This window comes from Arthrobacter sp. NPDC097144, from assembly GCF_044762205.1.
In the GTDB taxonomy this organism is placed as follows: domain Bacteria; phylum Actinomycetota; class Actinomycetes; order Actinomycetales; family Micrococcaceae; genus Arthrobacter_B.
Genome location: NZ_JBIWDW010000001.1, coordinates 1 through 114116 on the forward strand (window position 1 = coordinate 1; position 114116 = coordinate 114116).

The 114116-nt window shown below is 65.8% G+C and carries 108 protein-coding genes (1 of these 108 running past the window's edge); 21 read left to right on the forward strand and 87 right to left on the reverse strand.

Translation table 11 applies throughout. The features are described from left to right. Positions 1–418: 418 nt before the first annotated feature. From tyrS to ACIQXM_RS00015, 3 genes are all read right to left on the reverse strand, one after another. A complete protein-coding gene (tyrS, locus tag ACIQXM_RS00005; protein ID WP_400927661.1) occupies positions 419–1732 on the reverse strand; it encodes a tyrosine--tRNA ligase in 1314 nt (437 codons plus the stop codon). A gap of 19 nt (positions 1733–1751) precedes the next feature. Next, entirely contained in the window at positions 1752–4019 is a 2268-nt protein-coding gene (locus tag ACIQXM_RS00010; protein ID WP_400925773.1) for a HelD family protein, read from the reverse strand. 167 nt (positions 4020–4186) lie between these two features. After that, a complete protein-coding gene (locus tag ACIQXM_RS00015) occupies positions 4187–4744 on the reverse strand; it encodes an adenine phosphoribosyltransferase (RefSeq protein WP_400925776.1) in 558 nt (185 codons plus the stop codon). 177 nt (positions 4745–4921) lie between these two features. On the opposite strand from ACIQXM_RS00015, the gene ACIQXM_RS00020 reads away from it, so the two are divergent. Next, entirely contained in the window at positions 4922–5917 is a 996-nt protein-coding gene (locus tag ACIQXM_RS00020; protein ID WP_400925779.1) for an aldo/keto reductase, read from the forward strand. A 109-nt stretch (positions 5918–6026) separates the two neighbouring features. On the opposite strand, the gene ACIQXM_RS00025 is transcribed toward ACIQXM_RS00020, so the two are convergent. Further along, positions 6027–6674 carry a DNA-3-methyladenine glycosylase gene (locus ACIQXM_RS00025; protein WP_400925782.1) on the reverse strand — a complete coding sequence of 216 codons (648 nt, stop codon included), beginning with the start codon at positions 6672–6674 and terminating at the stop codon, positions 6027–6029. A gap of 79 nt (positions 6675–6753) precedes the next feature. Beyond that, on the reverse strand, positions 6754–7602 hold the full coding sequence (locus ACIQXM_RS00030; protein WP_400925785.1) for an SRPBCC domain-containing protein: 849 nt from the start codon (positions 7600–7602) through the stop codon (positions 6754–6756). 394 nt (positions 7603–7996) lie between these two features. Here ACIQXM_RS00030 and ACIQXM_RS00035 point away from each other — a divergent pair, with 394 nt between their 5' ends. Further along, on the forward strand, positions 7997–9676 hold the full coding sequence (locus tag ACIQXM_RS00035) for a DUF222 domain-containing protein (RefSeq protein WP_400925788.1): 1680 nt from the start codon (positions 7997–7999) through the stop codon (positions 9674–9676). A 190-nt stretch (positions 9677–9866) separates the two neighbouring features. Here the strand turns inward: ACIQXM_RS00035 and ACIQXM_RS00040 are convergent, their stop codons facing one another. The 10 genes from ACIQXM_RS00040 to argC form a co-directional block, all read right to left on the reverse strand. Beyond that, the gene (locus ACIQXM_RS00040) at positions 9867–10703 is read right to left on the reverse strand and encodes a maleylpyruvate isomerase family mycothiol-dependent enzyme (RefSeq protein WP_400925791.1); all 837 of its coding nucleotides are present in this window, start codon (positions 10701–10703) and stop codon (positions 9867–9869) included. A 250-nt stretch (positions 10704–10953) separates the two neighbouring features. After that, the gene (locus tag ACIQXM_RS00045; protein WP_400925794.1) at positions 10954–11472 is read right to left on the reverse strand and encodes a pyridoxal 5'-phosphate synthase; all 519 of its coding nucleotides are present in this window, start codon (positions 11470–11472) and stop codon (positions 10954–10956) included. 149 nt (positions 11473–11621) lie between these two features. After that, positions 11622–13079: an argininosuccinate lyase gene (gene argH / locus ACIQXM_RS00050; protein WP_400925797.1), complete on the reverse strand. Its 1458-nt coding sequence runs from the start codon at positions 13077–13079 to the stop codon at positions 11622–11624. A 3-nt stretch (positions 13080–13082) separates the two neighbouring features. Next, positions 13083–14291, reverse strand: coding sequence for an argininosuccinate synthase (locus ACIQXM_RS00055; RefSeq protein WP_400925800.1), 1209 nt, complete (start codon positions 14289–14291; stop codon positions 13083–13085). 100 nt (positions 14292–14391) lie between these two features. Continuing rightward, complete coding sequence (locus tag ACIQXM_RS00060) at positions 14392–14928, reverse strand: arginine repressor (protein WP_400925803.1); 537 nt, start codon at positions 14926–14928, stop codon at positions 14392–14394. After that, entirely contained in the window at positions 14925–15908 is a 984-nt protein-coding gene (gene argF / locus ACIQXM_RS00065) for an ornithine carbamoyltransferase (RefSeq protein ID WP_400925806.1), read from the reverse strand. Before argF ends, ACIQXM_RS00060 begins: the two co-directional genes overlap by 4 nt. Next, positions 15905–17227 (reverse strand): acetylornithine transaminase, encoded by a 1323-nt coding sequence (locus ACIQXM_RS00070; RefSeq protein WP_400925809.1) that lies wholly within the window; start codon positions 17225–17227, stop codon positions 15905–15907. Before ACIQXM_RS00070 ends, argF begins: the two co-directional genes overlap by 4 nt. Further along, positions 17224–18147 (reverse strand): acetylglutamate kinase, encoded by a 924-nt coding sequence (argB, locus tag ACIQXM_RS00075; RefSeq protein ID WP_400925812.1) that lies wholly within the window; start codon positions 18145–18147, stop codon positions 17224–17226. Before argB ends, ACIQXM_RS00070 begins: the two co-directional genes overlap by 4 nt. Before the next feature lie 12 nt (positions 18148–18159). Next, positions 18160–19380, reverse strand: coding sequence for a bifunctional glutamate N-acetyltransferase/amino-acid acetyltransferase ArgJ (argJ, locus tag ACIQXM_RS00080; RefSeq protein WP_400925815.1), 1221 nt, complete (start codon positions 19378–19380; stop codon positions 18160–18162). Beyond that, the gene (gene argC, locus ACIQXM_RS00085) at positions 19380–20411 is read right to left on the reverse strand and encodes an N-acetyl-gamma-glutamyl-phosphate reductase (protein ID WP_400925818.1); all 1032 of its coding nucleotides are present in this window, start codon (positions 20409–20411) and stop codon (positions 19380–19382) included. The genes argJ and argC overlap by 1 nt, the downstream gene beginning before the upstream one ends. Before the next feature lie 165 nt (positions 20412–20576). Here argC and ACIQXM_RS00090 point away from each other — a divergent pair, with 165 nt between their 5' ends. From ACIQXM_RS00090 to ACIQXM_RS00110, 5 genes are all read left to right on the forward strand, one after another. Continuing rightward, positions 20577–21542 (forward strand): quinone oxidoreductase family protein, encoded by a 966-nt coding sequence (locus tag ACIQXM_RS00090; RefSeq protein ID WP_400925821.1) that lies wholly within the window; start codon positions 20577–20579, stop codon positions 21540–21542. A 286-nt stretch (positions 21543–21828) separates the two neighbouring features. Beyond that, entirely contained in the window at positions 21829–23367 is a 1539-nt protein-coding gene (gene pelF / locus ACIQXM_RS00095) for a GT4 family glycosyltransferase PelF (RefSeq protein WP_400925824.1), read from the forward strand. Continuing rightward, a complete protein-coding gene (locus ACIQXM_RS00100; RefSeq protein ID WP_400925827.1) occupies positions 23364–24695 on the forward strand; it encodes a hypothetical protein in 1332 nt (443 codons plus the stop codon). Before pelF ends, ACIQXM_RS00100 begins: the two co-directional genes overlap by 4 nt. Beyond that, positions 24692–25381 (forward strand): spherulation-specific family 4 protein, encoded by a 690-nt coding sequence (locus ACIQXM_RS00105; RefSeq protein WP_400925829.1) that lies wholly within the window; start codon positions 24692–24694, stop codon positions 25379–25381. The genes ACIQXM_RS00100 and ACIQXM_RS00105 overlap by 4 nt, the downstream gene beginning before the upstream one ends. Then, complete coding sequence (locus ACIQXM_RS00110; protein WP_400925832.1) at positions 25378–26259, forward strand: endo alpha-1,4 polygalactosaminidase; 882 nt, start codon at positions 25378–25380, stop codon at positions 26257–26259. Before ACIQXM_RS00105 ends, ACIQXM_RS00110 begins: the two co-directional genes overlap by 4 nt. A gap of 98 nt (positions 26260–26357) precedes the next feature. Here ACIQXM_RS00110 and pheT read toward each other — a convergent pair whose 3' ends face one another. After that, the gene (gene pheT, locus ACIQXM_RS00115) at positions 26358–28901 is read right to left on the reverse strand and encodes a phenylalanine--tRNA ligase subunit beta (RefSeq protein WP_400925835.1); all 2544 of its coding nucleotides are present in this window, start codon (positions 28899–28901) and stop codon (positions 26358–26360) included. After that, the gene (gene pheS, locus ACIQXM_RS00120) at positions 28902–29984 is read right to left on the reverse strand and encodes a phenylalanine--tRNA ligase subunit alpha (protein WP_400925838.1); all 1083 of its coding nucleotides are present in this window, start codon (positions 29982–29984) and stop codon (positions 28902–28904) included. 169 nt (positions 29985–30153) lie between these two features. Between pheS and ACIQXM_RS00125 the strand changes: the two genes are divergently transcribed. Both ACIQXM_RS00125 and ACIQXM_RS00130 read left to right on the forward strand, forming a co-directional pair. Further along, positions 30154–30543: a hypothetical protein gene (locus ACIQXM_RS00125; RefSeq protein ID WP_400925841.1), complete on the forward strand. Its 390-nt coding sequence runs from the start codon at positions 30154–30156 to the stop codon at positions 30541–30543. A 93-nt stretch (positions 30544–30636) separates the two neighbouring features. Continuing rightward, the gene (locus tag ACIQXM_RS00130) at positions 30637–31716 is read left to right on the forward strand and encodes an Rv2578c family radical SAM protein (RefSeq protein ID WP_400925844.1); all 1080 of its coding nucleotides are present in this window, start codon (positions 30637–30639) and stop codon (positions 31714–31716) included. Positions 31717–31752: 36 nt separating this feature from the next. Here ACIQXM_RS00130 and ACIQXM_RS00135 read toward each other — a convergent pair whose 3' ends face one another. Continuing rightward, a complete protein-coding gene (locus ACIQXM_RS00135) occupies positions 31753–32181 on the reverse strand; it encodes a (deoxy)nucleoside triphosphate pyrophosphohydrolase (RefSeq protein ID WP_400927664.1) in 429 nt (142 codons plus the stop codon). Between the two features lie 253 nt (positions 32182–32434). Between ACIQXM_RS00135 and ACIQXM_RS00140 the strand changes: the two genes are divergently transcribed. Next, the gene (locus ACIQXM_RS00140; RefSeq protein WP_400925847.1) at positions 32435–33679 is read left to right on the forward strand and encodes an MFS transporter; all 1245 of its coding nucleotides are present in this window, start codon (positions 32435–32437) and stop codon (positions 33677–33679) included. Here the strand turns inward: ACIQXM_RS00140 and ACIQXM_RS00145 are convergent. The 5 genes from ACIQXM_RS00145 to infC form a co-directional block, all read right to left on the reverse strand. Beyond that, entirely contained in the window at positions 33585–34544 is a 960-nt protein-coding gene (locus ACIQXM_RS00145) for a cation diffusion facilitator family transporter (RefSeq protein WP_400925849.1), read from the reverse strand. The genes ACIQXM_RS00140 and ACIQXM_RS00145 overlap by 95 nt on opposite strands. 86 nt (positions 34545–34630) lie before the next feature. After that, positions 34631–35566 carry a TrmH family RNA methyltransferase gene (locus ACIQXM_RS00150; RefSeq protein ID WP_400925852.1) on the reverse strand — a complete coding sequence of 312 codons (936 nt, stop codon included), beginning with the start codon at positions 35564–35566 and terminating at the stop codon, positions 34631–34633. A 20-nt stretch (positions 35567–35586) separates the two neighbouring features. Further along, entirely contained in the window at positions 35587–36240 is a 654-nt protein-coding gene (rplT, locus tag ACIQXM_RS00155) for a 50S ribosomal protein L20 (RefSeq protein WP_400925855.1), read from the reverse strand. 121 nt (positions 36241–36361) lie between these two features. Then, entirely contained in the window at positions 36362–36556 is a 195-nt protein-coding gene (rpmI, locus tag ACIQXM_RS00160; RefSeq protein ID WP_104055427.1) for a 50S ribosomal protein L35, read from the reverse strand. Between the two features lie 111 nt (positions 36557–36667). Continuing rightward, on the reverse strand, positions 36668–37666 hold the full coding sequence (infC, locus tag ACIQXM_RS00165; protein WP_400925859.1) for a translation initiation factor IF-3: 999 nt from the start codon (positions 37664–37666) through the stop codon (positions 36668–36670). A gap of 400 nt (positions 37667–38066) precedes the next feature. Here infC and ACIQXM_RS00170 point away from each other — a divergent pair, with 400 nt between their 5' ends. Both ACIQXM_RS00170 and ACIQXM_RS00175 read left to right on the forward strand, forming a co-directional pair. Next, positions 38067–38495, forward strand: coding sequence for a DUF1844 domain-containing protein (locus ACIQXM_RS00170; RefSeq protein ID WP_400925862.1), 429 nt, complete (start codon positions 38067–38069; stop codon positions 38493–38495). Between the two features lie 115 nt (positions 38496–38610). Further along, positions 38611–39351 (forward strand): DUF1992 domain-containing protein, encoded by a 741-nt coding sequence (locus ACIQXM_RS00175; protein ID WP_400925865.1) that lies wholly within the window; start codon positions 38611–38613, stop codon positions 39349–39351. Positions 39352–39508: 157 nt separating this feature from the next. Here the strand turns inward: ACIQXM_RS00175 and ACIQXM_RS00180 are convergent, their stop codons facing one another. The 8 genes from ACIQXM_RS00180 to ACIQXM_RS00215 all read right to left on the reverse strand — a co-directional run bounded on the left by ACIQXM_RS00180 (position 39509) and on the right by ACIQXM_RS00215 (position 45552). Beyond that, on the reverse strand, positions 39509–40801 hold the full coding sequence (locus tag ACIQXM_RS00180; RefSeq protein ID WP_400925868.1) for an MFS transporter: 1293 nt from the start codon (positions 40799–40801) through the stop codon (positions 39509–39511). Positions 40802–40836: 35 nt separating this feature from the next. Continuing rightward, positions 40837–41685: an SseB family protein gene (locus ACIQXM_RS00185; RefSeq protein ID WP_400925871.1), complete on the reverse strand. Its 849-nt coding sequence runs from the start codon at positions 41683–41685 to the stop codon at positions 40837–40839. Between the two features lie 5 nt (positions 41686–41690). Further along, positions 41691–42440 (reverse strand): bifunctional 1-(5-phosphoribosyl)-5-((5-phosphoribosylamino)methylideneamino)imidazole-4-carboxamide isomerase/phosphoribosylanthranilate isomerase PriA, encoded by a 750-nt coding sequence (gene priA, locus ACIQXM_RS00190; RefSeq protein ID WP_400925874.1) that lies wholly within the window; start codon positions 42438–42440, stop codon positions 41691–41693. A gap of 38 nt (positions 42441–42478) precedes the next feature. Next, entirely contained in the window at positions 42479–42619 is a 141-nt protein-coding gene (locus ACIQXM_RS00195; protein WP_400927762.1) for a hypothetical protein, read from the reverse strand. A gap of 22 nt (positions 42620–42641) precedes the next feature. Then, positions 42642–43280 carry an imidazole glycerol phosphate synthase subunit HisH gene (gene hisH / locus ACIQXM_RS00200; RefSeq protein WP_400925877.1) on the reverse strand — a complete coding sequence of 213 codons (639 nt, stop codon included), beginning with the start codon at positions 43278–43280 and terminating at the stop codon, positions 42642–42644. Continuing rightward, positions 43277–43894 (reverse strand): imidazoleglycerol-phosphate dehydratase HisB, encoded by a 618-nt coding sequence (gene hisB, locus ACIQXM_RS00205; protein WP_400925880.1) that lies wholly within the window; start codon positions 43892–43894, stop codon positions 43277–43279. The genes hisH and hisB overlap by 4 nt, the downstream gene beginning before the upstream one ends. An 87-nt stretch (positions 43895–43981) precedes the next feature. Continuing rightward, positions 43982–45091: a histidinol-phosphate transaminase gene (locus ACIQXM_RS00210; protein ID WP_400925883.1), complete on the reverse strand. Its 1110-nt coding sequence runs from the start codon at positions 45089–45091 to the stop codon at positions 43982–43984. Between the two features lie 185 nt (positions 45092–45276). Further along, complete coding sequence (locus ACIQXM_RS00215; RefSeq protein WP_400925886.1) at positions 45277–45552, reverse strand: LysM peptidoglycan-binding domain-containing protein; 276 nt, start codon at positions 45550–45552, stop codon at positions 45277–45279. An 857-nt stretch (positions 45553–46409) separates the two neighbouring features. On the opposite strand from ACIQXM_RS00215, the gene lexA reads away from it, so the two are divergent. Then, positions 46410–47255: a transcriptional repressor LexA gene (gene lexA, locus ACIQXM_RS00220; protein ID WP_400925889.1), complete on the forward strand. Its 846-nt coding sequence runs from the start codon at positions 46410–46412 to the stop codon at positions 47253–47255. Positions 47256–47349: 94 nt separating this feature from the next. Here lexA and ACIQXM_RS00225 read toward each other — a convergent pair whose 3' ends face one another. Both ACIQXM_RS00225 and hflX read right to left on the reverse strand, forming a co-directional pair. Next, complete coding sequence (locus tag ACIQXM_RS00225; RefSeq protein ID WP_400925892.1) at positions 47350–49410, reverse strand: ATP-dependent DNA helicase; 2061 nt, start codon at positions 49408–49410, stop codon at positions 47350–47352. After that, positions 49403–50974 (reverse strand): GTPase HflX, encoded by a 1572-nt coding sequence (gene hflX, locus ACIQXM_RS00230; protein ID WP_400925895.1) that lies wholly within the window; start codon positions 50972–50974, stop codon positions 49403–49405. The genes ACIQXM_RS00225 and hflX overlap by 8 nt, the downstream gene beginning before the upstream one ends. 120 nt (positions 50975–51094) lie before the next feature. On the opposite strand from hflX, the gene ACIQXM_RS00235 reads away from it, so the two are divergent. Then, positions 51095–51715: a class I SAM-dependent methyltransferase gene (locus ACIQXM_RS00235; protein WP_400925898.1), complete on the forward strand. Its 621-nt coding sequence runs from the start codon at positions 51095–51097 to the stop codon at positions 51713–51715. A 153-nt stretch (positions 51716–51868) separates the two neighbouring features. On the opposite strand, the gene dapF is transcribed toward ACIQXM_RS00235, so the two are convergent. The 8 genes from dapF to ACIQXM_RS00275 form a co-directional block, all read right to left on the reverse strand. Beyond that, positions 51869–52819, reverse strand: a complete 951-nt coding sequence (dapF, locus tag ACIQXM_RS00240; protein WP_400925901.1) for a diaminopimelate epimerase — start codon at positions 52817–52819, stop codon at positions 51869–51871. Then, positions 52816–53733, reverse strand: a complete 918-nt coding sequence (gene miaA, locus ACIQXM_RS00245) for a tRNA (adenosine(37)-N6)-dimethylallyltransferase MiaA (protein ID WP_400925904.1) — start codon at positions 53731–53733, stop codon at positions 52816–52818. Before miaA ends, dapF begins: the two co-directional genes overlap by 4 nt. A 28-nt stretch (positions 53734–53761) precedes the next feature. Next, positions 53762–55309 (reverse strand): tRNA (N6-isopentenyl adenosine(37)-C2)-methylthiotransferase MiaB, encoded by a 1548-nt coding sequence (gene miaB / locus ACIQXM_RS00250; protein ID WP_400925907.1) that lies wholly within the window; start codon positions 55307–55309, stop codon positions 53762–53764. A gap of 66 nt (positions 55310–55375) precedes the next feature. Next, the gene (locus tag ACIQXM_RS00255) at positions 55376–56317 is read right to left on the reverse strand and encodes a hypothetical protein (protein ID WP_400925910.1); all 942 of its coding nucleotides are present in this window, start codon (positions 56315–56317) and stop codon (positions 55376–55378) included. Between the two features lie 83 nt (positions 56318–56400). After that, on the reverse strand, positions 56401–57777 hold the full coding sequence (locus tag ACIQXM_RS00260; protein WP_400925913.1) for a coiled-coil domain-containing protein: 1377 nt from the start codon (positions 57775–57777) through the stop codon (positions 56401–56403). Positions 57778–57821: 44 nt separating this feature from the next. Continuing rightward, a complete protein-coding gene (locus ACIQXM_RS00265) occupies positions 57822–58403 on the reverse strand; it encodes a regulatory protein RecX (RefSeq protein WP_400925915.1) in 582 nt (193 codons plus the stop codon). Between the two features lie 5 nt (positions 58404–58408). After that, positions 58409–59464: a recombinase RecA gene (recA, locus tag ACIQXM_RS00270; RefSeq protein WP_400925918.1), complete on the reverse strand. Its 1056-nt coding sequence runs from the start codon at positions 59462–59464 to the stop codon at positions 58409–58411. Between the two features lie 220 nt (positions 59465–59684). Continuing rightward, complete coding sequence (locus ACIQXM_RS00275; RefSeq protein WP_400925921.1) at positions 59685–59906, reverse strand: DUF3046 domain-containing protein; 222 nt, start codon at positions 59904–59906, stop codon at positions 59685–59687. A 103-nt stretch (positions 59907–60009) separates the two neighbouring features. Here ACIQXM_RS00275 and ACIQXM_RS00280 point away from each other — a divergent pair, with 103 nt between their 5' ends. Beyond that, the gene (locus tag ACIQXM_RS00280; protein WP_400925923.1) at positions 60010–60483 is read left to right on the forward strand and encodes a MarR family winged helix-turn-helix transcriptional regulator; all 474 of its coding nucleotides are present in this window, start codon (positions 60010–60012) and stop codon (positions 60481–60483) included. Between the two features lie 141 nt (positions 60484–60624). On the opposite strand, the gene ACIQXM_RS00285 is transcribed toward ACIQXM_RS00280, so the two are convergent. The 6 genes from ACIQXM_RS00285 to dapA all read right to left on the reverse strand — a co-directional run bounded on the left by ACIQXM_RS00285 (position 60625) and on the right by dapA (position 67990). Next, positions 60625–61050, reverse strand: coding sequence for a helix-turn-helix domain-containing protein (locus ACIQXM_RS00285; RefSeq protein WP_269436918.1), 426 nt, complete (start codon positions 61048–61050; stop codon positions 60625–60627). 151 nt (positions 61051–61201) lie between these two features. Next, a complete protein-coding gene (locus tag ACIQXM_RS00290) occupies positions 61202–61690 on the reverse strand; it encodes a CinA family protein (RefSeq protein WP_400925926.1) in 489 nt (162 codons plus the stop codon). Then, the gene (gene pgsA / locus ACIQXM_RS00295; protein WP_400925929.1) at positions 61687–62289 is read right to left on the reverse strand and encodes a CDP-diacylglycerol--glycerol-3-phosphate 3-phosphatidyltransferase; all 603 of its coding nucleotides are present in this window, start codon (positions 62287–62289) and stop codon (positions 61687–61689) included. Before pgsA ends, ACIQXM_RS00290 begins: the two co-directional genes overlap by 4 nt. A 20-nt stretch (positions 62290–62309) precedes the next feature. Beyond that, positions 62310–65258: a DNA translocase FtsK 4TM domain-containing protein gene (locus ACIQXM_RS00300; protein WP_400925931.1), complete on the reverse strand. Its 2949-nt coding sequence runs from the start codon at positions 65256–65258 to the stop codon at positions 62310–62312. A 102-nt stretch (positions 65259–65360) separates the two neighbouring features. Then, the gene (locus ACIQXM_RS00305; protein WP_400925933.1) at positions 65361–67052 is read right to left on the reverse strand and encodes a ribonuclease J; all 1692 of its coding nucleotides are present in this window, start codon (positions 67050–67052) and stop codon (positions 65361–65363) included. Between the two features lie 5 nt (positions 67053–67057). Further along, positions 67058–67990 carry a 4-hydroxy-tetrahydrodipicolinate synthase gene (dapA, locus tag ACIQXM_RS00310; RefSeq protein ID WP_400925936.1) on the reverse strand — a complete coding sequence of 311 codons (933 nt, stop codon included), beginning with the start codon at positions 67988–67990 and terminating at the stop codon, positions 67058–67060. Positions 67991–68139: 149 nt separating this feature from the next. Here dapA and ACIQXM_RS00315 point away from each other — a divergent pair, with 149 nt between their 5' ends. Beyond that, positions 68140–69303, forward strand: coding sequence for a heparan-alpha-glucosaminide N-acetyltransferase domain-containing protein (locus ACIQXM_RS00315; RefSeq protein WP_400925939.1), 1164 nt, complete (start codon positions 68140–68142; stop codon positions 69301–69303). A gap of 95 nt (positions 69304–69398) precedes the next feature. On the opposite strand, the gene ACIQXM_RS00320 is transcribed toward ACIQXM_RS00315, so the two are convergent. From ACIQXM_RS00320 to modA, 9 genes are all read right to left on the reverse strand, one after another. After that, entirely contained in the window at positions 69399–69860 is a 462-nt protein-coding gene (locus tag ACIQXM_RS00320) for a hypothetical protein (RefSeq protein ID WP_400925941.1), read from the reverse strand. Positions 69861–69942: 82 nt separating this feature from the next. Next, positions 69943–70710, reverse strand: a complete 768-nt coding sequence (gene dapB, locus ACIQXM_RS00325; protein WP_400925944.1) for a 4-hydroxy-tetrahydrodipicolinate reductase — start codon at positions 70708–70710, stop codon at positions 69943–69945. 16 nt (positions 70711–70726) lie between these two features. After that, a complete protein-coding gene (locus ACIQXM_RS00330; protein WP_400925947.1) occupies positions 70727–71218 on the reverse strand; it encodes a molybdenum cofactor biosynthesis protein MoaE in 492 nt (163 codons plus the stop codon). After that, positions 71208–71729, reverse strand: coding sequence for a molybdenum cofactor biosynthesis protein B (locus tag ACIQXM_RS00335; protein WP_400925950.1), 522 nt, complete (start codon positions 71727–71729; stop codon positions 71208–71210). The genes ACIQXM_RS00330 and ACIQXM_RS00335 overlap by 11 nt, the downstream gene beginning before the upstream one ends. Further along, entirely contained in the window at positions 71726–72214 is a 489-nt protein-coding gene (moaC, locus tag ACIQXM_RS00340; protein ID WP_400925952.1) for a cyclic pyranopterin monophosphate synthase MoaC, read from the reverse strand. The genes ACIQXM_RS00335 and moaC overlap by 4 nt, the downstream gene beginning before the upstream one ends. A gap of 77 nt (positions 72215–72291) precedes the next feature. Then, positions 72292–73662, reverse strand: a complete 1371-nt coding sequence (gene glp / locus ACIQXM_RS00345) for a gephyrin-like molybdotransferase Glp (protein ID WP_400925954.1) — start codon at positions 73660–73662, stop codon at positions 72292–72294. Between the two features lie 28 nt (positions 73663–73690). Next, positions 73691–75229, reverse strand: a complete 1539-nt coding sequence (locus tag ACIQXM_RS00350; RefSeq protein WP_400925956.1) for a molybdopterin-dependent oxidoreductase — start codon at positions 75227–75229, stop codon at positions 73691–73693. A 170-nt stretch (positions 75230–75399) separates the two neighbouring features. Beyond that, the gene (locus tag ACIQXM_RS00355) at positions 75400–76200 is read right to left on the reverse strand and encodes a molybdate ABC transporter permease subunit (protein ID WP_400925959.1); all 801 of its coding nucleotides are present in this window, start codon (positions 76198–76200) and stop codon (positions 75400–75402) included. Between the two features lie 91 nt (positions 76201–76291). Then, positions 76292–77068, reverse strand: a complete 777-nt coding sequence (modA, locus tag ACIQXM_RS00360) for a molybdate ABC transporter substrate-binding protein (RefSeq protein WP_400925961.1) — start codon at positions 77066–77068, stop codon at positions 76292–76294. A 38-nt stretch (positions 77069–77106) separates the two neighbouring features. Between modA and moaA the strand changes: the two genes are divergently transcribed. Next, entirely contained in the window at positions 77107–78309 is a 1203-nt protein-coding gene (gene moaA, locus ACIQXM_RS00365; RefSeq protein WP_400925963.1) for a GTP 3',8-cyclase MoaA, read from the forward strand. After that, positions 78310–78603: a MoaD/ThiS family protein gene (locus ACIQXM_RS00370; protein WP_400925966.1), complete on the forward strand. Its 294-nt coding sequence runs from the start codon at positions 78310–78312 to the stop codon at positions 78601–78603. It begins immediately after the preceding gene. Between the two features lie 101 nt (positions 78604–78704). On the opposite strand, the gene ACIQXM_RS00375 is transcribed toward ACIQXM_RS00370, so the two are convergent. The 8 genes from ACIQXM_RS00375 to truB form a co-directional block, all read right to left on the reverse strand. Beyond that, a complete protein-coding gene (locus ACIQXM_RS00375) occupies positions 78705–80102 on the reverse strand; it encodes a M16 family metallopeptidase (RefSeq protein ID WP_400925969.1) in 1398 nt (465 codons plus the stop codon). Further along, positions 80103–82328: a polyribonucleotide nucleotidyltransferase gene (locus ACIQXM_RS00380; protein ID WP_400925972.1), complete on the reverse strand. Its 2226-nt coding sequence runs from the start codon at positions 82326–82328 to the stop codon at positions 80103–80105. 315 nt (positions 82329–82643) lie between these two features. Then, entirely contained in the window at positions 82644–82913 is a 270-nt protein-coding gene (gene rpsO, locus ACIQXM_RS00385) for a 30S ribosomal protein S15 (protein WP_104055387.1), read from the reverse strand. Positions 82914–83047: 134 nt separating this feature from the next. Further along, the gene (locus ACIQXM_RS00390) at positions 83048–84052 is read right to left on the reverse strand and encodes a bifunctional riboflavin kinase/FAD synthetase (RefSeq protein WP_400925975.1); all 1005 of its coding nucleotides are present in this window, start codon (positions 84050–84052) and stop codon (positions 83048–83050) included. A gap of 106 nt (positions 84053–84158) precedes the next feature. Next, positions 84159–84878, reverse strand: a complete 720-nt coding sequence (locus ACIQXM_RS00395) for a DUF4345 domain-containing protein (protein ID WP_400925978.1) — start codon at positions 84876–84878, stop codon at positions 84159–84161. 114 nt (positions 84879–84992) lie between these two features. Next, on the reverse strand, positions 84993–85451 hold the full coding sequence (locus tag ACIQXM_RS00400; RefSeq protein WP_400925981.1) for a hypothetical protein: 459 nt from the start codon (positions 85449–85451) through the stop codon (positions 84993–84995). After that, the gene (locus tag ACIQXM_RS00405; RefSeq protein ID WP_400925984.1) at positions 85448–85822 is read right to left on the reverse strand and encodes a hypothetical protein; all 375 of its coding nucleotides are present in this window, start codon (positions 85820–85822) and stop codon (positions 85448–85450) included. The genes ACIQXM_RS00400 and ACIQXM_RS00405 overlap by 4 nt, the downstream gene beginning before the upstream one ends. After that, on the reverse strand, positions 85823–86764 hold the full coding sequence (gene truB, locus ACIQXM_RS00410) for a tRNA pseudouridine(55) synthase TruB (RefSeq protein WP_400925986.1): 942 nt from the start codon (positions 86762–86764) through the stop codon (positions 85823–85825). It lies immediately after the preceding gene. A gap of 64 nt (positions 86765–86828) precedes the next feature. On the opposite strand from truB, the gene ACIQXM_RS00415 reads away from it, so the two are divergent. Then, positions 86829–88046, forward strand: a complete 1218-nt coding sequence (locus ACIQXM_RS00415) for a pyridoxal phosphate-dependent aminotransferase (protein ID WP_400925989.1) — start codon at positions 86829–86831, stop codon at positions 88044–88046. Positions 88047–88487: 441 nt separating this feature from the next. Here the strand turns inward: ACIQXM_RS00415 and rbfA are convergent, their stop codons facing one another. The 5 genes from rbfA to rimP form a co-directional block, all read right to left on the reverse strand. After that, positions 88488–88952: a 30S ribosome-binding factor RbfA gene (gene rbfA / locus ACIQXM_RS00420; RefSeq protein ID WP_400925992.1), complete on the reverse strand. Its 465-nt coding sequence runs from the start codon at positions 88950–88952 to the stop codon at positions 88488–88490. Between the two features lie 201 nt (positions 88953–89153). Continuing rightward, the gene (gene infB, locus ACIQXM_RS00425) at positions 89154–92096 is read right to left on the reverse strand and encodes a translation initiation factor IF-2 (protein WP_400925995.1); all 2943 of its coding nucleotides are present in this window, start codon (positions 92094–92096) and stop codon (positions 89154–89156) included. 129 nt (positions 92097–92225) lie between these two features. Beyond that, a complete protein-coding gene (locus ACIQXM_RS00430) occupies positions 92226–92603 on the reverse strand; it encodes a YlxR family protein (protein WP_400925998.1) in 378 nt (125 codons plus the stop codon). A 49-nt stretch (positions 92604–92652) separates the two neighbouring features. Next, positions 92653–93624 carry a transcription termination factor NusA gene (nusA, locus tag ACIQXM_RS00435; RefSeq protein WP_400926000.1) on the reverse strand — a complete coding sequence of 324 codons (972 nt, stop codon included), beginning with the start codon at positions 93622–93624 and terminating at the stop codon, positions 92653–92655. Beyond that, complete coding sequence (gene rimP / locus ACIQXM_RS00440; RefSeq protein WP_400926003.1) at positions 93625–94254, reverse strand: ribosome maturation factor RimP; 630 nt, start codon at positions 94252–94254, stop codon at positions 93625–93627. An 88-nt stretch (positions 94255–94342) separates the two neighbouring features. Here rimP and ACIQXM_RS00445 point away from each other — a divergent pair, with 88 nt between their 5' ends. Further along, on the forward strand, positions 94343–95590 hold the full coding sequence (locus ACIQXM_RS00445) for a DUF4439 domain-containing protein (RefSeq protein WP_400926005.1): 1248 nt from the start codon (positions 94343–94345) through the stop codon (positions 95588–95590). Between the two features lie 2 nt (positions 95591–95592). Continuing rightward, entirely contained in the window at positions 95593–96543 is a 951-nt protein-coding gene (locus ACIQXM_RS00450; protein WP_400926010.1) for an aminoglycoside phosphotransferase family protein, read from the forward strand. A 12-nt stretch (positions 96544–96555) separates the two neighbouring features. On the opposite strand, the gene ACIQXM_RS00455 is transcribed toward ACIQXM_RS00450, so the two are convergent. The 18 genes from ACIQXM_RS00455 to ACIQXM_RS00540 form a co-directional block, all read right to left on the reverse strand. Beyond that, the gene (locus tag ACIQXM_RS00455) at positions 96556–97353 is read right to left on the reverse strand and encodes a sulfite exporter TauE/SafE family protein (RefSeq protein ID WP_400926012.1); all 798 of its coding nucleotides are present in this window, start codon (positions 97351–97353) and stop codon (positions 96556–96558) included. A 9-nt stretch (positions 97354–97362) separates the two neighbouring features. Continuing rightward, a complete protein-coding gene (locus ACIQXM_RS00460) occupies positions 97363–99162 on the reverse strand; it encodes a proline--tRNA ligase (protein ID WP_400926015.1) in 1800 nt (599 codons plus the stop codon). A gap of 226 nt (positions 99163–99388) precedes the next feature. Beyond that, positions 99389–100135, reverse strand: a complete 747-nt coding sequence (locus tag ACIQXM_RS00465) for a hypothetical protein (RefSeq protein ID WP_400926018.1) — start codon at positions 100133–100135, stop codon at positions 99389–99391. Between the two features lie 50 nt (positions 100136–100185). After that, on the reverse strand, positions 100186–101109 hold the full coding sequence (locus ACIQXM_RS00470) for a GNAT family N-acetyltransferase (protein ID WP_400926021.1): 924 nt from the start codon (positions 101107–101109) through the stop codon (positions 100186–100188). Beyond that, a complete protein-coding gene (gene ispG / locus ACIQXM_RS00475) occupies positions 101063–102229 on the reverse strand; it encodes a flavodoxin-dependent (E)-4-hydroxy-3-methylbut-2-enyl-diphosphate synthase (RefSeq protein ID WP_400927667.1) in 1167 nt (388 codons plus the stop codon). Before ispG ends, ACIQXM_RS00470 begins: the two co-directional genes overlap by 47 nt. A 131-nt stretch (positions 102230–102360) precedes the next feature. Beyond that, positions 102361–102651 carry a YciI family protein gene (locus tag ACIQXM_RS00480; RefSeq protein ID WP_400926024.1) on the reverse strand — a complete coding sequence of 97 codons (291 nt, stop codon included), beginning with the start codon at positions 102649–102651 and terminating at the stop codon, positions 102361–102363. Between the two features lie 25 nt (positions 102652–102676). Continuing rightward, positions 102677–103174, reverse strand: a complete 498-nt coding sequence (locus ACIQXM_RS00485; protein WP_400926027.1) for a hypothetical protein — start codon at positions 103172–103174, stop codon at positions 102677–102679. Next, positions 103174–103854 (reverse strand): MarR family transcriptional regulator, encoded by a 681-nt coding sequence (locus tag ACIQXM_RS00490; RefSeq protein WP_400926029.1) that lies wholly within the window; start codon positions 103852–103854, stop codon positions 103174–103176. Before ACIQXM_RS00490 ends, ACIQXM_RS00485 begins: the two co-directional genes overlap by 1 nt. Positions 103855–103943: 89 nt before the next feature. Beyond that, on the reverse strand, positions 103944–105290 hold the full coding sequence (locus tag ACIQXM_RS00495) for a M50 family metallopeptidase (RefSeq protein WP_400926032.1): 1347 nt from the start codon (positions 105288–105290) through the stop codon (positions 103944–103946). 40 nt (positions 105291–105330) lie between these two features. Next, on the reverse strand, positions 105331–106575 hold the full coding sequence (gene dxr, locus ACIQXM_RS00500; RefSeq protein ID WP_400926035.1) for a 1-deoxy-D-xylulose-5-phosphate reductoisomerase: 1245 nt from the start codon (positions 106573–106575) through the stop codon (positions 105331–105333). 270 nt (positions 106576–106845) lie between these two features. Then, positions 106846–107568 carry an NAD(P)H-binding protein gene (locus ACIQXM_RS00505; RefSeq protein WP_400926037.1) on the reverse strand — a complete coding sequence of 241 codons (723 nt, stop codon included), beginning with the start codon at positions 107566–107568 and terminating at the stop codon, positions 106846–106848. Positions 107569–107586: 18 nt separating this feature from the next. Further along, a complete protein-coding gene (locus tag ACIQXM_RS00510) occupies positions 107587–108384 on the reverse strand; it encodes an HpcH/HpaI aldolase/citrate lyase family protein (RefSeq protein ID WP_400927669.1) in 798 nt (265 codons plus the stop codon). A 62-nt stretch (positions 108385–108446) separates the two neighbouring features. Beyond that, positions 108447–108941, reverse strand: coding sequence for a MaoC family dehydratase (locus tag ACIQXM_RS00515; protein WP_400927672.1), 495 nt, complete (start codon positions 108939–108941; stop codon positions 108447–108449). A gap of 31 nt (positions 108942–108972) precedes the next feature. Beyond that, positions 108973–109614 (reverse strand): 3-oxoacid CoA-transferase subunit B, encoded by a 642-nt coding sequence (locus ACIQXM_RS00520; protein WP_400926040.1) that lies wholly within the window; start codon positions 109612–109614, stop codon positions 108973–108975. 1 nt (position 109615) lies between these two features. After that, entirely contained in the window at positions 109616–110389 is a 774-nt protein-coding gene (locus tag ACIQXM_RS00525) for a CoA transferase subunit A (RefSeq protein WP_400926043.1), read from the reverse strand. An 82-nt stretch (positions 110390–110471) separates the two neighbouring features. Then, complete coding sequence (locus ACIQXM_RS00530) at positions 110472–111647, reverse strand: acyl-CoA dehydrogenase family protein (RefSeq protein WP_400926046.1); 1176 nt, start codon at positions 111645–111647, stop codon at positions 110472–110474. Continuing rightward, on the reverse strand, positions 111634–113754 hold the full coding sequence (locus ACIQXM_RS00535) for an acetyl/propionyl/methylcrotonyl-CoA carboxylase subunit alpha (protein ID WP_400926049.1): 2121 nt from the start codon (positions 113752–113754) through the stop codon (positions 111634–111636). Before ACIQXM_RS00535 ends, ACIQXM_RS00530 begins: the two co-directional genes overlap by 14 nt. A gap of 7 nt (positions 113755–113761) precedes the next feature. Further along, positions 113762–114116, reverse strand: the 3' end of a protein-coding gene (locus tag ACIQXM_RS00540; protein ID WP_400926052.1) for a carboxyl transferase domain-containing protein. It continues 1250 nt past the right edge of the window; only the last 355 of its 1605 coding nucleotides appear in the window; its start codon lies beyond the right edge, outside the window; the stop codon is at positions 113762–113764.

The window sequence follows — 114116 nt, forward strand, 5'->3', positions numbered from 1 at the left end:
TTTTTCTTTTCTCTTCGCTGCAGTGTTTCTTTATTCTATTTCATCCGGACCGTGTTTGGCAATTCGGGATAATTCCCGAAGACTGCTTCATTTTGGCCGGACGAACCCACCACGAAGCATCCGGATTATCTCCGCTGCTGTGTTGTGGGATGTTGCCGGATCCGGGAGTCTCGCTTGCAGACCATGTCCGCTGGGCGCTCTCCGGGGCAACTCACTCAACTTTACACAGAGTCGCCGGACCGTGCAAGCCGGGACCCTGTGATCTGCTGCACGCTGGGAATCCGTGAACCCCGGGGTAAGCAGAAGGCCGGCTTTCGAGCTTCTGTCACCCCGGATGTCCAGGGTGACAGGAGCCGAAATCCGGCCTTCTAGTGGTTGATCAATGCATGATCAGAACACGCTGATCAACGAGGTGAACTCAAGAATCACTGACTTCCACAGTGGCCAGAGTGCGCTTGCCTCGGCGCAGCAGCAGATACTTGCCGTGCAGCAGGTCGGCACTTCCTATGACTGTCTCCGCATCTGTGATTTTGCGGTTGTTGACGTATGCCCCGCCTTCAGAGACCGTACGCCGCGCGGCGGAGTTGGTGCCGGACAGTCCGGAGGCAACCAACAGGTCAATGATTCCCAGTCCGCTGCTGTTCACAACCACCCGAGGGAGTTCCGCAGTTGCTGCGCTCAGAGTGGCTTCGTCCAAGTCGCTGATTTCACCCTGCCCAAACAGTGCGGCAGAGGCGGCAATAACCTTCTCGGTTGCTTCCACCCCATGGATCAAGGACGTCACATCGTAGGCCAGCCGACGCTGCGCTGCCCGCTTGTGCGGTTCCTCGGCAACCGAGACGGCAAGCTCTTCGATTTCCGCCCTGGTCAGGAAGGTGAAGACCTTGAGCCGGTCCACGACGTCGGCATCCGATGTGTTCAGCCAGAACTGGTACATCGCGTACGGGCTGGTCATGGCACTGTCCAGCCAGATGGCGTTGCCCTCGCTCTTGCCGAACTTGGTGCCGTCCGAGTTGGTGATCAACGGGGTGCCCAGGGCATGGACGCTCTTGCCCTCCACCTTGCGCACCAGCTCGGTGCCCGAGGTGAGGTTGCCCCACTGGTCTGATCCGCCGGTTTCCAGCACGCAGTCGTAGTCGCGGAAGAGCTGGAGGTAATCCATGCCCTGCAGCACCTGGTAGCTGAACTCGGCGTAGGAAATGCCTTCGTCGGAGTTGAGGCGCGAAGAGACGATCTCCTTCTTGATCATCGTGCCCACCCGGAAGTGCTTGCCGATGTCCCGCAGGAAGTCGATGGCGCTCATGGGCGCGGTCCAGTCAAGGTTGTTGACCATCTGCGCAGCGTTCTGCCCCTCGAAACTGAGGAAGCGCTGCACCTGTCCCTGCAGGTAGCCGACCCATTCGGAGACGGTTTCCTTGGTGTTCATGGTGCGTTCGGCCGTCGGGCGCGGGTCACCGACCAGGCCGGTGGATCCTCCCACGAGGGCCAGCGGACGGTGGCCGGCCAGCTGCAGGCGGCGCATCGTCAGCAGCTGCACCAGGTTGCCCAGGTGCAGGCTCGGCGCTGTGGGATCGAAGCCGCAATAGTAGGTAATCGAATCCCCGGCGAGCAGTTTCTCCAGTTCGGCTTCATCGGTGGAGACCTGAACCAGGCCGCGCCACTTCAGTTCCTGCCAAACGTTGTTGAAAGTCGGATCATTCTTCTGGGCGCTCAGGCCCGCTGGGGTTTCGATAGTCACGTCTTCCAAAATATCAGTCTTCTTCTTCCACAATGCCCGCGGGGACCGCTCCGGCGGCAATAAGACGCAGGCGCTGCGTAGGACGGGTCATCGCAACGTACAGGTCCCCCACCTTTCCGGCGGCAGCGGTCAGCAGTTCTTCCGGCTCAAGAATGACGACGCCGTCGAACTCCAGTCCCTTGGCTTCGCGCGGCGAAGTGACCACGATGTCCTGTTCCAAGCCGCCGGCTCCGGTGCCCAGCCGCTTGCCGTACACCGCACCGACTTCCCGGCGCACGGCGTCGAGGTGGTGTTCCTCGGCGATGATCGCCAGCAGGCCCCCTTCCAGGGCTGCCAGGTCCTCCGGCAGGGTCTCCATCAGGCGGGCAACAAGCCCTCCCTCGGGAACCCGGTCAACGAACGGCGCCCAGCGCCCCTCGCGGACCGCCTTAGGCGCGGAAACCACCAGTCCTGCGGCGTTGGCCATGCGGACCGCAGCTTCGGCAATCTGCGCCGGAGTGCGGTAATTCACGGTCAGCTCTTCCAGCGTCCAACGCTCCCCCACGAAAGGCGTCAGCGCCTGCTGCCAGGAGGTGGCGCCGGCGGCGGAGCTGGTCTGGGCAATGTCACCCACCACGGTAAAGGACTTCAGCGGGCAACGGCGCATCAGCAGCCGCCACTGCATGGCGGAAAGTTCCTGCGCTTCATCCACCACAATGTGCCCAAAGGCCCAGGTGCGGTCGACGGCGGCGCGGTCGGCCGCCGTCAGGCGTGCCTCCCCTACCGTGTTGTGGTCCGCCAGGTCCTCGGCCGAGAGAATCCCGTGGGCACCGGAATCTTCCAGGAAGCCTTCGGTGTTTTCGATGGCCCGCTCGGCGTTGGCCAGGTCCCGCTTGCGCTGTTCTTCGCGCAGGGCAAGGTCGCGGCCGGCGGAGGCATCCAGCTCCCCCAGCAGTTCGGCTGCCTCATCCAGCAGCGGAACATCCGCTTCCGTCCACGCCGCATCCGGGCTGCGGCGCAGCAGGCGGATTTCTTCGTCGCTCAGGTCGGGAGCTGCCCCTTCAAGGTGTCCGGGCTTGCTGAAGAGTTCGGAGAGCAGTTTCTCCGGCGTCATCGGCATCCAGCACAGGTTCAAGGCCACGCGCACGTCACGGGAGGCGCGCACGTCCTCCGCCAGATACGCGCGGTCGGTGCTGTTGCCGGCACCGGCAGACTCTTCGAGCTGTTCCGTGAGCTGTTCGGTGAGTTCGCGCAGGAGGATCTTCACGAAGGTAACGCGCGCCTCGTTGTGCGGTTTGCCGGTGGCCCGCGCCTTGTCCCGGGCACGCTGGACCATCTTCGGCGTCAGCGTGAGGATGGTTCCTTCCACGTTCAGCTTCCGCGGCTCCAGCAGCATGCGCTGGCGGTTGGCAACTGCGCGCGCGACGACGTCGGCCATGGAGATCCGGCCCTTGATCTCGGCAACCTGCGCGTTCTCTTCCGGAACGGCGGTGATGCCCGGCATGAGCTGTCCCAGGCTGGACATGACGACGCCGGTCTCGCCCAGGGACGGAAGGACGCGTTCGATGTAGCGGATGAACGCATTGGAAGGACCAACAAGCAGCACGCCGGCGGACTTGAGCCGTTCGCGGTGCGTGTACAGCAGGTACGCCGCACGGTGAAGCGCTACGGCGGTCTTTCCGGTTCCCGGTCCGCCCTGGACAACGAGGGTGCCTGCCAGCGGCGCACGGATGATGCGGTCCTGCTCGGCCTGGATGGTGCCGACGATGTCCGACATCTGGCCGGTGCGCTTGGAGTTCAGGGCGGCCAGCAGAGCACCTTCGCCCTGCAGCGCTTCTTCTTCCTCGAGCATGCTGTAGTCCAGCACGTCGTCTTCGATGGCCTGGACGCTGCGGCCCTTGAGGATCAGGTGGCGGCGGCGTCGAACGCCTTGGCGTTCAAAGGCTGTTGCCTGGTAGAAGGTGCCTGCTTCCGGCGCCCGCCAGTCCACCATCAGCCGCTGCAGATCAGCGGTGGAGAGGCCAATCCGGCCGATGTAACGCTCCTCGCCGTCGTCGAGGTCCAGCCGGCCGAATACCAGGCGGTCGTCAACGGCGTTCAGCTGCGCCAGACGGTCCTCATACATGGTGGCAAAGGCGTCGCGCTCGGAGCGGTTCTGATGTGAACCGGCCGAGGTGCTGCGCCGCACCTGGGCCAGCTGCTCGCGCTTTTCTTCACGGAGTTCATCGAGTCGTGAGTACAAACCGGCGACATAGTGTCGCTCATGTTCCAGCTCATGGTGGGCAGAAGACGTTTCAGGCATGTTCGCGTTCCCTCTCGCAAAGGCAGACCCACAAGTTTAGCGTGCATTTGGACTTTTTCCATGCACTGAGCTATTTAAGTGACGCCGGCCCTTGCCGGATGGGTCTAAGTGCGTCTCACTCCGGAGACGCGGTGATGCTCCGCCGTGCGGAAGAGCGGAAGATGTGGCTAGTAAGCGACCAGGGCGTGCACCGGGTAACCTGCCAGCGCGGCGCGTCCGCCGAGGTCGTTCAGTTCCAGGACGACGCCGAATCCGGCCACTACGGCCCCGGCCTTTTCGATGAGCCGGGCCGTTGCACCGAGGGTCCCGCCGGTAGCGAGCACATCGTCCAAGATGAGGACGCGGGAGCCGGCCGGAATGTCATCCTGGTGAACTTCCAGCGTGTTCTCGCTGTACTCCATGGAGAAGCTTTCGGAAAACACGCGGCGCGGCAGCTTGCCGGGCTTGCGGATGGTGATGACGCCCTTGTCAGCTGCGTAGGCCGCGGCTGCGGCGAGAAGGAACCCGCGGGCTTCAACCCCGGCCACGTAGTCGAAACGTCCCTCATACTCTTCCAGCAGGGCATCGACAACGCCGCGGAACGCGGGACCGTCGGCAAAAACGGGTGTCAGGTCGCGGAAGACGACTCCCGGCTTGGGGTAATCCGGCACAATTGCGCCCAGTCGTTCAATGGTGTCGGCAATGGGCTCAATGTTCTGTGCGGCGTCCGCGGGCGTTTCTTTCACCCATCCACCTTACCCGCTCAGCGGCGGGAGCCCGTGGCCGAGCGGGGCGGCTGTGGCCCTTCTCTCGACGGCCCTCGGCGTCGAAGGGCGGCGGAATAAAGCCTCCGGGGAGGCAGTTGCCACGTTTGAGCGGGACCTTCGGAGAGGTCCCGGAATCAACAGCAAGGATTTATACACATGGTTAACCTGCACGAAGTGCTGAAGAACAAGATCGGATTCGGGACGGCTCCGCTGGGAAACATGTTCCGTGACATCCCCCAGGACGAGGCACTGGCCACTGTCGAAGCCGCTTGGAACGAAGGCATCCGTTACTTCGATACCGCTCCGTTCTATGGAGCCGGGCTGGCGGAATCCCGCTTGGGTGAGGTGCTCTCCCAGCATTCACGCGACGAATTTGCCCTGAGCACCAAGGTGGGACGGCTCATCCTGGACGAACAGGAAGAGAAGAGCGACGGCCTCTTCAACCACGGACGGGCGAATAAGATCGCCACTGATTACACGGCTGATGCCACCTTGCGGTCCATCGAGGAAAGCCTGACGAGGCTGAAGACGGACCGCTTGGACTTTGTCTTCATCCACGACACATCCCGGGATTTCCTGGGCGACGAATGGGTAGCAAAGTTCAATGAGGCCCGGACCGGTGCGTTCCGCGTTCTGGCCCGGCTGCAGGACGAAGGCGTGATCCAGGGCTGGGGCCTCGGGGTCAACACCACCGAACCCATAGAGCTGGCCATGGACATGGATGTTGCAGCTCCGACCATGAGCCTCTCCGCCACCCAGTACACCCTGCTGCAGCACGAGCGTGCCCTGCAGCGCATGATGCCTGCTGCACAGGAAAAGGGTGTGGGAATCGTCGTCGGCGGTCCGTTCAACTCCGGTGCCCTGCTGGGCGGAGACTACTTCGATTACGCGGAGATTCCTCCGGCGGTCAAGGAGCGGATCAAGCGGCTGACGGACATCGCCCAGCGGCATGACGTGAGCCTGAAGGCAGCTGCCCTGCAGTTCTCCGCGGCCCACCCCGCTGTGGCTGCGGTCATTCCCGGCTCCAGCCGGCCCGAGCGCGTTAGTGAGGATGTTGCGGCAATGAAGGCATCAATTCCCGGCGCCTTCTGGGACGAACTGCTGGAAAACAAGCTGATCTCTGCGCAGGCGCCCCTGCCGTCTGCAGCATAGAAAGACCCTGCATCCCGCAGGATCCGGGTTGGGCGGCGTCCGGGAGGTTATCCCGGACGCCGCCTTTGCGTTTTCCGGCAGCGGGCCCAACTATTAGGGCCTTTTCCGTTTACCGGGCAGTCGCACCGGCTGCATTCCGGCGCTTGCGGGCGACTGCCGGACGGTATTTCGAGACGGTGGGATCGGCGGTCAGCCAGAAACGCCACGGGTATTCGTCAGTGCCGCCGGCTCCGCTGACTCCCACTCGGGGGCCGGAGGAAATTAGTGCGTCTGCCACCGGCTGATCGGGCAGTTCGAGGCGCAGCGGAGCAGCAAAGACGTCGGCTCCGTCAAGTTCCCGGTTGATGCCCAGTGCCTGGGCCAGCCGGGCCGGGCCGCGGGCCAGATCCAGGTCTGTGCGCGGATTGTTGCGTCGTACCCGTGCGGTTTCGATTCCTTCAACTATCTCCCCGCCCCGCAGCAGCAGCCCGGTGGCAAACCCTTCATCACCGCAGACCACGTTGGCGCAGTAATGCATTCCATACGTGAAGTAGACGTAAAGATGGCCGGCGGGACCGAACATGGTGTTGTTCCGTGCCGTGCGTCCGCGGAAGGCGTGGGACCCGGGGTCAACATCGCCCATGTAGGCCTCCACCTCGGTGATTCGGACGCTCACCGGGCCCCCGCCGTCGTCGTGCGTGAGGACCGATCCCAACAGGAGGCGGGCGGCACTGGTGGCCGGCACCGCAAGCCGTGACCTTGCGCTTGTGTCTTCCATGCTTTGACCGTAGCAACTGCAGGGCGGGTCAGCAGAATCAGCGGCCCAGAGCCGGACCCCATGCTTCCCTGCGGCCGGGTTAGACCATGGACCGGTAAAACTGCTCCAATGCCGCCAATCGGTGCGAATTTGGGTGTGGCATGCTGCCGTCAAGCTGATCGCGAACCGCGTCCAGCGTCACGTGCCAGGCAGCAAGCAGCTCCGCCGTCTGGTCCTGGCTTCCGGTTACGGGCTGGTGGAGCGTGAGCCTTGTTTCATCGCCGTCGTCAGCCATCTCCATCCGGGCCTCTGCGCCCAGATTCAGCCTGCGGGAGGCGGCGTCGGCCGCAGCTTCCACGTCCTCGGACGGAGCGCGGTACCACCGCTCAAAAACAAGTTCGGCATCGCGTCCCGAGCCTGTGACCAGACCCATCGTGGGTGAGATGTCAAAGTCCTTGGCGTAGGCATCCCGCAGCGTCAGCCATTGCTCCATACTGTCCGGCTGGGGTTCCGTGCCCGCTGCGACGTGGGCGAATGCGTCCAGAATGCCCTGCCAGCCCGCGCTGCCCTCAGCCAGGAAATCAGGGGTGTCAGTCCGGGAGCGAAACAGCAGCAACGCTCCCCCGCTGCTCTCCAGCACCTGCCATTCCAGAACGGAGTCTGAGCCCAGCTGGTCTTCCCACGTGATCTGCAGGCTCGAGCGGGGTTCCAGCTGGAGCACCGTTCCGGAGCTGGTGCCCCCGTCCATATCCAGCGTGTATTCCTTGCCCAACTGCCATTCAGGGTTTACCTGCCCGAGCCAGAGGGAGATCTTCTCGGGGTTGGTCAGGATGTCCCAGATGTGTGCTGCGGGATAGTCGAACTGGCGGTCAAAGGCCAAAGCAAATCCGTCTGAAAGCTTCTCGATGCGGCCTTCGGGAACGGGCGCGGAGCTGAACTGTCCTGGCATCACAAGGTCCTCCTGTCCGGAATCCACCGGGGTGGGCTTTTCCAGCCTAGCTTCCAGCCCGAAGTACCGTAAGGCTCGCAGGACAGGGTCAGGGACCCGTCACACTACTCGCTTTTTTCCACGTATCACTTGGCTATCCGGCCGGGCGAAAGGGGCCGGAAATGTCGGTGGCGGCTGACAGCCTTCAGTCATGGATACGACGACGGCGTACGGAAAGCGGGCAGACCCTCCTCCCGATCCTTTGTGGTTTCCCGATTCGGGCTGGCCCCGCGGCCGGAATGATGAGGGGTGCTCAGAGAGCGGGCTTGCAGCGTGGGTTGAGGGCGTGGCGCGGGAAGCAGATTCCACAGCATGGGGAAGTGCACCAGATGAAACCGGTGCAGATGAAGGATTAATGTTCTCTGCCGATCACCTTCGGGGCAGCGGTTGCCTTCCTCTGTCGGCTTCAGGGTTTCCCGACGGCCTCAGCGGCTGCTTGAGGCTAAGCCCGGCCGGTTCCTTGAATCAGGAGCGAACGGGGTCGGCGTTGCAGGGTCTGCGGCTGCTGGAGGGTTGGGCAGCAGCGGCTAAGGTGCGTCTGATCTATCGGCAGCATGTGCTGATGATGGAGGAACTCCAATCTTTCAACGCTGAGCGTGCGGCGGAGGATGCAGTCAGGGGCAGAGCTGCTGTTCCGCGAGCAGTGGACGCCGGTCTGGCCTTCAGTCTCACCGCGACTGAGGTAGCAACGATGCTTGGCATCCCGGAGGGGACAGCCAAGGCCCTTGTTGATGAAGCCTGCGAACTTTGTGAACGATGCCCCAGCACCTTGGACGCGCTGGAACGAGCGGCAATCACTCCGGCCCAGGCCCTGACAATCCTTGACCAGACGCGTTCCCTTGTCGCAGAGGAGCTTCCTCCCCCTTCGGTTCCTGCCCGGGAGGCACAGGTTTTTCCTCCCGGTGCAGCCCATGCCATGGAACAAGAGTTATTAAAGCTGGCCCCGGGACTGACGAATGCGCAATTGGTCCGGAAGGCACGCCGCCTTCGGGAAAGGAGCTATCCGGAAACCATTCCCGTACGCCACCGCAAAGCATTTGAGCAGCGGAGGGTCTGGTTCCAGCCGCAGCCCGACGGCATGGGACACCTCACGGCATATCTGCCCGCGGACAAAGGACAGGGTATCTTCGGCGCGCTCACCGGCGCGGCGCGCGGTGAACAGCTTCTGGGCGACCCGCGCGGCTTGGACCAGCTTCGGGCTGACATCCTGGCCAGTCTGCTCCTGCACACACCCGAACCGTGGATCGGCGAACCGGAGGTCTGTAGCGACCGAGATGACTCCGAGACCGGGGCTGGTGCTGGGATCAGGAATACATCCTCCGTCCAGAGGACGGACGCTGCCGGAGGTGGGGCGGTCGCGAGAGATGAATGCGAGACCAGGCAGAAGGGTGCACCCAACGTGAGAAATGAGCGCCAGACCGGCCCCGGAGGCATGCGCGGCACTCCTCAGCTTCCGTCCGGAACCGTCGCGGAGATCATGGTGCTCATCAACGCCGACACGCTCTTCGGCGCCGACAATGCCCCTGCAGAACTCGCCGGCTACGGACCTATCAGTGCGGAGGCCGCCCGCAGGCTCGCCCGAACCGCCTGCCGGTGGACCGGACTGGTCCAAGACGCCCGCACAGGCGAAGTTCTGGGAGTGGGACGGCGGCGAAAGGTGCCGGCCGGCCTGCGACGCTGGCTGCAGGCGCGGGATCAAACGTGCCGGTTCCCGGGCTGCAGTACCGGCACGGCCAGGACCGAAACGGACCACACCATTCCGTGGGCACAGGGTGGTCCAACCGAGCATTGGAATCTGGCGAATCTCTGCAAGAAGCACCATCGGCTGAAAACCCTGGGTCATTGGAAAGCCCAACAGGTATCACCGGGCGTGCTGGAATGGATCTCCCCTTTGGGACGGCATTATCAAACCCAGCCGGAACTCACCCTCGGCCAACTCCGACCCGCTCTGAACTCACCGCTTGCTCACACAGAGTTTGAATTGGGCTCGAACTCGGGCTCGGCCTCGAAGGACGGCGACCCGCCGCCGTTCTGATCTCTGCCGGTATTCCCGACTGATCTCTCGTGGCGTTCCTGACTGATTTCTCCCGGTATTCCCGACTGATTTCTCCCGCTGTTCCCGACTTTTTTCTCCCGCTGTTCCCGAACGGTGAACTGAATGAGACCGGACGCGCCGGTAGGTGAACGGCCAGCACCCGGTTGACAGTCTGCTGGCTCCGCGGCCGCTACTTGGCCGGGATGCCTGACGGCCAAGGCAGGAGGTTGGGAAGGTCAACAGCATCGGTGTCCGCTTCAACCCGCAGGCTTCCCAAGTTGGGGGTTCTGCCGGCGAGCCAAGCGGCGATGTCTGTCGCCATGCCGTCCACCGAGACAGTGTTTCCGCCAACCACTACAGTGCTTCCGTCGGCCGCAGATCCCGATTCCAAGGGAACGGCTGCGAGGACACGAGGGGCCATTCCCCTCGGCTGGATCCTCAGCCGCACTCCGGAAGGGACCCGGGCGGCAAGGAAACCAAAGAGATGCTCGCATAACTGCGGGGACCAGGCATCGGCTTCGCCTCCGGTTCCCAAATCGGTGCCGTGAATAACGAGTTCACGCCACAGTGCCAGTCCGCCGTCCCGCACCACTCCGCCGCGGTACGAGATCGGAGTGCGCCAGTCGGACTCCTGCAAGTTACGGAAGGCGGACAACGCGCTGTTCAAACTTGCTCCCAGCTGCTGTCGGTGCTGCTCGGCTGAGCGCACGGCTCCTTCATCGATGGCCCGGTTGCGGCCGTCCGACCCGCCGTCATAGAGGCCGATGGTCTCGCCGTCCGCAGCGTATCGGAGCTGTCGTTCCATGGCATCAGCAACTCCGGCCACGTGCGCCATAATGTGGCCCCGTGACCATCCCGGAAGGCGCGACGCATCGCGGACATCGGCATTCTGCAGACAATCCGCGTGCTCCATAAAGCCCGCTGCAGCGGACTCCAGATAAGACATCAGCCGGGAAGAAGACGGCCGGGGCGAGGGCTTGGGAACGGAGGGCCGGGAGGAACCCGCGGCATCGGAGGGACCAGTCATTGACACACCATAGAGCGCGGGAACCGGTTTGCCACTACTCGGAGCGACGCTGAGTGCACCTGGCTTTGGTGCACCGCACTTTGCGGCACCGGCACTCGAGTGAACCGGGCTCTAGGGCACCCGGAGACCCGGCACGTGTCAGAAGCTACAACCGGGCCAATCCTGTACTGCGTCTTCATGTGTTCAAAGCTGGTTCAAAGCTGGACCAGAACTGGTGTGGAACTGGTGTGGAACTGGTTTTATCTCTGATTCAGAGCTGGTAACGGTGGCGGATGTGCCGTCGGCTGGGGTCGGCCTGCCAGAACTCAATCTCGACGGGCTGCAGTGCGAACAGCTGCCACTCGGGGTTGGCCGAGCCGTCACCGGCAGGACGTTCGTCCCAGTCCCGTGCCGATGCCTCCTCGGACAGCTGGACCACGCTGCCGCTGACCCGAATTTGCCGCCCCAGCTCCGCCCAGTAAAAGTTCATTGCGGCACGGGGGTTGGCTGAGAGCTCCCGGCCCTTTCGCGAGGTGCGTGAAGTCGCAAAGTGCCAGCCGTCATCGTCCAGGTTTTTCAGAATGAGCATCCGCGACGACAGGTTCCCGCCAGCGTCTGCCGTAGCCAGCGAAAAGGCATGAGGCTGGCGGACGCCGGCGGTGAGGGCTTCGTCGAGCCAGGAACGGAACAGTTCAGCAGGATCAACCGGCGCTTGGGCAGGGTCGAATCCCGGAAGATTTTCAGGGAAGTCAGGCAATGCGCGCAGCATCAATCGGAAGGAGTCGCTCATGGCCTAAGGGTAGCGGCCGGATAGGCGGCACACCCACGGCGCTCCAAGCCACACGGAAAGCATCCCCGGAGAACCCGGAAGGACCCCGGAAGGCGATCAGCTCTCCGGGGCCCTTCCGGGGGTTGCGTGTCTTGAGACAGCGGCTCTGGTCAGGCAGCGTAGCTGCGAGCCGTCTCCAACTCAGACTTCAGGGCTGCGAGCTGCGCTTCAACGGCAGAGCGGGCGGTTCCGCCCTGACCGCTGCGGCTGTCCAGGGATCCTTCGGTGCTCAGGACGGAGCGGACCTCCGGTGTCAGGTGAGAAGAAATACCTGCATACTCCTCGTCGGTCAGGTCCCAGAGCTCGACGCCGCGGTTTTCCGCCAGCTTCACGGCTGCACCGGAGAGTTCGTGCGCTTCGCGGAACGGCACACCCTGGCGGACCAGCCACTCGGCAATATCTGTGGCGAGGGCGAAGCCCTGCGGAGCCAGCGCCTGCATCCGCTCGGTGTTGAACGTGAGCGTGGCGATCATGCCTGACACCGCGGGCAGCAGCACTTCAAGGGTGTCGGCGGCGTCAAACACCGGTTCCTTGTCCTCCTGCAGGTCGCGGTTGTAAGCCAGCGGAAGACCCTTGAGCGTGGCCAGAAGCCCGGTGAGATCACCAATCAGGCGGCCGGCCTTGCCTCGGGCCAGCTCCGCTACGTCAGGGTTCTTCTTCTGCGGCATGATGGACGAGCCCGTGGAGAAGGCATCATCGAGTGTCACAAAGGAGAACTCCTTGGTGGCCCAGATGATGATTTCCTCGCTGATGCGGGACAGGTCCACACCGATCATGGCGGCCACCCAGGAGAACTCGGCATAGACGTCGCGTGAAGCGGTTCCGTCGATGGAATTCCAGACGGCTGAGGTGAATCCGAGCTCGGCGGCCACCGCGTTGGGATCCAGTCCCAGCGATGAGCCGGCCAAAGCACCGGAGCCGTACGGGGACACCGCTGCGCGCTTGTCCCAATCAACCAGCCGCTGCACATCGCGCAGCAGAGCCCAGGCATGCGCCAGCAGGTGGTGGCTGAGCAGCACCGGCTGGGCATGCTGGAGGTGGGTGCGTCCGGGCATGGCCACGCCCAGGTGCTTTTCCGACTGCTCAACCAGGGCGTCAATCGTTGCCAGGACCCCGGCTGCGATGATGCGGGCATGGTCGCGCAGGTACATCCGGCCCAGGGTGGCGATCTGGTCATTACGGGACCGGCCCGCGCGCAGCTTTCCGCCCAGGGCAGGTCCGGCCCGCTCGATCAGTCCGCGTTCCAGGGAACCGTGCACGTCCTCGTCGGACTCCGCCGGTGTGTAGGCACCCGAGCGGACATCGGCGTCGAGCTCGTCCAGCGCGGCGAGCATGCCCTCGAGCTCGGCGTCGTCGAGCAGGCCGGCCGTGTGCAGCACCCGGGCATGGGCCCGGGAGCCGGCAATGTCATAGCCGGCAAGCCGCCAGTCGAAGTGGGTGGACTTGCTCAGCGCCGCGAGGGCGTCAGCGGGGCCGCCTGCAAATCGGCCGCCCCACAATGCGCCCTGGACGGTGGAACCTGCTGCTGCGGGTCCGGCCGGTTTGACCGGCGGCTTGCCGTGATTCATTTCTTACTTACCTTCTGCCAAACGCTGGTCGCGGCCGGAGGCCACCTTGGAGGACATGCCGAACAGTTCGATGAAGCCGCGGGCCATGGACTGGTCGAAGCTGTCACCGGTGTCGTAGGTGGCCAGGTTGAAGTCGTACAGCGAGGAATCCGAACGGCGCCCGGTCACTACCGCGCGGCCGCCCTGCATATTCATGCGGACGTCGCCCGAGACGTACTTCTGGGTGTCCTCCACGAAGGCGTCCAGGGACTTCTTCAGCGGCGAGAACCACTGGCCGTCGTAGACCAGCTCGGTCCAGCGCTGGCCAACGGTCTTCTTGAAGCGGGCCTGCTCGCGCTCAACGGTGACGTTTTCGAGTTCACGGTGGGCCGTCATCAGGGCCATGGCGCCGGGAGCTTCGTAGATTTCGCGGCTCTTGATGCCCACAAGGCGGTCTTCCACAATGTCGATGCGGCCAATGCCCTGGGCACCGGCGCGGCGGTTCATTTCCTCAATGGCCTGCAGCGGAGTGACGGGCTTGCCGTCGATGGCCACCGGAACGCCTTCGCGGAACGTGATGACCACTTCGTCGGCCGGAAGGCCGGCGGCGGGATCGGAGGTGTACTCGTAGACGTCGGGGGTGGGACCGTTCCAGATGTCTTCCAGGAAGCCGGTCTCCACTGCGCGTCCCCAGACGTTGGCGTCGATGGAGAACGGGTTCTTCTTGGTGGTGACGATGGGAAGGTTCTTCTGCTCGGCAAAGGCAATGGCCTTGTCACGGGTCAGGGCCAGGTCGCGGACGGGTGCGATGCACTTCAGGTCCGGGCCCAGGGTCTGGATCCCGACCTCGAAGCGGACCTGGTCGTTGCCCTTGCCGGTGCAGCCGTGGGACACGGTGGTGGCGCCGAACTGGCGTGCCGCTGCCACGAGGTGCTTGACGATCACCGGACGGGAAAGGGCGGAAACCAAGGGATAGGAATCCATGTAGAGGGCGTTGGCCTTCAGGGCCGGCATGCAGTACTCGGAGGCGAATTCGTCCCGGGCATCGGCAACATAGGCTTCGACGGCGCCGCACGCCAGGGCACGCTGGCGGATGGTTTCCAGGGACTCGCCACCCTGTCCAACGTCCACCGCCACGGCGATGACTTCGGCACCGGTTGCTTCGGCGATCCAGCCGATTGCCACCGAAGTATCAAGGCCACCGGAGTAGGCCAGAACAATGCGTTCACTCACGAAATATGCTCCTCTTGCGTAGTGCGCAGCCGCTGCGGGCTGCTGTGTTGATGAAGGTAGGTGGAAAGTTACGGGGCCGGAACCGGGAACAAACCCGGCATCACAGGATGCGGCTGTCCGGGGCCTGGCCGTTTGCGGTGGCTTCGTCTGCAATACGCAGGAAGCGTGCTGCCACGTCGGCACCGCCGTTGGGTTCGCGGGTCACCATCACCACCGTGTCATCACCGGCGATGGTGCCCAGAATGGACGGAATCACCGAGTGGTCGATGGCGAGAGCCAGAAAGTTTGCTGCGCCGGGAGGAGTCCGCAACACCACAATGTTGCCGGAGGCCTCCGCTGTGACCAGCAGTTCCCCGCAGAGCCGGGCCAGGCGGGCGTCCAGGACCTCAGGCGATACGCCGGATTGCGGCGCCCGCTGCCCGCCCTCTGAAGGCACCGCGTACACCAGCACGCCGTCCTTGCCGCGCATGCGCACCGCGCCCAGTTCCACCAGGTCCCGTGACAGGGTGGCCTGGGTGACCTGCACGCCGTCGTCCGCGAGCAGGGCAGCGAGCTCGGCTTGGGAACGTACCGAAAGGCCGGTCAACAGGGCGCGGATGCGGGCCTGCCGTGCGGTCTTTGTGGCGGGCATGCTCATGATTTGGCCTCCTCTGCGAACTTGCCCTCGGGAACACCGGTGAGGCCGGAACGGGCCATCAGCCAGAGCATGAGGGCTTTCTGTGCGTGCAGACGGTTCTCTGCTTCGTCCCAGACCACGGACTGCGGCCCGTCGAGGACGTCCGCGGAAATTTCGTACCCGCGGTAGGCGGGCAGGCAATGGAGAACGACGGCGTCGTCCGCGGCCTGCTCCATGGCGGCAGCATCCACTGCGTAGCTGCGGAAAAGTTCGGAGCGGGCCGCCTTTTCATCTTCCTGGCCCATGGAGACCCACGTGTCGGTGGCGACGACGTCGGCTCCGGCCAAAGCTTCAGCGGCGTCGGTGGTGATCATGACCGATCCGCCGGTTTCCTCCGCCCGGGCTGCGGCAGCGTCCACCACCAGCGGATCGGGAAGGTAACCGATGGGACCGGCCACCCGGACGTGCATTCCCGCCGTGACACCGGCCAGGAGGTAGGAGTTGGCCATGTTGTTGGCGCAGTCGCCCAGGTAGGTCAGGGTGAGCCCGGCGAGCGTTCCCTTGTGCTCGCGAATGGTCATCAGGTCCGCGAGGAGCTGGCACGGGTGGTAATCGTCAGACAGGGCATTGATCACGGGAACCCTGGAAACGGCTGCCATTTCCTCCAGCCCGGCCTGCGCGTAGGTGCGCCAAACAATGGTGGACACCATGCGCTCCAGGACCTTCGTAGTGTCCGTAACGCTTTCCTTGTGCCCCAGCTGGGATTCCCCCGCGCCAATGATCAGCGGAACACCGCCCAGATCGGCCACGCCGGCGGCGAAGGACACGCGGGTGCGGGTTGAGGTCTTGTCGAAGATGACGGCCACGGTCTTGCGTCCCGTGGAGTCACCGGCGAAGGGCTGGTATTTGTACGGGTCCTTCTTCAGCACGTCTGCAAGGTCCAACACTTCGGCTTGCTCGGCCTGGGTGAGGTCGGTGTCGACCAGAAAATGGCGGGTCATGATTTTCCTTCTGTTTTTCCGGTGGTCCGTTCGGATGCGGACGCCAGGATTCCCGGCAGCGCATTGACAAATGAATCGGCCTGCTCACGGGTCAGGATCAGCGGCGGGGCCAGGCGCAGCGTCTTCGGTCCGGTGGAGTTGATGATGAACCCGGCGTCCAGGGCCGCAGCCACCGCGGCCGGTGCCGTCTCCGCGGCCAGGTCGATCCCGATTAGCAGGCCGTCCCCGCGGACCTGGACGACGCCTGGAACTGCCGCCAGCGCCCCGCGGAGGTATTCACCCGTGTCCCGGACCTGGTCCAGAAGTCCGGTGGATTCAATGACGTGCAGCGTGGCCAGCGACGCTGCCGTGGCCACGGGATTGCCGCCAAAGGTGGTGCCGTGCTGCCCGGCAGCCAACAACGACGACGTCGCCTCCCCGAAGGTGATCAGCGCGCCCACGGGGAAGCCGCCGCCCAGGCCCTTGGCCAGGGTCATGGCGTCCGGCAGTACGCCTTCGGAGGCGAACCATTTTCCGGTGCGGCCAATGCCGGTTTGGACTTCGTCCACGATCAGCAGCGCACCGGCGCCGGCGGTGATTTCCCGGGCAGCCTGCAGGTACCCCGGAGGCAGCGGGACCACACCGGCTTCGCCCTGGATGGGCTCCACGAAGACGGCGGCAACAGTGTCATCCACCGCGGCGCGGAGCGCCTCGACGTCGCCGAAGGGCACGTGCTCCACTCCCCCGGGCAACGGTTCGAACGGCGCCCGGTAGGCCTTCTTGGCGGTCAGGGCCAGCGCACCGAGGGTGCGGCCGTGGAAGGCTCCCTCCAGCGCGATGATCCGGGTGCGCCGGGGCTGCGTTCCGGTGTTGCGCCGGGCCAGTTTGAACGCTGCTTCGTTCGCTTCCGTGCCCGAATTGGCGAAGAAAACCTTGGAACCCTCGGGGGCTCCGGAGAGCTGCAGCAGCTTTTCGGCCAGGGCAACCTGCGTGGGGCTGGTGAAGAAGTTGGAGACGTGGCCAAGGGTGGCGAGCTGGCTGCCGATCACGGAGGTCAGGAACGGATGGGCATGGCCCAGGGCGTTGACGGCAATGCCGCCAAGCAGGTCAAGGTAGGCCTTGCCGTCAGCGTCCCACACGGTGCAGCCGCTGCCGCGGACCAGGACCCGCTGGGGTGTCCCGAACACTCCCATCAGGGCGGAGCCGTAACGCCGAAGCCAGTCTTCGGAGGAGCCGGTAAGCCCGGCGAGGGCAGCATCCCCGGCAGAGGCCGGGGTGTTCAGCGTTCCGGTGGAATCCGGTGTGTCCGCTTGGTTCTGATAGGGGGTCAACTTGCTCATGCCTCTTCCTCCGGAACAACCTGCGTGCCGATGCCGGCGGTGGTAAAAACTTCCAGCAGCATGGAATGGGCCATGCGGCCGTCCACCACGGCAGCCCGGTCCACGCCGCCGTCGACCGCGGTGAGGCAGGCCTGCATCTTGGGGATCATGCCCGATTCCAGGGAGGGCAGCATCTCCCGCAGCTCTCCCGCGGTCAGCGCGGAGATCAGGGATGTCTTGTCCGGCCAGTTGGAGTACAGACCCTCGACATCGGTCAGGACCACCAGCCGGGACGCACCCAGGGCTACGGCCAGGGCAGCCGCAGCGGTGTCAGCATTGACGTTCAGGACGTCGCTGGTGAGTTCACCGTCCGCGTCGACCTCGGGAGCCACGGTGGAAATTACGGGAATGCGGCCGGCGTCGAGCAGGTCAACGATGGCGGCGGGATTCACTCCGGTCACCTCGCCCACGAGGCCAAGGTCCACTTCTTCGCCATCAACGACGGTTCCAATGCGCTCTGCCCGGAGCAGCCCGCCGTCTTCGCCGGAGAGCCCGACGGCGTAGGGGCCGTGGGCGTTGATCATGCCCACCAGCTGGCGGCCGACCTGGCCGGTGAGGACCATGCGGACGGCGTCCATGGCCTCGGGAGTGGTGACCCGCAGGCCGCCCCTGAACTCGGATTTGATGCCGAGGCGTTCCAGCAGGGAACTGATCTGCGGGCCGCCGCCGTGCACCACCACGGGATGCACTCCCACGTGGTGCAGGAAGACGATGTCCTCGGCAAAGGCACGCCGCAGATCATCATTGACCATGGCGTTGCCGCCGTATTTGATCACCATGATGGTGCCGGCAAACCGCTGGATCCAGGGCAGCGCTTCAATGAGCGTGGCGGCCTTGTCCTGCGCAGCCAGCTGTTCGCGTACTTCTGCTGTTGTGCTCATGTCAGTCCCTGGTTAGCTGCTGTAGGCCGAGTTTTCGTGGACGTAGTCCGTGGTCAGGTCATTGGTCCAGATGGTGGCGCTTTCCGTGCCCGCGTTCAGGTCGATTTCCACGGTGACCTTACGTCCGGTCAGGTCCACCAGATCGCGTGAATCGCCGATTCCGCCGTCGCGGCACACCTGAACCCCGTTGATGGTGACGTTGATCCGGTCGGGTTCAAATACCGCGTCGGTGGTGCCGACGGCGGACAGGACCCGTCCCCAGTTCGGGTCGTTGCCGAATATTGCGGTCTTGAAGAGGTTGGAGCGGGTGACGGCACGGGAGGCGGTTTCAGCGTCCTTCACGGTGGCGGCATTGAACGTGGTCACGGCGATGTCATGGCTGGCGCCTTCGGCGTCCGTGATCAGCTGCTGGGCCAGGGAATGGCAGACCTCGGTGAGGCCGGCGGTGAATTCGGAGACATCCGGTTCGATGGCGGAAGCACCGGAGGCCATCAGCAGCACGGTGTCATTGGTGGACATGCAGCCGTCGGAATCGGTGCGGTCAAACGTGACGGCCGTTGCCGTCCGCAGCGCAGTGTCCAGGTCGGCTGCGGGAAGCTTTGCGTCGGTGGTCAGCACCACGAGCATGGTCGCAAGTCCCGGAGCCAGCATGCCGGCACCCTTGGCCATGCCGCCAATGGTGTAGCCGCTGCCGGAGAACACGGCCTGCTTGGAAACGGTGTCGGTGGTCATGATTGCTTCGGCAGCAGCAGCACCGCCGTCGGCCGTGAGTGCCTGCGCTGCGGCCTCGACACCGGGCAGGATCTTCTCCATGGGCAGCTGCTCGCCGATGAGTCCGGTGGAGCAGACCACCACGTCAGCGGCCGAGATGCCCAGGACCTGGGCCGTCTTCTCCGCCGTGGCGTGCGTGTTCTGGAAGCCCTGCGGTCCGGTGCAGGCGTTGGCACCGCCGGAATTGAGGATGACGGCGTCGGCCCGGCCGTCCGAAACGACTTGCCGGGACCAATGGATCGGCGCGGCGGCAACCCGGTTGCGGGTGAACACGGCGGCGGCTGCCTTGGCGGGGCCTTCGTTGACCACCAGCGCCATGTCGCGGCCGCCGGAGAGCTTCAGCCCTGCGGTAATGCCGGCGGCACGGAATCCTGCCGGAGCGGTGACGCCGGTGGTTACGCTGGCGGCACCGGCCTCGGAGCTGCCGTGGGCTGTATCGATGCTGTCATTGGTGGTGCTCATTACGGGGCAACTCCCTGGGTCATGAGGCCGGCGGTTTCTTCCAGGCCAAGGGCAATGTTCATGGACTGCACCGCGCCGCCGGCGGTGCCTTTGTTCAGGTTGTCGATCACGCAGGCGACAATGACGCGGTTCGCGCGGGCGTCGTAGGCGAGCTGCAGGGCGGCATAGTTGGAACCCACCACCATTTTGGTGGCCGGCCACTGGCCCTCGGGAAGCAGGCGGACAAAGTGTTCGTTGCCGTACGCTTCCTGCCAGGCGGCGCGCAGCTGTGCGGCGGTTACGCCGGGCCGCACCTTCGCAGTGGCAGTGGTGAGGATGCCGCGTGCCATGGGGGCCAGTGTGGGAGTGAAGGACACGGCCACGGATTCGCCTGCCGCCGCGGAGAGACCCTGTTCGATTTCCGGCGTGTGGCGGTGTCCGCCGCCCACTCCGTAGGGGCTCATTCCGCCCATGACCTCGGATCCCAGAAGGTGCGGTTTCGCGGCTTTGCCGGCACCGGAGGTTCCGGAGGCAGCAACGATGACGACGTCGTCGGCCTCCAGCAGCCCGGCCGAGAATCCCGGAGCCAACGCCAGCAGCGAGGACGTCGGATAGCAGCCGGGGACGGCAATCCGGGTGGCGCCCTTGAGCCGGTCGCGGTGGCCGGGCAGTTCCGGCAACCCGTACGGCCAGGACCCGGCATGCGGTGAACCGTAGAACTTTTCCCAGGCCAGCGGATCTTCGAGCCGGTGATCGGCTCCGGCGTCGATCACCAGGACGGACGGATCCAGCTGAGCTGCAATGGCAGCACTGGCGCCGTGCGGCAGTGCCAGGAAGACGACGTCGTGCCCGGCCAGGTTCTCCACGGTGGTGTCCTCAAGGACCCGGTCCGCGAGCGCATGGAGATGCGGCTGCAGCTCCCCCAGCCGGGAACCGGCATTGCTGTGCGCCGTGATCGCACCAATGGAGACGGAGGGGTGCCCGGCCAGCAGGCGCAGCACCTCACCGCCGGCGTAGCCGGAGGCTCCTGAGACAGCAACTGAAATCGTCATAGCTTCACCCTACAGCAGATTTATACAGGGATGTTCATATTTATGCATTCATGACGGACGCGCATTCCCGACCCCATCGGCGGAGTTCCTGCCCGGAGCTGTGCGGATGGTCGCCGCTGCCCTACCATGGCAGCTAAACCAACGCCGTGACGGAAGAGACATTCCATGCATAAAGCTATTGTGGTCCCCGCACCCGGCGGGCCGGAAATCCTGCGCTTTGAAGACGTGGACCTTCCCGAGCCCGGCCCCAAGGAACTGCTGGTGCGCGTGGCCGCAGCCGGGGTGAATTTCATCGACACCTACAAGCGCAGCGGCATCTATCCCATGGAGTATCCCTTCATCCCCGGAGTGGAAGCCGCCGGAACCGTGGTCAGTGCAGGCCGCGACGTCGCAGCTTTCCGCGAGGGCGCCAGGGTTGCCACCGCTGAGGGCGGCGGCACCTACTCGGAGTACATGATCATGGAGGCGGACAAGGCCCTGCCGCTTCCCGAGGGTGTCAGCGACGAAGTGGGAGCGGCCCTGCCCATGCAGGGAATGACCGCCCATTACTTGTGCAACTCGGCCTTCCCTGTTGAGGAGGGCCAGACTGTCCTGACCCACGCGGGAGCCGGCGGCGTCGGCCTGCTGCTGATCCAGCTGCTGAAGGCCAGAGGCGCCAGGGTTATCACCACTGCCTCCACTGATGAGAAGCGGGAGCTGGCCCGTGCCGCCGGTGCCGACCATGCCCTCGGTTACGACACCTTTGCCGAGGAGGTGCGCCAGCTGACGGACGGCAAGGGTGTGGACGTGGTGTACGACGGCGTAGGCAAGACAACGTTCGACGGATCCCTGTCCAGCCTGCGCAAGCGCGGCATGCTGGTCCTGTTCGGCGGCGCATCCGGGCAGATTCCGCCCTTCGATATCCAGCGGCTGAACTCCGGCGGATCCCTGTTCCTTACGCGTCCCACGCTGGGCGACTACCTGCTTACCTCCGAGGAACGGCAGTGGCGGGCACATGACCTGTTCGAGATGGTCCGCGAGGGAACCCTGGACGTACGGATCGGCGCCACCTATCCGCTGGCCGAGGCTGCCCGTGCACAGGAAGACCTGGAAGGGCGGAAAACCACGGGCAAGGTGCTGCTCGTTCCGTAGCGGCGATGAGTAGCGTCATCAGGTTCCGGACCGGATGACACCGGGAAGCACAAACAGCGCTCAACACCAACTCGAGAGTGCGTACGTAGCAGGCACGTAGGCGTTACTCGGGATTGCGGCACGGACATCATATTTACTGAGATCGATATCTGCCGACGGCACCGACCGTTGCAACCGATGTCGCCAATCTCGTCCGAAAGCCTCAAATGCTGTGTATATCCGTCCTGCCTGAAAAAAGAAGCCCGCTGACATCTCGGCCCCGGAGCCGAGCCGAAGGGGCACCCGTATGAAAATATCGCTGATCACTGAGGGGACCTACCCGGTTGTCACCGGCGGCGTAAGCACGTGGTGCAACCAGCTCCTGAGCGGAATCCCGGAGCACGACTTCCACGTTGTTGCGCTGACCGGCAGCGGAGCCGACAAGCCCGTGTGGGAGGTGCCGCCGAACGTCCGGTCACTCCGCCTGATTCCGGTGTGGGGGCCCTCCGCCTCCCCGCTTCGTCCCACTCTCCAGCGCCGGAGATGGATTGAATCCACGCAATATGAACTGACCCGGGTGTGGGACGCCGCCCTGGGATCCGATCAGCATGACCCCGTGGGCCGGACCGCGAGTGCCCTGCAGCACCTGGTAGGCATCAGCGACCGCGTGGGATTGGCCCATTCCCTCGCAACCCGTGGGTCCGTGGCCCCCATCATCGCAGCGTGGACACGTCACATGGTCAGTGCCGGCGAACCTCCCATCTCGGTTGCAGATGCGGTCATGGCTGCCGGCATCGTTGACCGCGCACTTGCCCTTGTCGACCACCGGCTGGGAAAGGTGGACGTGGTCCATGCCTCCAGCAACGGTCCCTCGTCGCTGCTGGCACTGGCACAGTCATGGCGCCACGGAACCCCCATCCTGCTGACCGAGCACGGGGTCTACCTCCGTGAACGCTATCTGGCGCTGTACGGCGCCAATCTGTCGTGGCCGGTACGGCGTGCGGTGACTGCGTTCCTGCGACGGCTGTGCCAGGTGGTCAACGTGCAGGCGCACATGGTCCTTCCCGTAAACCAGTTCAACGCGCGGTGGGAACGCCGGCTGGGTGCGCTTCCGGAGCGCATCCACACCATTCCCAACGGCGTCGATCCCGGGACTTTCCTGCCGGTCACCACGGAACCCGATAAACCAACCATCAGTTTCGTGGGACGCGTCGATCCCCTCAAGGACCTGGAAACGCTGATATCCGCTTTTTCCCTGGTCCGTAACCGGGTGCCGGACGCACAGTTGCGCATCTTCGGTCCGACGCCGGCTGAAAACGGATCGTACAAAGAGCTGCTGGTTGCCTTGACCCACACTCTTGGCGTGGCCGACGCGGTCCATTGGGAAGGACCCAGCAAAGGCAGCCGGCCTGCGATCGAGGCCGGTCATGTAGTAGCTCTTTCCAGTGTTTCGGAGGGACTGCCGTTCACCCTGATTGAAGCAATGATGTGCGGCCGCGCCACTGTCAACACCGATGTTGGAGGGGTGGGTGAGTGCCTGGATGAGGAGCAGGAAACCGGCATGCTGGTTGCCGCCCGGGACTACGTTGCTTTTGCGGACGCCTGCGTCTCGCTCCTGTCCGATCCGCAGCTCAGGGCCTCCATGGGAGCGGCCGCCCGTCAGCGGGCACTTGCCGAATTCACGCTGGAGCGGTGCCTGACCCGGTACCGGGAAGCCTATGCCGCAGCTCGCAGCGGCCGGCTCCTCGCACCGACGCAAAGCGCTGCCGTCCTAGTGCCGCCGGCACCCCTGGCGGCGCCGTCGTCGTTCCGGGTGGACGCAGCTGAGCTGGGACTGTCCGCATGAGCGCGGACAGTCCCGCGGTACCCGGAGCTGGAAAGCCGGTAGCCGTATTCGAGAACGACCAAGCCGGCGTCGATGCCGTGGATGTGTACGAGATCACCGCCCGGCTGGAGGCATCAGGCGTCAGCGACCGTACCGCACGGAAACGCCACGGAGCCAAGGATGTCTTCGATTACGCACATTCCCTTGTCCAGGTGCGTGCCGTTACCCGCGTCGCTGACAACCAGGAGTCATGGGTATCCCGGGATGAACTGCTGGAGGCCGTCCGACGCGGCATTGTCCTTATTTTGGGCGCCATCCTGGGCGGCCTCACCGCCACGGTGATGGCGGCCAATACCCGGGAAGTCCTGATTGCCGGAATCGGTGCCTGGATTATCGGGCAGTCGGTGTCGGGCATCGTCTGGTCACACGCCAGTGACGGGCAGGTGCACCGCGGAGTTGCCCGCGGAACCGGAGCAACCATTCTCATCATGCTGGTCCTGGCCTGCTGCATGCTGATCTCGCTGGCCATTCCCGGCCGGGACGGAAGTTTGGCAGGCCTGGTGATGGCCTGGGTCGGGTACTCCTGCGTCGTCTCCATGCTCATCATCCTCGGCCGCTCCTGGTATCTGCTGAGGATCCTGGCCGTCGCTGTTCCCATCGTGGCCCTTGCGCTGCTCCTGGGCCACGGGGCTGCCACCGTCATCGTCCTGTCGGTGGCGGTCCTCGTACTGGCAGCGGTCACCCTGGCCCTGGTGAGGCACCTGCGGGCAAGCAGCGAGCGGCGCCTGTTCGGGCGCGGCGGCTGGGGCGCCGCCGTCGCACCGGCAGCCCAGGCCGCCTTCCTCGCTGCCGCACTGTCGCTGGCCCTGACCCGGTTGCCGGACTGGGAAGGAACAGCACTCGTCGTAGCTACCGTCGTCGCTGCGGCCTCCACGGACCCGGCGCTGGTCCTCATGCGCCAAAGGCTCATCTGGTCCTCCAAACGGACGCCGCTGCTGCGCAACGCAGCCCGCAACGCGCGGACGCTCACCATGGCAATATCAGCAGCTATAGTCGTCATCTCCGCTTCGGCATCGATGATTGTGGTCGTTTTCCTGGTCGACGACAGCAGGACCGCCACCACGGTTCTGGTGGCCGCGGCCTTCAGCTCCCTGGCCACCACGGCAACAACGCTGGCCGCCTTTGGGCTCCCGGGCGGCGGAGTCCTTTTTGCCGGAGGCGCCTGCCTCTCTGCGGGAACCTGGATTGGCGCGGGAAACATGCCCGGCCTGCTGGTGGCCGTGGCATTCCTGTGCGCCGGTCTCGGTGTCCTGCTGATGCACGTTTCCGATCCGCGGACCTACGCGTGAGAGAAGCACGGCGTGCAATTCCCTGGTACGTCCATCCGGCAGAAGCTCCCCGGGAATGGGCGTGGCTGGGCTCACGGCGGCGCAAACTGGCCTTCGCCGTCGTCAACGTGCACAACGGGCCGGGGCGCGACGACGACGCGTACTACCCTGCCGCGGTGGCGGAACTGCGCCCGCACGCACGTCTGCTGGGATATGTTCCGGTCGATTACGGGAACAGGCCCGTCGCGGACGTCGCACGGGATATTGAAAGCTGGCAAAGGATATACGGGCTCGAGGCAATCATGCTCGATGAGCTTCCCTCCGTACCGGAAAGCCTGGGAAGGTGTGCGCAATACGCCGCTGCGGCCCGGGCGGCAGGGATCACCTTCCTGGCGGCCAACCCCGGCCGGTTTCCGTCCCCGGCACATCTGTCTCTGTTCGACGTCACGGCCGTCTTCGAGGGCACGGCAGAGAACTACGCTGACTTTACGCAGCCCGCCTGGGCGCACCGCGTGCCGCCGTCGCAGCTGTGGCATCTGGTGTACGACTGCGATCCCGAAGAGATCGACGCCGTCTACACCGCAGCGGCCAAACGCGGAGCGGGGTACGCTTTTGCCACCGACCGTTCTCTGCCCAACCCATGGCTGGGAGCACCCACCCCGGTCTCCACCCGTTTGGCTTCCAAGAGAAGGGCGGTTCGCCCATGAGAAGACTGTCCGTGCAGAAAACCCGCCTTGTCCCTGTCGTCTGCGGCGTTCTCCTCCTCGCACCCCTGGTTTCCTGTGCGTCCGACGCCGAACTCCAGGCCGAATCCCAAACACCGGCCCAAGCTGTCCGGCAAACGGAGGCGGCTGCGCAGACGCTGCCGCAGTCCGAGCCCGATTCCGCGCGGTGGAGCCCATCGCCGGAGACGAGCTGGCAGTGGCAGCTCAGCGGCGCACTGGATCTGACGATGGACGCCGACGTGTATGACATCGACTATGAGACAACAACGCAGCAGGACGTCGACACCCTAAAGGGCAGCGGCCGGCGATTGGTCTGCTATCTGTCCGTCGGTTCCTGGGAAGAGTTCCGGGGCGATGCGGGAGTGTTTCCGGAGGCGGTCCTGGGAAGGCCCCTGGACGGGTGGCCGGACGAACGATGGCTCGACATCCGCCGGACGGACGACATCCTGCCAGTCATGGCAGCGCGGATGGACGTCTGCGCGGCGAAGGGCTTTGACGCAGTCGAAGCCGACAATGTGGACGGATACATCAATGAGTCCGGCTTTCCACTGACGGCGGATGACCAATTGGCCTACAACCGCGCCGTTGCGGGGTTGGCCCACGAACGGGGAATGTCCGTGGCCCTGAAGAATGACATCGACCAAATACCCGAACTCGTGGACGATTTCGATTTTGCGGTCAATGAAGAGTGCCGCCGGTACAGGGAGTGCGAGGCGTATGCCCCCTTTGCGGAAGTGGGCAAAGCCGTGCTGCATGTCGAATACGAGGGCTCGCTCGATTTCTGCGCGGAGTCCAAGAGGCAGGGGCTCTCCTCACTGCTCAAGCCCCTGGATCTGGGAGCGGCGAGATCCTCCTGCTGAGCAGGGTCCTTCCGGAAGGCAGCAGGCCGGGGCAGTGAAAAAGGCAGCAGGTCCCGTCCGGAATCCGGACGGGACCTGCTGCTGACGCGGTTTAGGCCCTAGCGCTGCACGGCACCAAAGCGTTCCGTAGCCAGCGCGACGGCGGCAGCCCGGGACTCGGACGCCTCATCTGCTGTCAGGGTCCGGTCAGGAGCGCGGAAGCGCAGGGCGAAGGCCAGGGACTTGTGTCCCTCCTCAATGCCCTTGCCGGAATAGACATCAAACAGCGAGATGTCCTCGAGCAGCTCCCCCGCGCCTTCGCGCAGGGTCTCCAGCACGGTCTCGGCGGGAATCGACGCTTCCACCACCAGGGCCACATCCTGCGTGGTGGCCGGGAAGGAAGAGATGTTCCGGGCCACGATCACCTCGGGCGCGGCCTCGAACAGGGCATCAGCGTCAAGCTCCAGAGCCACCGTGCGGGCCGGCATGTCCCGGGCCGCCAGCAGCTTGGGATGCAGCTCGCCGGCGTAGCCCACGGTTTCGCCGCTGCGCAGGGAGAGCTTGGCGGTGCGGCCGGGGTGGAAGGCCTGGTGCTCGCCCTGGCTCACCACCAGTTCCACGCCCAGCACGTCGCCCATCAAGCGTGCGGTGTCCACGGCGTCGGCCCAGTCCCAGGCGCGCGGGGTGAAACCCGCACCGGGCTGTGACTCGTGGCCGGTGAACAGGACGCCAATGTGCAGCGGCTGATCCGGAACTCCCTCATACAGTGCGTCCAGGACTTCCTCCGAGGGGCGGACACCCAGCGGAGGAATGGAGGACGTTCCCAGCTGCTCGCCGGGCAGGAACACTGAACCGGACTCGAACAGGGCCAGGTCACGGAACCCGCGGGAGAGGTTGCGCTTGGCTACCTCAAACAGTCCCGGCAGCACCGAGGTGCGCAGGAAACCGAACTCGGCGCTCAGCGGATTCGCCAGCTTCACCGCACGCAGCGGGGCACCGGCGTCGGGTGTTCCGAAGGTGTTGTTGTCCTCTTCCGTGACGAACGGGTAGGACAGCACCTCGGTCAGCCCCGCAGCGGCGAGTGCCTGCTGCAGGCGGCGGCGCTGCTGCTGGATCCGGGTCAGGCCGCGGCCGGGAGGAGCCGTGGGCAGGGTGGACGGAATATTCTCGTAGCCCACCAGGCGGATGATTTCCTCGGTGAGGTCCTCACGCGTTTCCAGGTCGGGGCGCCAGCTCGGCGGGGTCACCGAGTAGCCGGCAGCCGTCTTCTCCACCGTGGCGCCCAGATCGGTCAGCGTTCCGGTGATCTGGTCCTCGCTGAAGTCATAGCCGATCAGCTTCGACGCGAAGTCCGCAGGCAGGTCGATGGCCTTGGCCTCGGGCTTGGTTCCGACGTCGGTCACTGAGGCATCAGCGGTTCCGCCGGCCAGTTCGGTCAGCAGGTCCACGGCCCGCTGCGCCGCAACATCGGCAATGTTCCAGTCCACGCCGCGCTCGAAGCGCTTGGACGCTTCCGAGGGGAGGCGGTGACGGCGGCGCGAGCGGCCGATGCTGACTTCTTCGAAATGCGCAGCTTCGATCAGGACGTTCTGCGTGGCATCAGAGACCTCCGTGGCGGCGCCGCCCATGACACCGGCAATACCGATGGCACCGGAATCGTCCGTGATGAGCAGGTCCTCGGGGTCCAGGGTGCGGACCTTCTCGTCCAGTGTCTTCAGGGTCTCCCCCGCGGCGGCGCGGCGCACCACAATGTCACCGGACAGCTTGTCCAGGTCGTAGAAGTGCAGCGGCTGGCCGAGCTCCAGCATCACGTAGTTGGAAATGTCCACCACCAGCGAGATGGACCGCATGCCGGCCAGGCGCAGGCGTGAGGACATCCACGGCGGAGTCGGACGGGTGGGATCCACGCCGCGGACGGTGCGGGCCACGAAGCGGTCGCAGCCGGCCTTGCCGTAGATCGGAGCCTGGTCTTCCAGGCGCACGCCGTAACCGTTTCCGTCGGCTTGGGGCACGACGACGGCGGCAGCGGGGTCCGTGAACTTCGTTCCGGTGGCGTGGGCGTATTCGCGCGCGGCACCGCGGATGGAGAACACGTAACCGCGGTCCGGGGTGACGTTGATTTCTGCGGCTTCGTCATGCAGGCCCAGCAGGTCCATGGCGTCGGTTCCGACCTCGGGGTCCAGGCCCAGGCGGGAGAGCACCAGGATCCCGTCGTGGTCATCGCCGATGCCCAGTTCGCGCACCGAGGCGATCATGCCGGCGGACACGTGACCGTAGGTCTTGCGCGGGCTGATCCGGAAGTCTCCGGGCAGCACGGCGCCGGGAAGGGTGACAACAACTTTGTCGCCCACCGCGAAGTTGTGGGCGCCGCAGACGATGCCCTGCACGCCGGAAGGGTCAATCCCGTCTCCGGTCAGCGTCTGCTCGGCACCCTCGGGCACCACGCGGACGGAGCACCAGTTAATGGTCTTGCCGTTCTTCTGCGGCTCGGGCTCCATAGAGAGCACCTGGCCCACAACAATGGGGCCGGACAGCTCGTCGGAGGGACGGTGGACGTCCTCTTCCTCCAGGCCTACCTTGACCAGTTCCGCCATGACGTCTTCGGCGGTTGCGTCCGCCGGAACCTGGGCATACTCGCGCAGCCAGGAAAGTGGGATTCTCACTTAGATCTCCATCCCGAAGTGTTCGCTGAAACGTACATCGCCCTCGATCATGTCGCGCATGTCCCCCACTTCGTTGCGGAACATCAGTGCGCGCTCAATACCCATGCCGAAGGCAAAACCTGAATAGACCTCGGGATCAATGCCGGCGGCGCGCAGCACGTTCGGATTGACCATGCCGCAGCCGCCCCACTCAATCCAGCGCGGGCCGCCCTTGGCGCCCGGGTGCCAGATGTCCAGCTCGGCGCTGGGCTCGGTGAAGGGGAAGTAATTCGGGCGCAGGCGCACCTTGGCTTCCTCGCCGAACAGCACGCGGGTGAAGTGCTCCAGCGTGCCAACAAGGTCAGCCATGGTCAGGCCCTTGTCGATGGCCAGGCCCTCGAACTGGTGGAACACGGGAGTGTGGGTGGCATCGAGTTCATCGGTGCGGAATACCTTGCCCGGGCACAGCACGTAGATCGGCAGCTCACGTTCCAGCATGGAGCGCACCTGCACCGGCGAGGTGTGCGTGCGCATCACCAGGTGGGCTTCGGGCGGTTCCACAAAGAAGGTGTCCTGCATTTCGCGGGCCGGGTGGTCCGGCTTGAAGTTCAGTGCGTCGAAGTTGAACCACTCGGATTCCACCTCGGGGCCTTCGGCGATTTCCCAGCCCATGCCCACGAAGACGTCGATGACGCGGTCCTGCAGCGTGGACAGCGGGTGGCGGCCGCCCATGCGGCGGCGGCGCGGCGCAGCGGTGACGTCCACCGCCTCCTCAACGAGGATCCGCGCGTCGCGCTCTGCTTCCAGTTCCACGGTGCGGGCGGCGAGCGCGGCGTTGATGCGTCCGCGGGCGGGGCCCACGAGCTTGCCGGCGGCGGACTTCTGGTCCTTGGGAAGGGAACCGATGGTCCGGTTGGCCAGGCTCAGCGGAGACTTGTCACCGGCGACGGCGATGCGGACGTCTTTGAGGCCGTCCAGGTCTTCGGCAGCAGCAATGGCTGCGAGCGCGGCGTCGACAGCGGCAGCGACGGCCGCCTCATCGAGCGGGTTGGGCGGTTCGGGGACGGTGTCTGGGGAGTGCGTCCCCGGTATGGAGTTCGACATGTACAGTTCTTACCTATTTCCGGCCCTGTTGATGGACGTTTTGATGGGCGTTGGTTTATGTAAAAGCAAGCGAAAATGCCCGTATCTTCCAGTCTAACCAACGCGGCCCGCGAACCGGGGCACGGCGCCCGGGGAAGACGTCCGCGGAACAGGCTCCTACACTGGCAGCGTGAACCTGCGCCGGCTGCTGAACATCATGAACCTTACGACGCCGGCCGGACTGGCCCTGGCCCGCGTTGCCCGTTGCCGGGTTGAGCGCGGGCCGGACGGGCTGCTCCTTGCCGGCGGGTGGAACCTGCCCCTGCCGAAGGCGGCTGCCTTCACGGTTGGAAACGTCATCCTGTTCCGTCCGCAGGTTGCCCGTTCCCTGGCTCCCGGCAGCGGCGGTCCCCTGCTGCGGCACGAGGCCCGGCACGCCAGCCAGTATGCCGCGCTGGGCCTGGCCTTCTTTCCCGCCTACTTTGCCTGTGCGGGCCTGTCCGTGCTGCGCACCGGAAATCCCGCGTCGGGCAACATCTTCGAACAGCTCGCCGGACTCCAGGACGGCGGCTACCGCTAAGGGCCTCCGCCTTCCTCTTCCACCCCTTCGTCTTCCACCTCACCTCCGGTGTTCACCTTTCCCGCCATTAGTACGTGTGTTCTAATGGTGGGCATGAGATGGGAAGCGCAGGAACCCAAGGCCGCAGGTTCGCAGGATGCCCTGCTGGCCCTGCAGGGCGTGGTGCGCAGCGTCAAAACCCCGGAATTTGCCGGCATCACCTTCCACGAAGTCATCGCCAAATCCGCCCTGAACAAGGTAGGCAAAACTTCCGGCATGCCGTTTGGCTGGACCATTAACCCCTACCGCGGCTGCAGCCATGCCTGCGTGTACTGCTTTGCCCGGAAGACCCATACTTATTTGGACCTGGACAGCGGGTTGGACTTCGACAGCCAGCTGGTGGTGAAGACCAACGTCGCGGAGGTCCTGCGCCGGGAGCTGGCCCGTCCGTCCTGGCAGCGTGAGCATGTGGCGATGGGCACCAACACCGATCCGTATCAGCGGGCCGAGGGTCGATACCGGCTAATGCCGGACATCATCAAGGCGCTGGCAGCCTCCGGAACACCGTTTTCAATCCTGACCAAAGGAACCCTGCTGGCCCGGGATATTCCCCTGCTCAAGAGTGCCGGCCAAGACACGGAGATCGGAATGGGCATCTCCCTGGCACTTCTGGATCCGGATCTTGCGCATCGGGTGGAACCGGGCACCCCGGCGCCCAAGGCCCGGCTGGAACTGATCAGCCGGCTGCGCGAGGCCGGGCTGCCCTGCTCGGTCATGGCCATGCCGATCCTGCCCTGGCTGACCGACGGCGATGAGTCACTCGATACCCTGTTCAGTGCCCTCTCGGCCGCCGGCGCCACCGGAGTCACTGCCGGAGCACTGCATCTGCGCCCCGGAGCCCGGGAATGGTTCCTCGCCTGGATCGCCCGCGATTATCCTCATCTGTCCGGCAAATATGCCCGGCTTTACGGCGGCGGCACGTACGCCTCCAAGGAATACCGCCAGTGGCTTGCGGGCCGTGTGCAGTACTTCAAGAAGAAGCACGGCTTCACGTCCAGGGCCGAGTTTCTTCCCTCCCGGAGTGCGGCCGCCAACCGGCCGGAGCAGCCGACCCGGGTCACCGGGGCAGCCCAGACGGCACCGGCCCTGTCCGGGCCCGCACTCTCGCAGCCCGCTGTACAAACCCTGTTCTGAGCCTGCCAGGCGCATCCGGATGAGAACTGCGCACCGCTACGGCCGGCCGGTTGTCTCCAGCATCGCTCCGACAATGGGCAGATCGGCGGGGATCCAGGCCAGCAGCTTCAGCTCCTCCGGATCCAGCGGTATCCACCGCAGCTCGTCATGATCCTCCAACGGAGCCGGAGTCCCTTCGGTGACCTCGGCCAGCCACACCCGCATGGCCGCCTTGGCGTTCAGCGGCCAGCCCTGGGCCCCCGGACCGCGGACCTCGGCACCGAGCCGGACCCGGATACCGAGTTCTTCCTGCAGCTCCCGGTGCAGGCCTTCTTCACACGTTTCACCGGCTTCCACTTTTCCCCCGGGAAATTCCCACATGCCGGCATACTGCTCCGGAGCCGTGCGCCGGGCGGCCAGCATTTTTGTAGGAGCGGCAAGGCTGTCCACCACTGCGGCGCCAACAACTTGTTTCAGTTCGGAAATAGACACGGCTCGAGTCTACGGGCAGCCCTGAACTAAGCTGGATTGGACAGCGCTGTTGCGGTTACCGCGAAGCCCCGGTTCCCATCTGCCGGAGGTCCCTGCGCGCCCCTTTCGACTCCCAGGGTTTTCAATCCCGGGTTCTTCGTCCTCACCGGCTGCCCCCGCCCCCAGAGGCAGCTGCGGGTTCTTCCGGCTTCTGCGCGTACTCCGCGACATCCATGCCCTCAACCCACATTCGTTCTGAAAGAGTTTTATGTCTTCCACACCCGCGCTCCACGCCAAGCGGGCTTCACTGGCCATTTTCGCCCTTGCCGTAGGCGGATTCGCCATTGGCACCACTGAATTCACCATCATGGGCCTGCTTCAGGAAATGGTGACCGAACTCGGTATCTCCGTGCCGGCCGGCGGCCATGTGATTTCCGCCTACGCGCTGGGCGTGGTGGTGGGCGCTCCGGTCCTTGCAGCCCTGGGCGCACGCATGCCCCGGAAGCGGCTGGCCGTAGGGCTGATGATGCTCTTCGCCATCGGCAATCTGTCCTCGTTCTTCGCACCCGACTACCACTGGCTTCTGGTCAGCCGTTTTATTTCGGGGTTGCCGCACGGCGCCTTCTTCGGCGTCGCTGCCGTTATCGCCGCTTCGCTGGTGGCGCCCACCCGACGCGCCCGTGCCATTTCCATGGTGATGCTGGGCCTGAGCATCGCCAACGTCGTCGGTGTTCCGTTTGCCACCTGGCTGGGACAGCAGGCGGGGTGGCGCTGGATGTTCGTCCTGGTCGGGGCGATAGGGCTGCTGACGGTGGCCCTGATGGTGCGGTTTGTTCCGCACGAAGCAGTCCTTCCCGGAGCCAGCATCCGGCGTGAACTCGGTGCTCTGCGCAGGATCCAGGTGTGGCTGGCACTGCTGGTGGGAACGGTGGGCTTCGGCGGATTCTTTGCCGTGTACGCCTACATCTCCCCCACCATGACCAACGTGGCCGGCTTCAACTCGGATCTGCTGCCCCTGATCGTGGGCCTGTACGGCTTGGGGAACGTCTTCGGGAACATTGCCGGAGGACGCCTGGCGGACCGCAGTGTCATGCGCAGCATCTACGGGATCCTGGCGGGCACCGTCGTCATCCTCGCGTCCTACGCCTGGCTGGTGCAGTACAAGGCCGGGGCCCTCGCCCTGGTGTTCCTGGTCGGAGCCATCGGATCCATGTTGGTTCCCCCGCTGCAGACCCGGCTGCTGGATGTCTCCCCCGACGCCCAGTCCCTGGCATCATCATTGACCCACTCCGCGTTGAACATGGCAAATGCGCTCGGAGCCCTCCTGGGCGGGCTGGTGATTGCCTGGGGCTGGGGCTACCGTTCCCCCGCCGTCGTCGGCGCCGTCCTGGCCCTGATGGGACTGGGCATCGCCGTACTTAGTGGCTGGCTGGACCGGAAGGATCCGCAGGCAGCTGCTGCTGCGCGCGCGGCGCGTACACATCCGGTTCCAGATAAATCTGGCGCGCAATAGGCACTGCGGCTCGGATCCGTTCTTCCGCGCCGTTGATGGCTTCGGCAATGTGCTGGCCCGTCTCACACTCGTCCACCGAGATCTTGGCGGCAACCAGCAGTTCCTCCGGACCCAGATGCATAGTCTTGATGTGGATGATCCGGGTGCCGTCCGAGGTGATGGCTTCCTCGATCCGGCGCACATCACTGGAGGTGGCCGATTCACCCAGCAGCAAGGACTTGGTCTCCACGGCGAGGACGGCGGCAATGGCCACCAGCAGAAGGCCGATCATGGCGGTGCCGGCCGCGTCCCACAGCCCGTTGCGGGTAATCAGGGTCAGGCCCACGCCCATGAGCGCGAAGAGCAGACCCAGCAGGGCGCCGAAGTCCTCCAGCAGCACCACAGGGAGCTCCGGCGCCTTGGCCGTGCGTACGAATTCCACCCAGGACTTCCTGCCGCGCGTGTGGTTTGACTCGCGCATCGCCGTGCGGAAGGAGTAGCCCTCCGCCATGATGGCGCCCACCAGGACGGCCAGCGGAACCCACCACCACTGCCCCTCTATCGGGTGCGGATCCTGCCACTTGTGGTACGCCTCGTAGAGCGCAAAAAGACCGCCCAGGCTAAACAGCACGATTGACACGATAAAGGCGTAAATATAGCGCTCGCGTCCGTAGCCGAACGGATGCTCGGGGCTGGCCTGGCGCGCCGCCCGCTTGCCGCCTATCAGGAGCAGGATTTGGTTGCCGGAATCCGCCACCGAGTGGATCGCTTCGGCAAGCATGGACGAAGAACGCGTCAAAGCAAACGCAATAAACTTGAGAACCGCAATGGCGAGATTCGCGGACAGCGCCGCAACCACCGCCTTGTTACCGCCGCTGGCAGACATGGCTGGAACCCGTTTCGTAGGAGTGGTGTACCCCGCTGGGCGGGATCTGTCCTGCGCCTACTGTACTACCGGTCCTGGCTGCGATTTCAGCGGTTTTGGGCACGCGCAGAGGCGTACAGGCACACGGTGGCCGCGGTTCCCACGTTCAGGCTTTCAGCCCTGCCGTACACCGGCACGGCCACGCGGTAGTCGGCCTCCGCGAGCTGTGTTTTGGACAGGCCCTGGGCTTCGTTGCCGAAGAGCCAGGCGGTGGAATTTTCCAGCCGCGGCTGGGACGGCTCAACGGCAGCGTTCGGCGCATCCCCGCCGTCGGCTTCTTCCGACGTTGCCGGAGCCAGGCGGCGCAGCGCGCTTTCGTCCTGGAGCCGGTCCAGGTCCACGCTGCCGTACCCGTCGGCGGCCAGGACGGTCAGGCCGTGGGCACGGAAGGCGGACATCAGGAAGTCGAACTCGACGCCGGTAACCACCGGCAGGTGAAACAGGGAACCGGCAGTGGAACGCACGGCTTTGGGGTTGTGGATGTCCACGCTGGAGGCGGTCAGCACCACTGCGTCGGCACCGGCAGAATCGGCAGCCCGCAGGATGGTGCCGGCGTTGCCCGGGTCCCGGACTTCGCACAGGACGGCAATAAGCCGGGCGCCGGAGGCCAGCACGTCGTCCAGGTCGTATTCCGCAATGCGGCACACTGCCACAATCCCCTGCGGAGAAATGGTGGTGGCCATGGCACCGATGACCTCATCGGTGGCCAGGCGCAGCGTCACGTCGGACGCCAGCTCGGCCAGCTCGGGCAGCCGGTCCAGGCAGGCCTCGGTGGCAAAGACTTCAAGCACGACGCCGGGACCGCCGTTTTCGACGTCGTCCCGGTGGGACAGCAGCGCCTCACGGACGGCCTGCGGACCCTCGGCCACAAAGCGGCCGGTTTTTAAACGCGCTGGGCGCCCGGCCAGCTTCGCAACATCCCTGACCCGATCTGCTCGGGGGTTGGACATCAGCGGAGCGGGCGGGCGCCCATCGATACTCATGATCGGCTAATAACCGATTTCTAGCCCTGGAACTTCTGGCGGGATTCTCCGCCAGCAGGCTCCAGGCCGGCAGCCTTGGCTGCTTCGACGGAGTTGAACCAGTACTCAGCTACGGTCTGGTCGTACCAGGTGGAACCCGGAACGTGGTACTTGCCGGAGCCCAGGTTGCCCTTGATGACAAAGCCCTCGGGAGCGTCGCCCTCGGAAGCCTTGAAGCCACCCTGAGCGTCGGCGACAGCAGCAGCCGGCTTGGAGGCAGCCGGAGCAGCCTTCGCAGCGGGAGCCGGAGCAGCGGCAACGGCCGGAGCGGAGGTGTCGGACGGCAGGGCGTTCTTGGCGATCTGGACCAGCGTGGCGAACGCGGCGGCGTCGTTGACGGCCAGTTCGGCCAGCATGCGGCGGTCAACCTGGATCTCGGCAGCCTTCAGGCCCTGGATCAGGCGGTTGTAGGTCAGGCCGTTGGCGCGGGATGCAGCGTTGATGCGCTGGATCCACAGGCGACGGAAGTCACCCTTGCGCTTGCGGCGGTCGCCGTAGCTGTACACAAACGAGTGCAGCAGCTGCTCTTTGGCCTTGCGGACCAGGCGTGAACGCTGTCCGCGGTAACCCTTGGCGCGCTCGAGAATTACCCGACGCTTCTTGTGGGCGTTTACCGCCCGCTTCACACGTGCCACGTGCGTACTCCTTTAGATAAATCTTCCGTGCACTGCGAGGTGCTCGGCCTGGTACTCAGGCCCGGAAAAGCTTGATGGGGTGACGGCGGCCCGGACGGGCACGCCTGTCGAGATGGAAAGACTAGATGCCCAGCATCTTCTTGATGACCTTGGCATCTGCCGGGGCAACAAGCTTGTCACTGGCGAGGCGGCGCGTCAGCGTGGACGGCTTGTGCTCGAGGTAGTGGCGGCGGTTGGCCTGCTGGCGCTTGAGCTTGCCGGTACCGGTCAGCTTGAAGCGCTTCTTGGCGCCACTGTGGGTCTTCATCTTCGGCATGACTACCGATCTCCTTTAGGTTTCCGCGGGCAGGCCCGCGGGGCTTTGGGCACCTTTGCAGATGCCAGGGGTTACTGGACGCCTGGACGTCCTGCGGGAAAAGCTGAGACTCTACTCCGCAGTTCCGGGCTTGTTCTGGCTCGCTGCGCCCCGTGAAGGAGCAGCCTTGCCAGCAGGTTTGGGTGCAGCAGCCGGCTTGGGCCGTGCTGCGGGCTTAGGTGCAGGCTTCATTGCCGTGGGCTTGGGCACAGCAGCCGGCTTGGGCGCGGCTGCAGGCTTCGACTCCGCGGGAGCGGCCGGAGCAGCGGGAGCCTCCGCAACCGGCTGGGGAGCCGGAGCCTTGGCGGCCTGTGCTGCGCGGCGTGCATCCGACGCAGCCTTCTCAGCTGCTGCCTGTGCGCGCTTCTCAGCCATTTCCTTGTCAGCCTTTTCCTTCTCTGCACGGGCCTTGTCGGCCTCGGCAGCGGAGGAACCAAGCCGCAGGCCGTCCGGCAGAAGGTCTGCCAGGCTCTGCGTCATGGGCGCCTTGTTTTCAGCGGAGGTGTCCACCCGTGCGGGGGCCTCGCCGTTCTTGGCGGCTTCGTTGGCTGCCTTGGCATCGGCACGCTGCGTTGCGCGGCGTGCTTCGGCCTTAGCCTCGGCCTTGTTCTTCAGCGGGCCGATCACCATGACCATGTTGCGGCCGTCGATGCGCGGAGTGGATTCAACCACACCGACCTCGGCGACGTCAGCTGCGAACTTGTTCAGCAGCTTCATGCCCATTTCCGGACGCTGCTGTTCACGGCCGCGGAACTGAATCATGGCCTTGACCTTGTCACCGGCTGCGAGGAAGCGCATGGCATGGCCGCGCTTGGTTTCGTAGTCGTGAGTGTCAATCTTCAGGCGGAACCGGATTTCCTTCAGCACGGTGTTCGTCTGGTTCTTGCGTGCCTCACGGGCCTTGACAGCGGCTTCGTACTTGTACTTGCCGAAGTCCATTAGTTTGCACACCGGAGGCTTGGCCTGCGGTGCCACCTCAACAAGATCCAGGTCGGATTCAGCAGCGAGACGCAGGGCGTCTTCGATACGGACGACCCCAACTTGCTCTCCAGCCGGTCCTACCAGCCGCACCTCAGGGACGCGGATTCGATCATTGATTCTTGGCTCGCTAATGTTGCAGCTCCTGTTTAATTCAAAACGGCTACCGCCTGCAACTGAAGAAGGCCCCCAATTGCACGCGCAATCGGAGGCCTCGAGGGGTCGGCGGGAGCTGCGTCAGCAGCAACCTCCCTGAATGGTTGGCCAGGCAATGCCTGGACCCGCCACAGGGGGCCGACCATACCCGGCAACTCTGCTTCTGCACACATGCCCTGGGGCATACGGCTTGAAGATTCAGGCTGACGCGGGTGGGAGGAGTCTCCGCTTGCATACTGGCCGATGCGATACTTTCACCATCCGCTCCGTGAGGGGCGGGGCCGTTGAAGGCAGTGAAAGTAACGACAACCAGTCGGTCTGTGACAAGCTTACCAGTATGAGTACCCCACAGAGCAACCCGGCGGGCGAACCCACCCGCCATTCCTTCCCCGGCACCACGGAAGAGGTGCACGCACCTTCCGCTGAAGAGCAGGAAGTGGCGGCCCAGATGCGTGACATCGCCGAAGTCCCCGCAATTGAAGTCATCACCACCGCTGCCGTTCACCTGATGAGCGCTGCCGCCGTCAAGTGCGGCCTGGCCGAGGGCGACGACGCCGAAGAACTGAAAGATCTGGACGAAGCCCGGAAGCTGATTACCGCACTGGCCGGATTCGTGACTGCAGCAGCTCCGGAAATCGGCAGCCAGCACGCCGGTCCGTTGCGCGACGGACTGCGTTCGCTGCAGCTGGCCTTCCGCGAGGCCTCCGAACTCCAGGACGCTCCGGGCAAGGGTCCGGGCGAGAAGTTCACCGGCCCCGTCAACTAAAGCCTCTGCCCTTCGAAGCCCGGTGGGCCTGCCGTTCGCGGCGGGCCCACCGGGCTTTTGTCTGCCCGTTCCGGTTGCGTAACCTGTTGGGGACATTCAACGAAGGCGGTGACGAGTGGCTGGCAGCGGCGCGGAGGCATATCGGAAACGGCTGGAACAAGCGGCACGGCTCAAGGCCGCAGGAACGTCCGAAGCGGCCGGGTACAAAGTGCCCGAGGGGCTCGGCGCTTCCGAAAGCGAGGAGGCACGCGAGAAACGCCGGAAGTTCACTGAGGCGCAAAAAGCGGACTACCTTGTTCGCGACGCCATGAACCGTGGTGAATTCGACAACCTCCGCTATGCCGGCAAACCCATTCCCGGACTTGATGACCCCGATCCCGATTGGTGGATCAAACGGCTGATCAAAAGGGAGAACATCAGCGGGCTGGGTCCGCCGGCCCTGCTGCTCAGGGTGGAAGACGAGAATTTTGCGTCCCGCTTGGACGAGCTGCCGTCCGAGCGCCAGGTACGCGACGCCGTGGAGGACTTCAACTCGCGGGTCATCGAAGCGCGCCGCCAGCTGCTGGGCGGGCCTCCCGTCATCACCAGGATCCGCGGAGTGGAGGACGAGGTGCGGAGCTGGCGGGAGCGCCGGGGGCTGTCCGCAGTCAGTGCTGAAGGGGACGCAGCCGAAGGGGATGCAGCCGCCCGGCCTGCTGCCGCCGGCCGATCCGGCATCAGATCCGGAGCCAGCGCTGCAACTGGAGCCGGAACTGGATCCAACGGCAGTAACCAGAGGCCTGGCCTTCGGGGCTGGGTGCACCGGCTGCTCGGCAGGTTCCGCCGGCCCCCGCGCCATCCCCGTCCTGACGGGTAGAGCACCGAACACACGCTGCCGCCGCTGAGCGGTTTGGGCTCACGGAGGCGGTGCCGCGCGCTCGGCGGTGCCGTGGGCGCGAGTCGAGTAGAGGTGTCCCCTATAACCCCGTCGGCGCAGGCCGAACCGCCGAAACTAGCCCGAAACTAGCCCCGAACTAAGCCGGAAGCCGCTGTCCGCGCCGGCTGAACTTCCGCACAGCCAGGGTTGCCAGCACCAGCACCGCCGCTGACGCACCGGCAAACGTAAAGCCCGCCCACGGCCCCGCAAGGTCAATTGCCATGCCAGCCAGCGGGGCCCCCAGAGCGGTGCCGGAGGTGAGCGCAGAACCGTACCAGCCCATGGCTTCACCCCGGCGCTCTTCGGACACCAGGTCAGCCACGCGTTCGGACGCGGAGGAGAGCACCGGAGCGCAAAGCAGGCCGGCGGGAATGGAGAGCAGCGCCAGGCTCAGGGTGTCGGTTGCCAGCGCCATGGGCAGAGTCAGGACAGCCATGGCCAGGAGCAGCAGCATCGGCGAGAACCTGCGGTGCATCGCGCCGTAGATGAGGCCGCCCACCACTGACGCTGCACACCAGGCAACGAACACGAGGCCCACCTGTCCGGGCTGGCCGGAGGATTCGACCAGGGCTACGATGCCGACGTCGGAGCTGGACAACAGCAGTCCGGCGCCCACAGCCACGGCAAAGACCACCGCCACACTGAGCGTGAACCAGGAAAATCCGGAGCGCAGCCGTTCCCGCCGGTTCAGCACGGCAAGCGGCTGCAGTTCGGAGGAGGCTTCGGCCAGATTGGCCGGGGCCGCAGCGACGACGGCGGCGTTGGCGGCCTCGCGCTCCTGGACCTCGCTGGCGGAATCGAGCGGATGCTCGGACCGCGTCGGCGGGTTGAACCAGATCAGGAGAAGCCCGGCGAGCGACGTCGTAATGCCCACCAGGGTCAGGCCGATCACGGAGGAGAAGGATGTGGCCAGGACGGCACCGAGCGCGGGACCGCCCATGAAGACCACTTCGGTGGCAATGGAATCCAGCGCAAACGCCGTGCGCCGCTGGTCCCCCTTGGCCAGCACACCCAGCGACTGCCGGACCACACTGAACACCGGAAGCGTAAAGACCCCGCCGATCAGTGCCAAAACCAGCAGCCACTCATAACTGGCATGAGGGGCAATGGACCAAATAACAGCCTCGGAGATCACCGAGGGAATCAGGGCCCGGCGCAGTCCCACATTGTCCACGCGCCGCCCGCGCCACGGGGCGCCGAAGGCAATGCCGACGGTGACAACGGCAGCAACCGCGCCGGCCTTGGCGTAACCCATGTCCATGGTCAGGACCACGTGCAGGGTCAGGAGCACTCCGGCCGCCGAATGCGGGAACCGGGCAATCATTCCCACCAGCAGCAGGCGTCGGATCGGGGCGATGCGGAGCAGCTCCCCGTACGCAGCAAAATTCACGGCACTTCTCTTCCGGCGGTCCCCCGCCCAACGGGTTAGCGCGTGATTTTGAGTTCCAGGGAATCCACACGCTCAACAAATAAGGGATCGGCAGCCAGTCGCTGCTGCAGCGTTCCGGCGATGCCCTGCACCGCCTGCGCATCCAGTCCCGGTGCCAGGTGAAGAACCATTCTAAGCTCAGGTCCGGCACCGCCTCCTGCCAGGACCGTCCCGCGCGCCGATCTCGCCGCAGTTCCGGGCCCCTGAACCAGTTCCACTCCGGTGACGGACGGTTCGTGGGCGACCGCCGCGGACACGGCGCTGCCCACCTCTTCGTCGGCGTACGACGGCGTCCACTCCCGCTGCTGGGCAAGCGCCCACATTGCGGGCCGGCGCACCACAAACGTGACATCGGCGCCGGGATCCACGACCAGCAGCTGGGCTTCCTCGGAGACAGCGGAGAGCGCGGCCCGGGCGGCATAGACCGCGACCGGGCGCGCTTCCGGATGCCACTGCTGCAGGGCGGGTACCGATGTGAACACCGGAAGGGCCTTGCGTCCGTCGGGTGCGGTGAGGGTGACCAGGGCCATGTCCGCTTCCTTGTCCGCGGCCAGTCCGTGCTCGGATTCAGCTTCCTCGGCCAGCGTCGCGACAATGGGCACGAACACGCGGGCGGTGGCCAGCGAGGCGACCACCTGCGCCTCAGTGCCGGTGCCTGCCTCTAGCGCGGCAAGGGCGGCGAGGTAGCCGGCGTCGGCAGTGCCGTCGTCGGCGTCGAAATTGTGCAGCGGGTTTCCCTCGCCGGAAAGATCCCGGCCGGACCAGGACTGCCCGGCGGAGTCGGCCGGGCCGCCGGCGCCCGCGAGGGCAGCGGCAATATGGCCGGGAAGAGCGCGTTCAGCCATGGGTTCTAGCGCTCCGGGTGCCCGGCGACGTCGAAGGCCTGCGGCAGGGTGAAGGCACCGGCGTAGAGCGCCTTGCCCACGATCGTGCCTTCCAGTCCAAGGGGTACGAGCTCACGAAGGGCAGCCAGGTCATCCAGTGACGAGATGCCGCCGGAGGCCACCACCGGCCGGTCGGTACGCAGCAGGACTTCACGCAGGAGCTCCAGGTTCGGTCCGCGCAGGGTTCCGTCCTTGGTCACGTCCGTCACGACGTAGCGCGGGCAGCCTGCCTCTTCGAGGCGCGCCAGGACCTCCCAGAGGTCTCCGCCTTCCTTGGTCCAGCCGCGCGCGGCGAGGGTGGTGCCCCGCACGTCGAGGCCGACGGCGATCGCCTCGCCGTAACGCGCAATCGCGCTGGCGGTCCACTCCGGGTTTTCCAGTGCGGCGGTGCCCAGGTTGACGCGGCTGGCGCCCAGCTCCAGGGCCATGTCCAGGGAAGCATCGTCACGAATGCCGCCGGAGAGCTCCACCTTGATGTCCAGCTGGTCCACCACGCGCTTGAGCAGCGCCAGGTTGGACCCGCGGCCAAAGGCAGCGTCCAGGTCCACCAGGTGCACCCATTCGGCACCGTCGTTCTGCCATGCCAGGGCGGCGTCCAGCGGATCGCCGTAGCTGGTTTCGCTGCCGGCTTCGCCCTGGACCAGGCGGACAGCCTGGCCGTCCGCTACGTCCACGGCGGGCAGGAGTTCCAGGACGGGTGTTTCAACAAGTGACATGATTCTGCTTTCGTGGGGTTCCGGCAGCGGCGGAATGCTCAGACGCTGCTGTCGATCAGGAGGTAGGCGCCAAGCAGGGATAATCCTGCGAGCACCCAAAAGCTAACGGTGATAATCCGGGACATGCCCTGGCGGCGAAAGGAAATGGCTCCGCCGATCAAGAGTCCGGCAAGGCCCATAAGGAGAATGCTCCACACGGCTCTAGCCCAGCGTCTTCAGCCAGTTTTCCAGCAGCGCCGCTCCGGCGTCACCGGACTTTTCCGGATGGAACTGCGTGGCGGTCAGCGGCCCGTTTTCCACGGCGGCAATAAAACGGCTGCCGTGCTCGGCCCAGGTGACCTGCGGTGCGCGCATGGCGGGCTGCGTGACGTCAAAATCCCATTTCTGCACTCCGTAGCTGTGCACAAAGTAGAACCGCTCGTCCTCGATCCCGGCGAAAAGCTTGGATCCTTCGGGCGGCTGCACCGTGTTCCAACCCATGTGCGGCACCACTTCAGCGTCCAGCCGCTCCACGACTCCGGGCCACTCCCCCATGCCCGGGGTGCGGACACCGTGCTCCACGCCCTCGTCAAAGAGCACCTGCAGGCCCACGCAGATGCCCATGACGGGCCGGCCGCCGGCAACCCGGCGGCCGATCAGGCGAAGGGCATCCACTTCTTTGAGGCCCTGCATGACGGCGGCAAAGGCACCCACTCCGGGTACCAGCAGCCCGTCGGCGTTCAGGACATCGGCGGACTTGCTGCTGAGGGTGACATTGGCACCGACGTATTCCAGCGCCCGCACAGCGGACCGGATGTTGCCGGAGCCGTAATCAAGAACGGTAACGTTGCGGGTGCTCACAGGGCTCCCTTGGTGGACGGAATACCTTCTACACGGGGATCAGGCTCGACGGCGGCACGCAGCGCACGCGCGAAGGCCTTGAACTGGGCTTCCACGATGTGGTGCGGGTCGCGGCCCCCAAGGACGGTCATGTGCAGGCAAATCTGGGCATGCAGGGTGATGGCCTCGAAGACGTGGCGGGTCAGCGAACCGGTGAAATGCCCGCCGATCAGGTGATACTCCTGGCCCGCGGGTTCACCCGTGTGCACCAGGTAGGGCCGGCCGGAAATATCGACGACGGCGTTGGCCAAAGCCTCGTCCAGCGGCACGGTGGCCTCGCCGAAGCGACGGATGCCGGCCTTGTTGCCCAGGGCTGTCTTCAGCGCCTCGCCGATGCTGATGGCAATGTCCTCCACTGTGTGGTGGACATCAATATGAGTGTCACCGGTGGCCTGGACCGTGAGATCCATCAGGGAGTGCTTTGCCAGGGCCGTCAGCATGTGGTCGTAGAACGGCACGGAAGTGCTGATGTTGGACTGGCCGGTTCCGTCCAGGTCCAGCTCCACTACCACTGACGACTCACTGGTGACCCGTTCGAGGCGGGCTGTGCGTCCGGTGGTGGTCTCCACGGTCATGGTTTTCCTTTGAAAGAAGGGAGTCTCGTCTAACAGTTTAGTGTCTGGCGCGGGAGCGTTCCGCGCGGCTGCGCGAGCGGCAGAAGCCTAGCGGATGCCTGCGGCGAGGAGCTCGCGGAGCCGGTCCAGGAAGGCGCTGGTTTCGGTCTCCGTCCCGGCGGTGACGCGCAGGTGTCCGGGGATCCCGACGTCGCGCACCAGCACGCCGGCTTCCAGCAGGCCTTCCCATACGGCGTGGGGGTTCTCCAACCCGCCGAAAAAGACAAAATTCGCGTCCGACGGGGCCGGCTTCAGATCCATTGTCAGCAGCTCGGAGACAATGCGGTCACGCTGGACCTTGATGGCTTCAACGTTGGCCAGCAGTGCGTCAGCGTGGTCCAGGGCTGCGTTGGCGGTGGCTTGGGTGATGGCGGAGAGGTGATACGGCAGGCGGACCAGGCGCAGGGCATCGGTAACCTCGGGGGCGGCCGCCATGTAGCCGACCCGCGCTCCGGCCAGCGCAAAAGCCTTGCTCATGGTGCGTGAAACGATGAGTCGCTCCCGTCCCGGCAGCAGCTGCAGGGCACTGGGGGTTCCCGCATGGAAGAACTCCCCGTATGCCTCGTCCACAATCACTATGGCCTGTGATGCTGCACCGGCTTCATACACGGCTTCCACCACGTCCAGGGGCAGCGCCGTGCCGGTGGGGTTGTTCGGCGTGCAGAGGAAGACGATGTTCGGGGCTTGCGCGCGGACCTGCTCTGCCGCTGATTCCGCGGTGAGTCCAAAGTCATCGCTGCGGGTGCCCGTGACATAGCGGGTTCCGGTACCGCTGGACAGCAGCGGGTACATGGAATAAGTGGGAGGGAAGCTCATGGCGGTGCGGCCCGGACCGCCGAAGGCTTGCAGGATCTGCTGCAGGACTTCGTTGGAGCCGTTGCCGGCCCAAATGTTCTCGGCGCCGAGCCCGTGGCCCAAATACGCGGCAAGGCGATTGCGCAGGTCGGTGAATTCCCGGTCCGGGTAGCGGTTGAGGCCTGATACGGCCTGATCCACGGAGGCTGTGATCGCTTTGCGCACCGACTCCGGCAGCCCATGGGTGTTCTCGTTGACGTTCAACAGAATGGGCACGTCCAGCTGCGGCGCGCCGTAGGGCGTCAGGCCGCGAAGGTCATCGCGCAGGGGAAGTCGGTTGAGTCTTTGCAGCTGTTCAGTCACTTGTACAGCTTAAGACTTGTTGTCGAGCGGGAAGAATCGCCGCACAGACGGGCCGGCGTTATTACGCCGTGTTGTGTAGTGGTGCAGTTGCGTAGTGGTGCAGTTGTGTAGTGGTGCAGTTGTGTAGTCCTGCGGGGGGGGTGCAGTTCTGCGGGGGGGTGCAGTTCTGCAGCGGTGTAACAGCGTCAGCCTTCAACGGGGATGTACAGCTGGATCCCAGCGCGGATGCTCGCATTGGAAAGGTTGTTCAATTCCATAATGTCCGCAACCACGTCCCGCGGGTCGCGTTCCGGGGCGAATTCTTCGGCAAGTTCCCACAGGGACTCGCCGGCAGCCACACTGACCTGGACGGTTCGGGTGACCTCCGGGGCTCCGCTGGAGGCCATGGCAGGGGCCGTGAAGAACGCAAGAAGCGTCAGCGCCGCTGCGGCGGTAAGCATGATCGGCAGGCCGATGAACACCAGCCGTCCCCGTCGCGTGAGATGCAGTCCGTGCGGGCGGGCCGGAGCCTTCGGCAGAACTGATGCAGCCTGTGCAGCTCCAACGGCCCATGCCCTTGAAACAGCCGGTGCACTTGAAACAGCCGGTGCACTTGAATCAGCAGGAGCTGCTAAAGGCGCCAAAGCAGCTGAAGAGACCAGAACGGAGGGTGACGGATTTGCCGAAGGCACCGGAGTCCCGCCCCGGGTCCACAGGGAGGGCACCTTGGAAGGAAAGCGCAAGCGGGAGAGGCGGGGAGATTTCACTGCAGCCCGGCCGGCCGATGCGGCTTGGCTGGCGACAAGCGTTCGCTCAGCAACATCCGTCCGGTCTGTCAGCAGGTTCTTGCCGGGCACAACCTTTTGGCCAGATACAACAGTCAGTTTGGGTGTGACAGCTGAAGTGGACTTGGCCCGCTTGGGTCTGGCGATCTGAATAGGCCTGAAAGTTTGAGTGGGCATTGCTGCACCTTTCCGGTTCGTCGACATCGGAAATAACCCGAAGCCATGTTCGAACGATTGGAAGTTATCTGACGTCCTTGCGCCGGAGCGGAGAACTGTTGTCGAAAGTGTGTTCGATTGTTGCGAACTCATTTCTAGCACCTATCTACTAACAAAGTCGAGACTCGCTCGAACAAATGTTTGAAAACGTTGCTCCACTCCCTTAGCGTTGAGGGCATGGAAGAGGTTCATCCGGTGTCAACCGGACCGGATCCGGAGCGTCGGCCCCGGAAAGGTTCGTTGGGACCACTGAATCAGCTGCCACTGACATAACCGCCAGCCATAGACCAAACCAGCTCCGGCACCTCCCGGACCAGCTGACCCGAAGGGAACCCCACGTGGCCCGCACCACTGCTTCCGAAGACAGCACCAACAAGCCAGCTGCCGCAGGCACCCGTGCGCGTGTCAAGGGGCTCACACCACGGCAGAAGACCGTCTTGGAAATGATCCAGCGGTCGGTGAGTACCAACGGATACCCTCCCACCATGCGCGAAATTGGTGACACGGTGGGGCTGGCCAGCCTCTCCAGCGTCACCCATCAGCTCATGCAGCTGGAAAAGCTCGGCTACATCCGCCGTGATCCCAAGCGGCCCCGCGCCATGGAAATCCTGATTCCACTGATGCTGCGGGACGGCACGGCAGGTGCCGCAGGCTCCGCTGAAGACCAGACCGGCACGGCCGGGACCGCCACGAGATCCGCCCAGGCAGCCGCCGGCTCCGACGCAGCTCCTGATGCCGCGGCAGGCGCCGGAGCCGCGGCTGCGTCCGCCCCGGCACTGGCATCCGTGACGGAGCTGGCCACGGCCGTGGATACCGCAATGGTGCCCCTCGTTGGCCGCATCGCAGCCGGCGGTCCCATCCTCGCGGAGCAAGTCGTGGAGGACATCATGCCGCTGCCGCGCCAGCTGGTGGGCCACGGCGATCTGTTCATGCTGAAGGTTTCGGGTGACTCCATGGTGGACGCCGCCATCTGCGACGGCGACTGGGTGGTTGTCCGCCGCCAGCCAACAGCGGAAAACGGTGACATCGTGGCCGCCCTCCTTGATGACGAGGCCACTGTCAAAACCTTCCGGCAGCGCAACGGCCACACCTGGCTGCTGCCGCAGAACACGCGCTACGAGCCGATCGTGGGCGACCACGCAGTCATCATGGGCAAGGTTGTCTCGGTGATGCGCTCGCTCTAGCGGGAAAATCCCCGTCCCGGGCCCCACGCCGGGACGCAAATGGCGGCCGGAATATTCTTCCGGCCGCCATTTGCGTTCCCTGATGTTCCGCCCCTTATGTTCGGGCTCCCGGCTTGCCTGTGGCATGCTCCTCGGCTGCGGACTGCTCCGCCAGACGGCCAAGGACCGACAGCACCACTGAACGGTCCGTAGTGGACCAGAACGGCGGCAACGCGGCACGGAGGAAACCCCCGTAACGGGCCGTGGCGAGCCTGGAATCCAGGACGGCAACCACGCCGCGGTCCCCCGCAGCACGAATCAGCCGCCCGGCGCCCTGTGCCAGACGCACTGCCGCATGGGTGGCCGACACGGACATGAAGCCGTTGCCCCCGGCCTTGGCCACCGCGCGGGTACGGGCGGTCATCAGCGGATCATCCGGGCGCGGGAACGGAATCCGGTCGATCAGCACAAGCCGGCAGGCAGCCCCCGGAACATCAACGCCCTGCCACAGTGACATGGTGCCGAAAAGGCAGGTGTCAGGTTCCTCCGAGAACTGCTTCACGAGGGAGGACATGGAAGATTCCCCCTGGCACAGGATGGGGAAATCCACCCGGCTGCGCATGGCATCCGCAGCGTCTTCAGCAGCCCGGCGGGAGGAAAACAAACCCAGGGCACCGCCATTTGATGCCTTCAGCAATGCTTCAATCTCGTCCAGCTGAGCCTGCGAGGTACCGCGCTCCGGCTTCGGCAGGTCCTTGGCCACGTACAGCACCCCCTGCCGGGGATAGTCGAAGGGGCTGCCGACGTCGGTTCCGGTCCAGGACGGCGCACCGGGGCCCAGCAGACCCAGGGCACCTGCCACCGGGCCGAACTCGGAGCCAATCGCCAGGGTGGCCGAGGTCAGGACTACGGTATGCCCGTCGAACAATCCCTCTCGCAACCGCCCCGCCACTGACAGCGGAGCAACGTTCAAGGTGGCCGGGGCCGTTTCGTCCGGGGGTGAGAACCCGCCCGACGGCGAGAACGAGCTGGGCCGGGATGCCCAGATCACTTCGCCGGCAGCCGGAGCCGAAACCAGCCGTTCGCAGACCTCCAGCACCGCCATCAGCCGGGAGCGCGCAGTCTGGCGGCCGCCGTCGGCCGTATCCCCCGGCTCGGGCTTCGAATCGGAGAGAGCCACGCGGCACGCTTCACGGATGCGGTTGACGGCCTGCTCCTGCTCCTCGTTCAACCCGCTGGCGAGCAGCCCCGACGGCACACCCTCCATGGACTTCTCGAAGGCGCGCTCCGCCTGTGCCAGCTCTTCCACGCTGGCGGAGGTGTGCTTGCGCGCAGCGGTCACAGCTGCAGACACGACAGTGCCGGACAGTTGCCCGGTGACGGCTCCGGTGACGCGGTCCTGCAGTTCATGCGCCTCATCAATGACCACCACGTCATAGTCCGGCAGCACAGCCAGACCCTCAAAGGCAGCGATGGCCAGCATCGCATGGTTGGTGATGACGACGTCGGCCACGGCGGCGGAGGCGCGGGCCCGCTCGCTGAAGCACTCGGCCGCCACGGGACAGCGCTGGGCGCCCAGGCACTCCATGGAGGTGACGGAGACCTGCCTCCACGCGCGGTCACTGACGCCGGGGACCAGGTCATCCCGGTCTCCGGTATCCGTTTCCTCGGCCCACTCGCGCAGCCGCACCACCTCGCGGCCCATGGCCGAGGTGGGAGCCGGAGACGGGTGAGCCACCCCGTGGTCGTCCCCGAGGGTGAACAGAGCACCGGCCGGGTCTTCCTCTTCGGGAAAACCCCCGCCGGTCTTGTGCAGGCAGACATAGTTGCTGCGTCCCTTGAGCAGTGCCACGTCCACTTCCCGCGGCAGCTGGGGCTTGAGCGTCTTGAGCAGCCGCGGCAGGTCCCGGCCCACAATCTGGGACTGCAGGGCCAGCGTGGCCGTAGACACCAGCGTGGGTTTGGTGCTCTCGAGCGAGTGGTGGATCAGCGGGACCAGATAGGCCAGCGACTTGCCGGTCCCGGTGCCGGCCTGGACCAGCAGGTGCTTGCCTTCGTCGATGGCCTGTGTCACCTGGCGGGCCATTTCATGCTGGCCCGGGCGGTTTTGGCCGCCCATGCCGGCAACGGCGGTGTCCAGCAGTTCCAAGACTTCGCCGGTGGTGTCCTTACTCATGGGTGACGAACGGCTCCAGTTCAGCAGCGAGGCCTTCACGGACCATGACGTGCAGCCGGGTTCCGGTTTCCGAGTGGTCCACGGAGAGGATCTCGGTGTCCGGGCTGTGCAGCCGCGACACGACGTCTCCGCGGTCATAGGGAACCATCAGCGTCAGGTCCACCGCCGGACGGGGAATCCCCTCGGAGATGGCCTGCAGCAGCTCATCGATGCCTTCGCCGGTTCGGGCGGAGACCACCACGTGGCGGCGTTCCTTCTGGCGAAGCCGTTCCAGGACAAACGGATCAGCGGCATCGGCCTTGTTCAGGACAATGATTTCCGGCACGTTGCGGGCGTCGACGTCGGTGAGCACAGTGCGCACCGCGGCGATCTGGCCCTCGGGATCAGGATGGGATGCATCCACGACGTGCAGGATCAGGTCGGCGTCCGCGACTTCTTCCAGCGTGGAGCGGAAGGCTTCCACCAGCTGTGTCGGCAGCGACCGGACGAACCCGACGGTGTCCGCCAGGGTGTAGCCGATGCCGTCTTCGGTCTGGGCCTTGCGGATGGTGGGATCCAGGGTGGCGAACAGGGCGTTCTCTACCAGGACGCCGGCGTCGGTCAGCCGGTTCAACAGCGAGGACTTTCCGGCGTTGGTGTAGCCGGCAATGGCCACGGAGGGAACCTGGTTGCGCTGCCGGTTGGCCCGCTTGGTTTCGCGTGCAGGTTTCATGCCCGCGATTTCCCGGCGGAGTTTCGCCATCCGGGTGCGGATCTTGCGCCGGTCCAGCTCAATCTTGGTTTCACCGGGACCGCGCGAACCCATACCGGCGCTGGCGCTGCCCACCTGGCCACCGGCCTGCCGGGACATGGATTCACCCCAGCCGCGCAGCCGCGGCAGAAGGTATTCGAGCTGGGCCAGTTCCACTTGGGCCTTGCCTTCGCGGGACTTGGCGTGCTGGGCAAAAATGTCCAGGATCAGGGCCGTCCGGTCAATGACCTTGACCTTGACGATGTCCTCAAGCCCGCGCCGCTGGGACGGGGCCAGTTCGCTGTCCACAATGACGGTGTCCGCACCGGTGGCGGCCACAATGTCCTTGAGTTCCTGTGCCTTGCCCGAGCCCAGGAAGGTTCCGGGGTCCGGCTTCAGGCGGCGCTGGATAACGCCGTCGAGCACCTCGGAGCCCGCCGTTTCAGCAAGGGCTGCCAGTTCCTGCAGGGAGTTCTCGGCGTCGGCCGCCGTTCCTTCGCTCCACAGGCCGGCCAGCACCACGCGTTCCAGGCGCAGCTGGCGGTACTCAACTTCGGTAACGTCTTCGAGTTCGGTGGACAGGCCCGCCACGCGCCGCAGTGCGTGCCGTTCGCGCAGGTCCTCCTGGTCGCCGTCGTGCACGGAGTGCCCGGCGTCCTCGGCGGAGAGCGCCTGTGCCCGGCCGCGCGGGGCGTCCCGGGCGGGAGCCTTGGCCTCCGCAGCGCTTTCCTTGGCGAGGATCCTGTCAATGACCCCCTGGATGTCTTCGGGGCTCAGCTCCGGTGTGGGCTGGGCGGATCCGGACGTGCCAGGACGGGAATTGTTGATCGTCATATTCTCCTTATAAGCCGTGTTATCCATGGTAAGTCAGGGCACGGACATTTGGGGGCGGAATTTGCCCGCCGCTGAATCCGGTTTCCGCTGCCTGCAGCAGACCCACTAATCTGGTTTGTTATGGGTTCAGACCATTACTTCAGTTCACAGCCGTCCGGGCCCGAGGTCCGCCGGCCGCTCCGTGTTTTCCTGGACGGGCGCGAACGCACGCTCGTCACCTCCGGAGGCATTTTCAGCCCCGATGCCATAGACAAGGGGACGGCGGTACTTCTGGATGAAGTTCCTGCACCCTCCCCCACCGGCAATCTGCTGGACATCGGCTGCGGCTGGGGACCCGTGACACTGACCTTGGCGCTGAAGTCTCCTGGCGCCCGCGTGTACGCGGTAGACGTCAATGAGCGCAGCCTCGCCCTGACGCGCGACAATGCCGCCGCGCTCGGCCTGGACAACGTCAGCGTTTCGCTGCCCGAAGACGTGGATCCTGACCTCCGGTTCAACACCATCTGGTCCAATCCACCCATCCGCATCGGCAAGGACGAACTCCATGCCCTCCTGCTCCTGTGGCTTCCCCGGCTGGCTCCGGAGGGAACCGCTTGGCTGGTGGTCCAGAAGAATTTGGGTGCGGATTCGCTGCAAAAGTGGATCGCGGATCAACTCGGAACCCGCTACTCGGTGTCCCGGCACAGCACCGCGAAATCTTTCCGCGTGCTGAAGATTGTGCGCAAGCCCGTCGCGGGCTAAGTGCCTAACCGTGGGTTGGATCTAACTGCGTGCTCAATACCATGACTGGAACAACAGTGTTCCGCAGCGCTTTATTCCGGCGGTAAGCCGGGCATTATCCGCTCCCGAAGCCGGCCGTGGCCCGTTGCGCAGGGCCGGCTCCGCATCGGCTTGCTAGAGCAGGGTTCCGCGGGCCACGAGGACGGCGGGACCGCTGAGTTCCACGTGTTCGCGGCCGTCCTCGGCGGTCAGGAACCGGACGCCGACGACGCCGCCGGGCACGGTGACGGCCCAGTCGTTCGGGGCTTCGCGGCCGGCCCAGAACCGGATGGCGACGGCAGCGGCGCAGGCTCCGGTGCCGCAGGAGAGGGTCTCTCCCACGCCCCGCTCATGCACGCGCATGGTCAGCATTCCCACGCCGTTCTCCACCAGGGGTTCTGCCGGCACCACGAATTCCACGTTGGTGCCGTGCTCCGGCTCGGGCTGGACGGTCGGTGCTGCGGCAAGGCTTGTGGCGGCCAGTTCCGACAGCTCGGCCAGGGCCACCACGGTGTGCGGGTTTCCCATGCTGACGGACAGTCCGGGCCGCGGAACTTCCAGGCCTGCCGCGTTGACGACGGCGTCCATGGCCTTGGCAGCTGCATGGTCGGGATAGATGAACTCCCACGGGCCCATGTCCACGGCGTAGCCGCTGTCCACCCGGGTGACGGTCTTAAGCCCGGCACGGGTGCCGAGGGTCAGCGTCTCGCCGTCGCCCAGGGTCACGAGATTTTCGGCGAGCAGAAAGTGCACAAACACCCGGACTCCGTTGCCGCACATCTCCGAGATGCTGCCGTCCGAGTTGCGGTAGTCCATGAACCATTCCGCTGCGGGCTCGCTCTGCAGCAGGCCCTGGCCCTCCGGCAGGTGCTCCGAGCGCACGGCCCGGATGAAGCCGTCGGCACCGATGCCGCGGTGCCGGTCACACACGGCTGCCACTTCCTCGGCGGTGACATTCCGTTCTCCGGCGGGGTCAGCCACCAGGATGAAGTCGTTGCCGGTGCCGTGGCCCTTGGCAAAGGGAAGGCCGGCCAGGGACGCAGGCAGGCCGGAAGCGGACAGCGGAGCAGAAAGAGTTGTGTTCACTGTTCAAGGATAGCGGCGGCGGCCCTGCCGGTCAGATCGGGATCATCCCAGTTCAGCCAGGTGATGCGGGGGTCTGCCCGGAACCAGGTCAGCTGGCGGCGGGCAAACTGGCGGGTGGCCACCACTGTCTGTTCGGCTGCCTCGGCAACGGTTGATTCGCCGTCGAGCACCCGCAGGAACTGGGAGTAACCCAGGGCGCGGCCCGCGGTCCGGCCCTCGCGCAGCCCGCGCCCCGCCAGCATTTCCACCTCGGCCAGCAGCCCGCGGTCCACCATCTGGTCCACGCGCGCTGCCAGCCGGCGGTGCAGCACACTGCGCTCCACGCTCAGTCCGATCTGGACGGCCGGCTGAAAGTACTCTCGGACGGGCATGAAGGAACTGAACGGCCTGCCGGTTAGCCGGTGGACTTCCAGGGCTCGCACCACCCGGCGGCCGTCGCCGAGCCTGTCCGCGGACACCGGATCCACTGCCCGCAGGCGCTCGCGCAGCGCCTCCAGGCCCACGTCCTCAAGCTCCTGTTCCAGGGCAGCGCGCACGGACGGATCCGTACCGGGGAATTCCAGCACATCGAGCACCGCACGCACGTAGAGACCGGAACCGCCCACCAGGATTGGATACTTTCCGCGGTTTTGGATCTCCGTGATGAAGTCGCGCGCCGAGGCTTGGAAGTCCGAAACGCTGGCTTCTTCCCGGACATCCATGATGTCCAGGAGGTGGTGCGGAACGCCGCGGCGCTCTTCGACGCTGATCTTGGCGGTACCAATGTCCATGCCCCGGTAGAACTGCATGGCATCGGCATTGATGACCTCCCCGCCGAGCTGCCGGGCAAGGGATACGCCGAGGTCCGACTTGCCGGAGCCGGTGGGTCCGACGACGGCGATGACGGGGCGGGTGCGCGGGGCTGCGTCCGTCACCGGCCGCACCGGATCATCAGGCCCGGCATTAGGAGCGCGGCGGCAGGGCCGGCATGCCGAGGGAAACCCCGGTCTTGCCCCCTGTTGTTCCGGGAGCGGGAACTCCGCAGGACTCTGCCTGCGAACGGTCCCACGCGTCCCCTGCCCGCGAGCGGCGCAGGGAATAGTCGCCCGCGGTGGCGGGATCAGACACCAGGTGGAAGGCCGCCGCGGAGGTTACGGGCACGGTGACGAGGTCTCCGGGACGGGGCACCTCGCAGCCTTCGGGGACGGAGAAGTGCACCAGCCGCTGGTCGCGGGAGCGGCCGGAGAGGCGTCCGGTCTCCTCGGACTTGCGGCCGGAGCCGGCCGTCACCATTACTTCCACCGTGGTTCCCACCTGCTTGGCGTTTTCCTCGGCGGCGATGCGGTCCTGCAGCGCGGTCAACCGCTCAAAGCGCTCCTGGACCACGGCCTTGGGCAGCTGGTCCGGAAGGTCAGCCGCGGGAGTACCCGGGCGCTTGGAGTACTGGAACGTGAAAGCCGTGGCAAAGCGGGACTTCTCCACGACGTCCAGCGTCGCGGCAAAGTCCTCTTCCGTCTCCCCAGGGAAGCCCACAATGATGTCGGTGGAGATGGCCGCGTGCGGCATCCGTTCACGCACGCTGTCCAGGATGCCGAGGAACTTCTTGGAGCGGTAGGACCGGCGCATGTCCTTCAGGACCTTGTCCGAGCCGGACTGCAGCGGCATGTGCAGCTGCGGCATCACGTTGGGGGTTTCGGCCATCGCGTCGATGACGTCCTGGGTGAAGGCCGCCGGATGCGGGCTGGTAAAGCGCACCCGTTCCAGACCCTCGATGCTGCCGCAGGCCCGCAGCAGCTTGGCGAACGCGCCGCGGTCGCCGAACTCCACGCCGTAGGAGTTCACGTTCTGCCCCAGCAGCGTGACCTCGATGGCGCCGTCGTCCACCAGTGCCTGGATTTCGGCAAGGATCTCGCCGGGGCGCCGGTCCCGTTCCTTGCCCCGCAGGGAGGGAACGATGCAGAACGTGCACGTGTTGTTGCAGCCCACGGAGATGGAGACCCAGCCCGCGTACACGGAGTCCCGTTTGGTAGGCAGTGTGGAGGGGAAAACGTCGAGGGATTCCAGGATTTCCAGCTGAGCCTCGTCATTGTGCCGGGCCCGCTCCAGCAGTGCCGGCAGGGAACCGATGTTGTGCGTGCCGAACACGGCGTCCACCCACGGAGCCTTGCGCTGGATGGTGTCGCGGTCCTTCTGCGCCAGGCAGCCCCCCACTGCTATCTGCATGCCGGGACGGGTTTCCTTGACATGGGCCAGCATGCCCAGGTTTCCATACAGCTTATTGTCCGCATTCTCCCGCACCGCGCAGGTATTGAAGACGACGACGTCGGCTTCCTCCCCCGCAGCAGGAACGTATCCGGCGTTCTCCAGCAGTCCGGAGATGCGCTCGGAATCATGGACATTCATCTGGCAGCCGAAGGTGCGCACCTGATAGGTGCGCGGATGCTGAAGGAGCTCGGCAGCAAGCGGCGCAGATACGGGGGAAGATTCGGGGGAAGATACAGTCAAACTCACAGTCCTAGGGTACCTGCCGCAGGACGCCCGGGCAGGCGCCTTCTCCAGGGGAAGGTACTGCCGGGTTTAGTACCAGTTGTTTGCGTAGTGGAAGTTCAGTGCGGAGCAGGGGCTGCCGTACCGGGATTCGATGTAGCTCATGCCCCAGTTAATCTGGGTCTTGGGATTCGTGAGGTAGTCCGGTCCCGATGAGGCCATTTTCTCCGCAGGAAGTGACTGCACAATTCCGTAGGCTCCGCTGCTGGCATTGGTGGCACTGGTCATCCAGTTGGATTCCTTCTCCCACAGCGTGTTGAGGCAGGTCATCTCGGAGGCTGCCCAGCCGTGGCCGGCCAGGGCCGACGCTGCATAGCTCTTGGCTCCGGCGGGATCATCCATGGGAACCGCTGCTGCAGCTGCAGCAGCTTCCTCCTCTGCCGCACGGTCGGCGGCAGCCTGGGCAGCCGCCGCCTGTGCCGCTGCTTCCTGCTCGGCGGCAAGCCGGGCGTTTTCCGCGGCGGCCGCCTCGGCTGCGGCGGCTTCTGCAGCCCTGGTTTCTTCGGCGGCCCTGGCTGCGTCTGCGGCGGCCGCTTCAGCGGCCTTTGCATCCTCTGCTGCCTTGGCGTCCGCTGCTGCCGCGGCTTGCTCGGCTGATGCGGCCGCTTCGGCCTTCTGGGCCTCTTCTGCGGCAGCCGCTTCGTTGGCCGTCTTCTGTTCTGCTTCGGGGCCGGCGTCTGCTGCGGGCTCCGCTTCGTCCCCTGAGTCGGGGGTGGAGGTTGATTCCGGTGCAGCTGTCGGTGAAGTCAGGCTCACCAGGTTGGCGCGCAGCTGGTCATTTTGTACCGAGGCTCCGGCAATACCGAAGAATGCCAGCGCGCCTGCAACGGCAACGGCGCCAATACGGAGCTTGCGGCTGCGGTGGATCCGCGGGCGTTCCTGGTTGGGGTTGTGATGTGAGCCGTCCTGGCCGGAGGCGTTCCGTCCTGCGGTGTCTTCGTTGCCGAGGGCATCTTTGTGGGGGGAAGTCATAGCACCGAGACGTTACAGACGGATTCTGGATCAGTGTCTCGAATTGGTAACGGCCGGATTGACAGGGCACGGGAGAAGGGGTTCTAATACCAGTTTTTTTCTTCAGAGTGCTGCCAGGCGGAGCACGGACTGCCGTACCGGGATTGGATGTACCCCAGACCCCATTCGATCTGGGTCCGGTAGTTGGTGCGCCAGTCCGGTCCGATGCTTGCCATCTTGTCCCCGGGCAGGGACTGGGGGATGCCATAGGCGCCGCTGTAGGGGTTGTTTGCGCTGGTCCGCCAGCCGGATTCACGCTGCCACAGGTTGATCAGGCACCTGGCCTGGTCCTGCCCCCAACCGAAGGCACCCAGCCGTCCGGCAGCGTAGGCCTGGGCCGCAGCAGGGTCGTCGACGGGTCCGGGAGACGGCGTCGGAACGGGTACCGGGCCCGGTGCCGGCGCGGGCTCCGGACGTGGAGCCGGCTGCGGGACAGGTGGGGCCGGTGGGAGTTCCGGGACCGGAGTGACAGGATTGGGAGGTGGTACCACGGACGGAAGCGTGGGATTAATCACCGGATCCGGGACCGCCGACGGTGGAAAAGCAGGCTTTTGTGTGCTGTCCCGCACAGCATCTTTTTCTGCTTGGGCCCTGAGGGCCGCTTCTTCTGCTTCCTGCTGCTGTTTGATGTATGTCTGCTCCGCCTCCATGCCCTTCAGCCGCTCTGCTTCCACGGCCGCACTGGTGCTCCGCAGGGCCGCGAGCTGTTCCAGCAGGACAACGCTCCGCACCTGCACTTCCCGTACGGCAGCATCTGCGTCGGTTGCCGCGGCCCGGGCGGAGGCCTCCAGCCGGCGGGCTTCCGCAGCGGATTCTTCCCGGGTCTTCAGGGCGGCAGCTTCCCGCTCTTCGAGACTCCCCAAAACGGATTCGGCTGCTGCGGCCTGAGCTTGGAGGCTGTCCGTCCGGCCGCTGATGCCCTGCAGCGCGGCAAGCCGGTCCAGGGCTCCGGCTCCTGCATCGGCATCCAGGAGCATGATCAGGTTGGAGTCCATCCCGCCGGTTTTGTACGTCTGCGCGGCAAGAGCGCCCATTTGTTCGGTGAGCGCCGCTGCGGCTCCGGCGGCCTCCGCCCGCTGCGCGGACAGGACGTCAACGGCACGGCTGCCGGCCTCAACTTCCTCGGCAGCCCTGCGGGCATCGGACGAGGCCTGCACGGCAGCGGTTCCGATCGTGCCGGCGTCAGCAGACAGTTCACGCAGAAGTGCTTCAATGTCCCCGGCCTGGTCAGCTTTGGCCCCGGCGCTGCGTTTGGCTTGCTCAACTTCTTCCCACGACGGGTAGTCCGCCGCGGCAGCAGGAGCAGGAGCGAGCACTGCGGGCACAGCAGTAAAGGCGGAGGCGGTAAGCGCTCCGGCCAGCAAGAGGGAGCCGAGGGAAACAGCAGTTGACTTCTTCCCCGGCAGCAACAGTGTGAACATCGTGGCTCAGCATACGGTACCGCCCACGCGTCAACCTAGGGTTTTTACCAGTCTTCTTCGGGCGGTTGGTCCAGCACATCGCCAATGACTTCACTGACAACGCGGTAGCCCACCGACGGGGAGTAGCCCTTGCGGGCCAGCATGGACACCAGGCGCCTGGCCTGCTTGTCCCTTGCCGCCCTATCCGTAAGGTCCGCTGAGGACTGCAGCCGGCGGCGGGCCAGTGCCCTGGCTGCAACATATTCGTCCTCGTCGCTGACCTGTTCCAAAGCCTCGGCAGCCAACTCTCCGGAGATGCCCTTTTCGGCCAGTTCCCGTTTGAGGGCGCCCCGGGCCAGGGACTTGGACCGGGAGCGGCTAGCCACCCACATGCGGGCAAACTCAGCGTCGTCCACCAGCTGCACTTCTTCGAAACGGTCCAGCACGGCCGCGGCAACGTCCTCGGGTATTTCCTTTTCCGCCAGTTTGACGGCCAGCTGGCGGCGGCTCTTGGGAGAACTCGTCAGCTGCCGCAGCACGATGTTGCGTGCTGCGGCATACGGATCACGCTCACGGTCCGCAGGAACGGCAGCGGGTTCTCCGGCCGCCTCGTCGGCACCGGAAAACCCGCTGTTCTGCTCATGCATGGGAACTATGAGTTCTTCGGAACGGCCTTGAGCTTCGGTTCAGCCGGAGCTTCCTCGGACGCCGGTCCGTTGATGCCCAGCTTTTCGCGCAGTCGGCGCTCCAGCTCATCTGTGAGCTCCGGGTTGTCGCGCAGGAACTTGCGGGCATTTTCCTTACCCTGGCCCAGCTGGTCTCCGTCATAGGTGAACCAGGCGCCGGACTTCTTGACGAAGCCATGCTCCACGCCCATGTCGATCAGCCCGCCTTCACGGGAGATGCCCGTGCCGTAAATGATGTCGAACTCTGCCTGCTTGAAGGGCGGGGCCATCTTGTTCTTGACGATCTTGGCGCGGGTGCGGTTACCTACCGGGACCGTCCCCTCCTTCAGCGTTTCAATGCGACGCACGTCAATGCGCACTGAAGCGTAGAACTTCAGGGCCTTGCCACCGGTGGTGGTTTCCGGGCTGCCGAACATCACGCCGATTTTTTCACGGAGCTGGTTGATGAAGATTGCCGTGGTGTTGGTGTGGCTCAGGCGGCCGGCGATCTTGCGGAGAGCCTGGCTCATGAGGCGGGCCTGGAGGCCCACGTGGCTGTCACCCATGTCGCCTTCGATTTCGGCGCGGGGAACCAGTGCTGCCACGGAGTCGATAACGACTACGTCCACCGATCCCGAACCGATCAGCATGTCCATGATTTCCAGGGCCTGCTCACCGGTGTCCGGCTGGGATACCAGCAGGGAATCGGTGTCTACGCCCAGGCGAGCAGCGTAGATGGGGTCCAGGGCGTGCTCGGCATCGATGAACGCGGCGATGCCGCCGTTCTTCTGGGCATTGGCCACAACATGCAATGCCAGGGTGGTCTTACCCGAGGATTCCGGGCCGTAGATTTCCACGACGCGGCCCCGCGGGAGTCCGCCTATGCCGAGCGCCAGGTCCAGGGCGATCGAGCTGGTGGAGATGGTTTCTGCCGGAGCACGTACCTCGTCTCCGAGCCGCATGATCGAGCCCTTGCCGTACTGCTTATCGATCTGGGCCAGCGCTGCTTCAAGAGCCTTTGCGCGGTCGACTGCTGCTGCCATTCTTCACCTCGGTTGTTTGAGTTTTACGTGGCCCGAAGGCCGGTTGTCCTGCTCTTCTACGACCATATGCGGCGGCACTGACAAAACAGCGGAGCGGACTGCCGTGGGGATATCCGGGGCAATTCTGCGGTCGCATAGCCCTTGTGTAGGAGCATAGCCGCATCCGAACAGGTATTCGAATATGTGTTTCGGCGTGTCCTGCTGCAGATCGGGCCACCTGCTATTTCTTCGGCGGAATATCCCTGCCCAGCCGCCGCTCCGGGGGCACTTCCTGAACGTCGCAGACAGCCAGCCACACGGACTTGGGCTCGGTTCCGCCCTTGAGCGCCTCCTCTGCCGTCTTTCCGCCGAGGGAGCCCAGCACGAGGTCCGAAGCCAGCACACGGGAGTAGGCCGAGCCGAATTCGTCGTCCATAAGCCGCCAGAAATCACTGAGTCGCATCGCTTAATCTTCTCACGTTCACAGCAGCCGGCTGGTGGGTCCGGACCGGCTCAGGCCAAGGCCCCCGCAGGGACCCAGTGCCAAAAAGCCTAGAATAGGAGTTATGAGCGAGACGGAGTCCTCCCCCGAACTGCAGCACAATGAAACCGCGATAGAAACCCTTGAACATGAGCTGTCAGTCCTGTGGCGCCGTGCCCGCTCGAATTCGAGCAAGGTTGCCCGCCAGGTGCATCCGGACATGGAACCGGCCGCCTACGGCCTGCTGGTGCTGCTGCAGCAGCATCAGGAGATGCGGCTGACAGACATCGCAGCAAGCATCGGCATCGGGAAGCCGTCCGTGAGCCGCCAGATTGTCATGCTGGAAAGCCTCGGACTGGTACAGAAGCATGCCGATCCGCTCGACGGCCGGGCCCAGACCATTTCGCTGACTCCAGCGGGTTCACAGGCGCTGGCGCGGACCCAGACGGCCCGCAAGGACCTGTTCCGGACCCTGCTCCAGGACTGGGAGGAAGAGGACCTTGTCCAGCTGGGGTCGCTGCTGACCAAGCTCAACGACTCCTACGCCCGCGAACACTGAGCCCGCCGCCCGAAACCCGCAGGAGCGCACCCCTGGATGCGGGCAGCCCGGGGACACAGCAAAAAGACCCTGCCTTACGGCGGGGCCTTTTTGATTTTGGTGGACAAGCTGCCCAGGAGCTGCAGCCTTGTTGATGTAGGTCTACGGTGTGCGGGCCAGGTCCCGAGCCATGTCCTCCGGGAATTCGCGGGCAAACTCGCGCGAGAATTCCGACGGCACGGTGTCGGGTATGGCGATGCCTTCTGCACTCGCCACCCGGTCACTGACCTCACGAAGCATCAGGGACAATGGCACATCAAGTGCGGTGCAGATGGAGGACAGAAGTTCTGATGATGCTTCCTTCTGACCTCGTTCCACCTCACTGAGGTAGCCAAGTGAAACGCGTGCGCTGTGCGATACCTCGCGCAGGGTGCGACCCTGACGCTGACGGACATCGCGCAAGACATCGCCAATTTCATGACGAAGAACAACCATTTTGCGCTCCTTTGGCTCCCGGTGTGCATCTTCCGCCAACCCTACATCCCGCCAGCGAATAACGCCGTTCACGGATACGGGTTGCTTAACCATCTGTATCGTCCTGCTCCCTATGTGGTCCGGCTGCGGTTGCCCCGCAGATATCTAAAGATCGTAATCGGGAAACCTTGGCGGTTCCTGATACTAACAACTGAGCGTCTCCGGGATTTGTTCCCGCTGCCGCTGCCGGTTTTTCGCACCCGATTCAGGGGTGCTCCGCAAGGACCCGGCCCAGCAGTACAAGTGCTTCGTCGCAGGCCTGCCGGCGGATGGCTGCCCGGTCTCCGGAAAACGAATATTCTTCCACCAGGGTGCCCTGCGGGGATGCGACGGCGATAAACACGCAGCCCACAGCCTTGCCGTCATGCGGTTCGGGTCCGGCTGCTCCGGTGGTTGACACGCCCAGGTCCGTCTCCAGCAACCGCCGGACGCCCTCAGCCATCTGCCCGGCAACCCGGGCGTCGACGGAGCCGGCTGAGGCAAGCAGATCGGCATCGACTCCCAAGACTTTTTTCTTCACAAAGTTGGAGTAGGCCACCACTGCGCCGGCAAGTACTGCCGACACTCCCGGAACGGCGCCCAGTTCGGCAGCCACCATGCCTGCGGTGAGGGACTCGGCCGTTGCCACGGTGAGGCCTGCGTCCGAAGCCGCAGATACCACGGCGGCCGCGTCGGCGGCCGGAGCCGATGTCACCGGGCGCCCGGATTCTGCAGCGCCCTGCGGCGCAGCTGCAGTGCCTTGACAACATAGTCAACACCGGTCACCACGGTGACCAGCAGTGCGGCGGCCATCACCACGGCACTGATCCACCAGGCCCAGCTGCCAAGCCACGTTGTCAGCGGCAGCAGGTAGAGGAAGATCGCGAAAGTCTGAATCACTGTCTTGAGCTTGCCGCCGCGGGAGGCTGCCATCACGCCGTAGCGGATCACCACGAACCTCAGCAGAGTGATTCCGATTTCCCGAACCAGGATCACGATGGTCACCCACCACCACAGCTCGCCCAGTGCGGACAGCATCACCAGCGCCGAACCGATCAGCAGCTTGTCCGCGATCGGATCCGCGATCTTGCCGAAGTCGGTGATCAGCCCCCGGCTGCGGGCCAGATCGCCGTCGAGCTTGTCGGTGTAGATGGCGACGGCGAATGTGGCCACCGCCAGCCAGCGGTAGAGACCATGCCGGCCGTCATCGGCCAGGAGCAGCCAGATGAAAAGCGGAACCATCAGGATCCGCACAACCGTCAGGACGTTGGCGATGTTCAGGAGGGGGGCGTTCCCGGTAGAAGAGTTGCTCACACATCCAGCCTAGCGGGGATTCAACGGCCGGTCAGACTCCACGCGTCCTCGGATCCGCCGTCCTCGCCGTCGTCTCCCCCGTCGTAGTACTCGGTCGCCTGCTGGCGGCCCTCCAGGTCCTGGGCCACCAGGTCCACGGGACCGGCGAGAGGATCGGCTTCGAACCCGTGGTTGACGTTGGCGTTGTCCGCCAGGGCAGCAGTTTCAGCGGCCGAGGGTCCGCTGGCGCCTTCTCCCCCGCTGATGGCTGCCAGCGTGGCTGCGAGGTCATCGGGCTTGACGAGCACGTCGCGGGCCTTCGAGCCTTCGGAGGGCCCGACGACGCCGCGGGACTCCAGCAGGTCCATCAGGCGTCCGGCCTTGGCGAACCCGACGCGGAGTTTGCGCTGAAGCATGGACGTGGACCCGAACTGGGTGGTGACCACCAGTTCGGTGGCCTGAAGCAGGACGTCCATGTCATCGCCGATGTCATCTTCGATCTGCTTCTTCGGCGCGGTGACCGTGACGTCCTCGCGGTAGACGGCGCCCAGCTGCCCCTTGACGTGCTCCACCACGCGGTGGATTTCCGATTCGGTAACCCAGGCGCCCTGCACGCGGATGGGCTTGTTGGCGCCCATCGGAAGGAACAGCGCGTCACCCTGGCCCAGGAGCTTTTCGGCGCCGGGCTGGTCCAGCACCACACGGGAGTCGGTGACAGAGGACGTCGCGAATGCCATGCGGGAGGGCACGTTGGCCTTGATCAGGCCGGTGACCACGTCCACGGAGGGACGCTGGGTGGCCAGGACCAGGTGGATGCCGGCGGCACGGGCCAGCTGGGTGATGCGGACGATGGAGTCTTCCACGTCGCGCGGGGCCACCATCATGAGGTCCGCGAGCTCATCCACGATCACCAGCAGGTACGGGTAGGGACGCACGACGCGCTTGGAACCGGCCGGCGGAACAACCTTGCCCAGCTTGACGGCCTTGTTGAAGTCGTCGATGTGCTTGAAACCGAAGTTGGCGAGGTCGTCATAGCGGGTGTCCATTTCACGGACCACCCACTGCAAAGCCTCGGCGGCCTTCTTGGGGTTGGTGATGATGGGCGTGATCAGGTGCGGCACGCCCTCATACGCGGTGAGTTCCACGCGCTTGGGGTCCACCATCACCATGCGCACTTCATCAGGGGTGGAGCGCATCAGGATGGAGGTGATCATGGAGTTCACGAACGAGGACTTGCCTGCACCGGTGGCACCGGCCACCAAAAGGTGAGGCATCTTGGCGAGGTTGGCCACCACGAAGCCGCCCTCCACGTCCTTGCCGACCCCCATCACCATCGGATGTTCGGTCTTGCGGGCGGCGTTGGAGCGAAGCACATCGCCCAGGGCCACCACTTCCTTGTCCGCGTTGGGAATTTCGATGCCGATCGCGGACTTCCCGGGGATGGGCGAGAGGATGCGGACGTCGGAGGACGCCACGGCGTAGGAGATGTTCTTGGACAGCGCGGTCACCCGCTCCACCTTGGTGCCCGGCGACAGCTCAATTTCATAGCGCGTCACCGTGGGCCCGCGGCTGAATCCGGTGACGTGCGCCTCCACCTTGAACTGGTCCAAAGTGTTGGTCAGGGCGTCGACGACGGCGTCGTTGGCCTCGGAACGTTCCTTCGCGGGGGGCCCTGCGGGCAGGAATTCCGACGGCGGCAGGGTGTAGGTTACGTCGCCGGAGAGCTGCAGCTGTTCGGTGCGCTGCGGAATGGGCGTGGCCGGGGTGAGGTTCCGGACGGTCCGCGCGGGAACCGGGGGCACGGCGGGAACGGGCGGCAGCCCTTCCACGGCGGTGAGCTCCGCTGCGGCCTCGGGAACCATGGCGATGGCCTCGGTGGGAGGTTCGGCCCCGTCAAAACCGCCGTCGAAGCCACCTTTCGCGGGCAGGCCCTGCGCCCGGCGGATCTTCTGGGTGGCCAGCTCGGACCGGGTGGGGCGGCGCACGCCCGGCGGAACAGCCGGTTCCGCCGAAGCCGCCGCGGCGGCTGACGCCTGTTCCTCTTCATCCGCCAGCACGGCGCGTTCAAACGCCTCGTCGCCGGCAAACCCCTCAGGGGCAAGATGCTCCTGTGCTTCGGGTCCGCGGCTGAACATCCGGGACTTCTTTTTCGGTGCCTTTTTCGGAAGGTGGTCGCGTTCGTAGAGATAGGTCTGGTCATGCGCCTCGGGATCATCCGGGGCAAGGTCCTGCCCCATCAGGTGTTCGTACAGGGCACGAAGGCGCAGCGGAATATGGCGGAACGGCGTGGCGGTAATGATGAGCACGCCAACAAAAACCAGCAGGCCAAGCAGGAGGGCCACGGGCCAGGTGGTCAGCGCTGCGGACAGCGGGCCGGCAACCAGGAATCCGACGATGCCGCCGGATTCCCACAGCCGGTCAAAACCGTCGGACAGGGCCGGCGAGCCGCCCACAATGTGCGTGATGCCGGAGCCGGCGAAAAGAATGAGGGTCAGCCCAATGCTGATGCGGCTGTTGGCACGGTGGCGCTCCGGGTAGCGGAAAAGCCGCACGGCGCCGGTCAGGAGCAGGAAGGGCAGGACCACAGCCATCCAGCCGAAAGTACCTGCCGCGCCGGCGTGGATGATGTCCGCCACCGGGCCGCGCAGTGCCCACCACTCAACGGTGGCCACGGCAAGAGCCGTGAGGATGAGGAAGAATCCGGTGCCGTCCCGCCGGACGTCGCGGTCCGGGCTGACGTCGGCACCAAGTTTGCGGATGCCCGCTCCTGCCAGCCGGGCCACGCCCATCCAGGCACCCTGGACAGCACGCAGCGGCAGCGGAACCTGCGCGGCGTCGGCCTGCGCCTTGGCGGCAGCACCCGAGCGGCCGGTCGCTTTCCCCCGCGGCTGGGTTTTGCCGGAGTTTTTTCCTGAGGTGCCCCCGGTGTTCCGGCTGGTGGTCCGGCCGGAAGCACCGCCGCGTGCGGCAGGGGAAGTACGAGTGGCCATACGCTCCACCGTACCCGATAGGGCCGGGCAAACCACGGATTTACGCGTCTGCCCGGCCCCGCCGGATACCCTGCTTTGGAGTCCCGGGAACGGGTTTCCTGCCTAAGCTTCGAGAACCACCGGAACGATCATGGGACGCCGGCGCAGGCGCCGGTTGACCCAGGTGCCCACCACCCGGCGGACCACCTGCTGGAGCTGGTAGGTGGTGTGGTCCTTGTTCGACTTCACGGCTTCCTCCAGCGCGGCGCTGATCTTGGGCTTGATCTCGTCAAACACCGTGTCCTCTTCAGCGAAGCCGCGGGCATGGATTTCCGGCCCGGAGACTATGGTGCCGGTGCTGCGGTTGACCACGGTGATGACGGAAATGAAACCTTCCTCGCCGAGGATGACGCGGTCCTTGATGTCCGTGTCGGTGATCTCGCCAACGCTGGAGCCGTCCACGTAGACAAAACCGCAGTCGACGGCGCCCACCACCAGGGCTTTGCCCTCGCGCAGGTCCACCACAGTGCCGTCATCGGCCAGGATCACGTTCTCCGCCGGTACGCCGGTGGCCTCGGCCAGTTTGCCGTTGGCGATCAGGTGCCGGGTCTCGCCGTGCACGGGCATGGCGTTCCTGGGCTTGAGGATGTTGTACGTGTACAGCAGTTCGCCGGCCGACGCGTGGCCTGAGACATGGATCTTGGCGTTGCCCTTGTGCACCACGTCGGCACCGAGCTTCATCAGGCCGTTGATGACCCGGAAGACGGCGTTCTCATTGCCCGGAATCAGCGACGACGCAAGGATCACCGTGTCGCCCCGCCCAACCCGGATCCGGTGGTCGCCGTTGGCCATGCGGGACAGGGCAGCCATCGGTTCGCCCTGGGATCCGGTGGACATCAGGACCAGCCGGTCATCGGGCATTTCATCGACGTTCTTCAAATCCACCAGGATACCCTCGGGCACGTGGAGGTATCCGAGTTTCTCGGCAATGGCCATGTTGCGGACCATGGACCGGCCCACAAAACAGACTTTGCGGTCGTGCACGGCTGCGGCGTCCAGCACCTGCTGGACCCGGTGGATGTGCGAGGAGAAGGACGCCACGATGATGCGTTTCTTGACCTTGCCGAACAGGGCCTCCAGCACCGGACCGATTTCCCGTTCGGCCGTGGTGAAGCCGGGGACATCGGCGTTGGTGGAGTCCGCCATGTACAGGTCCACGCCCTCCTGTCCCAGCCGGGCAAAGGCACGGAGGTCAGTGATCCGGCCGTCCAGCGGGAGCTGGTCCATCTTGAAGTCACCGGTGTGCAGGACAGTGCCGCCTTCGGTGCGGATGAACACGGCCAGGGCATCCGGAATGGAGTGGTTCACGGCCACGAATTCGCACTCGAACGGGCCGAACTGCTCCACCTGGCCTTCAGTGACGGTGAAGCTGAACGGCTTGATCCGGTGTTCCTGCAGCTTCGCCTCCACCAGGGCCAGCGTGAGCTGGGAACCGATCAGCGGAATGTCCTGCTTCAGGCGCAGCAGATACGGCACGGCGCCGATGTGGTCCTCGTGGCCGTGGGTGAGGACCACGCCCACCACGTCGTCGAGCCGGTCTTCGATGTAGGAGAAGTCCGGAAGGATCAGGTCAACGCCGGGCTGGTTCTCCTCCGGAAAAAGGACGCCGCAGTCCACGATCAGCAGCTTGCCGTTGATCTCGAACACGGTCATGTTGCGGCCGATTTCCCCGAGGCCGCCCAGCGGAACAATCCGCAGGGTCCCGTCTTCCAGGGCCGGCGGGGTTCTCAGGGCGGGGTCCGCTGCTTCAGTCATGGTGCTTACGCCTCGTTGCTGGAAAGGGCCCGGGAAAAGTCCCAGTCCGCCTCGGCCAGGTCAGTCAGGACAGTTTCCATTTCGACGGCGTCGGGTGCCACCAGCGGCAGGCGCACGTCAGCGTTCGGGATAACGCCCTGCATCTTCAGGATCTGCTTGGCGGACACGGCGCCGGGGATGTGGGTCATCACGGCGCGCACTACGGGGTCGAGCTCGAAGTGGATCCGGCGTGCGGTGGCGAAGTCACCCGCGGCGGCAGCGTCCACGAGGGCGCGGAACTGTGCGGTGGCGACGTGGGCGGTGACGCTGACAACACCCACGGCTCCGGCAGCCATCCACGGAAGGGTCAGTCCGTCGTCGCCCGCGTAAACGTCCAGGGTGGTGTTCGCCAGGACCTGCGTGACCGCGGCAAAGTCCGCCTTGGCGTCCTTCAGGGCCAGGACCGTGGGGATGTTGGCCAGGCGCACCAAGGTGTCGGTGGAGATGGCGATCCCGGCGCGGCCGGGGATGTCGTAGACCATGATCGGCAGGTCGGTGGCGGCAGCCACGGCTTCAAAGTGGGCGACGACGCCGGCTTGGGTGGGCTTGTTGTAATAGGGCGTAACCACCAGCTGCGCGTCGGCGCCTGCCCGCAGCGCTCGCCGGGCCATTTCCACTGAGTGGGAGGTGTGGTTGGTGCCGGTGCCGGCGATGACCTTCGCGCGGCCGCCCACTGTTTCGGCGACGACCCGGAACAGGTCTTCCTTTTCACTGTCCTCCAGCGTGGAGGTCTCGCCTGTGGTTCCGGAAACCACGAGGCCGTCGCAGCCGTCTTCGACGAGCTTGTTGGCGAGTGTGGCCGTGGCGTCAAAGTCCACGGCACCGTCCTCGGTGAACGGTGTCACCATTGCGGTGACGAGGGTTCCAAACGGAAGTGCACGAATATCAGAGTCAGCCATGGGTAAAACGTTACCCGCTGCACACGGACTTGGGACAACGCGGCACTCTTCCACGCCGGCGGAGGGCCGGGGATGACGCGCGGTTTCCGCATCTGCCCGCCCCGTGGACACACTGCGGAAGTCCGACACTGCTGTGAGACGATCGGATCATGATCGGACGGCGGCTCACGGGCATTGACGCGGCCCGGGGCATAGCGCTTCTGGGCATGATGGCGACCCATATCTTTCCCTTGTACAACGAGCAGACGGGGATACCGTCCTGGACGGGGCTCGTGCTGTCCGGGCGCTCTTCGGCACTGTTCGCGGTGGTGGCCGGGATCGGCCTGGCACTGCTCACCGGAGGCAGCCAGCCCCGCTCCGGAAGCGCGCTGGCTGCAGACCGCCGGGGCATCGCCGTGCGGGCCCTCATTATTGCTCTGGTGGGGCTGACGCTGGGCGGGCTGGACACGTCAATCGCCATTATCCTGTTCCACTACGGCATCCTGTTCCTGCTGGCCCTGCCGTTTGCAGGCATGCGCGTGCCGAAGCTGGCCCTCTGGGCGGGCGGCTGGCTGCTGCTTTCCCCCGTGGCCGCCTATCTCATCCGGCCCTGGATCTATGAGCACGTCTCGCCGTCCACGCTGGACACCAACATCTCCTGGGATGCGTTCCTGCAGCCGGCCACCCTGGCCGCCGACGTCCTCTTTACCGGCTTTTACCCCGTCTTCCAGTGGCTGAGCTACCTGCTCATCGGCATGCTCATCGGCCGCCTGCGGCTGGGCGAGCTGCCCGTGCAGACGGGACTGGTGGCTGCCGGCATTACCGCTGCGGCGGGGGCAAAGTTCCTGAGCTACTACCTGCTGCTGGACAAGGGCGGCCTGGAGGCCATCCTGGCCACCAACTCCGGACGGATCTGGCCGGTGGAGCAGATGATGGAGGTCAATCTTGCCGGCGTGGAACAGACCGGTTCCTGGTGGTGGCTCGCGGTCAGCGGCCCCCACTCGGGCACCCCGCTGGACCTGCTGCACACAGCCGGTACGGCAGCCGCCGTCGTCGGGGTGTGCCTGCTGCTGACCCGGGCGCGGCCCAACCTGCTGCTGCCGCTGTCCGCAGCGGGAGCCATGACCCTGACCCTCTACAGCGTGCATGTGTGGATCATGAGCGTCACCGACGCCCTGCCCGTGCCGCCGGAGCCGGTCTGGCTTTTCTGGATCTCGGCGGTGGCGGCGGCTGCGATCGGCATCGCCTTTGCCAAACTCGGCTCACGCGGGCCGCTGGAACTGGTGACCCACGGAGCGTCGTCGCTGGCCCGCCACGGTTCCCTCACGAGATAGGCACCGTTCCCTCGCGAAATGGCAGTAGGTGTCCTTCCCAGCGCTGGGAAGGACACCTACTGCTATCTCGGGAGTGGGAGTGGGTGCGGGAGGGGCTATTTGAAGAGCCGGCCGGCGCGCCGCATCGCGTCGCGTGCCCGCTTGCGGTCCCCGGCGGCGTCGTAGGCGCAGGAGAGGCGGAACCAGGCGCGCCAGGAATCCGGCTGGGCCTCCACCTCGGCCTGGTACTGGGGGAACTCGGCATCGGCAGCCTCGCGGATGATCCGGCCGCCCGGGGTGCGCGGCAGGTTATCAACCGGAAGCCCGCCCTCGTCGGCCAGGATGTGTGCCATCTTCTCGGTCCGTCCGCCAAACTGCAGTTCCCGGATCAGCGCCCAGGCACCCACGATCGGAAGCACCAGATACGCCGCGCCCAGGGCCTTGGCGCTGAACTCATCGGCGGTCAGCAGCGTCCAGCCGCGCTGGAAGGAAATCACCAGGTAGAACACCAGCAGGAGGGTGACCAGCAGGACGCCGATCTTGGCTTTGTTCGTGAAAAGCCCGGTAAAAAAAGACAAGGTGTTCCTTTAGCAATCAGTGAGCCGCGGCATCAGTGCCGTGCAGTCGATGAGCCGTGCAGTCGTAGTGCCGTGCAGTCGTTTAGGAGTTCGGAGCGTTCAGGTTCAGGTAGCCGTCAAGGCCCACGGTGAGGCCGGGGTGGGCCGCCGCTTCCCGCACGCCCAGCAGGACGCCGGGCATGAAGGAGGCGCGGTCAAAGGAGTCATGGCGGATGGTCAGCTGCTCCCCCGCACCGCCGAAGAGCACCTCCTGATGGGCCACCAGGCCGCGCAGCCGCACGGAATGAACCCGGACACCGTCTATGTCCGCGCCGCGGGCACCGGGAACTTCCTTGGTGGTGGCGTCCGGAGAGGGGCCGACGCCGGCGTCGGCCCGGGCCTGCGCGATCATTCCCGCGGTGCGCACGGCGGTGCCGGACGGAGCGTCGATCTTGTCCGGGTGGTGCAGTTCAATGACTTCCACCGATTCGAAGTACCGGGCGGCTTGCGCAGCGAAGGCCGAGGCCAGGACAGAGCCGAGGGCAAAGTTGGGGGCGATCAGGACGGCGGTGCCGGGATGCTTTTGCAGCAGCGCCTCAAGCCGCTCCAGCCGGTCCGCGTCCCAGCCGGTGGTGCCTACGACGGCGTGCATGCCGTGTTCGACGGCGAACCGGACGTTGGCTTCGGTGCTGTCCGGAACGGTGAGGTCAATGACGTACTGAGCCCCGGCGGAGACCAGGGTGTCGAGGGAGTCCCCGCGGCCCAGGGCGGCCGCCAGGCGAAGATCGGGGGCCGCTTCAACGGCCTTGACGGCTTCGGATCCCATGCGCCCGCCGGCACCGAGGACTGCTACGGCTAGTTGCTCAGTCATACCCCCAGATTACCGGTCACAGCGGAGGGTCCTGAACATCGTCGGCCTCGCCGACTCCCACCCACTCCGTGGTTCCGTCCGAGAATCCCTGTTCCTTCCAGATGGGCACCCGTGCCTTGACGGTGTCCACCAGCTCCGAGCAGGCGGCGAAGGCCACCCCGCGGTGCGCCGAGGCGACGGCGGCCACCAGGGCTGCCTCCCCGATCTGCAGCGGGCCCGTGCGGTGCCCCACCCAGATCCGCACGCCGTCGTACTTGTCCGCAACGTCCGCCGCCACTGCGGCGAGGATTTCCTCCGCACTCGGATGGGCACTGTAGGACAGGGTGGCCACCCCGCGGCCGCCGTCGTGGTTGCGGACAATTCCACTAAAGCCCACCACCGCCCCGCACTCGGGGCTCCACGCGGCACCGTTGGCATGTTCGGCGTTCAGCGGCAGGTCCGAGACGGTGGCATTGATGACCTCCGACATGGCGTTGGCGCCTTCCGGCGCCGGAGTTTCAGTGCTCATTTCGTCCTTCCAGCTGTCCGCAGATATGTCCGATGACCGGTTCCAGCACCGCGAGTCCGTCCGCCACGGCCCCGGGTGAACCGGGCAGGTTCACGATGAATGTCCGTCCCGCGGTGCCGGCGTGGCCGCGGCTGATGGCCGCCATGGGTGTCTTGGTGCGCCCGTCCGCGCGCAGCGCCTCCATCACCCCGGGCACCTCCCGGTCCAGCAGCGGCAGGGTCTGTTCCGGCGTGAGGTCGTCGGGGCTTAGCCCGGTGCCGCCGCTGGTGAGGATTACGGCCGGTTCCAGCGCGAGCATGCGGCGCAGCGCTTCGCCCACGGCAACGCCGTCGGGCACCACCTCGGCGAGCACGACGTCGAAACCCAGTGCGTACAGCCAGTCCGCGGCCAGTGGACCGCATTCATCCTGGTATGCCCCGCGGGCGGCGCGGGTGGAAGCGATCAGGACGGCGGCGGTGCGGCGCGGCGGCTGGTGCGGCGGCTCGTGCCGGCTGCCCGGATGGGAACTCACAGCGTCCAGTCTCCGCTCTTGCCGCCGGATTTGGCGAGGACCCGGGTGTCCGTAATGGCGGCGTGCTTGTCCACGGCCTTGATCATGTCGTACAGCGTCAGCGCGGCCACGGACACGGCGGTCAGGGCTTCCATTTCGACGCCGGTGAGCGCTTTGGTCTTCACGGTGGCCCGGATGACGACGTCGGACTCTTCCGTTTCGAAATCCACCGTCACCTTGGTCAGGGGCAGCGGATGGCACAACGGAATCAGCGTGGAGGTTTGCTTGGCGCCCATGATCCCGGCGATGCGGGCCACGGCCAGGGCGTCGCCCTTGGGCAGACCGCCGTCGGAGATCAGCTTGAGGACCTCGGGCGTGGTGCGCAGCCGTGCCGTGGCTGTGGCTTCCCGCGCGGTCTCAGTTTTGGCGGACACATCCACCATATGGGCGGTGCCGTCGTCGCGGACATGGGTGAGCCCGAGCTGCTGCTCGTTGCTGCCGGCCATGGATAAATCCCTTCAAAGATGCGGGCGGACCCCGCAGGCAAATAAGTCTTTCGTCAACGCTTCGGAGCCCGGAAGAATTACCGGTCCAACAGCCATACTGTCACTTCCGTGCCGGCGGGAAAGGACTCCCGTCCGGCGGGCAGGTGCACCAGCGCGTTGGAGGCGGCCAGGGCATGGACCAGGTGCGAGCTCGGGCCGCCCACCAGTTCCACCTCTCCGGTGCCGCCGGGGACGGCCGGCGGCAGGTACCGTCCACGGCGGACCTGATGCTTGCCGGCGGGGCTGCGGGAATCCTCGCGCAGTACCGCCGACAGCTGCAGCCGCGGCCGGGGCAGGCCCGTTACGCTGCTCAGCGCCGGGCGCAGGAACATCTCAAAGGACACCACGCAGCTGACCGGATTGCCGGGAAAGGCAAGGAAGGGAATGCCGGCAACCCGGCCGATTCCCTGCGGGCCGCCGGGCTGCATGGCGACGGACAGGAAGTGCACGTCTTCCGCCTCCAGGCCCTGCTTCACCACTTCGTAGGCGCCTTTGCTGATGCCGCCGGAGGTAATGACCAGATCGGGCTGCCCGGCGGCGAGGTCGGCGTGCAGCCGGTCCCTCAACTCCTGCGGCGAGTCGGCCAGCACCCGGGTGAGCTGCACCTGCGCTCCGGCTTCCTCCAGCAGCGAGCGCAGCAAGGTGGTGTTGGCGTCGTGGATTTGGCCCGGCTGCAGCGGGTGTCCCGGTGCCACCACCTCGTCTCCGGTGGTCAGCAGCAGCACCCGGGGGCGGGCACGTACGGTAACGCGGTCCAGTCCCAGTGCCGCCAGCAGTCCCAGCTGCCCGGGCCCCAGGACCGTCCCGCCGTTCAGCGCGGGCTCGCCGGCCCTGATGTCGCTGCCGGCGCCGCGCACATACTGCCCGGCGGGCACACCGGAGGGAAGCCGGACGGCGGGCGGGGACGCAGCTCCTGCGGGAGGTGTGCTTTCCGGCGCCGGAAACGAATCCGGTACCGCCTGCTCGATGGGGACGACGGCGTCCGCACCGGGCGGGAGCATGGCACCGGTCATGATCGGGGCAGCTGTGCCGCGGGCCAGGGCGGGCGGTTCGGAACCGGCGGGAATGGGCGCCGCGACGGCCAGTTCCACGAGTGCGGCAGAGTCCCCTGTCCCATTGCCGGCCGCAGCCAGGTCTGCCGAATGCACGGCATACCCGTCCATTTGGGAATTCGCGAACGGCGGCAGGCTCCCGGGCGCCGCAACGTCGGCAGCGAGAATCCGTCCGCGGGCGCTGATGAGGTCCGTGTCCTCGGTGCCCTGGGGGCGCTCGCGGAAACCGGCCGCCAGCAGGTTCCGCACGGCGTCCCGGTGCTCAGCCACGCTGCGCGGCGGCCGCGGCGAACGTGCCGGGCGGCAGCCGGACGCATCGCCGGACTCATTGGCGGGCTCAGTATGGGGAGTGGACACCGGATTCCTTTGCTGGCGGGAACAGTTCCTAGCGGACCTTCACCCGAATTGTATGCAGCCCGGTGGCGCCGTCGGGAACCACCGGCCGTTCCGTTTCATCCTGCTCGGTGCCGTTGGCGTCGATGGCGCGCACGGTAACCTCGTGCTCCCCCGGTTCAAGGTCAAGCTGGGCGGACCACTGCACCCAGGTGTCCGCCGAAATCGAAGAGGCCAGGTCCGCGTCCTGCCAGTCGCCGCCGTCGACCCTTACCTGCACTCCCCTGATACCGGTGTGCTGCGCCCAGGCCATCCCTGCCACGGTGACAGGTCCGGCGTCCGCCGCGGCGCCGCGCGAAGGCGTGTCGATGCGGGAAGAGAGCTTGACGGGACCGCGTTCAGTCCAGCCGCGCTGTGTCCAGTAGGCCACCTCATCTGCAAAACGGGTGACCTTGAGCTCGGTGACCCATTTGGTGGCCGAGACGTAGCCGTACAGTCCCGGGACCACCAGACGGACCGGGAAACCGTGCTCCAGGGGAAGCGGCGCCCCGTTCATGCCCACGGCCAGGAGGGCGTCACGGTTGTCCGTCAGGGCCTCCAGCGGCGTGGAAGCCGTCCACCCGTCCTTACTGGTGGACAGCACCATGTCAGCGCCGGGTTGGACACCGGCGGCGGCCAGCAGGTTGCGCACCGGCCAGCCCAGCCACTTGGCGTTGCCGATCAGGCTCCCGCCCACCTCGTTCGAGACGCACGCGAGGGTGACGTAGCTTTCCTGCAGCGGCTTGGCCAGCAGCTCTGCAAAACTGATCTCCACCTCACGGTCCACCAGGCCGGTGACCTTGAGGGTCCATTCATCGGGGTTTACCAGCGGCACGCTCAGGGCGGTGTCAATGCGGTAGAAGTCGGCTGCCGGAGTCAGCACCGGATCCAGCCCGGCAATTCCCAGTTCCGCCCCCGCGGGGATGGGCGCTGCCGGGGTGACGGCGGCCGGCAGGGCCACGCCGTCGCGCAGGGCCACCGTATTGACCTGACCCGCACGTGAACCGCCGGCCAGGGCGCCGGACACCACACCCACCGCTGCTCCCCCGCCAAGGGTCATGAGCACGTCGCGGCGCCGGGCGCCGGCCTCTTCGGGGCGCGAATCCCGCCAGCGCCCAAGGCGGGCGGTCAGCGCCCGCAGCACCAGGATTCCCACCGCGCCGGCCAGCAGCGGCGGCAGCAGGGACAGCGCGCTTACCTGCGCCCGGGTCAGCACGGCAACCAGGCCGGCTGCACCGAACAAGCCGATGACGACGGCGCCGGCCGGCGGACGCCGCAGCTGCAGAACGCCGGCCGCCGCCCCGCTCAAAGCGATGATCGCGGCCATGGCCACCAGGAACGCTGCCTTGTCGGCGGTTCCAAACAGGCCGATGGCCCAGTCCTTCACCGGTCCCGGCATGGCATCGATGACTACGGAGCCCACGGCTGTGACCGGGGAAAGCGACGGGCTCAGCAGCGCTGCTGAAAGCTCCCCCGCAGCCACGGCCAGGCCAACGGCCACAAGGCCCCCGGCGGCAGCCCACAGGGAGAATTTAGGGCTCGTGCGTGTCATGCCGCTCTCTTCCAATTAATGGTGACGGTACTGGTGAAACCCGTGCAGCTCTGTTATAGGTGCTGCTCTGTTCTACCGGTACTGGCTGGACGAATCCTGATAACGGAAGCCGGAACCCGGTGCTGACGTGCCGGGCCGGCCCGGGACGTCAGGATGTCCAACGCCGGCGGTCAGCGGGGCAGCAGCAGCGCCACTCCAAAACGGGCCACCGCCAGCAGCACCAGGTACAAGGAGATCAGGATGAGGCAGATGCCCAGCGCAATTTCGGGCTGGTTGGAGTTGAGGCTCAGTTCAATCTGCAGCGGGAGGGTCCGGGTGCGCCCCTCGATGCTGCCGGCAAACGTGATGGTGGCGCCGTATTCGCCCAGCGACCGGGCGAAGGCCAGCAGTGCGCCCACAATGATGCCCGGCAGAGCCAGCGGAACCGTGATGTACCGCAGGATGGCGGTGGGTCCGGCCCCGGAGGTGGCGGCTGCCATCTCCAGGTCATGGTCCACTGCCCGCAGGCTGCTCAGGGACGCCACCACAAAGAACGGCAGCGAGACAAAGACCTGGACAATCAGCACCGCGGCCGGTGAATACCCGACCCCGAGGCCCGCGGATTCCAGCACCCTCCCGGCCAGGCCCTGCCGTCCCCAGAAGTACAGCAGGGCAATTCCGGACACCACGGGCGAGAGCACGAGCGGTATCAGCAGGATGCCGCGCAGCAGCTGCATCCACGGGCCTGCCAGCTTGCTGAACAGCACGGCCAGCGGAAGGCCCAGCACCACGCAGATGAGCGTTGAACCCACGGATGTGGCCAGGGACAGTCCCAGAGCGGTGCGCGCTTCGGAGGCTGTCAGCAGCGAACCCAGGGACGTCCAGGGCACATTCAGCAGCAGGGCGGCCACTGGTCCCGCACAGAACAGCAGAGCCAGGGACGCGGGCACCCACAGCCAGGCCGGGGTGGTGGCGCGCGCACCGCGGTTCACAGCGGAACCCTGTTCCGCCGTCGTGCGCCTGTTCCGGGCGGCACCGCTGCTGCCGCCGCTGCCCGCGTCACGTTTCGGATCACTGGTCCGGTCACTGTCCGGGAGGCCGGAAGCCTGCCTCCCGGAAGATCCGGGCGGCGTCCTCCCCTGTAAGCCACTCGTAGAATCGGACAGCTGCCTCATGGTCTGCTCCCTCCGCGGTCAGTGCCGCGGGGTACTGGTTGGGGTCTGGATCGCTCACTTCAAGATATGTCACTCCTGGATTCGCAGCAGACAGTGCATCGGTTTGGTACACCAGCCCGGCATCGGCCTGTCCCGTAGCCACCTTGGTCAAGACCGACCGGACGCTGTCCTCCCGGCTTTCCCCGGACAGCGCCACCCCGGCGGAATCCAGCACGCGCCCGGCAGCCCGGCCGCACGGGACCGAATCAGCACACACCGCTGCCTGCACTCCGGGCGAAGCCAGGTCAGCCAGCGACGCTACCTGCCCGGGGTTGCCCGGTGCCAGCGCGAGCACCGTCACATTCCCGGCAACCACGTGCTCGGCGGCAATCAAACCGTCACCGCGGGCCGCGTCCAGGGACTCCATATCCGCGGTGATGACGACGTCGGCCGGAGCGCCTGCCAAAAGCTGTCCGGAGAGCTGCGCGCTGGAGCCCAGGTTGATGCGCAGCCGGCCGCCGCCGTCGTAGGCTTCATTCAGGGTTCCGATCACATCCGTGAGCGAGGCGGCTGCGAAGACCGTAATGTCGGACGTCGGCGGGTCCTCGGACCCGGCTCCGGGTCCGGGCGCCGAACAGCCGGCGGCCACCGCCAGCAGGGCGGCGGAGAGAGCCAGGGCTCTGCTGCTTCGACAGATAAAACGCATTGATAGAGCCTAACCGTGAAAGGGCGTAACCTCGACCCATGGGTATCCAGCTGGGAATGCCGTCCATTGGTGCGCCGCTGAACGCGGCGGACTCCGCCGTGTCCGCTTCCGCAGGCTGCGGGGTTTCCGCCGCAGCCGATGCGGGAGCAGCACCTGCCAGCTCCCCCGGGGCGGTGGTTTCGGGCTCCGCTGCTGCGGCCGGGATCCGTGCCGCTGACGGGCTGCTGGACCGTTACGGCCGACGTGCCACGGACATGCGCTTGTCCCTTACCGATAAATGCAACCTGCGCTGCACCTACTGCATGCCCGCCGAAGGGCTGGACTGGCTGGCAAAGGACAAGGTGCTGTCCGCGGCCGAGATCATCCGGCTGGTGCGGATCGGTGTGGAGATGCTGGGCGTGCGGGAGCTGCGGCTAACCGGCGGCGAGCCGCTGGTGCGTGCCGATCTGGTGGACATCATCGCCGGCATCCGGAGCAACCACCCCGAGCTTCCCATCTCCCTGACCACCAACGGCCTGGGGCTGGACAAAAAAGCACAGGCGCTCAAGGACGCCGGCCTGACGCGCATCAACGTGTCACTGGACACCCTGCATCCGGACACCTTTGCACAGCTGACCCGCCGTCCGTTCCTGACCCGGGTTCTGGCCGGCGTGGAGGAAGCGGCACGGGTGGGGCTGGGACTGATCAAAATCAACGCCGTCCTCATGCGCGGCATCAACGACGCCGACTCCCCCGAGCTGCTCGAATGGGCGGTCAGCCACGGTTTTGAACTGCGCTTCATTGAGCAGATGCCCCTGGATGCGGACCACGGGTGGACCCGGGACGGAATGATCACCGCCGCGGAAATCCGCGGCCGGATGGAGCGGGACTTTATCCTCACCCCGGATCCGCGGCAACGCGACGGCGCCCCGGCTGAACGCTGGGAAGTCCGGCGCCGCAGCGCCCCTGACGTCCTTGCCGGCACTGTGGGCATCATTGCCTCGGTGACAGAGCCGTTCTGCGCGGACTGCCGCCGGACCCGGATCACCGCGGAGGGCAGGGTGCGGAGCTGCCTGTTCTCGCACGAGGAAACGGATCTGCTGGAGCTGCTCCGGTCTCCCGAGACCGGCGACGCCGCAGTTGCGGAACGCTGGCAGGACGCCATGTGGGGCAAACCCAAGGCACACGGAATGGACCATACAGGCCTGGGCGACGCTGACTATGTGCAGCCGGACCGGACCATGAGCGCGATAGGCGGCTAAGTGCTGATTCGATACTTTGGGGCAGCCAAGGCTGCCTCCGGCGCGGAAGAGGAAACCCTTCCGCAGGCGGGGCCGGGAGGGGCCGGAGACTCCGTTCCCGGCGGAATGACGCTGGACGGGCTGCTGGAGTTCCTGTCCGCCCGCCATGTCAGCGCTCCCGAGGGCACTCCTCCGCTCAAGAGCGTGATTTCCCGCAGCACCTTCCTGGTCAACGGGTATGCCGCACGGGACCGTTCCCTGGTGCTGTCCGCCGGAGACACCGTGGACATCCTGCCGCCCTTCGCCGGCGGATAACAGCGGAACAGCCGGCCACCGGCCACCGGCCACGCGAGATAGCAGAAAGTGCGCTTCCCAAGGCTGGGAAGCGCACTTTCTGCTATCTCGCGGGGGGAAGGCTAGAAGCCCAGTTCTTCCTTCGACGTGAAGGGGCCCACCACGGTGATGGTGCGCGGGGCGGCAGCGAGTTCAGCGGCCAGCGCCTGCACCTGCTCCGCGGTGACGGCGCCGATGCGGGCGAGGGACTCGTCAATGTCGATGAACTCTCCGCTGACCAGCTCGGCCCGGCCGAGACGGGACATGCGGGAGCTGGAGTCCTCCAGCGCCATAACCATGCCGCCGGCAATCTGGCCGCGGGCCTTCTTCAGCTCCGCCTCATCCACTCCGTCCGCTGCCAGGCGTTCCAGCTCGCTGCCCATCAGGTCGATGACCTGGCGGGTCTTGGCGGGCGAGCAGCCTGCATACATGCCGAAGTAGCCGGCATCGGCGTAGGACGCGGAGAAGGAGTAGGTGGAGTACACCAGGCCGCGCTTTTCGCGGATTTCCTGGAACAGGCGCGAGGACATGCCGCCGCCCAGGATGGTGTTCAGGACGCTCATGGCAAAGCGGCGGTCATCGGTGGCCGTCAGGGACGGGCACCCCATGACCACGTTTGCCTGTTCCACGGGCCGGTTGATGACCTGTACGCCGGCGGTGCCGGAGATGACGGCAGGCTCAGTGTTGCGCCGGGCCGCCGGAGCAGCGTCCTCGGACAGGTCCCAGCCCGCCTTCTTCAGGGCGTCCAGCACCATGGCGCAGACGTCGTCGTGCTCCAGGCCGCCTGCTGCGGTGACCACCAGCTCCGAGGGGCGGTAGTAGCGCCGGTAGTGATCCAGCACGGCTTCGCGCGGAACACTCTTGATGGCTTCGGGGGTGCCGCCTATGGGCCGGCCCAGGGCATGGTCGCCCAGCACGGCTTCGGCGAACTTTTCGTGGCACAGGTCTGCGGGGTCATCGGCATCCATGGCAATTTCTTCCAGGATGACGTCGCGTTCCTGTTCCAGTTCCTCCGGGTCAAGGACCGCGGAGGTGATCATGTCCGTGATGACGTCAATGGCCATCGGCAGATCACTGTCCAGCACCCGGGCGTAGTAGCAGGTGCTTTCCTTGGCCGTGGCCGCATTGGACTCCCCGCCGACCTCGTCAAAGGCCAGGGCGATATCCAGGGCGGAACGGCGCGTGGTGCCCTTGAACAGCAGGTGTTCAAGGAAGTGGGTTGAGCCGTGCCGGCCCGCGGCTTCATCCCGCGAGCCGACACCAACCCAAAAACCGATGGTGGCGCTCCGCTGGCCCGGCATGGCTTCGGTCAGCACGCGGACCCCGCCCGGAAGGACGGAACGGCGGACGACGGCGCCTCCCGGAGTGCCCGTCACCAGGGACGGTTCGCCGGGAAGAGTGGTCAGCGGAAGGCGGACAACCGTCCCGGATGCCGGAGCATGTCCGGCATCGGGACGGTTTCCATCAGTAATATGCGGCATTTACTCTGCAGACTCGGCTTCCGCTGCTTCTGCGCCTTCGGCGTCGTCAGCAACCACCGGAGACAGGGAAAGCTTTCCGCGGTCATCGATCTTGGTGATTTCCACCTGGATCTTCTGGCCGACGGAGACAACCTCGTCAACGTTGTCCACGCGCTTGCCGCCGGCGAGCTTGCGCAGCTCGGAGATGTGCAGCAGGCCGTCCTTGCCCGGGGTCAGGGAAACGAAGGCACCGAACGTGGTGGTCTTCACAACCGTACCGAGGTAACGCTCGCCGATCTCAGGGACCTGCGGGTTGGCGATCGCGTTGACCGCCGCACGGGCAGCCTCGGCGGATTCGCCGTTGGTTGCGCCGATGAGGACCGTGCCGTCATCTTCAATGGAGATGTCAGCGCCGGTGTCCTCCTGGATCTGGTTGATCATCTTGCCCTTCGGGCCGATGACCTCGCCGATCTTGTCCACGGGGATCTTCACCGAGATGATGCGCGGGGCGTACTCGGAGAGCTCGTCCGGGGTATCGATCGCAGCGTCCATGACACCGAGGATGTGCAGGCGGGCTTCGCGGGCCTGCTTCAGTGCTGCTGCCAGCACGGAAGCCGGAATGCCGTCGAGCTTCGTGTCCAGCTGGATGGCCGTGACGAACTCGGAGGTACCGGCAACCTTGAAGTCCATGTCGCCGAAAGCATCTTCGGCGCCGAGGATGTCGGTCAGGGCGGCGTAGCGGGTTTCGCCGTCAACCTGGTCGGAGACCAGGCCCATGGCGATACCGGCAACCGGGGCGCGCAGCGGAACACCGGCGTTGAGCATGGACAGCGTCGAGGCGCAGACCGAACCCATGGAGGTGGAACCGTTGGAGCTCAGGGCTTCGGAGACCTGGCGGATGGCGTAGGGGAATTCCTCACGCGTCGGCAGCACCGGCATAAGCGCACGCTCTGCCAGGGCACCGTGGCCGATTTCGCGGCGCTTGGGCGAACCCACGCGGCCGGTTTCACCGGTGGAGTACGGCGGGAAGTTGTAGTTGTGCATGTAGCGCTTGCGCGTTACCGGCGACAGCGAGTCAATCTGCTGTTCCATCTTGAGCATGTTCAGCGTGGTGACACCAAGGATCTGGGTTTCGCCGCGCTCGAAGATGGCTGAACCGTGCACGCGGGGCAGGACCTCAACCTCGGCGGTCAGCTGGCGGATGTCCGTCAGGCCGCGGCCGTCGATGCGGACCTGGTCCTTCAGGATGCGCTGGCGCACAACCTGCTTGGTGACGGAGCGGAAGGCTGCGGAGATTTCCTTCTCGCGGCCCTCGAACTGCTCGGAGAGCGAAGCCACAACTTCGTCCTTGAGCTCGTCGGCGGCAATGTCGCGCTCCTGCTTGTCAGCAATGGAGAAGACCGTGGCCAGCTTGTCAGCGGCTGCGGCTTCCACGGCTTCGTAGACATCGTCCTGGTAATCCAGGAAGATCGGGAACTCGACGGTGGGCTTGGCGGCACGGGCAGCCAGGTCCGACTGCGCTTCGCACAGAACCTTGATGAACGGCTTGGCAGCTTCCAGGCCCTCGGCAACAACCTCTTCGGTCGGGGCGGTGGCGCCCTCTTCCTTGATGAGGTTCCAGGCGGCGTCGGTGGCTTCGGCTTCCACCATCATGATGGCGACGTCGTCACCGGCGATGCGGCCGGCAACCACCATGGAGAACACGGCGCGATCCAGTTCGGAGTGCTTCGGGAAGGCAACCCACTGGTCGTCGATCAGGGCAACGCGGACGCCGCCGATCGGACCGGAGAACGGCAGGCCGCTCAGCTGGGTGGACATGGAGGAAGCGTTGATCGCAACGACGTCGTACAGCACGTCGGGGTTGATCGCCAGGACGGTGACCACAATCTGGACCTCGTTGCGCAGGCCCTTCACGAAGGCGGGGCGCAGCGGGCGGTCCATCAGGCGGCAGGCCAGGATGGCTTCGGTGGACGGGCGGCCTTCGCGGCGGAAGAACGAGCCCGGGATGCGGCCGGCGGCGTACATCCGCTCTTCGACATCCACGGTCAGCGGGAAGAAGTCAAAGCCTTCACGCGGGGACTTGCCGGCGGACGTAGCCGACAGCAGGACGGTGTCATCGTCGATGTAAACAGTGGCTGCGCCTGCAGCCTGCTGGGCCAGACGGCCGGTTTCGAAGCGGATGACGCGCTGGCCGTATTTGCCGTTGTCAATGACGGCTTCTGAGAACTGAATTTCGGGACCCTCCATAGAGAGTCACCTCCGTTTCCTTGTTGGCGGAGGCATCCAGCACCGTCCCAATAAACGCGTTCGCCGCTGGTAAGCGGTTCGGTTCAACACCCGGTCTTCGATCGAGGTCCACGGGCAGAAACTCCCGGAGACCACTACCGAGGACCGCGAATGCTGCGATGCTGGCTGACTCCTGTTGATGTGTGCTGTAGTGCTTGGTTACTGCAGTAGTGCCTGGATCATTCGAGGGCAGGTGCGCTTCCGGTCAGGCCGGTGTCCATGTCTGCCTGAAAAAGGGCGGCACCCACGAAACGCAGGGGCCGCCCTCTCCAAAGACTACTTACGCAGGCCGAGGCGCTCGATGAGCGCACGGTAGCGGGTGATGTCCGTATCCTTGAGGTACGAAAGCATACGACGACGGCGACCAACCATGGCCATCAGGCCGCGGCGGGTGTGGTGGTCGTGCTTGTGCGTCTTCAGGTGTTCAGTCAAGTCGAGGATGCGGCGCGAAAGCACTGCAACCTGAACCTCGGGCGAACCGGTGTCGCCTTCGGCCCGAGCGTATTCCTTGATGATTTCCTGCTTGACTACGGGATCAAGTGCCAATGTAACTCTCCTAGAGTTGTGCCGTGAGGCCCGAGTCAGCACTGCGCTGCCGGGGATCTTGGTGCCTTAGGATAAGTCCTGAAAGACACAAAGAAATTCAGCCGCCACGGACCGCAGCCGAATTTGATAACAGTTTACCTGTCCCCGCTGCTATCTGTCGAAAGCACATCCCTGGTGCGCGCCACGTCAAGGCGCATCTGCTCAATCAGGGCCTCCGGTCCGGTGTACGCCACCATGCCGCGGAGCCGTTCCACGAATTCCACCACCACATGCTGTCCGTACAGATCAAAATCGGTGATCTTCTCGTTCGGCCGGTCAATCACGTGGGCTTCCACCTGCCGGCTGACACCGTCAAAGGTGGGATTGGATCCAACGGAGATGGCGGCGGGCCAGCGGATGCCGGCTTCGTCGACCAGCCAGCCGGCATAAATTCCGTCCGCAGGGATCAGCCCGCTGGCTTCGGGGGCCAGGTTTGCGGTGGGAAAACCGAGCTCGCGCCCCCGGGCAGCGCCGTGGATGACCTCTCCGCGCATGCGGTGCGTTCGGCCCAGCAGCCGGGCGGCGGTGCGTACGTCGCCGCTGCGCAGCGCTTCGCGGATCCAGGTGGAGGAGCAGCGGCGTCCTTCGGACGCTGCTGACCCCTCGGCGCCGGTCCCCTGCGGCAGGGCACCGAAATCCTCGACTGCCTGGACCTCAAAGCCGAGCTTGTCGCCCAGCTCGCGCATTGTCTGCAGGTCCCCGGCGTTGCCGCGCCCGAAGCGCACATCATGTCCGATGACCACCGCCCGGACGTGGAGTCCGTCCACGAATACCGAGCGGACAAATTCTTCAGCGGTCATGGACGCCAGCTGCAGGTCGTAGTGCATCATCAGCAGCCCGTCCAGGCCGGTGGCGGCCAGTGCCTCGCGCCGGTCCACTGCTCCCATGATGAGCTCCGGGGCCGCCTCGGGGCGGTGCACCTGGGCCGGATGGGGATCGAAGGAAATCGCCACAGCGGCGGCGTCCTTTTCGCGGGCCACCTTCACCAGCCGGTCCAGCACGTGCTGGTGGCCCACGTGAACGCCGTCGAAGTTGCCCAGCGTGACTACTGTCGGACCAATGCCGGCAGGAACCTCTGCCAGGCCATTCCAGTAGTGCACACAAGCTCCTTATGACGGGCGTTCCGGGGTCGCGGCAAAGCCGCGGAAGATTCGGCCGGAGCAGCGCATGGCTGCACCGGACCTATCCATTATGGCCGAAAAAGGTTCAGCCCTGCGTACCGCCGGCGGAAGCGGTCCCCTGCGGGCCGGATGCACCCTCGCTGTACTCCCGCTTCAGTTCGCTCGTCTTGGCGATGAAACGGTGCCAGACCAGCAGGGCCGGCGGGAACGCCAGTTCCAGGATCATGAGGATGATCATCGTGTAGTGCGGGGTGCCGCTGAAGGCCCAGGACAGCACCCGCCCAATGCCTCCCAGGAAGACCATGAGGCAGACCAGCCACAGCATGTTGGCCCACTGGAACTTCACGGCAATGGCGATGAAGGCCGCTCCGACACCCACCATCATGGCCGAGAAGAAGCGGAACTGGGATTCCAGCGAGGCGTTGACTTCTCCTCCGCCGGTGTCCGCTACCCCCGCCGTTCCGGTGGTCAGGTAGTAGATGCCGACGCCGGCGATGAGGACGCCCACTCCAATGACGACGGCGCGGAAGACACCCCAGTCATCGCTGCTCTTGTAGGGCTTGTTCCGGGCCTTGGTCCGCGGCTTGCCGCCGGTGCCTGTTGCGGTGGTCCCGGACGGCTTGCCTGCAGGGGGAACCTGCAGCCGCTCGGTGGGGCGGGGCTCCTGGCTGGCCCCGGGAACATGCGGTTTCCGACCCCCGGCAACAGGCTGCTGGCCGGAAGACTGGGCGGCTGCACCCTGGGCGGGCTGCCCGGGGCCGGTTCCGCTTTGGCGGTCACTGGGTGTGGAAGCCGAGTTGCTCATTTTTCCCCCTGGAGGAATGGAAAACGTGCGGATGTGATGCATTCTTCTGCCATCGTCTCACGCATCAGGCATCCCGGCGGCCAGGGCGCCGCGGGTTGATTTAGGCGGGTTGGCTCAGCTGCGGGCCGACGCGTCCGCCCGGTGCCGGTAGAGCCACCACAGGCCGAGCACGGGAAGGATCAGCGGGACGTAGCCGTAGCCGGCTCCAAACCCTGACCAGACGGTGTCATCGGGCAGTGCGGCAGGGTCCACCAGCCCGAAGATGCCCACGGCCAGCACACCGGCCATTTCAATGCCGACGGCGGCAACTGACACCCGGTAGGACGACGCCCCGGACTTGGACAGTCCCACAGTGGCAACGATGTAGACCACGGCAGCCAGAGCAGAGAGCAGGTACGCCAGCGGCGCCTGGTCAAACTTGGTGGCTATCTGGAACACGGCGCGGGCGGTTGAGGACAGCGCAAAAACGGCGTAGACCGCCACCAGCAGGCGGCCCGCTCCGGTGTTGCGGGCTGCAGGCCGCGCCGCGTCCCGGCCGGAGGCGGCACCGTGTTCGGACTTATTTCCATTCATGCGAGGGGGGCTCCATCCCAGATCTGTTCCATCCGGAACAGCATGACAAATACCGTGATGCCCACGGCACCAAGGACGAGGTTGCTCCAGCGGCTGCGGTCCATGAGGGACCACCACGTTGCGCCGATCGGAACGATGAGGGCAGTGAAAAGGTAGCCCCAGAACTCCCAGACTTCTCCGGCGACCCCTTCGCCGCCAACCTGGCGGATAACGGCAGCCACACCGTAGACAATGAGGAAGAGCTCCACGGCCGCCACGGAAAGAATGGTGAGGTCATTGGGTCCGTGCTTCAGGATGGCTGCACCGAAACACAGCACCACCGACACAAGGCAGACGACGGCACCCACGATGAACAGGGGATCGACTACCACTTACGCCGCCTCGTTTCCCGGGGCGAAGACCAGCAGGGCCTTGGCATAAGCGGCAGGGAAGGCCGCTCCGGCCTGCCCCCTGTTCTCCAGCAGTCCCACCAGGGTGCCGCTGGGAGCGAAGGCGGCAACCGGGGTCGCGGCGTCGACGCCGGCAATGTCCGACGGCGGGATGCGGCGGCCGTGGGAAAGGTCCGCTGCTTCCGCGTCAGTGAGTTCACGGACCGGGAACAGGGCCCGGGCGGCGTCGTCGAGCTCCAGGACCGTAAGGTCCGCTGCCAGCTGTTCCAGCGTGGCAGCCTGCTCCAGGCCGTACGGGCCCACGCAGGTGCGGCGCAGAGCGGTCAGGTGGCCGCCAACGCCCAGGGCAGCTCCCAGGTCACGTGCCAGCGCACGGATGTAGGTGCCGGAAGAGCAGTCAACGGTGACGTCGACGTCGCGCAGTTTCCCGCCGTGTTCACGGCGGATATCGTGCACCTCGAAGCGGGAAACCGTCACCGGACGGGAGGGCAGGTTGACCTCTCCCCCGGCCCGCACGCGGGCGTAGGAGCGCTCGCCGTTGACCTTGATGGCGCTGACGCTGCTGGGGACCTGCTGGATGTCGCCGGTCAAATCGGCGACGGCTGCCATGATGTCCTCATCGGTGACCGCAGCCGCAATGGTCTCGGCCGTGATCTCGCCTTCGGCATCATCGGTGACCGTTGACTGGCCCAGCCGGATGGTGGCTTCATAGGTTTTGGAGGTGCCCACAATGTAGGTCAGCAGCCGGGTGGCCTTGTTGATGCCCACCACCAGCACTCCGGTGGCCATGGGATCCAATGTCCCTGCATGCCCCACTTTTCGGGTTCCCGCTAGTTTCCGCAGGCGGCCAACCACATCGTGGCTGGTCCATCCCTGCGGCTTGTCCACAATAATCAGCCCTGAACGGACCTGCCCGGAATTCACGCCTTTCAGTATATGCGGCCCCGGCTTGAGCTTCCTGACGCCGCGGTGGCGATACGATGCACAGATGCCTGAGCTCTCACCCCACATCCGGAATGCGTCCGCCAACCAGATCCGGGAAATCACCCAGTCTGCCTGGGCGCAGCCGAATTCGATTGTGCTCAGCATTGGCGAACCGGGCTTCCCCACACCCCCGCACATCCTCGAAGCCGCCGCTGCAACGCTGGGCCGGGACGAGACCGGTTACACCCCCAACGCCGGCATCATGCCGCTGCGCGCAGCCTTCGCGGAGCGCGCCGGCCGGCAGAACAGCGTTCAGATTGCCCCGGGCCGGGCCTTTGTCACGTCCGGCGCCCAGCAGGGCCTGCACCTGGCCATGAGCATGCTGCTGGACGCAGGAGATGAAATCCTCATTCCGAATCCCGGCTACCCCACCTTCGCCATGACGGCCCGGCTGCTGCACGCGGCGCCGGTGGAGTATCCGCTGTACCCCGAACACGATTTCCAGCCGCGCATCGAGGACATCGAGGCGCTGATTACCCCGCGGACCCGCGTCCTGCTGCTGAACTCCCCGTCCAATCCGCTGGGCGCCGTCTTCAGCGCAGACCTCGTGGCGGACCTGGTCCAGCTGGCCCGCCGACGCGACCTGTGGATCATTTCGGACGAGTGTTACGAGGCGTTCACTTACGACGTGCCCCACGTCAGTCCGCTGGCGTACGACGGCGCCGGGGCGGGTTCCGATGAGCCGGCCGACGGCGGGGAACGCGTCATTGTGTCCGTGACGCTTTCCAAAACCTACGGCCTGACCGGCCTGCGGATCGGCGCCCTGATCACTCCGGCCGGCCTCGAAACGCAGATGAGCACCGTCATGGAGTCGATCGTGTCCTGCGTTGCCTCGCCGTCGCAGTACGCTGCTCTGGCCGCCCTGACCGGCCCGCAGGACTACGTCAGCGAAGCCGCCGAGCACTACCGGGCCAACCGTGACGCCGCCGCTGCCGTTCTGGACGCCAAGGGAATTCCCTATCTGAAGGCCCAGGGCGCGTTCTATCTCTGGGCAGACGTCTCCCACGCATCGGAGGGCGACGTCCGCGCCTGGGCGCGGAAGTTCCTCGCCGGGCAGGGAGTTGCCGTGGCTCCGGGCACTGCCTTCGGCTCCATCGGCGAAGGATGGATCCGGATCGCCCTGTGTGGATCCCGCGAGGAGCTGGTGACCGGGCTGGGACGGCTTCCGGACCGCGCCGGCCCCGCTGCCCCTTCCGATCTCATCGCTCCCTCGGCGAGGTAGTTGCCGCACGTTTGCCCTTCCCGTGCCGCGGAGTGACTCGGGCTGTCCCCGCTGCCCCGGCTGTCCCGAGTGTAGAGACAATGCCGCTTCCGAAGCCCCAAAACGCCATCGTCGCGTCAGTGGATGCGGCATAAGGGCACGACCTCGACAGTCGGCCCCCCGTCAGGCCCGTGCGATCCTTCGTGCAGATCACGGGGAATGGCGCGATTTGTAGTGCAGCTAAGGGGCTTATTCGTCTCCAAAACGTGCCTTTGAGCCCGGGTGCTGCGCTATGGATTCCACGAACCGCCAAATGAGCCCGGAACCTGCACGAAGGATCCGGGCCTCCCGTGGAGCCGCCGAGTGAACCAGTTCCACCGGCCGGGCAGAGGCCAGGGGGCACAGCAAAGAGGACGGCTCCCCCGCGGGGAAACCGTCCTCTGTATCTGATCTGCGAAAAGGCTACTTGGCGTCGGAGCCGGCCTGAGTTTCCTCGTCGTCTTCGAAGTCCTCGTCCTTGCGGTACGGGTCGGCGTCGCCGGCATAGGTGGCGCCCTTCTTGAGGGCCTCCAGCTCTGCATCGCGGGCCTTGGCGGCACGGATCAGTTCCTCAAGGTGGCTGGCGTTCACGGGAATCTCGTCAGGGACGAATTCCAGTGTGGGCGTCAGGCGCACCGTGATGTTCTTGCCGACCTCGGCGCGCAGGATTCCGCGGGCGGACTCCAGTGCTGCCCTGGTGTCGGCCTGCTGCGCTTCATCGCCGAAAACTGTGTAATACAGCGTGGCGTGCTGCAGGTCATTGGTGACGCGGGCGTCAGTGAGGGTCACAAACCCCAGCCGGGGATCCTTGATCCGCCGTTCCAGCGCCTGGGCAACTACAACCTTGATTCGGTCAGCGAGCTTTGCAGCGCGTGCTGGATCTGCCATTACCTCTCCTTAACTAAGTTTTGTGGTTCGCAGCACGACGACGGCGCAGGCCGGTCAGTCGTGTGCGTGATGTGTCGGCGCGGGCAGGACCGGAGCAATCCGGAAGCCGGGCCGACCTCGGCGAGGGCCAGCCGCACCATGGCTGCTGGCCCTTCCGCCGGGGCAGGGCCGCCGGAATACCGGCGGCCCCGCAAGGTACTGCTAGACGCGCGGCTTCTCCCGCATTTCGAAGGTTTCGATGATGTCGCCTTCCTTGACGTCGTTGAACGAGCCCAGACCGATACCACACTCGAAGTCCGTGCGGACCTCGGTGGCGTCGTCCTTGAACCGCTTGAGCGAGTCAACGGTGAGGTTCTCGCCGATAACCTTGCCGTCGCGGGTGACCCGTGCCTTGGCGTTGCGCCGGATAACACCGGAGCGGACGATCGAGCCGGCAATGTTTCCGAACTTGGAGGAACGGAAGACTTCGCGGACCTCGGCGGTGCCGAGCTGGACCTCTTCGTACTCAGGCTTGAGCATGCCCTTGAGTGCAAGCTCAATGTCATCAATTGCTGCGTAGATGACGGAGTAGAAGCGCATGTCCACGCCTTCGCGCTCTGCCAGGTCGGCAACGCGCTCGGCAGGCTTGACGTTGAAGCCAATGATGACTGCGTTGTCCACAGTCGCCAGGTTGACGTCGTTCTGCGTGATGGCACCGACGCCGCGGTGGATGACGCGCAGCTGCACGCCTTCGCCAACGTCGATCTTGAGCAGCGAGTCTTCCAGGGCTTCCACGGCACCGGAAACGTCACCCTTGAGGATGAGGTTGAGGGTGTCGACCTTGCCGTCGGCCACAGCCTGATCGAAGTCTTCGAGGCTGATGCGCTTGCGGCGCTTGGCCAGGGCGGCGTTGCGGTCCGCTGCTTCACGCTTTTCAGCGATCTGGCGGGCGGTGCGCTCGTCGTCGGTCACGAAGAACGTGTCACCGGCGCGGGGAACGTTGGACAGACCCAGCACCTGCACCGGACGGGAAGGCCCGGCTTCGGTGACATTCTCGCCGTTCTCGTCGAACATGGCACGGACGCGGCCGTGGGCCGTTCCCGCCACGATCGTGTCGCCGACCTTCAGCGTTCCGGACTGGACCAGGACGGTGGCAACTGCACCGCGGCCCTTGTCCAGGTTCGCTTCGATGGCGATACCGCGGGCGTCCTTGTTCGGGTTGGCGCGCATGTCCAGAGCAGCGTCTGCGGTAAGCAGCACGGCCTCGAGCAGGGCGTCAATGTTGAGGTTCTGGCGGGCAGAGACCTCTACGAACATGGTGTCGCCACCGTATTCTTCGGGAACCAGGCCGTATTCGGTCAGCTGGCCGCGGACCTTCTCCGGGTTGGCGCCTTCCTTGTCGATCTTGTTCACTGCGACCACGATCGGCACATCTGCTGCCTGGGCGTGGTTCAGCGCTTCAATCGTCTGCGGCATGACGCCGTCGTCGGCTGCGACAACCAGGACGGCGATGTCGGTCACCTTGGCACCACGTGCACGCATGGCGGTGAACGCCTCGTGGCCCGGGGTGTCAATGAAGGTGATCGGACGGGTAGTGCCCTCGTGATCGAACTGGATCTGGTAGGCACCGATGTGCTGGGTGATGCCGCCGGCTTCACCTTCAACCACCTTGGTGTTGCGGATGGCATCCAGCAGGCGCGTCTTACCGTGGTCAACGTGACCCATGATGGTGACTACCGGAGGACGTGCCTCGAGGTCTTCGTCGCCTTCTGCTTCCAGCTCGGCATCGAAGTCGATGTCGAAGGTGCTCAGCAGTTCGCGCTCTTCGTCTTCCGGCGAGACAACCTGGATCTTGTAACCCAGTTCCGAACCCAGGACGCCGAACGTCTCTTCGTCCAGGGACTGAGTGGCCGTTGCCATTTCACCGAGGTGGAACAGTACGGTCACCAGTGCTGCCGGGTTTGCCTCAATCTTGTCGGCAAAGTCCGTAATGGACGCACCGCGGCGCAGCCGGACAACAGTGTTGCCGTCGCCGCGGGGCACCGAAACGCCGCCCAGCGACGGAGCTGACATCTGCTCCAGTTCCTGCCGCTTTGCCCGCTTCGACTTGCGCTGCTTGCCGCGTCCTGCGCCGCCCTTGCCGAAAGCACCGGCAGTGCCGCCGCGTCCGCGGCCGCCCTTGCCGAAGCCGCCGCCAACGGGTGCGCCGCCGCCTGCACCGGGAGCTCCGCCCGGAGCGCCGCCCGGTCCCCTGCGGGGTCCGCCGCCTGCTCCGCCGCGTGCCGGGGCTGCCGGACGCTCAGTGCGGTTGGGCATCATGCCCGGAGTCGGACGGGGACCGCCGGGACCGGCGGGACGTGCCGAGGCCGGACGCGGGGCGCCCGGACGGGGTGCACCGGGACGCGGAGCGCCCGGACGCGGGCCGCCCGAACCTGCTGCCGGACGGGGACCGCCGGCGCCGGCTGCTGCCGGACGCTCGGTGTTCTCGTCACGGCGGCCCGGACGGGGCATTCCCTGGGACGGAGCAAACGGGTTGTTGCCCGGACGCGGTGCGCCGGTTCCCCGGTCGTTCTCGCCGCGGCCGCGGGGTCGCGGCATGCCCTGCGAAGGAGCGAACGGGTTGTTGCCCGGACGTGCCGCTGGACGCGGTGCACCCGGACGGGGAGCATTGCTGCGGGTGCCGGTTTCGGCGGCAGGAGCAGTCTTTTCGGCCTCGGGGGCCTTGGGAGCCGGACGGGCACCGGGCTTGGCGCCCGGAGTCGGAGCAGCGGCAGGCTTCTGCGCAGCGGGGGCCGGAGCCTCCGAAGCCGGAGCTGCCGGGGCGGGTGCCGCCGGTGCCGGAGCAGCTGAAGCTGCCGGAGCCGGTGCTGCCGGAGCGGGAGCGGCCGGAGCCGGAGCCGATGCGGCGGGGGTGGGTGCCGCCGGTGCCGGAGCAGCGGGTGCTGCCGACGGGCGGGGGCCCGGGGTGCCTGCGGATGCCGCGGGCTTGGAATCGGACTTCGATTCGGACGCCGGGAAAGCGCCGCGAAGTTTCTTGACTACGGGTGCCTCAATTGTTGATGAAGCGGAACGGACGAATTCGCCCAGTTCCTGCAGTTTTGCAACTGCATCCTTCGAGGTGATGCCGAGCTCTTTGGCGAGCTCGTGTACGCGGACCTTGGCCACATTTCTCCTGTCTCGGTCCGCACCGAGCCAGGTACGAACCGTCTATTTCCTGCGGGCTTCCACTGCAGTCGCAGCAAAGCCCATCACAGAGCACAAAGTACTCATCGCTGGGTACTCATCGGGTTTCCATCAGATTGCTGACCCGCTTCCAGGTTGGACGGTTTCGAGCCCGCTCCCGGTCGGAGCGTACTCAAGAGCCTTGAACCAAGCTTCCGCGTCCGCGGTGTCCACCGGTCCCCGAAAGGCCCGGTTGAACGCGCGTCGCCGAAGCGCTGCTGCAAAGCATGCTGTCCCGCGGTGCACCCAGGCGCCGCGGCCAGACATGCGGCGGTTTTCGTCAACACGGACGGCAGTTTTGCCTTCCCGGTTCACGGCCACCAGCCGCATCAGTACAGCCTGGTCATCCGTTTTCCTGCACCCGATGCACGTCCTCTGCGGGACATGCGCTGCAGCGCCTGAGGCTGCAGGGGACAAAAAGAAAGCGGACGGTGACCCGGCCTTGTCCATTCTAACGCGTTTCTCTCCGTGTGCCGCATCCACGCGCCAACCTGCTTGCTTAGGCGTTCTTCGCGTCGGAAACGATGTCGATGCGCCACCCGGTCAGCTTGGCCGCCAGGCGCGCGTTCTGCCCTTCCTTGCCGATTGCCAGCGAGAGCTGGTAGTCGGGAACCACGACCTGCGCGGAGCGGGTTTCCTCGTCCGTGATGGTCACGGAGTTGACGCGCGACGGCGACAGGGAGTTGGCAATGAACGTTGCCGGATCCTCACTGAAGTCCACGATGTCGATCTTTTCGTCGTGGAGTTCAGTCATGACCGCACGGACACGCGAACCCATTTCGCCGATGCAGGCGCCCTTGGCATTGATGCCCGGAACGTTGCCCTTGACGGCGATCTTGGTGCGGTGGCCGGCTTCGCGGGCCAGGGCCACAATCTCCACGCTGCCGTCCGCAATTTCAGGAACCTCCAGCTCAAAGAGCTTGCGCACCAGGCCCGGGTGGGACCGGGAAAGCGTAATGGACGGGCCCTTGAAGCCGCGGCGCACATCAACCACGAAGGCGCGCAGCCGGGAGCCGTGGGTGTACTTCTCGCCCGGAACCTGCTCGGTGGGGGGCAGCAGCGCCTCCACGGCACCCAGGTTCACCTGGATCATGTGCGGGTTGTTGCCCTGCTGGATCTGTCCGGAGACGATTTCGCCCTCGCGGCCCTTGAACTCCCCCACGATGGCGTCGTCTTCGACGTCGCGCAGCCGCTGCAGGATGATCTGCCGGGCAGTGCTTGCTGCGATGCGGCCAAAACCGGTGGGGGTGTCGTCAAACTCGCCCACGGGCTCGCCGTCGTCGTCCACTTCCGTGGCCCAGATCGTGACGTGGCCATTCTTGCGGTCCAGTTCGGCGCGGGCTTTGTCCTGCGCACCGGACGTCTTGTGGTAAGCCACCAAAAGCGCCTGCTCAATGGTCGGAATCAACAGATCCAGGGGGATCTCCCGTTCGCGTTCCAGCAGCCTCAGCGCACTCATATCAATATCCATTTAGGCCTCCTCAGCTGTGGTTTCTTCATCGCTGTCGGCAGGGCCGTCCAGCGGTACGTCGTCAATATGCGCGAATTCGACTTCGACGCGTCCTTTGCGGATGTTGCTGAACGGCACAGTGGCCTGCGCGCCCTGCTTGGGCTTCATGCCCTTTTTCACCGGCAGTTCCGGTATCAGGGTGATGCCGTTCTCTTCCACGGAGACCAAACGGCCCGTGATGTCGTCGCCGGCCACCAGGTTTACCCGGATCATGCGTCCCACGTTGCGCCGCCAATGGCGCGGTTCCGTCAGGGGACGCGACACACCGGGAGAGGAAACCTCCAAGTTGTACGCGCGCCCGTCGTCATTGGGATCGGCATCCATGGCCTCCGAAACAGCGTGCGCAACGTCGGAGATCCGGTCCAGGCTGACGCCTCCGGCCTCTCCCTCGGGCAGGTCCACTATGATGTGCACGGTGCGGGTGGCACCGGCCATTTTGATCTCGATGTCCTCGAGGAAAAGCTGCTGCTGTTCAACCGTGGGAGCAAGGAAGTTCTTGAGGCGCTGGGTTTCAGCGGTGATTTCTGCGTGCATGGCCTTCTTGCGGTAATCCGATGACGTGTCTTTTTTGGGGCTGGGCCGAACCGCCATAGGTGCCTCCCACTAGATGATGTTGTACCTACTAGCGTACCGACATTCCTGAGTCCCTACGGCATCGCCGCTGATGGGGGCTCGTTTCATGGCATCATCAGATGTAGTGAAGAAGCCCCCGAACCGTGCAGAGTCCGCGGCCGGCCGCGCCGGACGGGCGACGACGGCCCTGGGCGGGGTGAGGCGTACCACTTTGCTGGCTGTCCTGGCCGCCGTGGTCCTCAGTTTCAACCTCGCCGCCGGAACCACCCCCTCCGAGGACCGGCCCGCCAGCTTTTCGGAGATCGCACGTGCCGACGCACGCGCTTCCGCAGCCGGGCTCTCCCGGCTGGCCAGGGAGTTCTCCGGGAACCCTGCGGAGTCCGCCGCACCCCGGGACACTCAGACTCAGGTCACTCAAGCTCAGGCCGCTCAGACTCAGGTCGCTCAAACTCTGGCCGCCGAGATCACTGCCCAGGCGGGAATCCTCGCTGAACAGTCCGCGCTCCTCGCCTCGCCCGAACGCCTGCCGGAGGGAATCCCCGCTTTCACACTCCCCTCTCCGGAAGCTCACGCCGGAGCTGCCGAGGAGTATGTTGCGGCGCTGTCCGATTCCGCCCGGGCCAGCTTGGATGCGGCAATGCGGGCCGACGACGGCACGGCGCGCCTGCTTGCGTCCACCGGTGCGGCACAGCAGGTTTTGGCTGTCCGGGCCGCCGGCGCTGCAGGACTGCCCGCACCGGAAGCGTGGACACCGCCCCGCGCCCCGCAGCCGGGCGCGGACCGGGATTCGGATCCCGCTTCTGACGGCAGCTGCCCCGGGGAGCAGGATGTTACGGTTCCGGCCCAAGCGCAGGGCGGCCCTGATGCGGCGGGCGCCCTGCAGGGCGCCGTGGACGCTGAATACGGCGCCGCCTACGCCTATGAAGTGGCCATGGCACGTACCCCCGAGCCGGCCGGACGCAGCTCACTTCGCGAAGCGCGGAACGGTCACCTGGCGGCTGGTGCCCTCGCTGTGCAGCTGCTGCCTCAGCTCTGCCTGCCGGCGCTGACTCCGGCGCCCGCTTACTCCCTGCCGTCGTCGTTCGCCCTGGACCCTGCCTCGGCCCTGGCGGCCCTGGAAGGATCCCTTCCCGGTGTCTACGCGGATCTGGCCGCCTTGGGCACCGGAAGCGTCCGTGCACTGGCTGCGCAGCGCCTGGTTCAGGTCAGCGCGGACCTGTACGCGGACACGGCAGCCGCCGATATCTTTGCTGAGTCCGGTTCCGGCGTTTCCGCTTTCCCCGTGCCGGCGGCTCCGGGACTCGACGCCGAGCCCGCCGCACTTCCCCGCCTGCCGGCGTCCCCTGGCCGATGACCATGCCCATTCCCCTCAGCATCCCCGGTGCGCTTGCGCAGCGCTATGGCCGCACCCGGGCAGGACGGAACTGGCTGGCCGGACTGCCTGCTGTCATTTCCGAGGCGCTGGAGCGATGGGAGGCAGCGCCGGACCTGCCCCGCGGTGCCGAACCGTGGCACGGCCACGGAGCCCTGGTCCTGCCCGTGCACTCACCCCGGGGTCCCGCCGTCCTGAAAGTTGCCTATCCGCACGAGGAAGCACTGACAGAGGCCCCCGCCCTGGCGTTGTGGGGTGGAAACGGTGCCGTGCACCTGTATGCCAGCGATGCCTCCAGCGGCACTTTGCTGCTGGAACGGCTGGACCACCGTCGGGATCTGCGCAGCACGGATATGGAAACGGCAGTGGAGGCATGGGGAGCCGTGATGCGGAAAATCTCCCTCCCTGTGACGGAATCACCGCTGTGGGCCGGGATCCCGCCGCTGGCGGAACGGGTGGAACAGCTCTCCGATGAACTGCCGGCTGACTGGGAAGAACTGGGCCGGCCCTTTGAACGGACCCTGCTGGAGGCTGCCCTCGAGGTTTGCCAGACCCGCGGCGCCGTTGGCCGCCGCAGCAGCAACGACGTTTTGGTCCACACGGACCTGCACTTTGAGAACATCCTGTACCGGAACGGCGGTTCCTCCGCCGGGCAGGGATTCGTGGCCATCGATCCGCAGGCCATGGTCGGGGAGGCGGAATTTGCTGTCGCTCCGATGCTGTGGAACCGGATGGAAGAGCTGGATCAAAACCGGCCGCAGGCGGATCTGCGCAGGCGGCTGGAGCGGCTGTGCAGCGCAGCGGGGCTGGATGATGAAGCGGCCCGGCAGTGGAGCGTGCTGCGGGAAGTGGAGAATGCGCTGGACTACATCCGGAACGGCCAGCGGGCCGACGCCGACCGTTCCGTGTGGGTGGCTGCTGCGGTAGCCGGGTAATTCGACAGGCGGTTATCCCCTGACGTTTTCCACCCATACGTCGTAGCCAAGCTTGCAGATCAAGGCACCCACCACCACCAGGAACACGATGCGGATGAACTTGCTGCCCTGCTTGACAGCCATCCGCGCACCCACATAGCCGCCGACCATGTTGGCAATGCCCAGGATGAGTCCCACGCCCCAGAGCAGGGCGCCGTTGGGCAGGAAGAACGCGAGGGCCCCGAGGTTGGTTGCCATGTTCACGATCTTTGCCTTGGCGCTCGCGGCCAGGAAGTTGTAGCCCAGGAAGGTAACCATGGCAATGATCAAAAAGGAGCCGGTCCCGGGCCCGATCAAACCGTCATAGAACCCGATGGCCAGGCCGATCCCGATTGCCGTGCCGTAGTGCCGGCGTCCGGTGTGCCGCAGTTTGGTCAGCTCCCCCACTGTGGGGCGAAGCGCCGTAAAGATTGCCACGGCAATCAGCGCCACCACGATGATGGGCTTGAAGAGCGACGACGGCAGGGAGACAGCCAGCGCCGCGCCCCCGAAGCTGCCCAGCAGCGCGACGGCGGCCATGGGCAGTGCCGTCTTCAGGTCCGGGTGGGCGCGGCGGTAGTACGTGACGGCGCTGGTGGTGGTGCCGAAGATGGAGCCCATCTTGTTGGTGGCCAGCGCCTGGACCGGGGTGATCCCCGGAATCAGCAGCAGGGCGGGAAGCTGCAGCAGCCCCCCGCCTCCCACTACGGCGTCAATCCAGCCGGCAGCAAGGCCCGCCACCACCACAAGGAGGATGGTGGCGAGCTGAATCTCCTCGAGACCGGAGACCACGCTGCGCCGTTACTGTGCGGCTGCGCGGCGAACGTACTCCACCGCTTCAGCCACGGGCACGTTTTCGGCGTTGCCGGTGGCGCGGTCCTTGACCTCTACGACGCCGTCGGCCAGGCCGCGGCCAACCACCAGGATGGTGGGAACGCCGATGAGCTCGGCGTCACCGAACTTCACGCCCGGGGAGACCTTGGGACGGTCATCGTAGATGACTTCCAGTCCTGCGGCTTCGAGTTCCCCGGACAGCTTGGCAGCCGCCTCGAAGATCTCCTCGCCGCGTCCGGTGGCCACCACGTGGACGTCGGCCGGGGCGACGGCGCGCGGCCAGATAATGCCCTTGTCATCGTGGTTGGACTCGGCCAGCGCGGCGACCGCGCGGGTAACACCCACACCGTAGGAGCCCATGGTGACCGTGACCAGCTTGCCGTTCTTGTCCAGCACCTTCACACCCAGCGCCTCGGCGTACTTACGTCCGAGCTGGAAGATGTGGCCCATCTCGATGCCGCGGGCGGCTTCCAGCGGGCCGGTTCCGTCCGGAGCCTCGTCGCCTTCGCGCACCTCAACGGCCTCGATGACGCCGTCCCAGGTGAAGTCGCGGCCGGCTACCAGCCCGATCACGTGCTTGCCGGCGACATTGGCTCCGGTGATCCAGCTGGTGCCGGAGACCACGCGCGGATCCACCAGGTACAGCAGGCCGGTGGAGGATTCGGTGCCCAGGACGGGTTCGGCGAGGGACAGTCCCGGGCCGATGTAGCCCTTGACCAGGCCGGGGTGCTTCTTGATGTCCTCGTCGGTGGCGGGTTCAACTTCGAGCTCGCCGCCGATTTCCACATGCGCGGCGATGTTCGCTTCGATGCGCTTGATGTCCACGGCGCGGTCGCCGGGAACGCCGACGACGACGATCCGGCGTTCGCCGGTGGGCAGCGTCACGGCCAGGACCACGTTCTTCAGGGTGTCGGCAGCAGTCCATTCGCCCGATTCGCGGCCGAACCGTGCATTGGCCTCGGCCACCAGGGTTTCGATCGTGGGAGTGTTCGGGGTGTCCACCACCTGCGCGGCCGGAGCAGCGGAGTAGTCGATCTCGGCCGGGGCCACGGTGGTGACGGCTTCGACGTTGGCTGCATAGCCGCCGGCGGACCGCACGTAAGTGTCTTCGCCCACCGGAGTCGGGTGCAGGAACTCTTCGCTCTTGGACCCGCCCATTGCACCGGAGACTGCGGAGACAACCACGATTTCCAGGCCGAGGCGTTCGAAGATGCGCAGGTAGGCGCCGCGGTGCGCCTGGTAACTGGCCTCCAGGCCCTCGTCGTCAATGTCGAAGGAGTAGGAATCCTTCATGATGAATTCGCGGCCGCGCAGCAGGCCGGCGCGGGGACGGGCTTCGTCACGGTACTTGTTCTGGATCTGGAACAGCGAGACCGGCAGGTCCTTGTAGGAGCTGTAGAGGTCCTTGACCAGCAGCGCGAACATTTCCTCGTGGGTGGGAGCCAGCAGGTAGTCGTTGCCCTTGCGGTCCTGCAGCCGGAACAGATTGTCTCCGTATTCGGTCCAGCGGTTGGTGGCTTCGTACGGTTCGCGCGGGAGCAGGGCCGGGAAGTGCACTTCCTGGGCTCCGATGGCGGCCATTTCCTCGCGGATGATGGTCTCCACCTTGTTCAGGACGCGCAGGCCCAGCGGCAGCCATGAGTAGATGCCGGGGGCGGCGCGGCGGATGTAGCCGGCACGCACCAGCAGGCGGTGGCTGGCGACGTCCGCGTCGGAGGGGTCGTCGCGCAATGTGCGCAGGAAAAGAGTGGAAAGTCGAAGGACCACGCTGGGAATCCGTTTCTGCAGCCGGTGGCTGCATTCATGCTGGGACAAATGAGGGAAATACTGCTCCCCTCTAATCTAGCGCGTGCTGCCCCTGCTCCCGGACATGCGGCAGGACGACGGCGGGGCCCGGCCTGCACCGCAGGCCCTGCCCCGGCGTCCCCCTGTCCCGGTGTCCCCCGTGTCCCGGTGTCCCCTGCTCCGGCAGCGGGATCCGACCCGGGGCAGGTTAGTTCTTTTCGAGTTCGGCCAGCGCCGCGTTAATGGTCGTCTCGGCGGCCGCCACCGCAGCGTCCTCATCTTCGGGGTCAAACAGAGTCACGCCGGCGTTGACGGTGCCCGAGACGGCGCTGACCTGGATTACCGTCCCCAGGGGTTTTCCATCCCGGCTGAGCTCAGTCCGGAAAGCCTGAGTGGACGGTGCCTGCGTTGAGGCGTCAATGGTTTCCACTGAACCGTCGATTGCCGTCCCGCCCAGCTCCGCCGTGAAGTTCCCGCAGTCCTTGATGAGCTGCCTGCTGCCCTCGGTCTGCTGATTCGGCGCTGACGCATTGTCGTAGCTGATCAGCATCAGCATGTCGGAGCCCTCCAGCCCCACGGCGGCAAGATTTCCGGCAGAGATTTTCTCGTCAAGGAAAGACGACATAAGGCTGCGGCACTGCTCCGGCGCAATGGTCACGCCCGTGAAGGGATTCTCGGCCAGCAGGGGGCGCACGGCGGCGTCGTTCCGCACTTCGCCGTTCAGTCCCTGGCCGGCTTTAACTGCGGTGAGTGCCGCCTCAAGCTCATCCGCCGTGTACTGCTCCCGGCCTGCCGCCGGAGCAGGCGTGAAGGAGGGCGCGGATGAGGCCGGTGCGGAAGCAGATGAAGCCTGCGAGGCGGGGGAAGCCGAAGAGGCACTCTCGCCGGAGCTGCAGGCTGAAAGGGCCAGGATCCCGGCCAGGCAGAGCGCTCCGGTCTTCATGGTGTTGTTCATGATGTTTCTTTTCCCCCGGGTGGTGTCAGTCAGTTAGGGCGGGCGTTCCGTCAGAAGAGGATGGTGGCAAAAGTGCCTACCTGTTCAAACCCCACGGCTTCGTAGGTGGCACGGGCCGGTGCGTTGTAGGAATTGACGTAGAGACTCACCAGCGGCGCAACCTGCCGGGCAGCCTCCACCACGGCGGACATGTAGGAGGCGCTGAGCCCGCGGCCGCGGTAAGCGGGGTTCATCCAGACACCCTGGATCTGCACCGCACCGGTGGACACCGTTCCCAGTTCCGCCTTGAACACCACCTGCCCGGAAGAATCAAAATCCACCAGGGACTGCCGCCGGGCAATGAGGGATTTCACCCGCTGCCGGTAGTGGTGGCCGCCGCCTGCCAGGGGCGAATATCCCACTTCCTCCTCAAACATGGCAGCGCAGGCAGGGAGCAGAACATCAAGTTCGGACGGCTGCGCATAGCGCAGTCCGGGCGCCGGTTGTACCGGTGACAGCCCGGTCATCTGCAGCAGCGGCTGGTCGCTGCGCACATCGAAGGGCCGGGGGCTGGAATGCTGCAGCTCGGACCAGATGGACAGCACGGCTTCGGCCGGACCGAAGATGGAGGAATAGCGGTGCCCTGACCGGGCCAGGAACTGTCCGATCTCGGGTCCGTTTTCGGCGCTCACGCCCACCGGGACCACATTGACACCGGCCCAGCAGGCGGCAGTCAGGGCGCCGGCGTCGTCGAAAACGCCGACAACCCGCCCGCCGGCCGGCGTGGGCGCAGCGGTGCGGGTTGTTTCGAGATGGGAGAGCAGGAAGATGTTGGCTACCGGGTCCTGCTCCGCGAGGGACCACAGGGCATCGGTGTCCTCCTTGCCCAGAAGGCGGAGCGCGCCGGAGCTGGCCCCGCGGACGTTCGGTCCGCCGGAGTCAGCGGTCTTAGCCGACAACAACCATGGGGCCACCCGTGCCAGCATCTTCGCCATCGGACTCCCCCATGCTCTCTGCGATCTTCATAGCCTCTTCAATGAGGGTCTCAACAATCTGATCCTCAGGGACAGTCTTGATGACTTCCCCCTTCACAAAAATCTGTCCCTTGCCGTTGCCGGAGGCAACGCCGAGGTCAGCTTCGCGGGCTTCGCCCGGTCCGTTGACGACGCAGCCCATGACGGCGACGCGGAGCGGAACTTCCATGCCTTCCAGACCGGCGGTTACCTGCTCAGCGAGAGTGTACACGTCCACCTGGGCGCGGCCGCAGGACGGGCAGGACACGATCTCCAGCTTGCGCGGGCGCAGGTTGAGCGACTGCAGGATCTGGTTGCCGACCTTGACTTCCTCCACCGGCGGAGCGGAGAGAGAGACGCGGATGGTGTCGCCGATGCCCTTGGACAGCAGCGCACCAAAGGCGGTGGCGGACTTGATGGTGCCCTGGAAGGCGGGGCCTGCCTCAGTCACGCCCAGGTGCAGGGGCCAGTCGCCGCGTTCAGCGAGCAGCTCATAAGCGCGCACCATGACCACGGGGTCGTTGTGCTTGACGGAGATCTTGAAGTCGTGGAAGTCGTGTTCCTCAAAGAGGGACGCTTCCCACACGGCTGATTCCACCAGGGCTTCGGGGGTGGCCTTGCCGTACTTCGCGAGCAGGCGGGGATCCAGCGAGCCGGCGTTGACGCCGATCCGGATGGAGGTGCCGTGGTCCTTGGCTGCCTGGGCGATTTCCTTGATCTGGTCATCGAACTTGCGGATGTTGCCCGGGTTCACCCGGACAGCCGCACAGCCGGCCTCAATGGCCGCAAAGACGTACTTCGGCTGGAAGTGGATGTCCGCGATCACGGGGATCTGCGACTTCTTCGCGATGATGGGCAGGGCCGCTGCATCATCGGCGCTGGGGCATGCCACGCGGACAATGTCACAGCCGGACGCCGTAAGCTCCGCAATCTGCTGCAGGGTGGCGTTGATGTCCGTGGTGGGCGTGGTGGTCATGGACTGAACGCTGATAGGGAAGTCTGAACCAACCCCCACCGAGCCCACTTTGATCTGGCGGGTTTTGCGCCGCGGTGCAAGGGTGGGCGGCGGTGCTGCTGGCATTCCAAGGTTGACCGAGGTCAAAACGTCCTCCATGTGCCTTATCGGCAGTAATTTCGACTGAAGCTAATGCGCCGCTAAAGATGCGCTAGTCCATTATCCACCCGCACCGGTGCGGGATGTACGAATATCGTTCTGAGCTTAGAGCTGTGGATTTAGACCAGGTGCGCGAAGGCGCCCACGGCCGGGGCCCACGCAGTGGTTTTCATGCCGGAGATGGCTCCAACTGAAGCAAAGGGATCCTGCTTGAGCAGGGACATGAGGTCCGACTCATCTTCCGCGGTGAAGATCAGGAGGGCGCCGGCGCCGTCCAGGAACGGACCGGAGGCAAGCATCCGGCCTTCCTCTGCCAGCTCGGCAAGCCACTGACGGTGGCGGGGGCGGTGCTCATCGCGGATCGCGGCGGAGTCTGAGTCGTACACGTATTCAACTGCGAAAATGCTCATTGCTCCACCCTACGGGATGTCATCGTCACAGCAGGAAGGCGCGGGCTGCGGCCGCCACGCCAACCGCCCACAGCATGGAGGCCAGGGTGCCGATAATGAACCGTTCAGCTGCTGCGGGAGTTTCCTTGAGCTCCGCGTACCGGCCGAGGCCCTTCACCGCCACCACATAGGCGATGGCCACCGGCTCGGAAGCCAGGACGGCGGCCGCGACGGCCAGGCGTTCCAGGACGCCGATCACCAGTCCGCCGCGAAGCACCGAGCCCGCGGCAGGAGTCCGGCTTGTATATCGAGGCGGTGCTGACGGCGGCGGACCTGCCGATGCCCCGCCGGACAAAACCGGCCCCTGCACCCGGCCCGCGGCCCGCAGTTCTCCGTCCAGATCCTGATCAGCGGCGGGATCGGCTTCGGTAAACGGCGGACCGGAAGCTTCCACCGCGCGGGCGAGCCGGAGCACTCCGGCCGTAACGGGCCAGCCGAGGAGTGCCGCCGCCAGCAGGGTCAGGACTATCCAGATGAAGTCCATCACCGGTGCTCCGTCTCATCGGCAGGGCGCCGGACATCGGCTTTGGATGACGCCTCGGCCTGGATTGGGTCCGCCGTGGTTTCCGCCGAAGCCTGCGAGTCCGCGCGGGCCAGGAGCACCGCTGCAGCAGGGCGGGCCGCCCATTCTTCCTGCCATCCGGCTCGGGCTGCGGTTTTTCCCACTGACTGCGGGCTGACCCCGAGCTTACGGGCGGCAGCGCTTTGGGCTCCCCAGATCCCGGGTTCCACATGGTCCAGAATTCGCCACTGTTCTGCGCTGCGGTCCCGGATCAGCCGGCCGATCAGGACCAGCACTGCTTCGGCCTCAGCCGCCCCGGGAGCCCCGGCCACTGCAACCGGCGGACGGTCGCCGGTTTTCTTGGCCCGGTCAACGGCCTCGCGGGCCGCCACGAAGGCCGCCCCCGATGCCTCGCGGGTGGTGGCGGGCAAGGGAGTATCCACGGGACCCACTCCGATGCCCACGGACCAGTGGCCGTCCCGCAGCGCCCTAAGCGCAGCGTCCACGGCCACCGACGCGTCGCTGGCGATGCCCTGGACTTCGTCACCCACGGACCGTTCGAACGGGCGGTCCAGCGGCAGGTTTCCCAACAGCTCGAGGAGGTCCGGAACACGGTCCCGGCCGCTGCGGCTGCCTTTTTGGTCGACCGTCAACACGAACATATTGAAACCGTATGCGGTTGTAATTCAAATTACAACCGATTCCGGCTTCAACTTCGGGAATCGTCCGGATCGCGGTGTGGACGAGCTTGCTAGTTGAAGAGGCTGACCGGCTTCACGATGTCTGCGTAGATCAGCAGCACGCTCATTCCCATCAGCAGGGCAAACACCACGTAGGTCACCGGCAGCATTTTGGCGAGGTCAAAATGACCGGGATCCGGCCGCTTGAAGAGTTTGGCGGTGCGGCGGCGCAGCCCTTCCCACAGGGCTCCGGCAACGTGCCCGCCGTCCAGAGGCAACAGCGGAATCAGGTTGAACACAAAGAGGGCCAGGTTAACGCTGGCCACCAGGCCAACCAGTGTGGCCACCTTGCTGGCAACCGGCACCTCTTCGAGGGCGGAGATCTCTCCGGCTATGCGGCCCACGCCCACCACGCTGATAGGGCCGTTGGGATCCCGCTCTTCGGAAGAGAAGGCCGCCTTGCCTACGTCCACGACGCGCTGCGGCAGATGGACAATGACGCCCGCAATGCTCTTCAGGTTCTCCCCCACGGCCGGGAGAACAGCAGAACCCGGCTGCCGGACCAGCTCCGTGGAAGCTGCCACTCCGATGAAACCGACTTCCTGCGTCACGGGGTTGCCGGCGTCGTCCGTGACGGGCGCACCGTCGTCGCCGGCCACCGGCCGTTCCGTCAGCAGCGGCGTGATGACGGTTTCCTGTTCCACGCCGTCGCGCTCGTAAGTGATCGGCACCTGGCGGCCGGCTGCTTCCTTGATCTGCGCCGAGAGGTCATCCCAGCCGGACACGGGGTTGCCGTCAAAGGCGGTGACGGTGTCGCCGGGCAGCAGCCCCGCCTGATATGCGGGAGCGGCCGGGTCGGCGTCCGTGCACTCGGTCTGGCCCTGTGCCGCCTGGTCGGAGGTGATGACGCACTGGTTGACCTCGGCGAGCGTGGTGGTGCTCTGGGCCGTGCCGAAACCCATGAGCAGGACGGCGAAAAGAACAGTGCCAATCACCAGGTTCATGAAGGGACCGCCGAGCATCACGATGATGCGCTTCCAAATCGGCAGGTTGTAGAACATCCGGTTCTCGTCGCCCGGCTGCAGCTGCTCGGCTGCAGCGGCACGGGCATCCGTGGCCAGCTGCTGGAACATTCCGGTGCTGGAGGCGCGGACTGTGCCCTCGGCGTCGTCAGCCTTGTTGGGCGGGTACATGCCCACCATGGACACATAGCCGCCCAGCGGCAGTGCCTTGAATCCGTATTCGGTTTCGCCGCGGCGCCGGGAGAAGACGGTGGGACCGAAGCCGATCATGTACTGCGTCACCCGGACCTTGAAGGCCTTGGCCGGCACCAGATGGCCCACCTCGTGCAGGGCGATGGACACGGCAACTCCCACCGCCACAAACAGCACGCCGAGGATGAAGAGCAGAACGGTCAACGGATTTCCTTCGGATCAGGGGAACAACGGGTCATGGCCTTTAGCGTCCGCAGCGTTTCCGTGCAGCCTCGCGGGCCCACTTCTCCGCTGCCAGCACTGACTCCAGCGTCAGCGGCGCAGAGTCGGTGTGTTCGGCAAGTACGGCGGCGATCGTATCAACGATGTCTGTGAATCCGATGAGACCGTCGTGGAAGGCATCCACAGCCTCCTCATTGGCGGCGTTGTACACGGCCATTCCGGTCCCGCCGGCTGCGGCGGTGCGCTTGGCCAGCGCGACGGCGGGGAAGGCTTCCTCATCCAGCGGCTCGAACGTCCACTCGGCGGCGCGGGTCCAGTCGCACGGCTTGGCAGCTCCGGGTACACGGTGCGGCCATCCCATACCGAGCGCAATCGGCAGGCGCATGTCCGGGGGCGATGCCTGCGCAATGGTGGAGCCGTCCACGAACTGGACCATGGAGTGCACCACGGATTGGGGATGCACGACGACGTCGATCTTCTCCAGCGGGACGTCAAAGAGCAGGTGTGCCTCGATCACTTCGAGGGCCTTGTTGACCATGGACGCAGAATTGGTGGTGACCATCCGGCCCATCTTCCAGGTAGGGTGCGCCAGCGCCTGGTCGGGGGTGACGTTCTGCAGTTCCGAACGCGCCATGCCGCGGAATGGTCCGCCGGAGGCAGTCACAATCAGCCGGTCCACTTCCTCCGGGGTGCCGGAGCGCAGCGCCTGGGCAAGAGCGGAGTGCTCCGAATCCACGGGCACCAGCTGCCCGGGGGCGGCGGCTTTCTTGACCAGCTCTCCCCCGACGATCAGGGATTCCTTGTTGGCCAGCGCCAGCAGGTGCCCGGCGGCCAGAGCCGCAAGGGTGGGTTCCAGTCCAATGGAGCCGGTAATGCCGTTGAGGACCACATCGGCTTCGGGCCACGCCGCGATGGCGGTGGCGGCCGAGGGGCCGGTGAACAGCTCCGGGTCGTAGTCCGTCACGCCTGCGGTGCGGGCGGCGTCCTGCACCGCTTTGTTCAGGGTTGCAGTGTCCACGAGAGCGCAGCCGACGGCAGCTGCCCGGGTGTGGACGGCCTGACGGGCCAGCAGCTCGACGTTCGTCCCGCCGGCAGCGAGGGCAACGATGGTGAAAAGCTCGGGTGCGGCATCGGCCACGTCAATGGCCTGGGTGCCGATGGAACCGGTGGAGCCCAAGAGCACGATGCGGCGGGGAACGCCCTCGGTGCTGCCAAAGGGCCGGTCAGTAGCTGCGGACGGGGTGCCGGGAATTCCTGGAAGCTGCATGTTTCCAGTATCGCGCACGGGCGCCGCCGGGGATCGCCCGCGGCACGGTTCCCGTCCAATCCTTCGGGCAGCTCCCGGGCTCAAACACCCGCCCCGCGAAACCTTCGGGCAGCTCCCGGGCTCAAACACCCGCCCCGCCAAACCTTCGTACAGCTCGCGGGCTCAAAAAGGAGTTTTCGCCCGGTTTAGTCCCTTGAACTGCACGAAGGATTTTCGCAAGGCCCGTTATCTGCACGACGGACGCCGACGGCATGAAGAAGGCGCAGGCAGTTAGAGGGTGATAGGCAGCGCAGCCACGGCGTCCGGGATGCTCGACGAACCGGTGACGACTTCCAGGATCTGCCGGCTGCCGCGGCCGCTGTTGATCAGCTCCGCGAGGACGGCAGCGACGTCGTGGCGGGGAATGCTGCCCTGCGGCACGGACGGAGCCAGCTCCACCAGTCCCTCACCCTGATCATTGGTCAGGCGTCCGGGCCGCAGGATGGTCCAGTCCAGATCACGGGTGATGAGGTCCTCTTCCGCGGCAAGCTTTGCCGTGAGGTAGGCATACATGACGTCGTCCAACCCGTCCGGCCGGGCACCTCCGCGGACGGCGTCCAGCCCCACCGAGGAAATCTGCACGAAGCGCACCACCCCGGCCTGTTCGGCGCCCTCCGCCAGCAGGACGGCGGCGCCCCGGTCAACAGAATCCTTGCGCTCCGCCCCGCTGCCCGGTCCGGCGCCGGCGGCAAACACCGCTGCATCAGCACCGGTCAGGACCTGGATGACGTCGTCGGCCGTGCTGTTCTCGAGGTCAATGACCACCGGCGCTACGCCGTCGGCCTCCAGATCCCCCGCCTGGTCAGGGTTGCGGATCAGGCCTGCCACATCGTGACCGTGGGCGGTGAGCAGCCGGCCCAGTTCGCGGGCAATCTGGCCATGGGCTCCTGCTATGACTATGCGCATCCTTCGAAGGTAGCGCAGCGCGGTCCCGGTGTCCCGGGCACACTGCAAAACCCGCAGCAGCCTTCGTTAGCGGCCGGCGCGCTGCAGGGTCTGGCGGGCCTGCTTCAGCAGCGGACCGTCGATCATTTCACCCCGGAAACTGAACACCCCGCCGTGCTTGGCGGCCTCGGCGGTCACATCCTCCGCGTAGGCCAGTTCCTCTTCCGACGGCGCATAGGCGGCCCGCACGGCTGCCACCTGGCCCGGATGGATGCAGGCCTTGGCAGCGAACCCGGAGGCCGCTGCATCTCGTGCCTCGATCTCCAGGCCCTGGACGTCCGGGATGTTGCCGTAGATCGAATCCACTGCACCCTTGCCGAAGGCACCGGCGGCCAGCAGCACCGTGGCCCGTGCATGCTGTGCCACACCCCGGTAGCTGCCGTCCGGTCCCCTGCTGGAGTCCCCGCCGAGGGATGCCATCAAGTCCTCGGCGCCCCACATCAGGCCCGCCACGCAGGAGAGCTGCGCAATCTCCGCGGCACGGACCACGCCCAGCGCCGTTTCCAAAAGTGCGAGGACCGTGAAGCCGGCGAGCGCCGCCTCCATGGCGGCGGGGTCTTCGGCTTTGGCCACCATCAGCGTGCGGTACGGGGTCCGGCGCACCGCGGCCAGGTCTTTCTCGAAGTCCGGAGTGCCCACCGGGTTGACGCGGACTATGGTGGTGGCCGGATCCAGGGTGGAGGCGATAAGGTTTTGGCGAGCCGCCTCCTTGTCAGCGGGTGCGACGGCGTCTTCCAGGTCCAGGATCACCGCGTCCGCCCGGTCGGCTGCCTTGGTGAACCGTTCCGGCCGGTCTCCCGGGCAGAAGAGCAGTGCAGGTCCCATGGGGAATGTGGTCACGCGGGGTCTCCTTTAATGTGGAACATGTTCAGTGTGGAACGCTGCCTTCAACTTATCTCAGCCTCTGTTCCGGCAGCCTGCGTCCACACCAGTGCGGTCCGGGTGCACCGTCCCACAATGTTCCCCGCCTGGTTCCGTCCCGTGTGCGTCAGCGTGACGATTCCCTGCCCCGGCCGGGAGCCGGAGAGCCGTTTGTCCACCACTTCGGTTTCCGTATACAGGGTGTCCCCGTGGAAGAGCGGATGCGGGAAACTGATGTCTCCCAGCCCCAGCTGCGCCACCAGCGTGCCCTGGGTCAGCTGCCCCACGGATTGGCCCACCATCGTGGCCAGGGTCAGCATGGAGTTCACCAGCCGCTGCCCGAACGGCTGGTCCGCGCTGTAGGCCGCATCCAGGTGCAGGCCCTGGGTGTTCATGGTCAGGGTGGTGAACAGGACATTGTCCGCCTCCGTCAGGGTGCGTCCCGGCCGGTGCCGGTAAACGACTCCCGGCTCGAACTCCTCAAACCACAGGCCGCGCTGCTCCACCACCCGGGGGGCCATGGCAAGTTCTTCGGTGCCGGCGTCCGGTGCCTCATACGTCAAGGGTTACCTCCAGTGGTGCGCCGGTGGCGGCGAGGACTTCATCCACGCTGACGCCCGGAGCGGTTTCACGCAGGATCAGTCCCTCCGGACCCACCTCGATCACGGCGAGGTCGGTAACAATCAAATCCACGCAGGCCCGGCCGGTGAGCGGCAGGGAGCATTCGGTGACGATCTTCGGCTGCCCGCTGCGGTCCGTGTGGTCCATCATGACGATGAGCCGTTTGGCCCCGAACACCAGGTCCATGGCTCCGCCCATTCCCTTGACCATCTTGCCCGGAATCATCCAGTTGGCCAGGTCGCCGTTGGCTGCCACTTCCATGGCTCCCAGCACGGCAACGTCCACATGCCCGCCCCGGACCATGCCAAAGGAGGCCGCTGAGTCAAAGAACGAGGCACCGGAGTTCACCGTCACGGTTTCCTTGCCGGCGTTGATCAGGTCCGCATCCAGGTCTGCTTCCAGCGGATAGGGCCCGACGCCGAGTACCCCGTTTTCGGAGTGCAGCACCACTTCCACACCGTCGGGAATGTAGTTGGGGATGAGCGTGGGCATGCCGATTCCCAGATTGACGTACTGGCCGTTCTCCAGTTCCCGGGCCACCCGGGCGGCAAGTTCATGACGTGTCAGGGCCATGTCAGGCCTCCTTCGGTGTATCGGACGGCTGCCGGACCGTGCGTTTTTCGATCCGTTTCTCCCCGGCGCCCACTTCCACCACACGCTGGACGTAGATTCCGGGGACGTGGATCTGCGCCGGATCCAACTCGCCCGGTTCCACCAGTTCCTCCACTTCGGCAATGGTGGTTTGTCCGGCCATGGCGCAGAGCGGATTGAAGTTCATGGCCGTGGCGCGGAAAACCAGGTTGCCGTGCCGGTCTCCCTTCCAGGCATGCACCAGCGCGAAGTCGGGGGTCAGTGCTTCCTCCAACACAAACGGGGCGTCGTTGAAGGTGCGCACCTCCTTGGGCTCGGAAGCCTGCAGGACCCCGCCGTCGCCGTCGTACTTCTGTGGCAGCCCGCCCTCGCTGACCTGGGTGCCCACTCCGGCGCTGGTGTAAAACGCGGGAATGCCCGCCCCGCCGGCCCGCAGCTTTTCAGCCAGGGTGCCCTGCGGTGTCAGGATGACTTCCAGCTCGCCGGCCAGGAACTGCCTCGCGAACTCCTTGTTTTCACCCACATAGGAACTGACGGTGCGGCGGATGCGGTGATCGGCCAGCAGCCGGCCGAGCCCCCAGTCGTCCACGCCGCAGTTGTTGCTGACCGTCTCCAGGTCCGCGGCACCCTGGTCATGCAGGGCATCGATCAGTGCGACGGGAATGCCGCAGAGCCCAAAGCCGCCCACTGCCAGCGAAGCGCCGTCGGCGATGTCCGCGACCGCCTCCGCCGCTGTGCCTACCACCTTGTCAATCATGACTGTGTCCGTTCGTTAATCGTCCTTGACCAACCTGCCGGCGGCCTGGGCCGCCGGTTCTCACCGGGGTGTTCCGCTTATCCTAGAGCCCCAGCTCGCGGGCAATGAGCATCAGCTGGACCTCCGTGGTTCCCTCGCCCACTTCAAGGATTTTGGAGTCGCGGTAGTGCCGTGCCACACGGTACTCATTGATGAAGCCGTAGCCGCCAAAAATCTGGGTGGCGTCGCGGGCGTTGTCCATGGCTGCTTCACCGGCCACCAGCTTGGCCATGGCGGCCTGGGTCTTGAACGGCTTGCCGGCCAGCATCCGCGCTGCCGCGTCATAGTAGGCCAGGCGGGCGGTGTGGGCACGGGTCTGCATGCGGGCGATCCGGAAGGAAATAGCCTGGTTGGTGCCGATTGGGGCACCGAATTGTTCCCGCTCCTTGGCGTAGCGCAGAGCTTCCTCCACGCAGCCCTGCGCCGCTCCGGTGGCCAGCGCCGCAATGGCGATGCGTCCTTCATCCAGAATCTGCAGGAAGTTGGCATAGCCGCGGCCTTCGGCGCCCAGCAGGTTGGCCTCCGGGACACGGACATTGTCCAGGGTCAGCGGATGCGTGTCCGAGGCGTTCCAGCCCACCTTGTTGTACGCCTTCTCCGCGGTGAACCCCGGGGTTTCGGCGGGCACCAAGATGGTGGAGATCTGCTTCTTGACCCTGGTTCCGCCCTGCCCGTCGGGCACCTCGGAGGTGCCGGTGACCGCGGTGACGGTGACCAGTCGGGTGATGTCGGTGCCGGAGTTGGTGATGAACTGCTTGGTTCCGTTGATCACCCACTGCCCGTTCTCGCGGTAGGCCTTGGTGCGGGTGCCGCCGGCGTCGGAGCCGGCCTCGGACTCGGTCAGTCCGAAGCCCGCGAGCGCCTCGCCGGAGGCCAGCATCGGCAGCCACTGCTGCTTCTGCTCCTCGGTGCCGAACTTGTAGATGGGCATGGCGCCCAGGGACACGCCGGCTTCGAGCGTGATGGCCACCGACTGGTCCACCCGGGCCAGCTGCTCCAGCGCCAGCGCCAGGGCAAAGTAGTCTCCGCCCATTCCGCCGAACTCTTCCGGGAACGGCAGCCCGAACAGGCCCATCTCGCCCATCTGCGCCACCACCTTGTACGGGAAGCTGTGCTCCTCGTCATGCTGGGCGGACACCGGTGCCACCACGTTGTCCGCGAAGTCGCGCACCATGTCCACCAGGTCCTGGTGGTCCTCGCTCAGTTCAAAGTCCGGCATGTCCTACTCCTTCAAGCGATTCGGTTGTTCCGGCGGCAGGCTCCGCTGCCGGACGTGGTTGGGGTGCTGCGGGTGCTTCGGTGACCGGATCCGGCGTCACCACGGCCAGCACCTGGTCCGCCTTCACCAGGTCACCGGGGCGCAGGTTCAGGGAGACAATGCCGTCCGCCGGAGCAACAAGCTGGTGCTCCATCTTCATGGCCTCCACGCTCAGCAGCGGCGCTCCGGCGGTGACCCGGTCGCCGTCGGCCACGGCCACGGCCACCACGGTGCCGGGCATCGGCGAGCGCAGCACCGGATCGGCGGCTCCCTCCGCCCGCCCGGCAGCGGCGCGCTCGGCGGCGAGCAGCTCGGTGCGGGTCCGCAGCCGCAGGGGTGCGGCGTAACCGGCACCTGCGGTCCACAGAGTGGGCGCGGCGCTTCCCTCCCCCGGCACTGAAGCCAAAGTGAGCGGATGCACGACGCCGTCCAGCGTCACCAGGGCGCGGTTTCCCTCGCGCAGCAGCGAGGCCTGCCGCTCGGGCCCGTCGTTGACGGTGACGGCGGCGCCGGAGACGGTGCCGCGGAGGACGACGACGTCGTCCGGCAGCTGGGGATCGGTGGCGGCGAACACGAGCGTCAGCGGCGCCCGCGCCCCCAGCCGCCAACCGTCCGCCCGGCCCCAGGGGGACGGTCCCGCCGCCAGGTCCGCAGCTGTTGCCAGGGCAGCGGCCGCCAGTTCCGGCTCCCCGGGGCGGCGGAAAGCCAGGTCCGGCAGCCTGCGTTCAATCAGCGTGGTGTCCAAGCGTCCGGCGCGCACCTCGGGATCGTTGATCAGCAGGCGCAGGTATTCAATGTTGGTGCCGATGCCCAGGATGACGGTGTCCGCCAGCGCCGCGTCCAGGCGGCTCAGCGCGGTGTCCCGGTCAGGACCCCAGGCGATGATTTTCGCCAGCATCGGATCATAGCTGGAGGAGACCGGCAGCCCCGGGAACAGGGAGGAGTCCACCCGGATGCCTTCCCCCGCCGGCTCCTGCACGAAATGCACGGTTCCGGTGGTGGGCAGGAAGCCGGAGGCAGGGTTTTCCGCATACACGCGGGCTTCAACGGCGTGTCCGGTCAGGCGGACATCGCCCTGGTCCAGCTGCAGCTTTTCGCCGGCGGCAATGCGTACCTGTTCCTCCACCAGGTCCAGGCCGGTGACCATTTCGGTGACCGGATGCTCCACCTGCAGTCGCGTGTTCATCTCCATGAAGAAGAATTCCCCCGGGGCGGCGTCGGAGACCAGGAACTCCACGGTCCCGGCGCCGGTGTAGTCCACGGAGCGTGCAGCATCGCACGCGGCCTGGCCGATCCGTTCCCGGGTCGCCTCGTCCAGCAGCACGGACGGGGCTTCCTCGATGACTTTCTGGTGCCGGCGCTGCAGGGAGCACTCCCGCTCCCCCAGGTGAATGACGTTGCCGTGGGTGTCCGCCAGGACCTGGACCTCAATGTGCCGGGGCACTGCAATGAGCCGCTCCAGGAAAAGGGTGTCATCGCCGAAGGCGGACGCCGCCACCCGGCGTGCGGTGGGCAGGATCTCCGGCAGCTGGTCCGCGCGTTCCACCACGTGCATGCCCTTGCCGCCGCCGCCGGCGGAGGGCTTGATCAGCAGCGGATACCCCACCTCCGCCGCGGCAGCAATGAGCTGCTCATTGCTGAGCCCGGGTTCGGCGATGCCGGGAACCACGGGTACCCCGTGCGAGGAGACATGGTTCTTGGACCGGATTTTGTCCCCCATCAGGTCCAGGGCGCGTACTCCGGGGCCGATGAACACAATTCCGGCACCTTCCAGTGCCCGGGCGAAATCGGCGTTTTCGCTGAGGAAGCCGTAGCCGGGGTGGACGGCTTGGGCGCCGACGCTCCGGCAGGCAGCCAGGACGGCGTCCACATTGAGGTAGCTTTCCCGGGGTGCGGCCGGCCCCAGCCGCACCGCAACGTCGGCTTCGCGCACGTGCCGGGCGCCGGCGTCGTCGTCGCTGTAAACGGCGGCGGAACGGATACCCAGCCGCCGCAGCGTGGCAATGATGCGGCACGCGATCTCGCCGCGGTTGGCCACCAGGACGGTGTCAAAGAGCTTCTCGGTCATTTCTGCCTCACATCCGGAACAGGCCGAAGGAGGTCTCCGGCAGCGGGGCGTTGGCGCACACGTCCAGGGCCAGGCCCAGGACGGTGCGGGTGTCCGCCGGGTCGATGACGCCGTCGTCCCACAGCCGCGCCGTGGAGTAGTACGGGCTGCCCTGGGTTTCATAGGTCTCGCGGATGGGTGCCTTGAATGCTTCTTCGTCCTCCGCGGCCCACTCCTCGCCGCGGGCTTCAAGCTGGTCGCGCTTGACGGTGGCCAGGACGGAGGAAGCCTGGGCGCCGCCCATCACCGAAATCCGGGCCGCCGGCCACATCCAGAGGAAGCGCGGGCTGTACGCCCGGCCGCACATGGAATAGTTCCCGGCA

Bases quoted from the DNA above. Each gene is read 5' to 3' on its own strand.
- ACIQXM_RS00010 (WP_400925773.1), bottom strand. From the start codon at position 4,019: ATGCCTGAAACGTCTTCTGCCCACCATGAGCTGGAACATGAGCGACAC.
- ACIQXM_RS00020 (WP_400925779.1), top strand. From the start codon at position 4,922: ATGGTTAACCTGCACGAAGTGCTGAAGAACAAGATCGGATTCGGGACG.
- ACIQXM_RS00025 (WP_400925782.1), bottom strand. From the start codon at position 6,674: ATGGAAGACACAAGCGCAAGGTCACGGCTTGCGGTGCCGGCCACCAGT.
- ACIQXM_RS00030 (WP_400925785.1), bottom strand. From the start codon at position 7,602: ATGCCAGGACAGTTCAGCTCCGCGCCCGTTCCCGAAGGCCGCATCGAG.
- ACIQXM_RS00035 (WP_400925788.1), top strand. From the start codon at position 7,997: ATGTTCTCTGCCGATCACCTTCGGGGCAGCGGTTGCCTTCCTCTGTCG.
- ACIQXM_RS00040 (WP_400925791.1), bottom strand. From the start codon at position 10,703: ATGACTGGTCCCTCCGATGCCGCGGGTTCCTCCCGGCCCTCCGTTCCC.
- ACIQXM_RS00045 (WP_400925794.1), bottom strand. From the start codon at position 11,472: ATGAGCGACTCCTTCCGATTGATGCTGCGCGCATTGCCTGACTTCCCT.
- argH (WP_400925797.1), bottom strand. From the start codon at position 13,079: ATGAATCACGGCAAGCCGCCGGTCAAACCGGCCGGACCCGCAGCAGCA.
- ACIQXM_RS00060 (WP_400925803.1), bottom strand. From the start codon at position 14,928: ATGAGCATGCCCGCCACAAAGACCGCACGGCAGGCCCGCATCCGCGCC.
- argF (WP_400925806.1), bottom strand. From the start codon at position 15,908: ATGACCCGCCATTTTCTGGTCGACACCGACCTCACCCAGGCCGAGCAA.
- ACIQXM_RS00070 (WP_400925809.1), bottom strand. From the start codon at position 17,227: ATGAGCAAGTTGACCCCCTATCAGAACCAAGCGGACACACCGGATTCC.
- argB (WP_400925812.1), bottom strand. From the start codon at position 18,147: ATGAGCACAACAGCAGAAGTACGCGAACAGCTGGCTGCGCAGGACAAG.
- argJ (WP_400925815.1), bottom strand. From the start codon at position 19,380: ATGAGCACCACCAATGACAGCATCGATACAGCCCACGGCAGCTCCGAG.
- argC (WP_400925818.1), bottom strand. From the start codon at position 20,411: ATGACGATTTCAGTTGCTGTCTCAGGAGCCTCCGGCTACGCCGGCGGT.
- ACIQXM_RS00090 (WP_400925821.1), top strand. From the start codon at position 20,577: ATGCATAAAGCTATTGTGGTCCCCGCACCCGGCGGGCCGGAAATCCTG.
- pelF (WP_400925824.1), top strand. From the start codon at position 21,829: ATGAAAATATCGCTGATCACTGAGGGGACCTACCCGGTTGTCACCGGC.
- ACIQXM_RS00100 (WP_400925827.1), top strand. From the start codon at position 23,364: ATGAGCGCGGACAGTCCCGCGGTACCCGGAGCTGGAAAGCCGGTAGCC.
- ACIQXM_RS00110 (WP_400925832.1), top strand. From the start codon at position 25,378: ATGAGAAGACTGTCCGTGCAGAAAACCCGCCTTGTCCCTGTCGTCTGC.
- pheS (WP_400925838.1), bottom strand. From the start codon at position 29,984: ATGTCGAACTCCATACCGGGGACGCACTCCCCAGACACCGTCCCCGAA.
- ACIQXM_RS00130 (WP_400925844.1), top strand. From the start codon at position 30,637: ATGAGATGGGAAGCGCAGGAACCCAAGGCCGCAGGTTCGCAGGATGCC.
- ACIQXM_RS00140 (WP_400925847.1), top strand. From the start codon at position 32,435: ATGTCTTCCACACCCGCGCTCCACGCCAAGCGGGCTTCACTGGCCATT.
- ACIQXM_RS00145 (WP_400925849.1), bottom strand. From the start codon at position 34,544: ATGTCTGCCAGCGGCGGTAACAAGGCGGTGGTTGCGGCGCTGTCCGCG.
- ACIQXM_RS00150 (WP_400925852.1), bottom strand. From the start codon at position 35,566: ATGAGTATCGATGGGCGCCCGCCCGCTCCGCTGATGTCCAACCCCCGA.
- rpmI (WP_104055427.1), bottom strand. From the start codon at position 36,556: ATGCCGAAGATGAAGACCCACAGTGGCGCCAAGAAGCGCTTCAAGCTG.
- ACIQXM_RS00170 (WP_400925862.1), top strand. From the start codon at position 38,067: ATGAGTACCCCACAGAGCAACCCGGCGGGCGAACCCACCCGCCATTCC.
- ACIQXM_RS00185 (WP_400925871.1), bottom strand. From the start codon at position 41,685: ATGGCTGAACGCGCTCTTCCCGGCCATATTGCCGCTGCCCTCGCGGGC.
- priA (WP_400925874.1), bottom strand. From the start codon at position 42,440: ATGTCACTTGTTGAAACACCCGTCCTGGAACTCCTGCCCGCCGTGGAC.
- ACIQXM_RS00195 (WP_400927762.1), bottom strand. From the start codon at position 42,619: ATGGGCCTTGCCGGACTCTTGATCGGCGGAGCCATTTCCTTTCGCCGC.
- hisB (WP_400925880.1), bottom strand. From the start codon at position 43,894: ATGACCGTGGAGACCACCACCGGACGCACAGCCCGCCTCGAACGGGTC.
- ACIQXM_RS00225 (WP_400925892.1), bottom strand. From the start codon at position 49,410: ATGAGTAAGGACACCACCGGCGAAGTCTTGGAACTGCTGGACACCGCC.
- hflX (WP_400925895.1), bottom strand. From the start codon at position 50,974: ATGACGATCAACAATTCCCGTCCTGGCACGTCCGGATCCGCCCAGCCC.
- ACIQXM_RS00235 (WP_400925898.1), top strand. From the start codon at position 51,095: ATGGGTTCAGACCATTACTTCAGTTCACAGCCGTCCGGGCCCGAGGTC.
- ACIQXM_RS00255 (WP_400925910.1), bottom strand. From the start codon at position 56,317: ATGACTTCCCCCCACAAAGATGCCCTCGGCAACGAAGACACCGCAGGA.
- ACIQXM_RS00260 (WP_400925913.1), bottom strand. From the start codon at position 57,777: ATGTTCACACTGTTGCTGCCGGGGAAGAAGTCAACTGCTGTTTCCCTC.
- ACIQXM_RS00265 (WP_400925915.1), bottom strand. From the start codon at position 58,403: ATGCATGAGCAGAACAGCGGGTTTTCCGGTGCCGACGAGGCGGCCGGA.
- recA (WP_400925918.1), bottom strand. From the start codon at position 59,464: ATGGCAGCAGCAGTCGACCGCGCAAAGGCTCTTGAAGCAGCGCTGGCC.
- ACIQXM_RS00275 (WP_400925921.1), bottom strand. From the start codon at position 59,906: ATGCGACTCAGTGATTTCTGGCGGCTTATGGACGACGAATTCGGCTCG.
- ACIQXM_RS00280 (WP_400925923.1), top strand. From the start codon at position 60,010: ATGAGCGAGACGGAGTCCTCCCCCGAACTGCAGCACAATGAAACCGCG.
- ACIQXM_RS00285 (WP_269436918.1), bottom strand. From the start codon at position 61,050: ATGGTTAAGCAACCCGTATCCGTGAACGGCGTTATTCGCTGGCGGGAT.
- ACIQXM_RS00300 (WP_400925931.1), bottom strand. From the start codon at position 65,258: ATGGCCACTCGTACTTCCCCTGCCGCACGCGGCGGTGCTTCCGGCCGG.
- ACIQXM_RS00305 (WP_400925933.1), bottom strand. From the start codon at position 67,052: ATGACTGAAGCAGCGGACCCCGCCCTGAGAACCCCGCCGGCCCTGGAA.
- dapA (WP_400925936.1), bottom strand. From the start codon at position 67,990: ATGGCTGACTCTGATATTCGTGCACTTCCGTTTGGAACCCTCGTCACC.
- ACIQXM_RS00315 (WP_400925939.1), top strand. From the start codon at position 68,140: ATGATCGGACGGCGGCTCACGGGCATTGACGCGGCCCGGGGCATAGCG.
- dapB (WP_400925944.1), bottom strand. From the start codon at position 70,710: ATGACTGAGCAACTAGCCGTAGCAGTCCTCGGTGCCGGCGGGCGCATG.
- ACIQXM_RS00330 (WP_400925947.1), bottom strand. From the start codon at position 71,218: ATGAGCACTGAAACTCCGGCGCCGGAAGGCGCCAACGCCATGTCGGAG.
- moaC (WP_400925952.1), bottom strand. From the start codon at position 72,214: ATGGCCGGCAGCAACGAGCAGCAGCTCGGGCTCACCCATGTCCGCGAC.
- ACIQXM_RS00350 (WP_400925956.1), bottom strand. From the start codon at position 75,229: ATGACACGCACGAGCCCTAAATTCTCCCTGTGGGCTGCCGCCGGGGGC.
- modA (WP_400925961.1), bottom strand. From the start codon at position 77,068: ATGCGTTTTATCTGTCGAAGCAGCAGAGCCCTGGCTCTCTCCGCCGCC.
- moaA (WP_400925963.1), top strand. From the start codon at position 77,107: ATGGGTATCCAGCTGGGAATGCCGTCCATTGGTGCGCCGCTGAACGCG.
- ACIQXM_RS00375 (WP_400925969.1), bottom strand. From the start codon at position 80,102: ATGCCGCATATTACTGATGGAAACCGTCCCGATGCCGGACATGCTCCG.
- ACIQXM_RS00380 (WP_400925972.1), bottom strand. From the start codon at position 82,328: ATGGAGGGTCCCGAAATTCAGTTCTCAGAAGCCGTCATTGACAACGGC.
- ACIQXM_RS00395 (WP_400925978.1), bottom strand. From the start codon at position 84,878: ATGAGCAACTCGGCTTCCACACCCAGTGACCGCCAAAGCGGAACCGGC.
- ACIQXM_RS00400 (WP_400925981.1), bottom strand. From the start codon at position 85,451: ATGAATGGAAATAAGTCCGAACACGGTGCCGCCTCCGGCCGGGACGCG.
- ACIQXM_RS00415 (WP_400925989.1), top strand. From the start codon at position 86,829: ATGCCTGAGCTCTCACCCCACATCCGGAATGCGTCCGCCAACCAGATC.
- rbfA (WP_400925992.1), bottom strand. From the start codon at position 88,952: ATGGCAGATCCAGCACGCGCTGCAAAGCTCGCTGACCGAATCAAGGTT.
- ACIQXM_RS00430 (WP_400925998.1), bottom strand. From the start codon at position 92,603: ATGGACAAGGCCGGGTCACCGTCCGCTTTCTTTTTGTCCCCTGCAGCC.
- nusA (WP_400926000.1), bottom strand. From the start codon at position 93,624: ATGGATATTGATATGAGTGCGCTGAGGCTGCTGGAACGCGAACGGGAG.
- rimP (WP_400926003.1), bottom strand. From the start codon at position 94,254: ATGGCGGTTCGGCCCAGCCCCAAAAAAGACACGTCATCGGATTACCGC.
- ACIQXM_RS00445 (WP_400926005.1), top strand. From the start codon at position 94,343: ATGGCATCATCAGATGTAGTGAAGAAGCCCCCGAACCGTGCAGAGTCC.
- ACIQXM_RS00450 (WP_400926010.1), top strand. From the start codon at position 95,593: ATGCCCATTCCCCTCAGCATCCCCGGTGCGCTTGCGCAGCGCTATGGC.
- ACIQXM_RS00465 (WP_400926018.1), bottom strand. From the start codon at position 100,135: ATGAACAACACCATGAAGACCGGAGCGCTCTGCCTGGCCGGGATCCTG.
- ACIQXM_RS00470 (WP_400926021.1), bottom strand. From the start codon at position 101,109: ATGGCGAAGATGCTGGCACGGGTGGCCCCATGGTTGTTGTCGGCTAAG.
- ACIQXM_RS00480 (WP_400926024.1), bottom strand. From the start codon at position 102,651: ATGAGCATTTTCGCAGTTGAATACGTGTACGACTCAGACTCCGCCGCG.
- ACIQXM_RS00485 (WP_400926027.1), bottom strand. From the start codon at position 103,174: ATGGACTTCATCTGGATAGTCCTGACCCTGCTGGCGGCGGCACTCCTC.
- ACIQXM_RS00490 (WP_400926029.1), bottom strand. From the start codon at position 103,854: ATGTTCGTGTTGACGGTCGACCAAAAAGGCAGCCGCAGCGGCCGGGAC.
- dxr (WP_400926035.1), bottom strand. From the start codon at position 106,575: ATGCAGCTTCCAGGAATTCCCGGCACCCCGTCCGCAGCTACTGACCGG.
- ACIQXM_RS00510 (WP_400927669.1), bottom strand. From the start codon at position 108,384: ATGGGACCTGCACTGCTCTTCTGCCCGGGAGACCGGCCGGAACGGTTC.
- ACIQXM_RS00515 (WP_400927672.1), bottom strand. From the start codon at position 108,941: ATGGCCCCCCGGGTGGTGGAGCAGCGCGGCCTGTGGTTTGAGGAGTTC.
- ACIQXM_RS00520 (WP_400926040.1), bottom strand. From the start codon at position 109,614: ATGGCCCTGACACGTCATGAACTTGCCGCCCGGGTGGCCCGGGAACTG.
- ACIQXM_RS00525 (WP_400926043.1), bottom strand. From the start codon at position 110,389: ATGATTGACAAGGTGGTAGGCACAGCGGCGGAGGCGGTCGCGGACATC.
- ACIQXM_RS00530 (WP_400926046.1), bottom strand. From the start codon at position 111,647: ATGCCGGACTTTGAACTGAGCGAGGACCACCAGGACCTGGTGGACATG.
- ACIQXM_RS00535 (WP_400926049.1), bottom strand. From the start codon at position 113,754: ATGACCGAGAAGCTCTTTGACACCGTCCTGGTGGCCAACCGCGGCGAG.